Below are 96296 nucleotides of genomic sequence, written 5' to 3'. Positions count from 1 at the left end.
CGCGAAAGCGGTGGGTCAGGCAGCATTGATGTTGGATGTGACGCCGTCTTCGCGAGCAGGCTCGCTCCCACAATGGATCTAGACCAAACGCAGTTTTGGGCCAGTCGCCGGCACTGCCTCATCACCCAAGCGCTCGCGCACACATTCATTGGCCTTGCGCGTCAACTGGTCCAGATGCCGGTCGCGCTGTTTTTCCGCATCGGTCATGGCCCGCTTGCCGTGCTTTTGCAGCAGGTAGGTATGAATCTGCCGCACTTCCAGCGAGCTGTAGATCGCCGCCACGTCCAGCAACGCCATCAGGCCATCGGTGCTGTGGTCGCGGGTATTCATCAACACCTGGGTCGCACGCACGCCCACCACTTGAAACCCCATCGCCTCGAAATACGGCACCTTGGCCACCGCGCAGGTCAGCTCGGCATGGGGATAGCGGCCGACCATTTCCCGCAGCATCCGTCGGGCCACACCCTGGCGCCGATACTCGGCCTGTACCGCCATGTACGCCACGCCACAGGCCTCGGGGTCGTCCTGCACGGGCAGGTACAGCACAAAGCCGAGCACCTTCTGCGGATCGTCTTCGTCAGTGGCAACGATCAACTCCACGGCAATACCTTTTTCACCGTTGAGCGCCTCCAGATACAGGTGCACCTCAAAGCCGATCGCGTATTGATAAAGGTTGTACAGCAGGTTGCTGGGCGGGATCGCGACCATACTGATCTCAGTCAGGTTGTCGACCACCATCTGCAGGATCTGGCTATTGATGTGCTCGGGGCACGGGGTCTTGAAGTGGCTGATCAGGGGCATTGCAGTGACAGGCTCCGGGAGGCAAGGGCCGCCTATCATAACGCGCCTGACACTTGCGGTCCGAAGGGTGATGGTGGGGTGGCAGGTGATTGGGGAAATGGGTGGGTCAAGGCCCCCGAACCTGAGGATTGCTACCCACTTCGGCGCGACAGAAAAGCCTTAAATGTTTTGATACAAATCAGCCCTCCATACTCTCCGAGACTCCCTCGCAGTTGGCGTAGCTCTTGCATCGGCCGCATTGCGTACGTCAGCCACATCGGCGCGCCCCGAGGGAAACACTATGAAAAGCCTGCCTGACCTCAAACCGCTCGGTTTCAGCAAACCGGGCATCGCCGCTGTGATGCTGATCAACATCAGCCTCGGCACTGCCAACGCCGCACCGCTTGACGATGTCAGCTATCCGCCTCCAACCGATCCTTCGGCATATACCAACCCGCCGGCCGACCCCCAGGCCGCGCTGGATGCCATTCTGACCATGCCACCCGCTGACCAAGGCGCCATCGCCCTGCCCAATGGCATGTACGGCACCCGCACCACGCCAACGACCGACAACGTGCTGCAACCAGCCCAGCAAACATCATTCAAGATCCCCACCAATGGCAAGCCTAGCCCGTTGTTCGGGGCCCAGCCGTACACTCAGCAACTGCTGCTGTTCGAAGAGTTCGGCACGGAAAAACTCGACCCGACACTGCCCGCGCCACCCCTGACGTTCCCGCCTCCGACTGTCGGCCCGGCGCCCAACCAGGACCCGAACAGCATCGCCCGAAGTGGTCCTTCGGCCACAGCGCTCGAAGCTTTCATGCGCCAGCCGGGGCTGTACCCGTTTCCGTCACAGTATTCCAACGTGCTGGATCGCAACCCGTGGCAAGCGCAGATCGAAGCTTTCCTCAACCGCCATCCGGTCGGCTCGCCGGCTGAAGGGCGTCCGCCTGGAAAAGGCTGGTCCCATCAGCGCTGGAACGAGTTCTACCCGCAGGTCGCCTTCAAGACCGTGCAAGCAGGCGCCAAGCTCAACGGCGGCATGCGCGACCGTCGCCAGCTGCACAACTACGCCGTCGGTGAGTTCGGGCCGGGCGGTCTCTACTACCAGACCTCGGACATCCCGACCACCACGGGCACCACCAAAGGCATCGACACGCGTTTTCACCCCAACATGCCGATTCAGAACCACAAGGCGCTCTGGACCTTCGACGGCACATTTCCGGTCAAACTGCTGATGGTGCGCTACGGCCAACCGGTGCTGATGCGGCACTACAACGCCCTGCCGATCGATCCATCGGCCAACATGGGCTTTGGCCTGCACACCATTACCACCCACGAACACAACGGCCACTCCCCGGCCGAAAGCGACGGCTATGCCAATGCGTTTTTCTTTCCCGGCCAGTACTACGACTATCGCTGGCCGATGCAACTGGCCGGTTACGACACCATCAACACCAAGGCTGAAGATCCACGCGCGGCCTTCCCCTGCGCCCCGGGCGAAACCCTGTACGTCAACGACGCCACTCCGGGCCTGAAGACCTGCAACAACGGCAGCATCAAGATTCGTGGCGATTGGCGCGAAACCATGAGCACCCACTGGTTCCACGACCACATGCTCGATTTCACCGCGCAGAACGTCTACAAGGGCAACGCGGTGATGATGAACTACTACAGCGCCCTGGACCGCGGTAACGAAGCGCTGCAGGACGGCGTCAACCTGCGCCTGCCCAGCGGTTCGGCGTTGCCCTGGGGCAACCGTGACTACGATGTGAACCTGCTGGTGGCCGACAAGGCCTGGGATCAGAACGGCCAGCTGTGGTTCAACCCCTTCAACACCGATGGCTTCCTCGGCGATCAGATCCTGGTCAACTGGCAGTACCAGCCGCGCCTGAAAGTGCGGGCGCGCAGCTATCGTTTCCGCATTCTCAACGGCTCGGTGTCGCGCTACTTCAGGATCGCGCTGGTGCGTGAAGTCGTCGGCACCGGCGGCGAATTCCCCGGCCCGGCAGGTTCGGGCGTGTCCTATACCCGCGTGCCGTTCCACATGATCGCCAACGACGGCAACCTCATGGAACACGCCGTGCCGTTCGACGGCAGCATGGACCTGGACGGTGACGGTGATGTGCAGGACCACAACGCGATACTGCCCACCCAGGGCATTGCCGAGCGTTTCGACATCATCGTCAACTTCGCGAAAAACGGGATCTCTGTCGGTGACAAGCTGTACTTCGTCAACTTGATGGAGCACCAGACCGGCAAGGGTCCGGAGAGTGTACCGCTGAGTCTGGCCGATGTGCTGTCCGGCAGGTACAAGGCCGTGCTCAAGTCGGGCAGCAAAGGGCTGGAATGGGACGCCGGCGACCCGGTGGTGGGCAAGTTCATGCAGATGGTGGTACAGCCTTATTCGGGCCAGGACGTGAGCATGAACCCTGCCGACTACGAACCCGCCAAACCGGGGAAAGCGGCCGGCAAGGTCATGATCCCACTGACCCTCAACCGCGACGATGCGGTCGTACAGGCCAAACTCAAAGCAGCACGGCATCGCGAGTTCATCTTCGGCCGCTCCGACGGCACCGACGAAGCCCCCTGGACCATCAAGACCGACGGCGGTTTCGGCTACCACATGGACCCACGGCGGATCAGCGCTGCGCCGCAACTGGCCAACGGCCCGACCGATGCCGGGTTCTCGGGCGACGGTACCCTGGAAGTGTGGAAAATCAAGAACGGCGGCAACGGCTGGAGCCACCCGGTACACGTGCACTTCGAAGAAGGCGTCGTCCTCAGCCGCGACGGCAAGGCGCCACCGGAATGGGAAAAATGGGCACGCAAGGACGTCTATCGCATCGGCGAAGGCATCGACAGCTCGCAGGAAGTGGAAATGGCGATCCGCTTCCGTGAATTCGCCGGGACCTACATGGAGCACTGCCACAATACCCAGCACGAGGACAACGCCATGTTGCTGCGCTGGGATATCGAGCACCCCGGCCAGTTCCAGTTGATGCCAACGCCCCTGCCCGGCTGGGACGGCGTCAACTACGTCAACTCCGCCGCGCTGCCAACCTTCCGCACGGGCGATACTCGCAACAATGATGGCGATAACAAATTGCCAATCGCCAACCCCGACAGCGCCATCAGCAACAGCGGCCCGGTGACCATCAACGTACTGGCCAACGACAGCGACCCTGACGGCAACGTGCCACTTAAAGTGGTGGGCCTGGAGCAACCGGACTCCGGCAAGGGCACGGTCAGCACCGACGGCGTGCGCGTGATCTACACACCACCGGCCACGGTCCCCGCCCCGTTCACCGCGACCTTTACCTATAAGGCCGCCGATGCCAAGGGTGCGGAATCGGCACCGGCAACAGTGTCCGTGGCGGTCTCGGCAGCGGTCGTCGAGAACCTGATCGTCACCAGCGCTACCGTCACCGCCCGCAGTAACAGCCGCTGGTATTGGGTGCTGTCCGGCACCACCTCGCGTGGCACGGGCAATACCATCACGGCGACTGCCACGACCACAACCGGCACGGTGAACCTCGGCGCCGCCACCCTGACGCCTACGGCAACAGGCGCGCGCTGGAATATAGCGGTGACGACCGTCGGCAGTGGCCCGTCGCCCAACCCGACAGCGACCATCAAGTCGGCCTTCGGCAAAACCGTGACAGTGCCAGTGCACTAGCGCGGATTGATCGGCGCCCGGTCCATGCCATGTGGACCGGGCGCTTTTTTTTTGCGGATCGTGCGGTGGGACCGAGAGCCTTTGTATTGACTGTTACTACGCCTTCGCGAGCAAGCCCGCTCCCACAAGGGATCTGCGCCGAGCATAATTTCTGTGCTCTCTGAAGATCCCCTGTGGGAGCGGGCTTGCTCGCGAAGGCGGCCTCACAGTCACCGCTGCGGCGCCACCATCCGAAAACGGATATTGATCTCGTTGGACACCATACTGTCCGCCCACTCGCCCTCGCCTATCTTGAAGTCGTTACGCTTGAGCACCAGTTGGCCTTCGAAGATGCCGATGGAGCTCTCCGACTTCAGCAGCACCGGCACACTCACTTCCCGAGTGAGCCCGCGCAGGGACAGTTTGCCGGTGATGGTGTAACGGTTATTGCCGAGGGCCTTGATGGACGTCGATTCGAACGTCGCCACCGGATAAGTCGCGGTGTCGAACCACGCCGGCTTTTGCAGCTCGGTGTTGGCGTCGTCGCTGCCGGCATCGATGCTGCTCAGGTCGATGGTCAGTGCGGCATGGGCGGCGCCCGGGTTATCGGTGTCGAAGTCGAGATTGGCCTTGAACTTGCCGAAGGTGCCGTAGGTTCTCGACCCCATCTGCTGATAGGTGAAACTCAAGGTGCTGGCCTTGGCGTTCACCTCCTTGTATTCCACGGCTTCAGCGAACAGCACCGGGCCGAACACCAACGTGCCGGCCAGAGCGATGCAACGCGCGGATCGAAGGTTCATGGCACTCTCCGGGAGGACTCCCGTCTTGAGTTGACATGCCGCACACAAAGGCCGGCACCAGATGGACTAAAGCAAACAACCGGCGTTTATTCCACCTCAGCCGTTGAATGGCGACCACTTGCCACTGGCCGCCGGTGCTACCCGCACGCCTCGCGTTGCCACGCCCGCCGCAACAGCTCGATCACCTCGGCATCGCAAGTCTGGGAAAAGTCCATGTACCAATGGCCAATCGAAGTGAACCACTCCGGCATCAGCGGGCAGACCAGTTCATCCACCTCGCGGCGCAGCGCCTCCACCGTCTCGAGCGGTGCCACGGGCACCGCCACCACGATGCGCGCAGGTTCCTGCACCCGCAGCGCCTGGATCGCCGCCCGCATCGAAGCGCCGGTGGCCAGGCCGTCGTCGATCAGGATCGCCACCTGATCCTTGAGCTGCACCGCCGGCCGCGTGCCGCGGTAGACCTGCTCGCGGCGCAGCAACTCGCGGCTTTCCCGTTCGACCACGGCGTCGAATGCAGCCTTGGCAATCGGATGCACCCGCAGCGCCTCTTCATTACGAATCTGGACGCCACCGCTGGCAATCGCGCCCATGGCGTACTCCTGATGGGACGGCACGCCGAGCTTGCGCACCAGCATCAGGTCCAGGCGAACCTTCAGCGCCGTGGCCACCTCATAAGCCACCGGCACGCCGCCACGGGGCAAGGCCAGGACGATGACATCGGGGCGATTGGCGTAAGGCAACAGCGGCTCGATCAAACGCCGCCCGGCTGCCGGCCGGTCTTGCAGGATGGAATGGGACAAGGGGCTCATGTGAAAACCTCCCCAGGCGATGGCGCCTGCGAACTTCAGCCAAACCTGCGTTTTGTGGCAAGGGCTTTTGTGGCGAGGGAGCTTGCTCCCTCCGGGCTGCGCAGCAGCCCCAAAAACCGATAACGATGACCGGGTTTTGTGAGTGCTACGCACTCAAGCGCGAGCAAGCTCGCTCGCCACAGGTTTCGGTGCAGAGCATTATCCGCTCTCTTCGTCCCGCCTACACCAACCGCTCAATCTTCTGATGCTGCCACACCAGTTTGTAATACAGCGTCTGCAGCACCAGCATCCCCAGATACGCCACCGGAAACGCCATCCACACCCCTTGCAGCCCGAACTTCGCATCCAGCAGATAGGCTGCCGGCAATTGAATCCCCACCACGCAGACAATGGAAATCGCCACCGGCACCATCACCGTGCCGCTGGCGCGCATGATGCCGCCGATGATCGCCTGGAAGCCGAACACCAACAGGCTCCAGAGCATGATGTGCAACAGGTGCTGGGCCATGGTCCGCGTCGCTTCTTCCGTGAGGAACGACGCCAGCAGCCAATGCGACAGCAAATACCCGAGTACCACCAGACCACCGGTCAGGCACAGATTGATCATCAACCCCGTGCGCAGGATCGGCCCCATGCGTTCGATGCGCCCCGCCCCAATCGCCTGCGCGCCAAGAATCGATGCGGTAATCGCAATCGACAGCGCCGGGAACTGCACGTAATTGACGATCTGCGTCACCGCGCCATAGGCCGCCGTCGCCTGGGAACCGTGCTGGTTCACCAGCGCCAGAATCACCAGCTCCGACAGCGACAACACCACCATCTGCAACCCAGTGGGCAAACCGATGCGCAGCACCTTGCCGAGAATCGCCGTGTCCAGCTTCATCGCCGCAAAGAATTCGCGGTCCGGCGCCAGCGGATGGCCCTTCCCAATCAGCCGCCACGCCAGCAACCCCATCGCCACCAGGTTACCCACCAACCCGGCAAACGCCGCACTCTGAATCCCCATCGGCGCAAAACCCAACCACCCGCGAATCAACGCCGGCGTCAGCGCCAACCCGACCATGGTCGACACCACCAGCGCCAACAACGGCGACAAGGTATCGCTCACCCCGCGCAGCAACTGCGTGAACAGCACAAACACCAACAGCGACGGCATGATCCACAACATCACATGGGCATACGCCACCGCATCGTCCAGCACATCCGCCGGCGTCCCCAACCCCACCAACGCCGACCGCGCAAATACACTGCCCACCACCGCCGCCGTCAACCCGATCAACACCCCCAGCAACAAGGTCGCCCCGGCAATCGCCTTCACCAGATGCGTCTCCCGCGCCCCCCACGCCTGCCCGATCAACACCCCCGCGCCGGCACCGAGGCCGATCACCAGGGCGATGAAGAAAAACACGATGGGGAACATCCCCGACACCGCCGCCAACGCCTGGGTGCCAAGCATCTGGCCGATGTAGATGCTGTTGACCGTGCCGGACATGGATTGCAGGAAGTTCGACAGCACCATCGGGGCGAGGAAAAACAGGTAGGTTTTCCAGAGGGGGCGCTGGGGGTTGGGGGTTTGCATGGGCGAAGATCCATCTCGACGGCAGGAGCGATGATTAAGGATAGCGTGGGTGGCTGAAACCAAGGGGCGATGACCATCTCAGGTCTGTGTCTGGATTTCCAGCGACCTGAGGTGAAAGGTCTGAAGTTTCATCCTCAAAGGTCCTACACAAAGCTCGGAATGCCTCACCTTCCCGCGCTGATCTCGTGCGGCTTATAGTCGGCGCCGTCGCCCTAATGGCGATTCGGGTTTGGCGACCTGACCTCAGAGAATGCGAAGGCTATCCGCTTTATTGCAGGTATCATCGCACCCGCAAAGCCGCTGTTATGGCGGCTGTGCGCGGGAGACCTTCGGGTCTGCCGGTTTTCTCTGTGCCGGTTCGCCAACCTGCGCACAGCTGCCACCCATTCGTTTGGCGACGACTGAGTGACGGCCTTGAGCCAATCAAACAGAGATCTTCACAATGAATCGATACATGCCCCTCACCGGAATCGACCTGGTTCCGGCCTCCCTGCTCATCGACACCCAAGCCCCACTCGACGTCCTGCAAGCCATGGCCGATTACCGTATTCGGACAGTCACGCAGGTGCTGGAAAACATCGCCTACCGATCCGAGCTCGGTTGCGACACGGTGGTGCTGGAAGACTTTTCAAAGCTGCTGGTCATTCCGTTGCGCGATGGTTGTGACTTGATGGATGTGATTGGTCGGCGGTTGCGGGCGCAGGCTGCGGAGTGAATGAAAACGGGCGCAGAAGGCGCCCGTTTTTTGTCCGACGGGAAAAGTGGCTTGATGGACGATGCTAGCCTTTGCCCCCGCTAACACTTCCACTTCCACTTCCACTTCCACTTCCACTACCACTGCCACTGCCACTGCCACTGCCACTGCCACTGCCACTGCCACTGCCACTGTTATCCTCCTGGTCATTGTTGACCTGTGGCCCGACGCCATCCCCCGTACGGAATGTCGGTAACGCCACCGAGGCCACGAATTTCACGCCGTCCCAGCTGGGCAATGGTGTGGGCATCAACTGGAACTGGCCAGGGTGCTCAGAATCCCAGCGCAGCAGCATCGCCGTGTCTTCATGCTGTGTATTGTGGCAGTGCTCCATATAGGTACCGGCAAACTCACGGATGCGTAAGGCCATTTCGACATTGTCGAGGCTCTCGGGATGGGGGCCTACATTGTAGATGTCCTTGCGCGCGCCTTTTTCCCATTCTGGTGGTGGTTTGCCACCTCGAGTGAGAATGATCCCTTCCTCGAAATGCACATGCACCGGGTGACTCCAGCCATTGCCGCCGTTCTGGATCTTCCAGACTTCCAGCGTGCCCTCCCCCTTGAACCCCGCCGGTGTCGGGCCAGTGGCCAGTTGTGGCGCGGCTGAAATCCGCCGCGGGTCCATGTTGAAGCCTGGGCCGCCATCGGTCTTGATCGTCCAGGGCTTGGAATCCGTGCCGTCGGAGCGGCCAAAGATAAAGGTGCGGTGCCGTGCCCGGGCAAGCCGGGCGATATCGGCAGGGTCGTCACGGTGCAAAGGCAAAGGGATCATGAACCTGCCCTCGGGCTTGCCAGGCTTGGCGGGCTCGAAGTCGACCGGGTTCATGCTGACGTCCTGGCCGGTGTAAGGCTGGACGTTGAGTTGCATGAACAGGCCCACGCCCGGGTCACCGTTGATCCACTGTGGCCCGTGGCTGGTTTGCCTGACAACGGGCAGGTAACTCCCGGAGAGTACATTCGCCAATGGAATGTCACGTTCGGGACGCTTGCCGTTTTCATGCTCCTCGATGTTGACGAAGAAGATCTTGTCACCCGGCTTGATGCCGTTTTTCGCGAAGTCGATGACGATGTCATAGCGTTCGGAAATGCCCTGGATCGGCAGAATGGCATTGTGGTCCTGCCTGTCGCCGTCACCATCGAGGTCCAGGCTGCCATCGAACGGCACCGCGTGTTCCATGATATTGCCGTCGTTGGCAATCATGTGGAACGGCACCCGGTTATAGGAAACCCCGGAGTTTCTCGGGCCAGGAAACTCGCCACCATTACCATTGACCTGACGCACCACCGCCAGCTTGAAGTAGCGAGAAACCGATCCGTTGAGAATGCGGAAACGGTAGCGACGGGCACGTACGTCCAGGAAGGGCTTGTACTCCCAGTTGGTCAGCACCTGGTCACCGAGAAAACCGTCGGTGTTGAAGGGGTTGAACCACAACTGGCCGGTCTGGTCCCAGGCCTTGTCGGCGATCGTCAAGTTGACGTCATAGTCGCGGTTACCCCAGCCCAGGCCCGAACCGCTGGGCAAGCGCAGGTTGACCCCGTCGTCGACCGACTCGTTGCCACGGTCCACGGCGCTGTAGTAGTTCATCATCGTCGCATTGCCCTTGTAGACGTTCTGCGCGGTGAAATCGAGCATGTGGTCGTGGAACCAGTGGCTGCTCATGGTTTCGCGCCAGTCGCCACGGATCTTGATGGTGCCGTTGTTGCAGGTCTTGAAGCCGGGGGTGGCGTCGTTGACGAAAAGCTTTTCACCGGGATCGCACGGGAACGCCGCACGCGGATCCTGAGCGCTGGTATTGATGCTGTCGTAACCGGCCAACTGGATCGGCCAGCGATAGTCGTAGTACTGGCCCGGGAAGAAGAACGCGTTGGCAAAACCGTCGCTTTCCGCGGGCGAGTGGCCGTTATGCTCATGGGTGCTGAGGGTGTGCAGGCCAAAGCCCCGGTTGGCCGACGGGTCAATCGGCAAGGCATCGTAATGCCGCATCAGCATCGCCTGGCCATAGCGCACTTGAAGCAGTTTGGGCGGAAAGGTGCCGTCGAATGTCCACAACGCATTGTGGTCCTGGACAGGGAAGTTGGGGTGAAACTGCACCTGAATGCCCTTGGTTGTGCCTTCGTTGGCCGGGTTGCCGTTGGTGTTGTGATAGAGCCCGCCTGGCGCGAATTCCCCCACGGCGTAGTTATGCCGTTGCATGCGATCACGCAAGCCGCTGTTGACGTGCGCACCGGCTTGCACCGTCTTGAAGGCGTCGCGCGGGAAAAACTCATTGAAACGCTGGTGCGACCAGCCTTTTCCCGGTGGCCGGCCTTCTGCGGGCGAATCGACCCGGCGATTGAGGAAAAGCTCGATCTGCGCCCTCCAGGGGTTGCGGTCCAGCACATTGGAGAACTCTGTCGGGAAGGGCGTCAATGCCGGCTGCCTGAGAAAGGCATCCAGCGCAGCCGGCGACGGGCCGCTACGCGCCACCTTCAAGGGGTCTTGCGCCGGTGCGGGACCCAGCGTCGGAACCGGAAACGGAACGGGTGATGGCGGGTCGGCCGCGTTCAGTTTGTTCGAGCCGAACTCCTCGAAAAGCTCCAGCTTCTGAGTGAACGGTTGAACCCCGAACACCGGGCTGGCATTACCGTTAGTGGGGATATTGAAGCTCGGTTGCAGATTGGGCGGCAGCACATTGTCGACCAAGGGGGTCTTGCGGTTACCCACCACTCCATTGGGTAAGTCGAAGGCGCCGACGTTGGCGGGAGGCAGCTTGAGCAAGTCTCGCAATGCGGCATCGGGGTCGGCGGGCGGATTGGTGAACGCCGATGGGTCGGTAGGAGGCGGTGGATCGGTGTTGTCGAGGGGGGCTGCATGGGTCTGGGACAGGCCCAGCCCGAACATGATCGCGGCAGCAGAGATACTCAGCGCCAGCCTGGTTTTGGACAATGCACTAGGGTTGAACCTTCCGGTATCTAGTTTCATCGCAAACACCTCTGACGGGTTCCCCGGAGCGCGTGGCAATACGTGGGCTACGAGCCACTGCTCCTGGCCCGGCTGGCGAAATGTCTGATGTCGAGCCGGGATGAGAACGATGCAAATCTCCCGCCAAAAGTGACAGGATGGGGCTAATGGCTCCATGCCATGCCCCCTCTGACCGCCGGCTTCAGGCAGGCGTATGAGAAACCAGGATAAAAGCCCCGAGAACGGGGAAAATCCCCCAATACAGGGTGCGATTGTGTGGGGTGTTCGGGCCAGGAGAAATCGCCATTTTCTGAAAGTATCGACCGGTTGGATCCCAGCCGACTGCAGCTTTTGACGAGTGACCGCATAGGCCGATATCGGCCTCGCCAAAGGCTCCGGCGCGTCCCTGCATGCGAGCCCCTACCCCCGCCAATTCAGCATTCCTTGCCTCTAAATCTGACATTGTTCGCCCCTGCCCCGCCACCCCGGCCATGAATGATGGCAAACAGCTACACTCCTCACGATTTCTCAATATCCCGACCATGGCGGCAACCGATTTGCCTCCATGGATCAATCGAAAAAAAGGCTTGTCTTCCGGTATCAGTCCAACCCCGGTTTCTTCCCGGTTCGATTACATGGAGTCAGCGTACATGCCCTTCCCCCCTCGCTTCCTCGACCACTACCGCAAAGCCGACCGCATCATGCTTGGCCTGATCTGGCTGATGTTCGCTTTCGCGGTGGGCCTGGCGTTCTGGCACGACACCTTCAAGCAGGCGCTGCTGGTGGGTGGCGGTACCAGCCTGTTGTTGACGCTGTTGTATCGCGCCATCGGCGGCTCGCGGTTGATGCGCTGTTTGCTCGGTGTTGGCTTGATGGTGATGGCGGCGTTGCACATCAATCAGGCCGAGGGGGTCATTGAGTCGCACTTCGGAATTTTTGCGTTGTTGGCGGTGCTCACGTTTTATCGGGACTGGCTGCCGATTCTGGTGGCGGCGGTGACGATTGCGCTGCATCACGTGGTGTTCCATGTGCTGCAGCACCAGGGTTTTCCGGTGTACGTGATGGCGCATCACGGTGGCTGGACGATGGTGTTCGTTCACGCCTTTTATGTGGTGATGGAGACGGTCGCGCTGCTCTATCTGGCGGTGCACAGCCAGGCGGACGCGGTAGAGAGCCAGGACATGCTGGACAAGATGCTCGCCGCGACTTCGCAGTTCACCGTGGGTGCCGGTCAGGGTGACCAGGCGCGGGTGCATGTGTCGCTGGCGCAGCGTTTCGATCAGTTCCTGATGCAGATCACCGCGTTGGTGGACGGGGTGGTGCGTGATTCCAACGGTTTGGGTCAGTTGGGCCAGGAGTTGGCCAAGGCCAGCAACACGCTGGAGAAAGGCGCCAGGCATCAGCTGACGGAAATCGCGCAGATGACCGGGTCGATGCAGCGCATGGGCGATGCGATGGAGCACATCGTGGTGCATGTCGAGCATGCCGTTGCCCATGCCGGCCAGGCCAGTGTGCAGATCACCCGCGGGCAGGAAAGCGTGAACCGTGCCCGGCAGGAAATCACCCATCTGGCCTCGCGCCTGGAAGGCACCAACCAGACCGTGCAGGTGCTGGCCGGGCAGGCGCAGCAGATCGGTACGGTGCTGGAGGTGATCAGCAGCATTGCCGAGCAGACCAATTTGCTGGCGCTCAACGCGGCGATTGAAGCGGCGCGTGCCGGCGAGCAAGGCCGCGGCTTTGCGGTGGTGGCCGATGAAGTGCGCAGCCTGGCGCAGCGCACGGCGGTGTCAACCAAAGAAATCCGGACCATCATCGAGGCCTTGCAGCAAGGCAGCCGCAAAGCCGTGGAGGCCATGCAGGACAGCCGCGAAGGTGTGGAGCGCTGTGTCGAGGACAGTCAATTAGCGGCGGCGATGCTGCAGGCGGTTGGCAGCGACATCTCGCAGATAGATGAACTCAACGGGCGAATTTTCACGACGACCCGCGAACAATCCACGGCGAGTGTCGAGATTGTCGGGCGCTTGCAGTCGGTGCAGGGCATCGCGCAGAACACGGCGGATGATGTGCAGACGCTGGCGTCGAGCAGTCGGCGCTTGCCGCCTATTGCGACTCGACTGGATGCGTTGGGGCGCACGTTTCATCAGTGATGCTCGATGCGGGAGGTTGTCCGCTGGTCGAACCGACTTGCTCTACAGATTCAGAATACCTATCTTTGAGTCTATAGAGTCAAGACAGGTATTGATCATGGCCGTCCCCCTGCAACCCCAATCCTTCAGCAAGAACCAATGCGTCACTGGCCTGCGCGCTGCGGTGAGCATTCTGGAAAAGTGGCAGGCCACCAGCGACCAGGCCTGTCGCATCCTGCGCATTTCCCGCAGCACCTACACCCGCGCCCGTCAGCGTGACCCGGACTGGGCGGTGGCACTGGATGCAGACCAGATGCAGCGCATCAGCTTTGTGCTGAACATTCACGCCACGCTGCGGCTGGTGTTCGACAATCCGGACAACGTGTATGGCTTCGCGTCGATGGCCAATGACAATGAGTTTTTCAATGGCCGCAGCCCGCTGGAGATCATGGCCCAGGGCGACATGATTGCGTTGTATGAAACCTTCCGCCGCATCGACATGTTGCGGGGGGCGCAATGGTGATGGCGAGTGAGCTGGCGGTGTTTGCCGGTCAGTCATTGCAGGCTTATCGCCTGGTCAATTCGAAGTTTCCGCCCATTGCGTTGTTTGATGACGTCGCGGATGCGGATGAGTTTGAGGTGCTGTTCGAGATTCAGGCGTTGACCAATCCGCGGTTGAAGAATGAAGTGGGTCAGTTGGAGTTGATTGCGCGCAGCGAGATCCCGTTCGGGATTGCCGGGTGCTCTTACGCCATCGCGCCGTTTACCCATGTCAATCCGGCGGGGTCGCGCTTCAGTGACGGCAGCTTCGGGGTGTTGTACCTGGCGGATTCGATGGAAGCGGCGCTGGCCGAAGTGCGGCATCACCAGGCTCTGTATTGGTCGAAGGTGCCGAGCCTGAACTATGAGCGGTTTGTGTTTCGCGGGTTGGCCTGTGCCTTTGGCGATGGCGGGATGAAGGACGCCACCGCCCTGCCGCTGAGCGATCCGGTGTATGCGTCGGACGATTACAGCCATTCCCGCGTGCTGGGGCGGGCGGTGCGGGACGCCGGTTGTCCCGGTTTGCGTTATCACTCAGTCCGCATGCCGGGCAGTCATTGCTGGGCGTTGATGACGCCGAGGCCCGTGTCTTCGATCATTCAAGCAGCGCATTACGAGATGGTCTGGAATGGTCAGATCACCAGTGTGAGCCAGATCAGCGAGGCTTGATCGCCTGGCGATGACCCTGTGGCGAGGGAGCTTGCTCCCGCTGGGCTGCGCAGCAGCCCTTTTTTTGGGGCCGCTTCGCGACCCAGCGGGAGCAAGCTCCCTCGCCACAAAAAGAGGTGTTTATACAGGCGGTGTTCGATCCATTGACCGCATCGATAGTCACCATCATTTCAATGAAGTTCTCTTAAAAAATCCCCGGCGTAACATCTGCTCCATACCCACCCATAAGCACCCCGGAGCACACCATCATGAAACGCCAGACCCTCCTCAGCATCGCTTTCTCGGTTTTCGCAGTTAACGCTTTCGCCGCAACCTCTGCTCAACCTGTGGTCGCTGAAGGCGGCTCGGATCGTCTGATTGAAAGCCGTGTGGCTGAAGGTGGCTCCGATCGCCTGCTCGAGAATCGTGTGGCCGAAGGTGGTTCGGATCGCCTGCTGGAAAAACGTGTGGCCGAAGGCGGCTCTGACAAGCTCCTGCAAAACCGCGTCGCCGAAGGCGGCTCCGACAAACTGCTGCAAAACCGCGTCGCTGAAGGCGGTTCCGACAAGCTCCTGCAAAACCGTGTTGCCGAAGGCGGTTCCGACAAGCTCCTGCAAAACCGTGTTGCCGAAGGCGGTTCCGACAAGCTCCTGCAAAACCGAGTTGCCGAAGGCGGTTCCGACAAGCTGCTGCAAAACCGCGTCGCCGAAGGTGGCTCCGACCGTCTGATCGAAAGCCGCGCTGTCTGAATGCAGTGCTTTACCGCAGGACTCAACGAAAAGCCCGGCCTCAACCGCCGGGCTTTTTCGTGTGGGTGTTCAATTCGTCCTTTGTTCATGCGCTTTCGCATAGCGCGCCAGGCCAATCTTGATGCCAACCAGGATGGGCGCGGCAAAGACGAACAGCAGGGCCACGGCGAAGAACGCCGTATCGAACGCAATCACCGTGGCCTGACCCGACACCGCCTTGCCCAGCAGGCTGCTGGCTGCCCGGCCGGCGGTCAGCGGGTCCATGCCCTTCCCCGCCAGCATCGCGGTGGTGGTCGTCAGCCGCTCGATGAGCGCGTGCCCACCCGGAGTGACGTGTGTGCCGAGGACCACGCCGTTGGTGACGGCGTGATGCTCGATCAGGGTCTGCAGCCCGGCGACGCCCATCAGGCCACCCAGCTGGCGGCCTGTGTTGAACAGGCCGATGCCGCTGGCCAGGTTGCGGCTGTTGAGGTGGGTGAAGGCGATCAGTGTGATCGACAGAAACAGGAAGCCCAGGCCCAGGCCGCGCAGCAGGATGGCCGCCATCATGTCATCGCTGCCGCTTTCGCTGGTGGAGCCGGACAGCATCCACATCGCCGCCATGATCAGCAGGATGCCCAAGGGCACGGTCGCCACCGGCGGCACGCGGCGGGCCTGGAACAACCAGGCGGCGATGAGCAGCGACCCGCCAAAAAAACCGCCGCTGGGCAACAGCAGCAGGCCGGCATCGGTCGGTGTGAAGGCGAGTACCGACAGGGCAAATGCCGGGATCAGGTAGGCGCTGCCGAACAGCGCGGCACCGGCGACGAAACTGACGATAAAGGCAAAGGTGAAATCGCTCGATTTGAACAGGCTGAAATCAAGCAGCCCCTGGCCGTCGGCCAGGACCTGTTGGCCGAGAAAGCCCAGCAGCGCGGCGGCACCGAGCACCGTCAGCACCAGGATGCGCGGTTCCTCGAACCAGTCCCAGCGGCTGCCCTGGCTGAGCACGTAGGTGAAACAGAACAGGGCCGCAGCGAGCAACGAGAACCCGAGCCAGTCAAACGAAGGCTGCCGGCCCCTGGCGGGCATGGGGTGGTCGGCGATGAGCAAGAGCCCGGTCGCTGCCAATGCCAGCGGCACCACGCTGAAGAAAATCCAGGTCCAGGACTGGCTGTCGATCAACCACCCTTGCAGGGCCGGTGCGAGGGTCGCGGACGCGACCACGGCCGCCATGGCGAACAGGGCTTGCAGGATCGGCTGAAGGGCGCGCGGATAACCGCGAAAGATCATCGCCTGGCCCGCCACCAGCAAAGCACCGCCGGCGAAGCCTTGCAGGATGCGCAATGCGATCAGCAGCTCCAGCCAGGCACTGACGGCAGCCACGCAGCACGCCAGGCCCATGACCAGGGTGGCGCCGATGAGCACGTTGCGTGGAGAAAACCGCTGCATCAGCCAAGGGGCGAGCATGAACCCGATCAGCTTGAGGGCGATGTAGCCGACATCCAGCCAGGCGAACTCGTCAGGTGTGGCATAAGTGTCGCCGATGATATCGCTGCGGCCGAGGGCGAGCACGGTGCTGGCGATCGCTTCGGTCAACGCGGCCAGGACGATGCCCGCGATGAGCAGCACGCCGGTCGTCGGCCTGGCGCGACTCATGAGCCGGCCCCTTGCGCAACCTCTACCCGCGCGGACAGCCCCGGCACGATGCGCCCCGGCAGCGGATTGTCAGCCAGGCGGATCTTCACCGGAACGCGCTGTACGACACGTACGAAGTTCCCGGTGGCGTTGTCGGGCGGCAGCAGGCTGAACGCCGAGCCACTGCCCGGTGCAAAACTGTCGACCACGCCGGCCAGAGCCGCATCGGGGTAGCCATCGACCGTGACGCGCACAGGCTGACCAGGGCGAATCTGTTCGAGCTGGGTTTCCTTGAAATTGGCCACGACCCACACATCGTTGACCGGCACGATATCGAGCAGGGCGACACCCGGCGTGACGAAGCGGCCGAGGCGAACCTGACGATTGCCGACCACGCCATCCACCGGCGCATGCACCACGGTGTGATCGAGATCGATCCGGGCGAGATCACGGGCCGCTTCAGCCTGGGCCACCGCTGCCACGGCCGCCTCTCTTTGCGCCACAAATACACTGATGCGTTGCTGTTGGGCCTCGACCGTTGCCGAAGCGGCCGATACCGACGCCACGGCTCTGGATTGTGCCGTGCCGGTTTCATCGACCAGTGCCTGGCTCACGGCGTTGCTGACGATCAGTTTGCGGCTGCGGTCGTGGGTCTTGGCCGCCAGGCTCATGTCGGCGGTGGCCGAGCGTCTTTGCGCTTCAGCCTGCCTGATCAGCGCATGCTGAAGCCGGATCTGCGCGTCGACATGGGTCAGGTTCGCCCGGGCGGCGCTGACATTGGCCTCGGCTTGCGCCAGTTTGGCGCGATAGTCGCGGTCATCGATACGAAACAGCACATCACCCGCGCGCACGGTCTGGTTGTCCTCGACCTCGAGCGCCGTGACATAGCCGGCGACCTTGGCGGCCAGCGAGGTGACGTCGCCGCGGACATAGGCGTTGTCGGTCGAGGTCGCGCCACGGGTAAACGCCATGGCGCCCCAAACCGCCACGACCATCACGGCCGCGACACACAACAACAGGCCGATGGTCTTGCGCTGGCTGCGCCGCACCATGACCACCGGTGTTGCGGCGGCAATGGCGGCCTTGTCCTGGAGCGAGTTCATTTCTTCATGTCCTGTTCAGTGGCAAGCACCAGGCAGCCACGGGGCGGCAGGGTCTGCCGCCCGGCTGTCGGGCCTTCATGAGCGGGTTGATCGGCTCACTGTTTGATGGGTGTGACGAGCACCTTTTCCTCGGTGTCGAGGACGAACACCGCCAACAGGCGTGCCGGTTGGGTGTCACTGGCGTTGGCGCTGACCAGGTGCACGGAACCCGGCTCCTCCACGAAGTTTTCGCCGACCTTGTAGATCTTTTCCGGCTGGCCTTTGACCTGGATGCGAAACGAGCCTTCCAGCACCGTCGCATAGATGAAAGCCGTTTTCGGATGGGTGTGGGCCGGCGACGCGGCACCCGGCCCATACTCGACGACCACGCCCCTCATGCTCTTGCCAGGGATGTTGGGAATGGGACGGTCGAACACCACCGTCACCTTGCCGGGGGGCGGCTCGGCGGCCGAGACGGCGCTGATCGAGAGCGCGGCGAAGACAGCGGCCATTAGCAATCGGGTAACCATGGGATTTCTCCTGGATGGGTAGGTATATGTGAGGGTGCGATGCGTTACTGCGCTGTCGACCGGGCCAGCCAGTCGTCGAAGCGGATCGCCCCCAGGCGTGCGTTCTTGCCGGTGACCAGCGATTGATCGTTGAGCACGGCGCCGAAGTAACGGGCATGTACGTCCGGCACGACCTTGCGGCTGTCCTGGGTGGCTCGCAGATAGCGCCTGGCCAGTTCGTCGATCGGCATGGTTTCCGGACCGCCGACTTCAACGGTGCCATTGAGCGGCGCTGCCAGCACGACATCGGCCAGCGCCGCTACCACGTCGTCGGACGCTATCGGCTGGATCAGCGCCGGGGACGCATGAATCTCATCGCCAACGGCGAACGACTGGACAATGCCGCCGGCAAACTCGGAGAACTGCGTGGCACGCACAATGGTGTAGGGAATGCTGGACGCCTTGATAAGGGCTTCCTGCGCGACCTTGGCCCGGAAGTAACCGGTATCGGGAAGCCGTTCGCTGCCGACAATCGACAAGGCAACATGATGATGAACTCCGGCGGCGGCTTCGGCGGCCAGCAGGTTACGGCTGGAGGTCTGGAAGAAATCGAGAACGGCCTGGTCCTCCCACGATGGCGCGTTCGCCACGTCGACCACCACGTCAGCACCATCCATCGCTTCGGCCAGGCCTTCGCGGGTGATGCTGTTCACGCCCGTGCTGGGGCTGGCGGCGAGCGCATCATGGCCGCGCTCGCGAAGGGTGTTCACAAGTTTCGATCCGATGAGGCCGGAGCCTCCGATGACGACGATCTTCATGACTGTTCTCCACTTGTCGACGGCAACCATTGCGTCGGTGTAGAGAGATTGCCTGCACGCGCCAGGCAAGTCCTTGGGTTTGCCTTGGAGAGCGCTTGGATTTTTGTCCAAGGCAACTGACGTTCGTCCAGCCTTCCTTGCCGCCGACGGTGCAGCGGCTGTCGAGCTGCCGTATCATCTTTCCCAGTTACCAATCAGCCGCCTGGGACACGGAGTTGAGGGCGCTTCGCCAGGGGATGCCCGACTTGCCATTCAGTTTTGAAGACTACGTACTCGATCAGGAACGCCGGGAGCTGACCCAGCGCGGGCAAGTCGTGGCCGTCGGACCGCAGGTCTTCGACCTGTTGCTGCTGTTCGTCAACAATCCCGACCGCGTCGTCAGCAAGGACGAATTGCTCAAGGCGGTGTGGGGCGACCGGATCGTTTCGGAATCGACCATCACCAGCCACATCAATGCCGTGCGCAAGGCCATCGGCGATACCGGTGAGGAGCAGCGCCTGGTACGCACCGTCGCCCGCAAAGGCTACCGCTTCGTTGGCCGGATCAATGGCGACTCGACCGGACAAGCGCGACAGCCCGAGAGCGATGAACACCCGACCGCCGCCCCGAAGCCAACCCCCTCCCCGGCGCTGGTCCTGCCGGAAAAACCCTCGATCACCGTCCTGCCCTTCCAGAACCTGAGCGGCGATCCGGAGCAGGAATACTTCGCCGACGGCGTCGTGGAGGACATCATCGCCGCCCTGTCCCGTCTTCGCTGGCTGTTCGTCATCGCACGCAATTCGAGCTTCACCTACAAGGGCCAGACGGTGGACGCCCAAGGCGTTGGCCAGGCGCTGGGCGTGCGCTACGTGCTCGAAGGCAGCGTGCGCAAGAGCGGGAACAAGCTGCGCATTACCGGGCAACTGATCGACGCGACAAGCGGTACGCACCTCTGGGCCGAGCGCTTCGAAGGCCTGCTGGACGATATCTTCGAGCTGCAGGACCAAATCACCGAAAGCGTCGTCGGCGCGATCGCGCCACAACTGGAGCGGGCAGAAATCGAACGCGCCAAGCGCAAGCCGACGGATAGCCTGGACGCCTACGACTACTACCTGCGGGGCATGGCAAAACTGCACAGCGGCGGCCGGGAAGCCATCGAGCAGGCCCTGCCGATGTTCTACCAGGCCATCGAGCTCGATGGGGAATTTGCCTCGGCCTATGGTATGGCTGCCTGGTGCCACTTCTGGCGCAAGCTCAATGGCTGGATGGGCGATCGGCCTGCAGAAATCGCCGAGGGCATACGGCTGGCGCGGCAGGCGGTGACCCTCGGCCGCGATGATGCCGTCGCGTTGACCCGGGGCGGACATGCGCTGGCCCACCTCGCCGGCGAAGTCGACGGCGGCATTGCACTGCTCGATCGGGCACGCCTGCTCAATCCCAACCTCGCCCCCGCCTGGTTTCTCGGCGGTATCCTGCGGGCACTGCGCGGTGAAACGGACGCGGCCATCGAGCACCTGAACCATGCCGTTCGCTTGAGCCCGCTGGACCCGGAAATGTTCAGGATGCAGGTCGGCATGGCGCTCGCGCATTTCTTCGCCGGGGACTTCGATGCCGCTGCGGCCTGGGCGGACAAGGCACTGGGCAACCTGCCCAGCCTGCTGGTCGCCGCGGCACTGGTGGCGGCCAGTCACGCGCTCGGTGGTCGAATGGACAAAGCGAATCTGGCGATGCAACGCCTGCTAGCGCTGGATCCCTCTTTGCGCCTGTGCGCCCTCAAGGACTGGCTGCCCATTCAACGGCCTGAGGATTTCGCCCGTTTCGTCGATGGATTGCGCCTGGCGGGATTGCCGGAGTAAACGCGCCCACCCTTGACCTGTAGGAGCGAGCCTGCTCGCGATGGTCGTCAACGATGACGCGGGTTACCTGATTAAACGCGGTGTCCTCAAGTCCATCGCGAGCAAGCTCGCTCCTACAATAGTTGCACATTGCTACGGTAGGCTAAGCTTTGAGCAACTCGTTGCTCATGATGCTCGGTTCTGCAGGTTTTGGTGTTTCTGGAGAGCGTCTGCAACAGCGATCTCAGACTGGCCAAAACCTTTCACGCAGGATTGCCGTGATGACCGAGCCCCTCCTCAGCTTTGATGCACTCAAACGCGCCGCTGCCGCCGGCGAAATCGACACCGTGCTGGTCTGCATGGTCGACATGCAGGGACGCCTGGTTGGCAAGCGCTTCCAGGTCGAGTTTTTCATCGACAGCGGCCACGAAGAAACCCATTGCTGCAACTACCTGTTGGCCGACGACATCGACATGGAGCCGGTGCCGGGTTACGCCGCGGCCAGCTGGAGCAAGGGCTACGGCGATTTCGTGCTCAAGCCCGACATGTCCACCCTGCGGCGCGTGCCCTGGCTTGAGTGCACGGCGCTGGTGCTGTGCGACGTGCTCGATCATCACCATCGCCAGGACCTGCCCCACAGTCCGCGGGCAATTCTGAAAAAGCAGGTCGAGCGTCTGCGCGAGCGCGGCTATACCGGCATGTTTGCCTCGGAACTCGAGTTCTATCTGTTCGATGAGAGCTACGAGGCGATCCACAAGCGCAATTATCACAAACCGAAAACCGCCGGCCATTACATCGAGGACTACAACATCCTCCAGACCACCCGCGAAGAGCCGGTGCTGCGGGCGATTCGCAAGCATCTGCAGGCCTCGGGCATTCCCGTGGAAAACTCCAAGGGCGAATGGGGCCCGGGCCAGGAAGAGATCAACATCCGCTACGCCGATGCCATGACCATGGCCGACCACCACGTCATCATCAAGCACGCCTGCAAAGAGATCGCGCAGTTGCAGGGCAAGGCGATCACCTTCATGGCCAAGTGGCGTTACGACGCCGCCGGTTCCAGCAGTCACATCCATAATTCGCTGTGGGACAAGAACGCGAAGAAGCCGCTGTTCTTCGACGCGAAAGCCGAGTTCGGCATGTCGAAACTGATGCGTGCCTGGGTTGCCGGGCAGCTCAAGTACGCCAACGACATCACCTGTTTTCTCGCGCCCTACATCAACTCCTACAAGCGCTTCCAGGCCGGCACCTTTGCGCCGACGCGGGCGGTGTGGAGCCGCGACAATCGCACCGCGGGCTTTCGCTTGTGCGCCGAAGGCAGCAAGTCGATCCGCATCGAATGCCGCATCGGCGGCGCCGACCTCAACCCCTATCTGGCCTTCGCCGCGTTGATCGCGGCGGGTCTGGCTGGCATCGACGAAAAGCTCGATCTCGTCCCGCCATTCGAAGGGGATGCCTACCAGGACGAGCATTTGCCGGAAGTGTCCAAGACCCTGCGCGATGCGAGCGCCGCCCTCAAGGCCTCCGCCATGTTGCGCGAGGCGTTCGGCGATGAGGTGGTCGACCATTACGTGCACACCGCCGAGTGGGAACAGAAAGAGTACGACCGGCGAATCACCGACTGGGAACTGCAGCGCGGCTTCGAGCGCTATTGAGAACATCATGACTGCGAAGGTGCAATTGATCTCCCCGGTCGATGGCCGGGTGTACGTCGAACGAGAGATGGCCGATGCCGCGCAGGTCGAGCAGGCGCTGAACGCCGCTGCCAGCGCCCAGGCGGCATGGCAACGCCGCTCACTGAGCGAACGCGCAGCATTGTGCAGCGCCGCAGTGGACGCGATGTTGTCGATGCAGGCGGACATCGTGCCGGAACTGGCCTGGCAGATGGGTCGCCCGGTGCGCTATGGCGCCGGCGAACTGCGGGGATTTGCCGAACGCGCCCGGCACATGATCGCCATCGCGCCGCAAGCGCTGGCCGATATAGAGCCGGAGCCTGTGGCGGGTTTTCGACGCTACATCAAACGCGAGCCGCTGGGCACGGTGCTGGTGGTCGCGCCGTGGAACTACCCCTATTTGACCGCGGTGAACACGATCATCCCGGCGCTGATGGCCGGCAACAGCGTGATCCTCAAGCATGCGTCGCAGACGCTGCTGGTGGGCGAGCGTTTCGCCGAGGCCATGCGCCGCGCCCATCTGCCGGATGGCCTGTTCCACAACCTGCTGCTCGATCATCGGCAGACCGCCGCGATCATTGATTCGGGTCGGGTACAGCAGGTCAACTTCACCGGTTCAGTCGATGCCGGCAAGGCCATGGAAAGCGCCGCCACGGGACGCTTCATCGGCGTGGGCCTGGAGCTCGGCGGCAAGGATCCGGCCTACGTGCGGGCTGACGCCAACCTCGAGCATGCGGTGGAGAACCTGGTGGACGGCAGTTTCTTCAATTCCGGGCAGAGTTGCTGCGCGGTGGAACGCATCTACGTCGACCAGAAAATCTTCCCGGTGTTTGTCGAGCGCTTCGCCGAACTGACCCGCCAGTACGTGCTGGGCAACCCGCTGGACGAAGCCACCACCCTCGGTCCGATGGTGACACCGGGCGCCGCATTTTTCGTGCGTGGCCAGATCGCCGAAGCACTGGCCCAGGGCGCGACGGCGCTGATCGATCCGCAGGCCTTCAGCGCCGACGTGCCGGGCAGCGCCTACCTCGCGCCGCAGGTCCTGGTCGATGTCAGCCATCAAATGTCGGTCATGCGCGATGAAAGTTTTGGCCCGGTGGTCGGCATCATGCCGGTGGCCAGCGATGACGAGGCCATCGCCTTGATGAACGACAGTGAGTTCGGGCTCAGCGCGTCCATCTGGACCCGGGACCTCGCAGCGGCCGAACGCCTGGGCAACCAGGTCGCCACCGGCACGCTGTTCATGAACCGCTGCGATTACCTGGACCCGGCGCTGGCCTGGACCGGCGTGAAGAACAGCGGGCGCGGCGTCACCCTGTCGCCACTGGGCTACGAGCACCTGACCCGGGCCAAATCCTTTCATCTGCGTCACGAGGTGTAGACCATGAACCTGACAGGAAACTGGAACTACCCCACGAGCGTTCGTTTCGGTGTCGGGCGCATTGCCGAGCTGGCCGATGTCTGTCGCAGCCAGGGGATCCAGCGACCCTTGCTGGTCACCGACAGCGGCCTGGCGCGCGCGCCGATCACCACGTCGGCACTGGACGCGCTGCGCGCCGCCGGCCTGGGTGTGGCGTTGTTCTGTGACCTCAAGCCCAACCCGGTCGAAGCCAACCTGGCCGGCGGGCTCGACGCCTGGCGTGCCGGCAAACATGACGGTGTGATCGCCTTCGGCGGCGGCAGTGGCCTGGACATGGGCAAGCTGATTGCCTTCATGAGCGGCCAGACGCGCCCGGTCTGGGACTTCGAAGACATCGGCGACTATTGGACCCGCGCCGACGACAGCCGCATCGCCCCGGTCATTGCCGTGCCGACCACGGCCGGGACCGGCTCGGAAGTCGGGCGTGCGGCGGTGATCATCGACGAGCGCACCCACACCAAACGCATCATCTTCCACCCGAAAATGATGCCGCGCGTGGTCATCAGTGACCCCGCCCTCACCGTCGGCATGCCAGCCAAAGTCACCGCCGGCACGGGCATGGACGCGTTATCCCATTGCCTGGAAGCCTACTGCGCCCCCGGTTTTCATCCCCTGGCCGATGGCATTGCGGTGGAAGGCATGCGCCTGGTGGCCAACGCCCTGGTGAAAGCGGTACACACGCCGTCGGACCTCGAGGCGCGCGCGCAAATGCTTGCGGCGGCGGCCATGGGCGCCACGGCATTCCAGAAAGGCCTGGGCGGGATGCATGCGCTCTCCCATCCGGTGGGTGCGCTGTACGACACCCATCACGGCATGACCAACGCCACTTTCATGCCCTATGTCCTGCAATTCAATCGCACGGCCATCGAGGAGCGCATCACTCGCCTGGCGGCGTACCTGCGTCTGCCCTCGCCGGGGTTCGACAGTTTCCTGGCCTTCGTCCTCAAGCTGCGCAAGGACATCGGCGTGCCCCATACCCTGGTTGAACTGGGCGTGGATGACCGGCAGGCCGACCTGATTGCGGACATGGCGATTGTCGACCCCTCGGCCGGCGGCAACCCGCTGCCTTTGACCCGGGACGGCGTGGCAAAGATTTTCGACGCGGCACTTCACGGCCGTCTGTAGGAGCGAGCCTGCTCGCGATGGACGTCAACGATGACGCGGGGAGCCTGACACCCCGCGTCATTCTCAAGTCCATCGCGAGCAGGCTCGCTCCTACAGAAAACCAAGGTCGAGCCTACGGCGGCTCAGTTCGGCCTGTCCAATACCTGAAAAGGGGCACACAACAATGAACCCAACAAGCCAGCCGGGCACCGAAACCCACGACGATGACGTCAAGGTGCTGCACAGCATGGGCTACGCCCAGCAACTCTCACGACGAATGGGGGTTTTCTCCAACTTCGCCATTTCCTTTTCGATCATCTGCATCCTCTCCGGTGGCATCAACTCACTGGCCCAGGGCACCTCGGGCGCCGGTGGCATATCCATCGGCATCGGCTGGCCGATCGGCTGCCTGATCTCCGGAGTATTCGCCATGGCCATGGCGCAGATTTCCTCGGCCTACCCCACCGCCGGCGGCCTGTACCACTGGGGCTCGATCCTCGGTAACCGCTTCACCGGCTGGCTGACCGCGTGGTTCAACCTGCTGGGACTGGTCACGGTGCTGGGCGCGATCAACGTCGGTACCTATTACTTCTTTTTCGGTGCCTTCGGACCGGCACTGGGCATGGAGGACACGACCACGGTCAGGGTGATTTTCCTGGCAATCCTCACGGGCCTGCAGGCCTTGTGCAACCACTTGGGTATCGGCCTGACCGCCAAGCTCACCGATTTCTCCGGCTACCTGATCTTCGCCACGGCGCTGGCGCTGACCATCGTCTGCCTGATCTCGGCACCCAGCTATGAATTCGCGCGGTTGTGGACCTTTGGCAACTATTCCGGCGAAGCGGGCGGCAACGTCTGGCCGCAAGTCTCGAACGGCTGGGTTTTCATGCTCGGCCTGCTGTTGCCGATCTACACCATCACCGGCTATGACGCCTCGGCGCATACCTCCGAGGAAACCCGCAACGCGGCCATGTCGGTGCCCCGCGGCATGGTCATGTCGGTGGTCTGGTCGTTGCTGTTCGGCTGGCTGATGCTCAGCGCGTTCGTGCTGATGCTGCCGAACATGGACGAGGCGGCCAAGCAAGGCTGGAACGTGTTTTTCTGGGCCATGAACACCCAGGTCAACCCGACCTTGAAACTGGTGCTTTTCGTGGCGATTTTCATCTCGCAGGTGCTCTGCGGACTGGCCACCGTCACCTCGGTTTCGCGCATGATCTTCGCCTTCTCCCGGGACGGTGGCCTGCCCTGCTCCAAAGCCCTGTCCTCCGTCTCGCCGACCTTTCGCAGCCCGGTGGCGGCCATCTGGACCGGTGCCACCCTTGCCGTCCTGTTCGACTGGGGCTCGTCGGTGATCTCGGTCGGGGCAACGCCGGTCTATACGATCGTGGTGTCCTGCACGGTGATCTTCCTGTTCTTCTCCTTCGCCATTCCCATCGTGCTCGGCCTGTTTACCTACGGAACATCGAAGTGGCCGACCATGGGGCCATGGAACATGGGACGATTCTGGTACTCGGTGTTCGCCATCCTCTCGATCCTGTCGATGATCATCATATTCGTCATCGGCATCCAGCCACCGAACGATTGGGCGCTGTACATCACCATCGGTTTCCTGGTGCTGACCGCCATCGTCTGGTTCGGTTTTGAAGCCCGGCGCTTCCAGGGCCCACCGGTGGGCGACATGATCGTCAAGCGCCAGGCTGAAATTGCCGCGGCGGAAGCGGCGTTGAACAAACAAGCCGGGGCTTGATGGCCGCTGCGTGCATTTAGTCCAGTCCTGAAACAGGTTCACGCCTGCTTCAGGACCAAAAAACGTACAGCGCCACTGTGTCGATCGCGATTGCGCCGACAAATCCACATCTAAAAAAGGAAGCGTCCTACATACAAGCTATTTCACAAGCGACTTAATTGCCGCCTTTGGGTTTCCCCAGGAGCATGGATGCGCAGGTCCTGGGGTGACCACGGGTTGCTTATGCCGCAGGAAGCTTGTTAATGGAACTGACAAAAATATCCTCGCCACAGAACCGGCGTCTGATCAGGTTCACCTCCCCGATTGCGAACCAGCAGGAGCTGCTGCTCGAGCACTTTTCCGGCGCCGAGGGCTTGTCGACACTATTCAGTTTCGAGCTGTCGCTGATCAGTCAGGATGCGCGACTGGAACTCAAGTCGTTAATGGGGCAACCGGCGTCACTCGAGATTGAATTGGCGACCGGCGAGGCGCGTTACATTCACGGCTACATCAGTCGATTCAGCCTGCAGAACAGTGACGGCGGCCTGGCTTACTATTCGGCCACCTTGAGCCCCTGGCTGTGGATGCTGTCGCGACGCGTCGACTCGCGGATCTTTCAAGAGCAGAGCATCGAAGACATCCTGCGCACGGTGTTCGCCCACTATGGCGTGCTGCCCAGGTTCGAGTTCCGCCTGGAGCAGCCGCTCAAGTCCCACAGCTACATCACGCAATACCGCGAGAGCGATCTGGATTTCGTCCTGCGCCTGCTGGAACGTGAGGGCTTGTTGTTCTACTTCGAGCATACGAAGCAAGAACACCGCCTGATCATCACCGACCATTCCCGCCACCTTGAGCCGCTGGCCGGGCAACCGCGGATCCGCTACCACAGCGCGGCGGTCACCGAGACTGCCGACTCGATCACCCGATGGAGCAGCCATCGGGTTCTGCAGTCCGGCAAGATGGCCATCCGGACGTTCGACTACCGGCAACCGCGCAATCCGCTGCCGGTCAGCATGCCCAGCCTCAACGTCCAGGGTGATGTGCCAGCCTACGAGATCTACGACTTTCCCGGTCATTACAGCCACGGTATGCCTGCAGATGGCGAAGCGCTGGTGCGGCATCGACTCGAAGCCCTGGAGGTACAGGGCAAGACGTTTGAGGGCGCCAGCAACTGTCGCGCCATGCTGCCGGGCTACACCTTCGAACTGACCCAACACTTCGATCACGATGCTGATCCCGTGGATGATCGTCAGTTCCTCCTGCTCAAGGTGGAGCACCAGGGCCGCAACAACTACCTGACGGATCAACCGGCGAGCTACGACAACAGTTTCGTCTGCATCCGCCACAAGATTGCCTTTCGCCCACCGATCATTACGCCAAGGCCGACGATTTCCGGGCCACTCACCGCCATTGTGGTGGGCCCGGAAGGTGAGGAGGTTTTCACCGACGAGCTGGCGCGCGTGCAAGTGCGCTTTCATTGGCAGCGGGCGCAGGACCCCGCCCAGGGCACGACCTGGCTAAGGGTCGCCATGCCCAGTGGCGGCGCCGGCTTCGGCCATCAGTTTTTGCCGCGCATCGGTCAGGAAGTGCTGGTGACCTTCCTCGGCGGCGACATCGACCGCCCCCTGGTGACGTCGGTGCTCTACAACGCCGACCATTTTCCGCCGCACTTCAGTAACGCCACGGGGTTGCCGGGCAATCGAACCTTATCCGGGATCCAGACCCGGGAACATCAGGGCCAGGGCTTCAACGAACTGCTCTTCGACGATACACCCGGCGCGTTGCGCACCCGACTGGGCACGACCCATCAGGCCACCGCGCTGAACCTGGGCAAGCTTGTCACGCCGCGAACCGACGGGCAGGCCCAGGCACGCGGCCAGGGCGCCGAACTGCGCAGCGATGCCGCGATTGCCCTGCGGGCGGCCCAAGGGCTGTTGTTGACCACCTACGCTCGCCACGATGCCCAGGGCTCACAGCTGGACCGCGAAGAACTGCTCAAGCTGTTGGCCGAGTGCGGCGAACTGTTCCAGGCCCTCGGCCAGACCGCCGCTGCCCGTGGCAGCCCGAAGATCGACACCCTGGGCATCGAGGCGTTGCGACAGTCGTTGAGTCAATGGCCTGAACCGACCAGCAACAGTCCGGGCGATCCGGTGGTCGCGGTGGCGGCTGAAGCCGGCATTGCCAGCGCCACACCGCGCTCGCAGGTGCATTACGCCGGAGAAAACCATGACACCACCGCCCAGGATCATTTGCAGCTGAGCAGCGGCGCGGCCATGCGCCTGCAAGCCGGCAAAGGCATCAGCGCATTCGCCCAGGACGACGGCATCAGCGCCATCGCCAATCGCGGCAAGGTGCTGGTGCAGGCCCAGGACGACGACATGGTGCTCAATGCGCAAAAGAACCTGCACCTGTCGGCAGCCGAAGGCGAAGTGCTCATCACCGCCCCCACCATCCGCCTGGTGGCCGATGACGGCAGCTACATCAGGATCGGTAGCGGGGTCGAGATCGGAACGCAGGGCAAGGCCGTTGTGCATGCCGGCGAGCATGACTGGGTGGGGCCCAAGACCGACAGTGCTGCCGTTCCTGTTTTCGGTCGGGACGGCGCGGACCAACGGCATCGACTGCACTACGAAGGTGATCCAGCCGCAATTGTTCAAGGTCAACCCTACAAAATCGCCCTGGAAGACGGCAGCCTCGTGCAAGGCATCACGGGTACTGATGGACTAACCGAGTTGCTCCAGAGAACAGAGATGCAGCTCGCCAATCTCGAGGTTTTTCGCAACTCATCCCACCAGGTAGCGAACCCGGGCTCGAACAGTACCGGGGCGGACGCATCAGGCCCTTTTGACCCCAGCATCGGACCAGACACCCGTACCGACGGCAGCTAAGGAAAGTGTCGACCCAGTGATCGACGACAGGAACATGATTTCAAAAGGATATGGAAAGCATGAGCTATACGGACAACACAGTGATCGCCACCGGCACGAGTCGTTTGCTGCCCAATAGATCCACGGATCGCAATACTGCTGTGCCGCGAGACCTGCCAGGCGTGGTGATTTTCCTGCACGGCGTGAATGACCCCGGGGCATCCTATGAGTCGGTGGAAATCGGGTTGTGCCAGGGGGTTAACGAGCGGCTGGATCGGCCGGATTTGAAGGCGGGGCGGTATGGGGCCAAGTACAACCAGGCTAACAGTACGCCCAGGAAGGCGTGGAAGGACAACGAAGGGCAAATACTCGACGATCCGGATACTTACCTCTACCAGCGCGACACCGAGGCCCCCAAGACCCGCAGCCTGTTGATTCCGTTTTATTGGGGCTACCGGGCCGAACCCGGCGAAATCAAACGCGATAAAAATGGCGATCCGGCCCGGTTGCGCGATCAATTCCTGGACAGGTTCGACAATCGTCTGGACCGCCATTTTGCCAAAGGCGGCGGATTTTTCGCTAACGCCACCAACAATTTGCTGGGGATGTACGAAGAAGGGTTCGGCAAATGGCTGCGCCATTGGGTTCAACCCACCATGCCTAACTCCCTGTACATGGGCAAGGCGCCGCATCGGCGGTATTTCGTGCTGGCCGCGACCCGGCTGGCGATGCTGGTCAGCGAGATCCGCCGCGTCTCACCCGACGAGACCATCACCATCATGGGGCACAGCCAGGGCACGCTGATCACCTTGCTCGCCCAGGCCATGCTGGTGGATCGCGGTGAACGCTGTGCCGACTGCGCAATCATGGTGGCCTCGCCCTATTCGGTACTGCCGGACGCGACGCCGAAAAATATGCGAACCCTGCAGACCCTGATCGACATCGTGCAACACACCACTCAATCCCCCCATACGCAACCACCCCTCAGTGCCGTGCGCTGTGGCGTACCGGGTTATGGCGGTCGCACGGGGCCGCGCTGGTCACCCGAACAAGGCCAGCGCCTGGGCGCTGACGGGAACACCCTGGTGTTTCCCGAGCGCGACAACCGCGGCAAGGTTTACCTGTATTTCTGCCCGGACGACACCACCGTAGCGCTGGATGATGTGCAAGGCATCGGCACTTACGGCGTGCCGGACGAACTGCCCGATGGCCAGCCGGCCATGACCGCGCTGCAGTCCATGCGCTTCTACCAGCGCCTGTGGACCAAGCGCCTGCGTGACGGCGAGCCGGTACTGGTTGGCAAACCGCCGCAAGCGGACCTCACCCGTGCAGAAGGCGAGCCGCGCTATCCCGGTGGCGGCTCGGTCGCAGCGATAGCCTCGCAAACAGGGATCCGTGAAGGCCAGGAACGCACCATCAATGCCGAACAACTGCACCCACCCCATGCACCGCAGATGTTTGGCGGCGAAGCCGTGACGGGGTCTACCCATCAGACCGGAAAGGATCGACCGGATGCGGTGTCGCAAAACGCTGCATTGGGCAACCCCGGTGCCACTTTCAAATGGATTTACGTGACCAAGAGTGACAAGCGACTCGACCTGGACGATGGACTTGTTCGCTGGAATCACGGCAAAGAGCCCGACGACCAGACCCGGGCCCTGCGCCAGACGCCAGTGTCCGGCAACCCGATGCTCAATCGTAAGGACCACTACCGCATCTACCGTGAGGAAACCCCTAACGAAATCCGTGCACGCATGCAGGTTGACCAGAAGGAATGGACTGACAACAGCTATCACTCGGCTGTATTGCGCAGCCCGGAGAACCATCGCTGGGTGACGGCGATGGACATTGCGATTGGGCAGGCCAGGTGTCTGGATGATCCGGTGATGCGGGAGGTGTTGGTGGCGATTGCGGATTGGAAGATGGACAAAAAGCGGTTCGATAAAGTCATGAACATGGAAGGCTGGGCACAACTGAGTGAAAAGGCTCAAACATTAGTGGAGGCCAGTTATTTGTATTACGACGAGGGTGAGTTCCCCTCGATAGACTTGGTGTCGTTGACGCCGCCAAGTTTGGTTTTGCCTGTTCCGAGAAAAGGAATGTCTCAATGAGAGATCGCCGGCAGGACAAATCACAGCGGCCGAAGCTGAAAGGCTATCTCTGGACTACGGGGATACTGACAGCTATTTGGCTTGGTTTTTTACTTGTCATCATCTACACAGCACAGGCTGAAAACGGGGAGTTGGGGGATATGAGCACCGTGATGCTTAAGGGAATAGCAAGTATTTTCGGTGCGTTAGTGTTGACCTACAGCGGGCACTGGTTTGGTAAGGCGGTAACTTACGAAGAAGCAGAACTCAAGGCCTACAAATCAAAAATTATGGCCGAGAGAGCCGAGCACAATGCGACCCAGAAGCGCACTTATGCATTGGAAATACGGGGAGTTGGACTCGCAGTCGACAATTGGCATCAATCTTCAATTTGGCGAGAAATCAAAAAGACCAACAACAATTTCACTTCGATCTATTCACGAGACCCCAAGGATTACGACACTTCCGTGAACTCTCGAGAGATCACAGCGAGAATCAACACCCGTGTCGCGTTCAAGCATTCAGCTAGTGACTCGGTGGCCTATTGGCCGATCCCGGTGTTTGCGATAGCGCCACCCAAACAACCTGAAGACACGGGCGCCGCCGCAAATATTCTGGGTGGACGCAATGCCGCTACCTTGGGTGTCACGCTGTTCCTCTGGCAGGACGCGGACAACACCACCCATGCCCAAAGCATAATCGAGCGGCTGTACAAGTTCTTTGATGACAATCCACAGGTACCGCAAGCATTGATTGTGAGCGAGGATGGTGATGTGACCCGAAGTGGTCTTCGCGTGGCCGGCACACCAGGTCTACAAGATGTCCATGCCGTGCCAACGGTGTACGAAAGTATGACTGGTCTACTGCTCACCCGGTCAGATCGGGTAGACCGCTACATCCGCCCCTTTGCCACCCACGATTCCGAGGACAACCAGAACACAAACACCGACATGGGCAAGTTGTGGGCGTTTTACTGGAAACATTCGCCGCTATTTAGAAATGTATATAAAGAAGCCAAACGTGCCGAGGGGATCAAGAATCCCTACGGCCCCGGCACCATGTCCTCCACCTACTGGCAATCCCAACTCCCCAGCCTCTGGCAAACCCTGAGCAACCGAGGGCCCGGTTATTTCGAACCCTCCGCATGGCTGCCGGTGCGCTGGGCCGAGCATCAAGTCAAGGAGTTCGATAAAGCCCCGGTGTTGGGCTACCTGCACCGCCCGATCAAAGTCCTGATGCACGACGACAACGGCAAACCGCTCAAACCCGCGCTACAGGCCAAGGCCCTGCAAGCAGGCTGGCTGCAGGCACTGGAAACCCTGCCCAACAGTGAAAAACCGGCGCGGGTGTTTTACGACAGCACCGACAACACCCCTGGCGAGATCGCCCTGACCATCGCACTGCACAGCCTGAACAGCGATGGAACCGGCCTCGAGCTGGGCAATGTCGACGAGGGCTACGACATCGGCCGACGCCTGGGCAACACCGGCGTCAGTAGCGCCCTGGTCGAAATCAACCTGGCCACGATTGCCAGCTATCAGGAGGGTGGTGTCAGCGCGGTGGTGTACACCGGCGAAGACGGCAGTGTCACCGTGCAAATGGTCCGCCCGCCAGACGAGGCCCGCAAAGCGAAGAACCAGCAAACCCACGGCGCCGATCCGTTCAGATTTCGTATGCCGGGAAACAAACCATGAGCCCTCCCATTTGCCTGGGTGACGCCACCAGCAGCGGTGGCACCGTGGTTTCCTGCCAGCTCGAAGGCACGCATACCCTCAATGGAAAAACCCCGGCGGTGTTGGGCGACAAGGCTTCCTGTCCGCTGCATCTGGGCGAGTTTGCCTTCGTCGAAGGGCATTCGCGCCGGCGTATGAACGGCATTCCGGTGGTATTGCAAGGCCATCTCCTGGCCTGCGGTTGTCATGGCGTGGCGAGCCATGCTTTGAACGTACGGGTTATCTGACGTGGAACTTCGTGTCATCAACCCGGTACTGCGCTGGGGTATCGCCGCTATTCTGGGGCCCTTGCTGCTGATTTTCAGCGCTCACTGGTGGGGCAAAGCCGTGGCCAGTGAAAAGGCGGGGCTTGCCGCCTATAAAGCCAACGTCATCGCGCAAATCAACGAGCAGCAAGCCACGCAAGTACGGACTTATGCATTGGAAATCCGCGGGGTAGGACTTGGGATCTACCAGGATCACCAATCGGAAATCTGGCAGTTCATCAAGAAGAAAAATAACAACTTTGCGTCGATTTACTCACGAGACCCCAAGGATTATACGGACTCACTGGACTCCCGAAGGATCAGCAGAGATATCAAGATCCGTGTCGCCTTTAAGCATTCAGCAGGCGAGTCAGTCGCGTATTGGCCAATCCCGGTGTTTGCGCTAGGTCCCCCAGACCCTTATGAGAAAGGCTACCGGGCCGCCGGCTTGATCAATTCAGGCCGTAATGCGGCGACATTGGGGGTTACCCAGTTTCTCTGGCAGGACGATGAAAGCACCACCCATGCACAAGGCATGATCGAGCGGCTGTTTCAGTTTTTTGACGATAACCCCCAAGTTCCACAGGCGCTGATCGCGAGTCGGGACGGTGACGTGACGCGGGATGTCTATCGCAAGCCTGGTACCCCGGGGTTGCAGAACGGCCACGTCGTTCCCACGGTGTACGAAAGCATGACCGGGCTGCTGGTCACTCGCTCGGATCGGGTGGATCGGTACATTCGCCGTTATGCCACTCACGAGCGTGAGGACAACCAAAACAAAAACACTGATCTGGGCAAACTTTGGGCATATTACTGGAAGCATTCCCGTGAATTTCGAGATGTGTACGAAGAGGCGGAGCGTGCCAAGGGTTTTGCAAACCCCGATGCCCCCGGCACCATGTCCACCGCCTACTGGCAATCCCAACTCCCCACCCTCTGGCAAACCATCAGCAACCGCGGGCCAGGAGAGTTCGAACCCTCCCCATGGCTACCCATCCGCTGGGCCCAACACCAGGTCAAAGAGTTCGACGCCGCGCCAGTGCTGGGTTACTTGCACCGACCAATCAAGGTCTCGATGCAGGATGAACACGGCCAGCGGCTGAAACCGGCCTTGCAGGCCAAAGCCCTGCAGGCAGGCTGGCTACAGGCCCTGGAGACGTTACCCAAAGGGCAAAAGCCGGTCCGCGTGTTCTATGACACCACCGACAACCGGGACGCTGAAATTGCCCTGACCATGGCCTTGCACGGCCTGAATACGGACGGCCATGGGATCGAACTGGGCAATGTCGATGAGGGTTACGACATCGGTCGGCGTCTGGGCAATACCGGGGTCAGTGGGGCATTGGTGGAAATCAACCTGGCGACCATTGCCAGTTACCTGGACGGCGGAGCCAGCGCGGTGGTCTACGCCGGCCAGGATGGCAGCCTGACGGTACAGATGATCCGCCCGCCAGACGAGGCGCGCAAAGCGAAGAACCGCGAGAACCGAGGTGCCGACCCGTTCAAGTTCGGCGCCCCTAACGGCGGCGTACCCAGAACATGAGCCATCCCATTTGCCTGGGCGACACCACCAGCAGCGGTGGCACCGTGGTTTCCTGCCAGCTCGAAGGCACGCATACCCTCAATGGAAAAACCCCGGCGGTGTTGGGCGACAAGGCTTCCTGCCCACTGCATCTGGGCGAGTTTGCCTTCGTCGAAGGGCATCCGCGCCGGCGTATGAACGGCATTCCGGTGGTATTGCAAGGCCATCTCCTGGCCTGCGGTTGTCATGGCGTGGCGAGTACTGCTCAGAATGTGCAGGTGGTTTAGACCGAAACTCCGGGCTGTTTCATTGTTGCAGGGCCGCTGGTGGCTCGCAGCGTGAAGCCCGGTCTCATGAGCCTAATGCTGCTCACTTAAGGACAAACACCGTATCTGTGGCGAGGGAGCTTGTCGGATCGCCGCACCGTCCCGCTGGGGCGCGAAGCGGCCCCTTCTTTTCCCTAAAGAGCAGGGGACTGCTGCGCAGTCCAGCGGGAGCAAGCTCCCTCGCCACAGGTTATTTATTGCTCGCTCTATCTCTTAAGTGAACAGCATTAGGCCTCATGAGCAGGCTGATGATCTATCCTGTGCCTCCCCCCGATTTCACCCCGGAGACACCTGTGCCCGCCCTCACCGCCCGCGAGGTTTACCAGCCGTTGCGCGATGCCGCCCAGGGTATTCGCACCTTCAAGCGAGTCGATGAATACTGCACGTCGAACCTTGTACAGGTCGACATCGACGGCTGGCGCCTGACGCTCGATGTCGACGCCGGTCACTTGCGCCACTGCCTGCACGGCCAATGCCCCGATGGCCGCGAGTATGCGTTCGACAGCGGGCAGCGTTTCGGCACCGACCCGGTGAGTTTGCTCAGCACCTGGGAACTGGCGCAGATTGAGCGGTTGCTGGCCTGAATCATTCGCAACCTGTCGTTCCCTGGCCGCACTTGTGATACACAAGCGGGAGTGATTTCTGCGTCCAAGGAGATTCCGTCCATGCCCCGTTCCCCACGCCTTTCGCACTGGCTGGCCTGCGCCCTGCTCGGTTTGTTCGCCGGCGGTGCCCAGGCCGGCACGACGCCCCCGGCACCCGATGCCCTGCAACCCTTGCTGGCGACGATGAATGAGCGCTTGTACATCAGTGAGCTGGTGGCGCTGACCAAGTGGGACAGCGGCAAACCGGTCCAGGACAATGCCCGGGAAGCGCAAGTCATCGCCAACGCGCGCCAGCAGGCGGACCAGCGCAAGCTCGACCCCGACGATGTCGCCGACCTGATCACCGCCCAGATCGAAGCCAGCAAACTGGTGCAATACGGCCGGCTCGCGCAATGGCAAGCGGCGCACGAGGCACCGGACACGCCACGACCGGACCTCAATAACGACATCCGGCCCAAGCTCGACACTCTGCAAAACCAGCTGCTCACGCAGTACGCGGCGTTCCTGCCCTACCGCAATGACCCGAACTGCCCGCAATGGCTGGCCACCGAACGCTCGGCGCTGATCAAGGATTACTTGCATGGCCAGGCGATGATTCGTGCGACCGGGGAGCTGTGTATTGCGGGGCGATAACGTCATATGAGCCGGGTTGAAACCCTCGCCAAAATTTTGCTCGGCCCATTGCTGCTGATGCAGGGCCTGTACACGCGACGGGTGACACCGAGGCTGCCGGAAGCCGAAGGCGAACGCCAGGGCGAGGCCGGTAGCGGCGATGTTCTGCGCTTGTTGATTGTCGGCGACAGCGCTGCGGCGGGGGTGGGTGCGGCGACTCAAGGCGAGGCGCTCAGCGGTCGGCTGGTCGAGCGCCTGGCCGAGGATTATCAGGTGTCGTGGAAACTCTGGGCGCGCACCGGCCTGGATTCGCAAGGGTTGCTGGAGCTGCTCGAACAGCACGCCCCCGAGCCGTTCGATGTGGCGCTGTTGTCGATTGGCGTCAACGATGTCACCAGCTCACTTACCCTGGATCAGTGGCTCGCTCGGCAACAGCGATTGATGGCGCTGTTGTGCGACAAGTTTGCGGTGAAGCAGGTTGTGGTGTCGCCGCTTCCGCCGATGCACCTGTTCCCCGCCCTGCCCCAGCCGCTGCGCTGGTTTCTGGGGTTCAGGGCGCGTCGTTTCAATGCACGGCTTGCGGATCTGGCCGCCGGCGTGGATCAATGCACGATGCTGACCACCCCGCTGGCGCCCGAACCGGGCTTGATGGCCAGCGACGGTTTTCATCCGGGGCCGATGCTTTATCGTCAATGGGCCGACGATGCCGCCAGGGTTATCGACCAACGCTTTCGCACCACAACAATAAAAACAGGAGTTGAAGATGTCTGAGCTGAACCTGAACCCCAATGTCGCCGCGTCCCTGAAGCAGTGGCACGCGATGCTCGGCAACCGCGACTTGAGCGCCTTGCCCGAATTGCTCGATCCGCAGGCGGTGTTCCGCTCGCCGATGGCGCACACGCCGTATCCGGGGGCGCCGGTGGTGTCGATGATCCTCAACACGGTCATGAACGTGTTCGAGGACTTTGCCTATCACCGCGAGCTGGCGACGGCGGATGGCTTGAACGTGATTCTCGAATTCAGCGCCAGGGTCGGCGAGAAAGAGCTCAAGGGCATCGACATGATCCGCTTCAACGAACAGGGCAGGATTGTCGAGTTTGAAGTGATGGTGCGACCGCTGAGTGGCTTGCAGGCGTTGGGTGAGGAAATGGGGCGGCGCCTCGGGGCTTATCTGAAGGCCAGTAAGGCCTGAGTCAGCAAATTACCCTGTGGGAGCGGGCTTGCTCGCGAAGGCGGTGAACCAGTCGATAGAGATGTTGACTGACACTCCGCTTTCGCGAGCAAGCCCGCTCCCACAGGTGTTGTGTACAGCCTGGAGGCTTTACACCATCGGCTGATGACTGGTCACGCAGTGAATGCCGCCACCGCCCGCGGAGATCGCGTCGATGTCGAGCTGCACCACCTTGCGGTCCGGGTAGAGTTCGGACAGTAGGTCGAAGGCCTTGGCATCCGCTTGCTTGTCACCGAATTGCGGCGCAATGATCGCGCCATTGATCACGAAGTAGTTGATGTAGCCGGCGGCGAAGTCCGGGTTGTCCTTGCTGAACCGGCTGTTGCGCGGGTTGAGCGGTGGCGAAACGGTATGCACCTGCAACTTGCGGCCATCGGCATCCGTGGCGTTCTCCAGGATCTGCAGATGGGCGCGAGTGACCTTGTAGTCGTAGGACTCGGGGTCGTTGTCGAGGTTGGCGATCACCACCCCGGGCTTGACGAAGCGCGCATAGAAGTCGACATGGGCGTCGGTGATGTCCTTGCCCTTGATGCCCGGCAGCCAGATGATTTTGCGCAGGCCCAGGCGTTCCTTCAGCTCCGCTTCGACCTCGGCCTTGCTCCAGTCGGGGTTGCGATTGCGGTTGATCCAGCTGCTTTCGGTCATGATCCCGGTGCCGTGGCCGTCCACTTCGATGCCACCGCCCTCGCCCACCAGTTCGCTGCGCAGATAGTCCGCCTTGGCGTTTTCCGCGACCAGAGCGGCCAATTGCGCATCGTCCTCATGCTGCTGTTTGTTGCCCCAGCCGTTGAAGTTGAAGTCCACGGCGCCGAGGTTGCCGTTGTCATCGACGACAAAATTGGCGCCGATGTCGCGCATCCAGATGTCGTCCAGTTCGGTGATCACGAAGGTGGTGTTGCGGCTGCCGCATTTGGCTTCGGCCAGGCGCCTTTCGCTTTGGCGACAGAACACCGTGACCGGCTCGTACTCGGCGATACTGCGGGCGATCCGGCCAAGGGCGTCTTGCACGTGGGGCGTGAAGTCCTCCCAGATCGCAGCCTGTGCGCCGAAGGCGATGAAGGCCCGCTGGTGTTTTTCACCTTCATCGGGCATGTACCAGTTGCCTTTGCCGGCCGCGCGCACCGGCAGAGCGGCAAAGCCCACTCCCATGGACGCCACTGCGCCCAGTCCGGCGATGACCGATACCTGCTTGATGAATGTTCGACGTGTCGGCATGTGTGTTCCTGAAATCCGGGGTTTGGCCGGCCCGCGGGCCGACCGGTGATCAATTGACGGTAGCGGTCTTGAACTTGGTCCAGGTGCGCATGCGTGCACGCATGTCGGCCTGGGGAATGTCCTTGCCGGGAATCAGCCGCGCGTAGGTGGCTTCATCGATGTAGATGTCCGGGTTGTTGCGCATCGCGGCATCGACGTCCGGCCGCGCCTTTGCGTTGGAGGTCGGGTAGCCGGTGAAGTTGCTGATGGCCGCCATGTTTTGCGGGCGCATCACGAAGTTGATGAAAGCGTAGGCGTATTCCGGGTGCCGGGCGTCGACGGGAATGGCCATGGTGTCCATCCACACCGTGGTGCCTTCGCGGGGAATGCGGTAGTGGAAGGTGGTTTTCTTGCCGGCGCTGTCGGCCGTGCGCTGCGCCTGGGTCATGTCGCCGCTGTAGCCGAGGGACATGCACAGGTTGCCGTTGACCAGATCGGTCACCGGTTGCGACTGGAATTTGCGCACGTACGGTCGCATCTTCATCAACAACTCACTGGCCGCCGCCAGGTCCGCCGGTTTGCCGCTGCGCGGGTCGCGGCCGAGGTAGTTGAGCACCACCGCCAGCACTTCGTCCGGCGAGTCGATCATCGAGATGCCGCAATCGGCAAACTTCGCCGCCAGCTCCGGCTTGAACAGCATGTCCAGGCTGTTGACCGGTGCGTCCGGCGCACGCTGGGCGACCTGTTCGGCGTTGTAGGTCAGGCCGATGGTGCCCCAGGTGTAGGGAACCGTGGCTTTGCTCGAATGCTCATAGTGCGAGCGCAGCTTCTGCAACCCGGGCTCGACGTCGTTCAAGGCGCTGATTCTGGACTGATCCAGCGGTTGCAGGCTGCCGGCGCGCATCAGGCGTTCGGCCACGGTATCACCGGGGAAGATCAGGTCGTAGCCACTGCCGCCGGCGAGCATCTTGGCTTCCAGGGTTTCACTGCCGTCCATGACATCGTAGATCACCTTGATCCCGGTTTCGGCGGTGAACCTGCTCAGGGTGTCCTCGGCAAAATAGTCGGCCCAGTTGTACAGCCGCAGGGTTTTCTCCTCGGCATGCAACGCAGGCACCGCACAGGTCAGCGCCAGGCCCATGGCCAGGCACAGCTTGTTGATCGTATTCATGTCACACCCCTTGGGTTGCCCAGCGTGAGTGGATCTGACGACCGTCCTGGGTCAGCAAGGCGCCGTACATGTCCGGACGGCGGTCGCGGTAGATGCCCCAGGTCAGGCGGTCTTCGCGCATGGCCGCCAGGTCCAGGGTGTGGACGAGCACGCCGGTGCTGTCGCGGTCGGCTTCGGCGAGCAACTTGCCCTTGTGATTGCAGATGAATGACGAGCCATAGAAGCTCATTTGCAGTGTCGGGTCGGTGGTCGCCGCTTCCCGGCCGACACGGTTGGCCGCTACCACGGGCAGCAGGTTGGCGGCGGCGTGGCCGCGCATGGTCATCTGCCAGTGATCGCGGGAATCGAGCGTGGCGCAGCCAGGCTCCGAGCCGATGGCGGTCGGAAACAGCAGCACTTCGGCGCCCATCAAGGCCAGGCAGCGGGCGGTCTCGGGGAACCACTGGTCCCAGCAGATGCCCAGGCCGATGCGCCCGAACGCGGTGTCCCAGACCCGGAACCCGCTGTCGCCGGGGCTGAAGTATTCCTTCTCCTGATAGCCGATGGCGTTGGGGATGTGGGTCTTGCGATACACGCCCAACAGGCGTCCGTCGGCGTCGGCCACGCTCAACGAATTGAAGTAGGCATTGCCGGCCTTCTCGTACCAGCTCAGCGGCAGCACCACGCCCAACTCTTTTGCCAATGCGGCAAAGCGCTTGAGCACGTGGCTGTCGCGATATTCCTCGGCCAGCGCCAGGTGCTTGTGGTGTTGCTCGATGCAGAAGTACGGCGTGGCGAACAGCTCCTGCAACAGGATGACCTGCGCGCCCTTGGCCGCGGCCTCGCGGACCAGTTGCTCGGCCTGGTCGAGGTTGTGTTTCAGGTCCCAGGTGCAGGGCATTTGTGTGGTGGCGATGGTCAACAGTGTCATGGCATCAACCCCGCACCGGCCAGGCCGGCTGTTGCTGGGTGATGCAATGCACACCGCCGCCGCCATGGGCCAGATGGTTGATCCGCACCGGCACCACTTCGCGACCGGGGAACGCCTGCGCCAGCACTTCGGCAGCGACCTTGTCGGCATCGATGCCGTAGGCCGGCATGATGATCGCGCCGTTGGCGATGTAGAAATTGGTGTAGGAGGCGCAGAACACTTCGGCCTCGGTGTCCACCGCGTCGGTGGCTTCATAGAGTTCGATCAGCTCGAACTGGCGGCCCTGGGCATCGGTGGCCAGTTCAAGGGCGCGACGGTTCTCCCGGGCGACTTCGGCGTACACCGATTGTTTGTCGTGGGTGGCGTCCACCAGCAACACGCCAGGACGGGCGAAGGCGCACACACCATCGACGTGGCCATCGGTCATGTCGCCGGTCACGTAGTCCGGATCGCCCGGCAGCCAGATGGTTTTCTTCACGCCCAGCAGGCGGGTGAAGATCTCTTCGATCTCGGCCTTGGTCACACCCGGGTTGCGGTTAGGGTTGAGCAGCACCGACTCGGTGGTGATCAGCGTGCCCTCGCCGTCCACATGAATGGCACCCCCCTCATTGCTCAGCGCCGTGCCGAAACACTCCAGGCCCAGATGGTTGAGCGCGCGGCGGGCCAGGCTTTCGTCCAGATCGTGGGCCGATTTGCCGCCCCACGCATTGAAGCGCCAGCTCACACCGGCCAGGCCTTGCTGCGGGTGGCAGACGAAGCTCGGGCCGGAGTCGCGGCACCAGCTGTCGTTGACCGCCAGTTCGATCAACTCGATGTTCGGCCCGCACAAGGCTTTGGCGCTGGCGACCGTTGAAGGATCGACCACCAGTTTCACTGGTTCGAAACGGGCGATGGCGTTGGCCACCCGGGCGAAGTCCTCTTGAACCTGGGGCAGCGTCACCCGCCAGCCCGACTCCCACAGGGTCTTGTTGTGCGGCCAGACCATCCAGGTGGCGGCGTGGGTGACCCATTCGGCCGGCATCGTCCAACCGCTGTTTTGAATACCGTTCTGCTGCATGACAAGTACCTCTGAGTTAAGTCATTGTGTTCAATGAAAACGCCCTTGGCGGTCTTGGCATGCATGCTACGGCTGGTAAAACGGGCAAACAAACGATGGATTTTGCAGGCAACTGATTAGAGGAACTTATCAATATGCTTAAACACTGGCCGCCCCTGAGCACCCTGCGCGGCTTCGAAGCCGCCGCCCGGCTGGGCAGTTTTCACAAGGCCGCCGAAGAGTTGCACCTCACCCAGTCGGCGATCAGCCAGCAGATCCGCAGCCTTGAGGCGTACCTGGAGCAACCGCTGTTCTATCGCAGTGGGCGCAGCGTCAGCCTGACCGATGCCGGTCACGATCTGCTGAGCACCACCCAGGCGTTGTTGCAGCAACTGGCCGTGGGCATTCGCCGGCTGGGGCAATACCAGAAACCCAATCAACTGGTGCTCAACACCACCCCGGCGTTTGCCCGGCACTGGTTGTTGCCACGCCTGGGGGATTTCCGTCGCCAGCATCCGCAGGTCGATCTGTGGATCTTCAGCACCGATGAGGTGCCGGACATGGCCAGCCAGACCATCGACCTGGCGGTGCGCGACGACATCAGTTCCCAGGCCGAGTGCAGTTTCAAGGTGCTGCACGCCGACCGCCTCTATCCGGCGTGTCACCCGAGCCTGTTGGCGCTGCCAACAGAACGGCGCACCACCCTGCATGGCGAGCGGGAAATGGACTGGAGCCACTGGGCGGTGGAATCGGGCATTGATGTGGGACAGATGGATCAGGGGCTGAACTTTTCCGATCCAGGGCTGCTGCTGGACGCCGCCTGCACCGGGCTCGGCATTGCACTGGTGAGCCAGTTGCTGAGTCGGCAGGCGCGGGCCACCGGGCTGTTGCAGCCGATGGTGGAACAAACCATCCGCGGCCCGAACTGGGCGCTGCTGACCCACCGTGACAGCGAGAACACGGCGATGGCGCGCAGCTTCACTCAATGGCTGGTGGAGAACCTGGCCGAGTGATTACTGCGCCGGAAACGTTTGCAGATAGGCCAACAGGTCTTCGATTTTTTCCGGGTCACTGAGGCCCCAGAAGATCATGCGCGTGCCGGGCACCACTTTCTTCGGCGCTTCGAGGTAGGCGATCAGGGTTTCGCGATCCCAGACCAGGTTGGCGGATTTCATCGCGTCGGAATACACGTAGTCCGTGGTGGCGGCGGAGTGGCGACCGATCACGCCATTGAGCTGCGGGCCGAAGAAGGCGCGCGCCGATTCGCCGATCTGATGACAGCCGCTGCAGAGGCGCTTGAACACTTTCTCCCCGGCCTGGACATCGCCCGCCGCCAGGGTGGGAGTGCTGAACAGGCCTGCGCTGAGCGCCAGGGCGAGAGTCAGGGCGGCGATTTTCTTCATGTTGCGGTTCCAGTCTGCGAATGCTCGCTATTGGAACATGACAGCTGAGGATATCCAAAACAGTCAGGTGGGCACGGCCCCTGTAGGAGCGAGCCTGCTCGCGATGAATTCGAAGGCGCCGTGGGGTGTCAGGCTCGCCGCGTTATCGTTGACGACCATCGCGAGCAGGCTCGCTCCTACAGGGGATCTGTGTACTGACTTATTTTTTGCTGTGCGAGGTATTAAGTTCAATCGCCGCCTGAATCAACGCCATCAGCGCCTTTTCATCAATCTGCTCGCCTTCGCGAACATCGATGGCACGTCGGGTATTGCCTTCAAGGCTTGCATTGAACAGCTTCGACGGGTCGTCCAGCGATGCGCCCTTGGCGAAGGTCAGCTTCACCACTTGCTTGTAGGTCTCGCCGGTGCAGAGGATGCCGGCACGGGACCACACCGGCACGCGCCACTTCCACTCTTCGATCACTTCGGGGTCGGCCTGCCGGATGATCTTGCGCAGGCGGGCCAGGGTCACGCCGCGCCAGTCGGCCAGTTCGCGGATTCGCTCGTCGATCAGTGCCGAGGCTTCGTTTGATTCAACCTTGTCCGTTTTCATCACCGTCTGCACCCTCATCATGATGGTTGTGACCGATGAGGGTAGACGCTGTTGGCGGGTTTTCACGGTGAGAAACCAAACCCCGGCGCTGAAGGCCAGGAAGACGGCAGGGACGGTGCGCCGATCCGACAGGCTCCCTCGCCACAATTGTTCATTTGTCATCGAATTGTCATGAAGTGGGCGCCATACTCAGCTCATCCAATGCGTGCTTTAACTTTCTGCTGCCTCTCCCGGCGGCTTTTTTTTTGCCTGAAATGGCGCTTACAGACACTCCTGCGCCGCACGCTCGAAACTGGACGGCACGAAGGTCGACGCCAGCAGCTTGCGCTCGTACAGGAACACCTTGCCGCCGTTCGAGGCCTTGTAGGTTTCAAGCACGTTGTCCGCCGCCACTTTGCTCGACACGACGATCCGGTAGCTGCGCTGGGTCTGCGACACCGTGGGCGCCAGTGCATCGTGCTGCAATTTCGGCACCACGCAATGGGTGTACGCCTCGGGCGACTTGCTGGTCTGCAAGGTCAGCGTCGGATTGTTCGGCGTGGCACAACCGGCCAGCAACAGCGAGGCGAAGGCCAGGGTCGGGGCAAAAAAAGTGCGCATGAATCAGGTCCTGAAATGCAATCTATGGTGAGTTGGCTGGTTAATGGGTTGCTGCGGTCAATCCGGCGGATACCAGCGCCTTCAACGACGCATCGAATTGCTTCAATGCAGTCAGTTGCAGGTCGCGTTGCTGTTCGATTTGCGCGGCAATCTCGGGCGCGGCCTTGTCATGCACCCACACCGACGGCAGCTGTTTTTCCACCGCGCCTTCGGCCTTGCCGATGTATTGCAGGCTGGCGTCGTAGAACCGCGCGGCGAAACGCGCCTCGACCCGGTCGTTACGCTGGGTCAGCAACTGGTTGTGGGTGTCGAGCATCACCACCACATCGGGATGGGCCTGCACCAGGGCATCGAGGTTGTCGTAGACCGTCACCGACAGAAAGCTCTTGTGCAACGAACTCAGCAGCCAGTCGATGGCCAGTTGCGGATCGGAGCTGTCGACGAAGGCCTGACGAATTCGCGCATCCAGTGCGTTCTTCGCGCCATGAACGGCCACCGAGTGGTATTGCTCAAGGTATTGCAGGTTTTCCACGGTGTTTTCGCTGTAGAGCACCCCGACCGTCTGCCCGTATTGCAAGCCGCCCTGGCTACCGGTGATGGGCGGCAGGTGGCAGGCGCGTGCGTCCTCGGCAAAGGCCGATGCGGTCGACGCAACACTGCCCAGCAACAGGGCAATCACAGCCAGTCGGGTCAAGATTTTCATCGCGCAGGTTCCTTGAGCAGCGTGTTCAATGCCGGCAATTTTCCGCCTTTGCGCAAAAAACAGAACTTGCGATTCTTGATGGTGACTATTGACTGAACCAATAGTGCGGCGGCGCCAGCACAGGCCTCTGGCGCAAACTTACCGGTCAATGTCGAACAAGCGGCTGTGCCGGGCGCCCACTGTTGATTACAGTGGCGACGCCCTCAAAACCTGATCAAGGAGCGAAACAATGGTGACCTGCTACCTGAAATACGTGCTCGACCCCTACCAGCTCGAGGCATTCGAGCACTACGGCAAGTTGTGGATCCCCCTGGTGGAGAAGTTCGGTGGCCAGCACCACGGCTACTTTTTGCCTTCGGAGGGCGCCAACAACATCGCCCTGGCGCTGTTCACCTTTCCCAGCCTGGCGGCCTACGAACATTACCGGCAGCAATCGATGAACGATCCGGCGTGCATCGCGGCGTTCAAATACGCCGAAGACCGGAAATTCATCCTCAGCTACGAGCGTTCGTTCATGCGGCCGGTGTTTGCCTGAAAGGCTTGCTGACTCAGTCTTTTTTCAGATCCAGGCAGTAGGTGTAGTAACCGGGGTCGCGCACCCAGCCCAGGGATTCATACAGGTGCTGGGCGGTGACATTGTCGGTGGCGGTTTCCAGGGTCATGCCTTTGCCACCGGCCAGCCTTGCAAAATCCCGAGCGGTGTTCATCAGCAAGGTGCCGACGCCTTTGCCCCGGGCCGCGGGCGTGGTGAACAGATCACCGAGCAGCCAGGTGCGATGGGCGTCGATCGAGGAAAAAGTCGGGAACAGCTGGACGAAGCCGAGGTTTTCACCGTCGGCGTCCCGGGCCAGAAAAATCACCGATTCATCCCGGGCGATGCGCTCGGCGATGAAGGCGCGCGACTGCGCCAGGTTCGACGGCTGCTCGTAGAACATCCGGTAGGCGTCAAACAGAGGGGCGATCTGGTCGATATGCGATGCGTCGGCGCGCAGGGCCTGAATAGCCATGAGGGTGCTCCATTGCGGTCTCAAGGATTTACAGACTAGCAATGGTCAAGAAACAACGACGCACTTTTTTTCCTGAAAGCACCGCCGTCCACTGTGGGAGCGAGCTTGCTCGCGATAGCCGTATTTCATTCAACATTGAAGTCGACTGATACTCCGCTATCGCGAGCAAGCTCGCTCCCACATTGGATCTCCATATTGGATTGCGGATTGCGGTCAGACCCGCACGTTACGCCCTGGCAGTGAAGTGCGCTGGCTACTCTCCCAGCCCTCCACCAACCCCACCGGCACATCCGACGCCGGCAGCATCTGCACGCCACGCACCAGATCGGACGCCCGCTCGGCCAGCATGATGGTCGGCGCATTCAGATTGCCGTTCGGCTCGGTCGGGAACACCGACGAATCGATCACCCGCAGACCGGCGATACCACGCACGCGCAATTCGGAGTCGACCACCGCCATGTCGTCCTCGCCCATGCGGCACGAACCGCAGGGATGGTAGGTGCTTTCCAGGTTGTCGCGCACGAAGGCATCGAGGTCTTCATCGCTGGTCACCTGCGCGCCCGGGGCGATTTCGCCGTCGCGGAAGCGGTCCATGGCTTTCTGGCCGATGATCTCGCGGGTCAGGCGGATGCAGCGGCGGAAACCTTCGCGGTCCTCTTCCCGCTCCAGATAGTTGAAGCGAATCTCCGGATGCTCGTACGGGTCGGCCGAGCGAACCCGCACGTAACCACGGCTTTTCGGTTTGTTGGGACCGGTGAGCACCATGAAGCCATGGCCCTTGATCGGCTTGTTGCCGTCGTAGCGCATCGCTGCCGGCAGAAAGTGGAACTGGATGTCCGGCCAGCGCAGGCCTTTCTCGGAGCGAATGAAGCCACCGGCCTCGAAGTGGTTGGTGGCGCCCAGGCCGTCCTTGAACAGCAGCCAGCGCAGACCGATCATCAGCTTGCTCAGCGGGTCCATCTTGCTGTTGAGGGTCACCGGTTCCTTGCAGCCGAACTGGATGTACACCTCGGCGTGATCCTGCAGGTTCTCCCCTACCCCCGGCAGGTCATGGCGCACGCCGATCCCGGCCTTGCGCAGGACATCCGCCGGGCCGATGCCGGAGCGTTGCAGCAGGTGCGGCGAGCCGATCGGCCCGGACGAGATCAGCACTTCGCGGTTGCAAAGCACCTGGTGGGTCTGGCCGCCGTGGTCATACATGACCCCTACCGCACGTTTGCCTTCGAGGATGACCTGGCGGGTCATCGCATGGGTGATCACCGTCAGGTTCGGACGGCCCATGGCCGGACGCAGATAGGCATTGGCCGTGGAGCAGCGCACGCCGTTTTTCACGGTCATGTGCATGGCGCCGAAACCTTCCTGCATGTAGCCGTTGCAGTCTTCGGTCTTGATGTAGCCCGCCTCCGCGCCGGCTTCGACCCAGGCGCCGTACAGCGGGTTTTTCATGTGGTTGCCGTTGGTGGTGTGCAAGGGTCCGGACTGCCCGCGATAGCTGTCGCCGCCCGACTCATAGCTCTCGGCACGCTTGAAGTACGGCAGGCAGTTGCGATAGCCCCAGCCTTCGGCACCCAGGGATTCCCACTCGTCGAAATCCAGCGCATGGCCGCGGATATACACCAGGCCGTTGATCGAGGACGAACCGCCCAGCACCTTGCCCCGTGGGCAGTGAATGCGCCGGCCGTTGAGGAAAGTCTCCGGCTCGGTCTCGTAGCGCCAGTTGTACTTCTTGGTGTTCATCGGGATCGAGAAGGCACTGGGCATCTGGATCACTACGCTCTTGTCGCTGCCGCCGAATTCCAGGACCAGCACCGAGGTGGCCGGGTCTTCGCTCAGGCGGTTGGCCAACACACAACCTGCCGAGCCTGCGCCAATGATGATGTAGTCGTATTTTTGCGTGGTCATGCTTATCTCCCGACCGTCGATTCAGTGAATACCGGCAGTGGCTGCTGTTTGTGGGTCAGCGTGTCGCCGGTGGTGTATTGCGGGGAGGTTTTCTCGATCTGCTGGATCACCGCTTCTTCGCGCTTGAGGTCGATCGAACGGCTCAGCCAGTAGTAGGCCAGGCCCGAGACGATCAGCCCGACCAGCCAGGCGATGTCGATACTGCCCAGTGCCTTGGCGAGCGGGCCGACATACACCTCGCGCTGTTCAACGCCGTCGAAGATGTAGAAGAACGGGATCATCGAGATAAAACCGATGGCATAGGCGGCGATGCCGCGCAGTCCCCAGCTGCCATAGATGTTGCCGTGGGGCATGAAGAAGTGCGGGATGGCGTAGCGGCCCTTGCGCACGAAGAAGTAATCGGTGAGGTTGACCGAGGTCCAGGGCACCAGGAAGTACAGCATCACCACCAGGTAAATCCCCAGCACCGACAGGCCTTTGCCCGAACTCTGGATGCTCAGGGCCACGCCCAGTTGCAGCAGGATCACGAAGCCGATGGCCAGGATGCGTGCCTTGCGGGTGGGTTCGATGTGCTTGATCGAATCGACGCAGGTCAGCGTGGTCAGCTTGGCGCTGTAGATGTTCATCGCGATCACCGGCAGGAACGCCAGGATGGTGACCACCACCACCGCCGTGCCCATCAGTGGCGACACGGTGTTGCCGACTTGCCCCAGGGCCACCAGCACGTCAGTGGTATGCAGGTGATCGGCCAGCCAGCCACCCACGGAAATCATCCATGCACCGGACAGCGAAGCCCCGAGGAACACCACCGCGATCAGCTTGCCGCTGGAAGTGTTTTTCGGCAGGTAGCGCGAGTAGTCGGACACATAAGGCGCGTAGGCGATGTTGTAGCTGGCGGCCGCTGCAAACTGCGCGATGAAACCGGTCCAGTTGAAACCCAGTGGCTCCCGGGCCACTTCGCCTTCCGCGAGTGCCGGCAGCACCGCATCCGGCACCCAGCCCATCAGCACCGCCACGGTCACCAGGCCATACAGCGGCAACGACAGGAACAACGCCCATTTGAAGCTGCGGTGCATCCAGTCATGGCCGAGAATCGCCAGCACCGCCGCCGGAATGGTCACCGCCACCGCGATCACCGCCGGGCTGAAACCGAACAGCGTGTGCAACCCCTGCATCATCAGCACCAGGTTGACGATGTTGAAACCGGCGAACACGAACAGCGTCGCCAGCAGCACCAGGATCACCCCGCGATAACCGAACTGCGCGCGGGACTGGATCATCTGCGGCAGGCCCAGGTGCGGGCCTTGCGAACCGTGAAACGCCATGAACAGCGTGCCGAACATGATGCCCAGCGTGCCGGCCAGGGTGGTCCAGAGCGCGGTCAGGCCGACGCTCGGGCCGACGAAGCCGATGGTCATGGTGAAGAAGGTGAAGTTGCCGAGGAACCAGAACGGGCCCTGGCTCGACAGTTTGTCGGTGCGCTCGTTCTCGGGGATGAAATCGATCGAATGGCTTTCGACGACGGGTTTGTCATCGAGGCTGGACACGCTCGGGGCTGACTTGGCGTTAGTGTTCATGATGGTCTCTTATTGTTGGAAGATCATGACGAGATAACCGCGTTCTTTCGGGTGAACGACTCCCGGGGCGCGTCCTTGCCGTTCCCGAATTTCAAAGGTGCAATTGCTTTCGACTTTGGCGCAAAACCTGTGGGAGCGAGCTTGCTCGCGATGGGGGCGTGACCTGCAACATTGATGTTGGCTGACAGTCCGCTATCGCGAGCAAGCTCGCTCCCACAGGGATTGCATTATTCCTTGTCTTAACTGATCAGCATCAGCCTGGCAGCGTGATCCAGACTGCCTTGGTTTCGAGCAGGTAATCGAGCTGCTCGGCGCCCAGGTCCTTGCCGAACCCGGACTGTTTGTAGCCACCGAACGGCATCGACGGATCGAGGGTGCCGTGGGCGTTGACGTAGACCGAACCGGCCTTGAGGCGCGGGATCAGGCTGTGCACCTTGCCAAGGTCGTTGGAATACAGTGCGGCAGCCAGGCCGTAAGGCGAGTCGTTGGCCAGGGCCAGGGCCTCTTCTTCATCGTCGAAGGGTGCGGTGACCAGCACCGGTCCGAAGATCTCTTCCTGGACAATGCGCATGTCGTTGCGGCAATGGGCGAAGATGGTCGGCTCGACGAAGAAGCCTGGGCCATCGACCGCTTGTCCGCCGTAGACCAGTTCGGCGCCTTCGGCCTTGCCGGTCTCGATGTACTCGGTCACGCGCTGCTTTTGCAGGGCCGATACCAGTGGGCCGATGAAGCAGTCCGGGTCCAGGCCCGGGGCCATTTTCAGGGTGCGCGTGTAGGCAATCAGCTCGCGCAGGAATTGGTCGTAGACGCTGCTATGAATATAGGCCCGTGTACCGGCGTCGCATACCTGCCCGGAGTTGAAAAACACGCCGTTGGCAACCGCTTGGGCGGCGGCCGGGATGTCGGCGTCGGCGCAGACGATGACCGGTGATTTGCCACCGAGTTCGAGGGTCAGGCGCTTCATGTCATCCAGCGCTGCGCGGCCGACAGTCTGGCCGACCGGGGTCGAGCCGGTGAAGGTCAGTTTGTCGATGCCGGGGTGGGTGGCCATGGCCGCACCGACCACACTGCCGCGCCCGGTGACGATGTTGATCACGCCGTCGGGGATGCCCGCTTCCTGCACCAGTTCAGCGAAACGCAGGGCCGACAACGAGGTCAGTTCGGCGGGTTTGACTACCACTGTGCAACCGGTCGCCAGGGCCGCGCCGAGCTTCCAGGCCATGGTCTGCAACGGGAAGTTCCACGGCACGATGGCACCGACCACGCCGACCGCTTCCTTGCGGGTATAGGCCAGGTAGTTGCCCGGCAACGAAGGTTCGACGGTACGGCCGTGCAGCTTGGTGGCCCAGCCGGCGAAGTAACGCAGGGTATCGACGGTGCCCTGGATGTCCACGTCCTTGGCAAAGGCCACGGATTTGCCCATGTCGATCGATTCGATTTCCGCCAGTTCGGCAGCGTTCTGTTCGATCAGGTCGGCCAGGCGCTGCATCATGCGCTCGCGCTCGGCCGGTTTGGCCTGGCGCCAGGCGCCGCCGTCGAACTGGGCGCGGGCGGCTTGCACGGCGCGGTCCAGGTCAGCGGTGGTGCCCATGGGAATGCGGGTGATCAGGCCTTCGGTCGAGGGTTCGATCACATCGGAGGTCTGGCCGTCGCTGGCTTCGACCCAGGCGCCGCCGATGAACATTTTCTGGACCTTGCTGAGGAAGGTCTGGGTGGCTTCGCTGACGCCGAATTTCTGCAGGTAACTCTTGACGATCGTGTCCATTTTTATTCTCTCTGCCCGGCAGTCAGGTCCTGCCGGGTTTTGTGGTTTCGATATCAGGCTGGAGTGGTTTCGCTCTCGGCGGCCGCACGCACCTTGCCGCGCTCGTGGAAGATGAAACCGATGCTGTTGAGCAGCAGTTGCGCGGCGAGGATCGAGGTCATGCCGGTCGGGTCGTACACTGGCGCCACTTCCACCAGGTCCATGCCGACGATGTTGCCCTTGCTGCGCTTGGCCAGGGCCTGGATGATTTCCAGCACTTCGTAGTAGAGGAAGCCGCCGTGGCTCGGGGTGCCGGTGCCGGGGGCGATGGACGGATCGAAACCGTCGATGTCGATGGTGATGTAGTAGTTGATGTTCTGCGGGATCAGCGCCAGCACACCCTCGACACCGAGGCGGCGCACGTCGCGTACCGAGAGGATTTTCGAGCCGGCTTCATGGGCCGCTTCGTAGTCGTCACGGTTGGACGACGACACGTTGCGAATACCCATCTGGGTCATGCCGACGATGTGGTTCATTTCCGAAGCGCGGCGCAGCGGATTGCCGTGGCCGTAGCGCACACCGTGGCGCTCGTCGACGAAATCCAGGTGCGCATCGAAGTGGATGATGTGGATCGGGCCGCGGCCTTCGAAGGCCTTGATCACCGGCGCGTGCACCGAGTGGTCGCCGCCGAGCACCACCGGCATCACGCCAGCATCGAGGATCTTGCGCACGGCGTATTCAGTGTTCTTGTTGCTGGTGGCCATGTCGGTGTGGACGATGTCGGCATCACCGACGTCGACCATGCGCACGTCCGATGCGGTGAGGTACATCACGTCATCTTCGTGATCGTAGGCACCGGCGTGGCCGAAGGAAAACAGCGTCGATGCTTCACGAATCCCGCGGGGTCCGAAGCGTGCACCGGAGCGCCACTGGGTGCCCATGTCGTTGGGCACGCCGAGCACCGCGACGTCGGCATCCAGCGCGTCCCAATCGGTGCACACCGGGGATTTGCCAAAGGTGCAATGACCCACGAATGGCAGGTTCAGGCGACCGGATTCATAACCGTTGTTCGACATTTCTAGCCTCTCCACTTCTTGTTATCGGCCTGGCGGACTGCAAGGCGACCGCCGTTGGAGAGACTATGGGCGCAGGTTTTCGTGGAAAAAATGCTAAACATCAGATACTCATATCGGCATTCCCGATGCGTCCACAGGCGGAGGTCCAAGATGATCCAGCTGCACGATGTCGACCTGAAACTGCTCAGGGTGTTTGCCACGATTGTCCGTTGCGGCGGCTTCTCGGCCGCGCAGGCGGCGCTGAATGCCGGGCAGTCGACCATCAGCGAGCAGATGACCCACCTGGAAACCCGCCTGGGGGTCAAACTCTGCCAGCGCGGGCGCAGCGGCTTTCGCCTGACCGAACAGGGCGTGGCGATTCATGAAGCCACCCAGCGCCTGCTGTCGGCGGTGGAAAACTTCTGCATGGACGCCGACGTGCTCAAGCAGCACATCAGCGGCAAGCTCAACCTGGGGATCATCGATACCACGATCACCGACCCCGACTCGCCGATCCCGCGCACCACCCAGCGCTTCGTCTCACGGGGCCACGACGTGCACCTGAACGTGTACGTCGGTACCCCGGCGGAACTCGAAGAACGGGTGCTCGACGGTCGACTCCATCTCGCCATCGGGCACTTCCCGATCCATGTGCCGGGGCTGCTGCAATCGCCGCTGTACCAGGAAGCCCTGGGCTTGTATTGCGGGCGGCGCCACCCGCTGTTTGGCAGCCAGGCTGAAGGTGAGGAATTGCTCGAAGAAGTCGCTGCCGGGCGCATCGTCGTGCGCGGCTACATGCAGCAATACGACCTCGAGCACCTGGGCGTGAGCAAGGCGGCCGCCACCGTCGATAACATCGAGGCTTCGGCCATCCTGATCATCTCCGGCGCCTATGTCGGCTTCCTGCCCGAGCACTTCGCCAGCCAGTGGGTCAAGAGCGGCGAGATGCATCAACTGGCAGCCGCGAGCCTGCGCCTGAAGTCACCCTTCGATGTGATCACCCGGCGCGGTACGGCACCGCCGCCGATCCTCCAGGCGTTCCTCGAGGACCTGGCCGCCAGCGCCCGTAAAACCGCCAAGCCGTGACATGACACTCGCCAAATTGAAAATTTGCCGGGCATACTGATTTCAGTTCGACAACCTTGCAGGCCCGTCATGCGCATCCACGTCACCTTCATCGACCGCGTCGGAATCACCCAGGAAGTGCTGGCCTTGCTCGGTGGACGCAGTTTCAACCTGGACGCCGTGGAGATGGTCCCGCCGAACGTCTACATCGATGCGCCGACCCTCGGCACCGAGGTGCTCGAAGAGCTGCGCGAAGCCCTGTTTGATGTGCGCGGCGTGCAGGCCGTGACCCTGGTCGACATCCTTCCGGGGCAACGCCGACGCCTGCAACTGGACGCCTTGCTGGCCGCCAGTTCCGACCCGGTGCTGGCGGTGGATGACCGTGGTCATGTGCTGCTGGCCAACCCGGCGCTGATCGCCCTGTGCGGCCGCGAACCGGCCGGTGAGTCGCTGACCGCCCTGTTCGACGATGCCGACTTGCAACGCACCCTGATCGCCCATCATTTCCGCCTGCCGATGCACGAGGTCAGCCTCGGCGGCCAGACCTTGCTCCTCGACGCGATGCCGATCACCGACGCCGGCGCCCTGCTCACCCTGTATCAACCCAATCGCATCGGCGAACGCCTGTCGGCGTTGCACCACGACCATGCCGAAGGCTTCGATGCACTGCTCGGCGAATCGCCGCCGATCCGCGCGCTGAAGGCCCGCGCGCAACGGGTCGCAGCATTGGATGCGCCACTGTTGATCCAGGGTGAAACCGGCACCGGCAAGGAGCTGGTGGCCCGTGCCTGCCATGCCATCAGCCCACGGCACGACGCGCCATTCCTGGCCCTGAACTGCGCGGCACTGCCCGAGAGCCTCGCTGAAAGCGAGCTGTTCGGCTACGCCCCCGGCGCCTTCACCGGCGCGCAACGGGGCGGCAAGCTCGGCCTGCTGGAACTGGCGGACCAGGGCACGGTGTTTCTCGATGAAGTGGGGGAAATGTCGCCCTATCTGCAAGCCAAGTTGCTGCGTTTTCTCAGCGATGGTTGCTTCCGTCGGGTCGGTGGCGACAAGGAGGTACGGGTCAATGTGCGGGTGCTCAGCGCGACCCACCGCGACCTGGAAAAAATGGTCGCTGAAGGACGTTTCCGCGAAGACCTGTTCTACCGCCTCAACGTGCTCAACCTGCAAGTGCCGCCGCTGCGCGAGCGCGGTCACGACATCCTGCTGATGGCCAATCACTTCATGCAACAGGCCTGCGCGCAGATCCAGCGACCGGCCTGTCGCTTGGCGCCGAGCACCTTCAGTGCCCTGCTCGGCAACCGCTGGCCGGGCAACGTGCGACAACTGCAAAACGTGATCTTTCGCGCGGCGGCGATTTGCGAGAATCCGTTGGTGGACATCGACGACCTCGACATCGCCCGCACCGCCGTCGAGCGGCAAAACGACGGTGAAGTGGGCAGCCTGGAAGAGGCTGTTGGCGACTTTGAGAAGAACCTGCTGGAACAGCTTTATCGCAGCTATCCGTCCAGTCGGTTGTTGGCGGCGCGGTTGCAGACGTCCCATAGCGCCATCGCGATTCGCCTGCGCAAGTACGGAATTCCCAACAAGCCCTGAGTTATCTGTCAGAACACATTGTCACCGACAACACATTCCCCTGTGGGAGCGAGCTTGCTCGCGATGAGGGAGTGCCAGTCAATATCAATGTGACTGTCATGCCGCTATCGCGAGCAAGCTCGCTCCCACAGGGGACTAAGTCGTGCGCAAGATCGTCGTTCGCAAATCGATACAGCGTAGCGAAATCAAGACAAAACCTTTCCCACCCGCAATGACGGCGTCTGCGCCCACTGCCCTGTTTGCCTGTATTGATTTCAATACGGACGAAATCTCTCACGCTTAATAAAATCACATCAAGCCATTGATTTAAAACAACTAATAAACCTTGGCACCGCCCTTGCTATCACTCCTCCAACCCCGCTCGTCGCCCCGCCACGAGCCTTAAAACAATAAGGAGTTGATATGAGCCAATTGCGTTTTACCGTCGATCACGAATGGTTGCGCCTTGAGAGCAATGGCCTGGTCACCGTCGGCATCACGGCGTTTGCCCAGCAGGCGCTGGGGGATGTGGTGTTCGTTCAGGTGCCTGAATTGGGCGCCTTCGGTGCCGGCGCTGAAGTGTCGGTGCTGGAGTCGGTGAAAGCGGCCAGCAGCATCGGCATGCCGCTGGACGGTGAGGTGGTCGAGGTCAACGACACGCTGGAGAGCAGCCCGGAACTGGTCAACGAAGACCCGTTGGGCGAAGGCTGGTTCTTTCGCTTCAAACCGGTCGATGTCGAGGCGTTGAGCGACTTGCTGGATCAAGACGCCTATGCACGCCTGACCGCCGAACACGCCGACGCTTGAAGCCCCCACGAATCCGCAAAAAGGACCACACCATGTTCAGCAAACACGACCAGATCAAAGGCTACGACGACGAACTGCTGGCGGCGATGAACGCCGAGGATGCGCGGCAGGAACACCATATCGAATTGATCGCCTCGGAAAACTACACCAGCCAGCGGGTGATGCAGGCCCAGGGCAGCGGCCTGACCAACAAGTACGCCGAAGGGTATCCGGGCAAGCGCTACTACGGTGGCTGTGAGCACGTCGATGTGGTCGAGCAACTGGCCATCGACCGCGCCAGACAACTGTTCGGCGCCGACTACGCCAACGTCCAGCCGCACTCCGGCAGCCAGGCCAACGCCGCGGTGTATCTGGCGTTGCTGCAAGCGGGCGACACCGTGCTCGGCATGAGCCTGGCCCACGGCGGCCACTTGACCCACGGCGCCAAGGTGAGCTTTTCCGGCAAGCTGTACAACGCCGTGCAGTACGGCATCGACACCACCACCGGCCTGATCGATTACGACGAAGTCGAGCGCCTGGCGATCGAGCACCAGCCGAAGATGATCATCGCCGGCTTCTCGGCCTATTCGAAGACCCTGGACTTCCCGCGCTTCCGTCAGATTGCGGACAAGGTCGGCGCCTACTTCTTCGTCGACATGGCCCACGTCGCCGGGCTGGTGGCGACCGGTCTGTACCCCAATCCCCTGCCCTACGCCGACGTGGTCACCACCACCACGCACAAGACCCTGCGCGGCCCCCGTGGCGGCCTGATTCTGGCCAAGGCCAACCCGGAGCTGGAGAAGAAGCTCAACGCCGCCGTGTTCCCCGGCGGCCAGGGTGGCCCGCTGATGCACGTGATCGCGGCCAAGGCCGTGTGCTTCAAGGAAGCGCTGGAGCCGGCATTCAAGACTTATCAGGCGCAGGTGATCCGCAACGCCCAGGCCATGGCACAGGTGTTTATCGAGCGCGGTTATGACGTGGTCTCCGGCGGTACCGACAACCACCTGTTCCTGGTCAGCCTGATCCGCCAGGGCCTGACCGGCAAGGACGCCGACGCCGCCCTCGGGCGTGCCGGCATCACCGTGAACAAGAACGCCGTGCCCAACGATCCGCAATCGCCGTTCGTGACCTCCGGCCTGCGCATCGGTACGCCGGCGATCACCAGCCGTGGCTTCAAGGAAGCGCAAAGCATCGCCCTGGCCGGGTGGATCTGCGACATCCTCGATCACCTGGGCGATGCCGACATCGAAGCCAATGTCGCCCGCCAGGCGGCCGCCCTGTGCGCGGACTTCCCGGTCTACCGCGACTAAGCACACAACACAAAACCCTGTGGGAAAAACCTGTGGGAGCGAGCTTGCTCGCGATGGCGGACTTTCATTCAACATCAATGCTGAATGTAATGGCCTCATCGCGAGCAAGCTCGCTCCCACAGGGTCTCCCACAGGTTCTGTACCCTGTTGCACAAGGAAAGCACCATGAACGCCATTGTCGAATCGACCGGCAACAGCCCGGCCAAGGTGGAGGTCGGCACCAAACTGCGTGGCGCGGAAAAGGTCGCGCGGATTCCGGTGAAGATCATTCCCACGGATGAATTTCCGCGCAAACCCGACTGGATCCGCGTGCGCATGCCGATCTCTCCCGAGGTCGAGCGGATCAAGCAACTGCTGCGCAAGCACAAGCTGCACAGTGTCTGCGAAGAAGCCTCGTGCCCGAACCTCGGCGAGTGTTTTTCCGGTGGCACCGCGACCTTCATGATCATGGGCGACATCTGCACCCGGCGCTGCCCGTTCTGCGATGTCGGCCATGGCCGGCCCAGGCCGCTGGACGTCAACGAGCCGATGAACCTGGCCGTGGCCATCGCCGAACTGCGCCTGAAGTACGTGGTGATCACCTCGGTGGATCGCGACGATTTGCGCGACGGCGGCGCCCAGCACTTTGTCGATTGCCTGCGCGAGATCCGCAAGCTGTCCCCCGGCGTGCAACTGGAAACCCTGGTGCCGGATTATCGCGGACGCATGGACGTGGCCCTGGCGATCACCGCCACTGAGCCGCCGGATGTGTTCAACCACAACCTGGAAACCGTACCGCGCCTGTACAAGGCCGCGCGACCGGGTTCGGACTTCGAGTGGTCGCTGGACCTGCTGCAGAAATTCAAGCTCGCCGTGCCCCACGTACCGACCAAATCCGGCCTGATGCTGGGCCTGGGCGAAACCGACGAGGAAGTCATCGAAGTCATGCAGCGCATGCGCGAGCACGACATCGACATGCTGACCCTCGGCCAGTATCTGCAACCCTCGCGCAGTCACCTGCCGGTGCAGCGCTTCGTGCACCCGGACACCTTTGCCTGGTTCGCCGAGGAAGGCACGCGCATGGGCTTCAAGAACGTGGCGTCCGGGCCGCTGGTGCGTTCGTCCTATCACGCCGATCAACAACTTCATGGAGGTGCCGGCGGTTTCCAGCCATGATGGAGTGACTGGTCATGCATGGAGCCGTCCCGATGTCGCGTTCACCCTGTCTGTTGTTGCTGTGCCTGAGCCTTGCCCTGACGTGCATGGCCGACGACTCGAAACCCGGGCACATGCTGTATGTGCGCAGCGTCGACCCGGGCATCGTGCAGGACATCCGCTACGCCAGCGCACACAATTTCACCGGGCACCCGCTCGACGGCTACCAGGCGGCGGAATGCCTGCTGTCGCAGGACGCGGCGAAGGCATTGGCCCGAGTGCAAAGCGCACTGAAAGCCGAAGGCTACGGCTTGAAGGTATTCGACTGCTATCGCCCGACCCGCGCAGTGGCGGACATGGGCCGCTTCGCCAGCGAACCCGGCGACCCGCTCAAGACCGAGTTCTATCCGCGGGTCGACAAGCAGGACTTCTGGCGCCTGGGGTATGTGGCCCGGGTGTCCAATCACTCCCGGGGCAACACCGTCGACCTGACGATGACCGGCCCCGACGCCCTGCCCGCCGACACCTGGACGCCTTCGGTGAAACCGGTGGATTGCACGGCGCCTTACGGCGAGCGCTGGCACGACGGCGCGCTCGACATGGGCACCGGTTTCGATTGCTTCGATGAGCGCGCGCACACCGACTCGGCGCTGATCAACGCCACGGCCAGGGCCAATCGCCAGCGACTGACCGATGCCATGGCCAAGGAAGGCTTTGTGGGTTATTCGGCCGAGTGGTGGCACTTCACGTACAGCGGCAATCCACCGAAGCCGGACGTCATGGACTTCCCCATCACGCCGTTGACGCCATGAACATTCTGCTCAAGGCCCTGTTGATGGCGTTTTTTCCGCTGGCCGCCATGGCCCAGGGACTCGACGGCAGCGACCAACTGATAGTGGTCACCAGTAAAGGCTGGAATGACATCCAGGGTACTGCCCAGCGCTATGAACGGCACGGGCAGACCTTGCGCAAATTCGAAGCGCCCTTTGCCGTCGTTCTCGGCAAGAACGGCATGGGCTGGGGCAAGGGGCTGCTCGACAGCGGGCCACCTGGAGGACCGGTCAAGCAGGAAGGCGACGGCAAGGCGCCAGCTGGCATGTTCAAGCTGGGCACGGCGTTTGGCTACGCGCCTTCGGCCGAAACCCGCCTGCCCTATCTGTCGCTGACACCGAGCATCGAATGCGTGGATGACAGCCAATCGACTCGCTACAACGAACTGGTCGACGGCGCGGTCGTCGAAAAAGACTGGAGCAGCTCCGAACGGATGCGCCGCGCGGATGAGTTGTACCGCCAGGGCATTTTCATCCAGCACAACACCCCGGCCTCTCCCGCTGCCGGCTCGTGCATTTTCTTCCACATCTGGCGCGGCCCCACGGCACCGACCCGTGGCTGTACGGCCATGGACCCGGCAGATATTGCGCGGCTGTTGGATTGGCTGGACCCTGGCAAATCCCCGGTGCTGGTGCAACTGCCGCAAGCGCAGTACGAGCAGTTGCGTGAGCGCTGGAAACTCCCCGAACGCCAGTAAACGCCGGACCCTGTGGCGAGGGGGCTTGCTCCCGCTGGGGCGCGAAGCGGCCCTAAAAGATGGGACTGCTACGCAGTCCAGCGGGAGCAAGCTCCCTCGCCACAGGTACTCGCCGCTCTTCCGATATTAACCCCGCTCAACCACCACAGCACCCATCGACGGCTTGGCCAGCGCGTAATAGATCACACCCGGCACCAACAACCCGACAATCCACGAAATGTCCACGCCGCCCAGTTGCGCAACCATCGGCCCGGAGTAGAAATGGGTGTCGACAAAGGGCAACTGGATCAATACGCCGATCACATAGACGCTGATCCCCAGCACGTTCCAGCGACCGTAGCGGCCTGTCGGGTCGGACAGCGCCGGGATGTCGTAGCGTTCCTTGTTGATGAAGTAGTAGTCCACCAGGTTGATCGCGCTCCACGGGGTGAAAAACGTCAGCAAAAACAGGATGAAGTACTTGAACGAGTTGAGGAACGAGTACTGCCCGGCCAATGCCAGCGCGGTGGACGCCGCGACGATCAGCAGCACAAACAGCATGCGCTGACGGGCGCTGATTTCCAGGCGGCGGCGAAAGCCACTGATGATGGTGGCGATGCACATGAAGCTGCCGTAGGCGTTGAGGGTGGACACCGTGACCTTGCCGAACACAATGCTCAGGTACAACAAGGAGGCGATCACCCCGGTGCTGCCCAGACCGACAATGGTCGCCACTTCGTGCCCACGGAAATTCGCCCCGGCCAGTGCGGCGGCGAACACCCCGAGCACCATCGAAGCCTGGGCCCCCAGCACCGTGCCAAGACCGACAGCGGCGAAGGTTTTCCACGACGACGTCTTGCTCGGCAGGTAGCGCGAGTAGTCCGCCACATAAGGGCCGAAAGCGATCTGCCAGGACGCCGAGAGCGACACCGCCAGCAGGAAGGTGCTCCAGCTGAAATGACGGTTGTCGAGCAGCAGGCCGATGTCGTTGAGGGTCATCAACCGGGTGAACAGGTAGGCGAAGGCGATGATGCCCAGCACGCTGGTCACCCGACCGACCAGGTGAATCACCCGATAGCCAAAGATCGTCAGGAACGCGATGCACGCCGCGAAAATCAGGATGCCGGCGCTGTCGCTGACACTGATCAATTGCGCAATCGCCTGCCCCGACAGCACCGCGCCGGTGGCGCTGAAACCGAGGTACATCAGGCACACCAAGACAATCGGGATCGCCGCGCCATACACCCCGAACTGCACGCGGCTGGAGATCATCTGCGGCAGCCCGAGCTTCGGCCCTTGCGCCGCGTGCAGCGCCACCACGGCGCCGCCGAGCACTTGCCCGATCAGCAAGCCGATCAGCGACCAGAACACATCGCCGCCCAGCACCACGGCGAGGGCGCCGGTGACGATGGCGGTGATTTGCAGGTTGGCGCCAAGCCACAGGGTGAACTGGCTGTAGAGGCTGCCGTGACGCTCAGCCTCGGGAATGAAATCGATCGAGCGGGTCTCGATCAGGGGACTGCGTTGCGCACTCATGACGGTGTTTCCTTTGAGGAACTGTTTTTGTTGTCGGGGGTGTACTTAAAAGGTCTTGGTGGCGCTGGCAACGACCGTGGCCGAACACAGGTCGTCATAGCCATACCAACTGCTGCACTCGCTTTTCGACAAGTCCGTGTCGACGTAGCTCAGGCCCCAGGTCACGCCGACGAAGTCGCGTGTCAGCTTGGCCTCCCACTCGTAGTAAGACTCGCGGTTATCGCCACTGGCGGACCAGAACGCGGGGTCTTTCACATCGTTGCGTCCAAAGCGCAGGTCCAGGCCGACTTCAGCCGGCAGATCGATTTTGTAGCTCAGGTAGGTGTAAAGGGTGTCCTGGTCCTCGCCGAAAAAGTTCGGTGTGTCCTTTGAGTAATAGGCACCGAGCTTGACGCCATACACATCGACAATGGCGTAGACCTCGCTGAGGTTGAATTCGGAGTTTTTCGGGTAGTCGTATTTGATGTAGCCCAGGTCCAGGCTGATGGCCTCGGTCGCCTGCCAGAAGTAACCCGCGTAGTACTCAAGCTCCTGCCGGGTATCGAAGTCGCCACCGAAATCCACGTTGGAGGTCCAGGCGCCGATGTACAGGCCACTGCTGTGCAGCAACGTTGCCCCGCCCTGCACGGCCGGATCCCCCAGGGTTTGCGAGATGCCACGGGTACGGTAGTCGCTGACCACGCCCAGGGTCATGTCAAGGCTGAAGTCATCGTTGAGGGCCAGGGCGTGGCTGCTCAGGGGGGCCAATGCCAGTGCGGCGAGGGTTAATGCTGAAAGTGCGTTCATACAGTTCTCTTGTTGTTATGGCGTACGGGAAATTTCAGGCATGGCGATGCCAGGCCCCTCGCGCTGCGAGGGGCTGGCGGTTTTTGCGTGTGTCGGGTGTTCGCAGGTCAGGACGCGGGGGCGTAGACCTGCTTGCCGGCGAAGAAGGTGTTCAGGACTTTGGTTTCGAACAGGTCGTCATCGCTGACCTTGAACACGTCGCGGTCGAGAATGATCAGGTCAGCCTGCTTGCCCGGTGCCAGCGAGCCGATCTGCTTGTCCAGGCCCAGGGTTTTCGCGGCATTGAGGGTGTAGGCATAGAACATGGTCTGGCGGTCGATGCTTTCCTTGGCATTGAGTACGCCCAACGGTCCCTTGCGCGTGCTGGCCTGGGCAATGGCGTTGAACGGATTGGCGCTCGACACCGGCCAGTCGCTGCCACCGGCAATCGTTGCGCCAGCGTCATGCAGGGACCGCGCGGGATACTGGTAACCGTAGGCAAAGGCACTGATGTAGGGTTTGACCAGTTCGACGGTGTAGGACTCGCCGGTGGCCCACAACAGTTGCATCGAGGCGATCACGCCGAGCTGCTTGAAGCGTGGAAACTCCTTGGGATTGACCAGTTGCAGGTGCGCGACGCTGTGCGGTACCGGCTTCGGGCTCAGCTTGCGCGCATAGGCCACACCATTGAGTGCTTCTCGCACCGCGCGGTCGCCGACGGCGTGCATGTGCACGATCCAGCCACGTTTTTCCGCCGCCACCACCAGTTCACCGAAGTGCGCCGGGTCGGTCAGCAGTTGTCCGTCCTTGTGGCTGTTCTTGTACGGCACGATGACCGCAGCGGTTTGCCCCGGGAACTCGAGGATGCCGTCGACAAAGACCTTGATGCCGGGGAACGTCAGGTTAGGCACGCCTTCGAACTGCTTCATCACCGTGGCGATCACTTCCAGGTCGGCGGGTTTGCTCTTCGGGTTGGTGACCATCAACGCGGCAACGTGGGCGCTGAGTTCGCCGTTCTGCGCCAACGCCTTGTACAGCGGCAGGACGCCGACGGTTTCTGCGGTGGCGTGGAAATCGAACAGTGAGTCTTCACTGCCGCCGTTCGCCGCAGCGTCCATCCACGCAGTGATGCCGAACTGGTTGTTGACCCGCACCGCCTCTTTCGCGGCCTTGAGCATGGTCTCCTGGCTGGGCGCGGGAATTGCGCTGCGCACCACGTCCCAACGGGATTCGGCAAAGTAGCCGTTCGGCGTGAAGTCCGCTTCATGGCCGACGTAACCGCGCTCTTTCTCCGGCAGGCTCTTGACCAGTGCCGCGTCGATGTTCAGACGCTTGAGCATCGCGTTGTTGGCCCAACCGGTGTGGCCGTCGATGCCGCTGAAGACGACGGGCTGATCGGCCCAGCGCCCCTGATTGAACACCTTGCCCAGCTCACGGCTTTTTTCCCAATAGGCCGAACTGACCCCGGCAACGCTGATCACATCACCAGCCCGGGCACGCCCGGCCTTGTCCTCTTCAATCAACCACTGCTCAAGTTCCGGCAGCGGTTTGACTTCGTCCAGCAGGTTGGCCTTCATGCTGTCGAACGCCCCCACCACCGGGTGGCTATGGGTGTCGATCATGCCTGGCATCAACACCTTGCCCGCCAGGTCGATGCGCTGGGTCTTGGCATCGGCCAGGGCATTGATTTCGGCATCGCTGCCGACTTTCAGAATCTTGCCGTCTTGCACCGCAACAGCCTGCACCAGCGCCTGGCCGGGTTCAGCGGTAAAGACCTTGCCGTTGAACAACACAAGGTCAGCGGCGGCCATCGCCTGCACCGACGACAAGGCCAGTGCGGCGGCCAACAGGTTTGGAATCAATCGCATCGGAACGCTCTCTGGTTTTTATTGGGCGGATCGGGAAGTAACGGCCTGGGAAACCACGTTTGGCGCAAGCCCCAGGAACGGCGCCTTGGCCCACACGACCTTGCCGCCGACCAGCGTCAACAGCACGTCATTGCGGCCCAGCGCCTCCTCGGGTACCTGCATGAAGTTCTTGTCGAGCACGATCAGGTCAGCGAACTTGCCGACTTCGACCGAGCCCAGCACCGCCTCCAGCTTCAGCTGTTGCGCGGCATTGAGGGTGATGCTGCGCAGCACTTCGGCTCGCGACATGGCCGGATCGTTGTTGAGTCGCCCGGCATATTTGGGTCCATAGCTGTGCGGGTTGGTGGGGTCGCCGGAACGGGTGACACCGACTTTCAGCGCCAGGAACTCATCGAGGGGATCGACCGGCCAGTCGCTGCCAAACGCCACACGGCCGCCGGCATTGGCGATGCTGCCCGAGGGTTCCATGCGCTCGAAACGCTCGGCGCCGAGGTGATCGCTGGTGCCGTCGACCGTGGACGGTGCCTGCTGCGCCCACTGGAACGACATGGTGGCCGTGACGTCCAGCGCCTTGAAACGTGGGTAGTCAGCAGGGTCGACTGACTCGGCGTGCGCGATGGCCGGGCGGAAATCCTGACCGGGCAGTTCCTTGCGCACGTAGGCGACGCTGTCCAGTGCATCGCGCACCGCGCGCTCGCCGGTGGCGTGCAGGTGCGGATCGAGACCGGCCTTGACCGCTTGCAGCACCAGCGGATTGAGCACCTGCGGCGGGAAGTACAGCTCGCCCAGGTTCTTGCCCGGCGTCCACTGCGGTGCCTTGTCGGTGCCGCTGTTGTGCAGGTACGGGGTCAACATGGCGCCGGTGTCCGCCGGGGCATTGATGATGCCGTCCATGAACAGTTTGACGTGGCGCATGTTCACGCCCGGCGCGACATTCACGTCGCCCTGGTCGTAGGTGCTGGCCAGGGCCTTGGCCTCGGCGATGGTTTTCACCGGGTCGGCGGCCGCGGCGGCCGGGTCCAGCTTGATCGCCAGCAAGGCCCGGGCGGTCAGTTCGCCGGACTTTTGCAGGGTGGTGAAGGCCTTGCCGCTTTCCGGCCCCGACAGGGCATCGAAGAAGCTGGTGATGCCTTGCTGGCGCATGGCGTCGAGGGCCGCACGGGTCTGGTTGAGCTTTTCTGCGTCGGTGGCGGGTGGCACCACGGCGGCCAACGATTCGGCGGCGCCGTCCTCGCAGATGCCGTTCGGGTTGCCGGCGCTGTCACGTCGGTACTTGCCGTCTTCGGGGTCGGGGGTGTTCTTGTTGATCCCGGCCAGTTCCAGGCCGCGAGAGTTGGTCAGCACGGTGTGAAAATCGGTGGAGCGCACCTGGATCGGACGCTGGGTCTTGAGCGCGTCCAGGGTCGATTTGTCGGCGTCGCCGTCAAGCCCGGTCATGCCCATGCGATCCCAGCTGCCGACTTCCAGCCACACGTCCGGGCCCTTGTCTTTCTCGGCATCGAGGCAGGCCTGGATGCTCGCCTGAAACTGCGCGCGGGTCATGGTCTGGTATTTCAGGTCGCACAGCGTCATGGCGCGACCACCATCCCCCGGATGCATGTGCGCATCGACGAAGCCCGGCATCAGCATGCGCCCGGCCAGGTCGATCAGCTGTGTCTGCTTGCCGATGTAGCCGTCGACCCCGGCATCGCTGCCGACGTAGACGATCTTGCCGCCCGAAATGGCGATGGCCTGCTGCACGGAATTCTGGCCATCGACCGTGTAGACGTAGCCATTGCGCATGACCGTGTCGGCGGGTGTCGCCGCCAACGCCATGCCGGAAAATGTCGTGGTCGCCGCAATGGCGACAAAAAGCCTGGAAAGTCTCAAATGCCTCACCCCTGTTCTTATTGTTTTGAAGCGGCCCGAACGGCTGCACAAGCCCTTGTATAGACAGGGCCTACCCTATAGGGAGCAGCGTTCGAATGGACCTCTGCAAATGAGGAGGGGTCAGGCAAATAATTGAAACGGCTGGGATTAATCCCGGCGCACGGACTCCGTCAGCCCGCCCGGCGAACGCAGGACCGAGCCCAGTTCCACCTTGCTTTTCACACCGAGCTGCAAGTAGCAGTTACGCAGATAGGTGCGCACGGTCGCGGGGCTCAAGGCGAGGAGTTTGGCGATCTCTTTGTAGGAATGGCCGGCGGCGAACAGCATCGCTGCCGTGCGCTCCCGAGGTGCCAGGCCATCCCCGCCAGAGGGGGCTTCGAGGGACAGGATGACGTGTTCGGCGTTGGGGCTCAGGGTCAGGGCGCAGCGGCCCAGACGGATCACACAGGGGGCCTTGGACAATTGCGCGATCACCTCAGGTGGCAGCGTGGAACCGCTCCAGCCGGGCAGTTCGCGCTGGATGGCGACGCACAACCTGGCCCCCACATAGAGCAGACTGCCGTCCATGCGCGCGATGCCAAAATCGCTCGCGCCGTTTTCGCTGTCGAAGCGAATCATGTCCTGCACCTGGAACCGCCACAGCTGGAACAGGTGATCGCAGAACGCCAAAAACAGCTCGGCTTCGTTCTCCTCGAACGCCTGTTCATCCTCACCCCGGTAGAGGCAGACGAAAAACATCAGGCCGCTTTCGGGCAATTCGTAGGTGATGCTCATCAAGTGATAGAGATCGAAGCGCCGGGCGAAATCATTGACTGCCTCGCAAGGGTCGGTGAAACCCTTGTCGCGCACCACTTCACCGGGATGATTGAGCGTGGCGTAGGAGAACTGATCGTTGGCCGCCACCGGATGCCATTCGGCGGCAAAGGATTCAGGAAGATTGATGCTGCCATGCATCCAGCTTTGCATGGGCACCTCAGGACCTGGCGCAGACATTTCGCCCCACCAGGCAGAGGCGAAGGGCACCAGTTGACCGAATGCCTGCAGGCCATCGGCGATGAATCGCGACGCCCCGCTCTCCCGCGCCAGCCGGCCAAGGTGCAGTACGCAATGATTGAACGCCTTGAGCGTGACCATCGTTGCGTCACCGTCGACTTTATTTCCCGCCCCCATCATTGCGATCCCGTTCACTGCATGGCCTTTCGTTTCGACGATGCCATAGGCCCCTGACGGGCGTCCAGCACGCAATGACATCATCGGTTACAAAGTGCGGTGCAACCCGTACAGCTGTGGCCGGCGGTCCTGATGCAGGTCGTTGCGGGCGCTGATGCGCTTGTTGCGCGCTTCGGCGAGGTTCAGCGTCGCCAGCAGGATCTGCTCGCCGCCCTGCTCCGCCGGACCGGCCAAGGGGTAACCGTCGGCATCGACGATGACCGACCCTTGCACCCAGCCGACCCCGCGCTCATGGCCATAGCGATCGCATGCGGCGATGAACAGGCGGTTCACCGAGGCATTGGCCTGCACCCGCAAGACTTCCGCCGGGCGCTCGGTCAGCGGCCGCGGACCGTCGGGCCAGTTGACCGGCGCGCACAACAGATCGGCGCCGGCCAGCGCCGGCAGTCGCACCCACTCGGGGAATTCCAGGTCGTAGCAGATCAGCATGCCGAGCCGTCCATGCACGGTTTCGATCACCGGCGGCGGCGCATCGCCGGCGGTGAAGATGTCCTTTTCGGCATCCCACAGATGCGCCTTGCGGTACACCGCGCGCAGGCCATTGGCGTCGATCATCGCCGCACTGTTGGCCAGCTCATCGCCGGGTAGGCGTTCGCAGAAGCCGCCGACGATCACCAGGTTCAGCTCACGGGCCAGGGCCTGCCACAACTGCAAGGTCGGACCGTCAACGGTTTCCGCCAGGCTCAGCGCTTCGTCGCGGTCGGCAAACACATAGCCGCTCTGCACCAGTTCAGGCAGCACGACGACTTGCGCGCCCTGGTGCGCCGCCTGGCGAATCGCGCGCTCGGTGAGCGTGCGGTTGTAGGCCAGGTCACCTATTTTCGGTGCCAGTTGGCAACAGGCGACCACGGTATTTTTTGCGTTGTTCAACGCCCTGTCTCCGCAGATGAATGGGTCATGGCGACGATGTCGCTCTCGCTCAGGGCGTCGATCACCCGGCGTTCGGCAGCCAGGTCAATCGAGCGGCTGAGCAGGTAATAAGTCAGCCCCGAGACCACCAGGCCCACCAGCCAGGCGATGTCCACGCCTTCCAGCACCCGCGCCAGCGGGCCGACAAACACCTCTTTGCCGGCAGCGGCATCGAAGATGTAGAAGAACGGCACCATCGCGGCGAAGCCGATCAAGTACGAAGCGATGCCGCGAAATTGCCAGGCGCCGTAGATGCCCTTCGGCGTGAAGAAATGCGGGATCGCATAGCGGCCCTTGCGCACGAAGAAGTAGTCCACCAGGTTGACGGCGGTCCACGGCACGAGGAAGTACAGCAACAGCACCAGGAAGGTGTTCAACAGCGCGATGCCGTCCCCTTTGATCGACAGCACGCAGGTCAACAGAATCACGCTGATCACACTGATCGACAGCACGCGGGCGCGGGGTGTCGGGGTGATTTTCCTGATCGAGTCGACACCGGTCAGCAGCGTCAGCATGGCGCTGTAGGTGTTGAGCGCGATGATCGGCAGGAAGCCCGCCACCGAGACGATCACCAGCAGATTGCCCAATCCCGGCACCATGGAAGAACCGACCTGGTTCAACGCCACCAGTGCATCCGCTGCTTTCAACTGCTGCGCCAGCCAGGCGCCGAGGCCGATCATCCAGCTGCCGGACAACGAGGCACCGATGAACACCGCCGCGATCAATTTCACCCGGCTGGTGTTTTTCGGCAGGTAACGGGAATAGTCGGACACGTAGGGCGCATAGGAAATGTTGTAGCTGGCACCGATGGCGAACAGCGTGGCGAAGGCCACCCAGTTGAAGCCCAGATCGGTCGCCGGCGTGACGCCTTCCTGACCCGCACCGAACATCAGGGCGATGGTCACCAGCGCGTACAGCGGCAAGGTCGCCAGCAAGGCCCACTTGAACGCCTTGTGCATCAGGTCGTGGCCGTAGATCGACAACAGCGCACCGATCAGCACCACGGCGACGGCGACGATGGTCGGGTCGATGCCGAACACATGTTCCAGGCCGTTCATGATCAGCGAGATATTCACCACGTTGAAACCGACGAACACGAACATCGTCGCCATCAACGCCAGGATCACCCCGCGATAGCCGAACTGGGCGCGGGACTGGATCATCTGCGGCAGGCCCATTTCCGGGCCCTGGGAACCGTGGAACGCCATGAAAATGGTGCCGAACATGATGCCCAGGGCACCGGCGAGCATGGTCCACAGTGCGGACAAGCCGAGGCTCGGGCCGACAAAGCCGATGGAGATGGTGAAGAAGTGGAAGTTGCCCAGGAACCAGAACGGCCCCTGGCTGCTAAGTTTGGCGTGACGTTCGTTTTCCGGAATGTAATCGATGGAATGGCCTTCGATGGCCAATCCGCCACTCGCCTCGGCGGCGCGCGCAGACACTGGGGAACCTGACATACGATTGTTCCTATGCGGGTGTTTGTTGTTTTTGTGGTTACAGCGCTCGCTACGACGTCCAGATCGGGTGAAACTCCAGAAAAAGCTGACGATGACGCTGGTTTCACGGCAATGTAGGGTGTGAATCCGGGCAATAAAATATCGCAGGCACACTGTTCACATAGATCAGCGCCTATGTAATCGAGAACCAGGAGCCCCCATGCTGGGAACTGTTACGGAGCTGGATCTGCGTCTGATCCGGGTATTTTTGACCGTCGTCGAGGCCGGCGGCATCTCGGCGGCGCAAACCGCCCTCAACACCACGCAACCGACGATCAGCGCGCAATTGGCGACGCTGGAAGCGCGGGTCGGTTTCCGTCTGTGCGAACGCGGGCGTGGCGGGTTTTCCGTCACGCCCAAAGGCACACAGTTCATCGAGGCGGCCCGACGCTTGCTGGCGGCGGCCGAAGGATTCCGGGTCGAGGTGCAGCACATCAACCGCAAAGTCTCGGGCAGCATCAACATTGGCCTGCTGGGGCAGATCGATCCGGTGGCGAACAAGAAAATCGGCCTGGCCATCGCCCGTTTGCGGGCTCGGCACGAGGGGCTGTACTTCCATTTCACCGAGCTGTCGTCGTCCCTGCTGGAAGAGAAAATCATCAACGGCCATATCGACCTGGCCATTGGTTACTTCTGGCACCGCTTGCCCAGCATCGATTATTTTCCGCTGTTCCCGGAAACCCAGATTGCCTACTGCGCGCCCTCGCATCCGCTGTTCGACCAGGTCGGCGCACTGACCCGCGAAGATGTCAGCGGCTTTGACTGGGTCTGGCCGAGCCATCCACTGCCGGAGATGCCGGCCCCCACCTCCATCGAACGCCTGACCGTGCTCACCGACAGCATGGACGGCGCGGCCCTGCTGATCCTGTCCGGCCAGCACCTGGGGTTTCTGCCGCAGCACTACGCGACCCGGCACGAACAGCTGGGGCAACTGCACCCGCTGAACCCGGATCTGCTGCGCTATGAGGTGAGCTTTCATGCGGCGGTGCGGCATTCGTCTCGTCAGAAGGACCTGGTGAGTGCGTTCCTCAACGAGCTGATCGAGATTTTCGGAGCGGTGTAGGGCCCTGTGGGAGCTGTGGGTCAGCTGACATCAATGCTGGCTGTAATGACGCCATCGCGAGCAGGCTCGCTCCCACAGGGTTAGTGGGGGGACGCATCATCCGCGAGCAACCGGGATTACTGTGGGAGCGAGCCTGCTCGCGAAGGCGGTGGGTCAGCCAGCATCAATGTTGAATGTGCTGGCCTCATCGCGGGCAAGCCCGCTCCCACAGGGTTAGCGGGTGTACCCATCATCTGCGAGCGACCAAGTCAGTGTGGGAGCGGGCTTGCTCGCGAAAGCGGTGGGTCAGTCAACATCAATATTGGCTGTCATGACGCCATCGCGAGCAGGCTCGCTCCCACAGGGGGATGGGGTGGGTTCAGAAGCGGATTTCTTTCGCCGGGATCACATCGATCCGCGCCACGGAACCGGTCAGGCGTTTCAGGTCCTTGTTGTGTTCGGCGATGATGTCTTCGGCGGTCTGGTTGCCGTTGTCGACGGTGGAGTGTGCGTCGCTCGCCAGCACCACGTCATAGCCCAGTGTCAGGGCCTGGCGCACGGTGGAGTTGATGCAGTAATCGGTTTGCAGGCCGCAGATGACCAGGCGCTCGAAGTCTTGCACCGGCAACAGTTTTTGCAGGTGGGTCTTGTAGAACGAATCCGGGGTGGTCTTGCGCACGCGATGATCCGCGGGCGAGGTTTGCAGCCCTGCGGCCAGTTGCCAGCCGGCAGTCTCATGCGCCAGCGGGCTGCCCGCTTCTTCGTGCTGGATCAGCACCACGGTCACGCCGGCCTTGCGCGCCCGGGCAGACAGGTCATTGATGGTGTCGATGACTCGTCCGATCTCGAAGCACTCGTACTCACCGGAACACAAAGCCTGCTGGACGTCGATGATTAACAACGCAGTGGTCATGATTTCCTTCCTTGAACGGTCGATGGTTCAGGGGACGAACATAAGCCCGTCCCCCTCCGGACACAACCCTCAGTAACCCAGCGACAACCCGGTGTTACGCCGTGGGTCGTTCGCCCCGTAGAAACGGTTCTTGCCCACCGGCTTGCCACCCAGGGACGGTGCACCGACCAGGATCGCCGCCAGGTGGTTGGCGTCCTGTGGACCGGCAAACTTGTGCCCCCAGCTTTCGAGGATCTTCACTGTGTCCGGGCTGGTGGTGAAGGCTTCCAGGTTGGTTTCCTCCGGCAGCCACTGCTGGTGGAAACGCGGTGCATCCACCGCTTCCTGGATGTTCATGCCGTAGTCGATCACGTTGAGCATGGTCAGCAAGGTCGCGGTGATGATGCGGCTGCCACCCGGAGTGCCGACCACCATCACCACCTTGCCGTCCTTGGTGACGATGGTCGGGCTCATGGACGACAGCGGCGCCTTGCCGGGTGCGATGGCGTTGGCCTCGCCCTGCACCAGGCCGTACATGTTCGGCACGCCGATTTTCGAGGTGAAATCGTCCATTTCATCGTTGAGGATGACCCCGGTCTTGCTCGCCATCACGCCCGCGCCGAACCAGTCGTTGAGGGTGTAGGTCACCGACACCGCGTTGCCCCACTTGTCGACGATGGAGTAATGCGTGGTGTTGTTGCCTTCATGGGGCGCTACGCCGGGCTTGAGTTCACTCGATACCGCGGCTTTTTGTGGTTTGATCGCTTCGCGCAGCTTGGTCGCGTAGTTTTTATCCAGCAGGTGGGCAATCGGGTTCTTCACGAAATCCGGGTCGCCCAGGTAGCTGTTGCGGTCCACATAGGCGTGGCGCATCGCTTCGATCTGATAGTGCATGCCCTGGGCCGAGTGATAGCCCAGATCCTTCATCGGATAGCCTTCGAGGATGTTCATGATCTCGCAGATCACCACGCCGCCGGAGCTCGGTGGCGGTGCCGAGACCACGTGGTAGCCACGATAGTCGCACTCGATGGGCGCCAGTTCGCGGGTCTTGTACTTGTCGAGGTCGGCCTGGGTGATGATGCCCTTGTTGGCCTGGCTGGAAGTGACGATGGCGTCGGCCACCCAGCCCTTATAGAACCCGTCGGCGCCTTTCTCGGAGATTTCCCGCAGGGTTTTGCTCAGGTCCTTTTGCACCAGCTTCTGGCCGACCTGCATCGGCTCGCCGTTGCTGAGGAAGATCGAGCCGGAATCCTTGATGTCCTTCTTGAACATGTCGGTGGCGTAGTCCAGCAGATCGACGTCGCCCTGCTCCAGCACGAAACCGTCTTCGGCCAGCTTGATGGCCGGAGCGATGATTTCCTTGCGCGGCTTGGTGCCGTACTTGGACAGCGCCAGCTCCATGCCCGAAACGGTGCCCGGCACACCCACGGCCAGGTGGCCACGGGTACTCAGATCGGGAACGACGTTGCCGTCCTTGTCCAGGTACATGTTGGCGGTGGCGGCCAGCGGCGCTTTTTCACGGAAGTCGAGGAAGGTCTTGCGCCCGTCCGCCAACTGGATGGTCATGAAACCGCCGCCACCGAGGTTGCCTGCCGCGGGGTACACCACCGCCAGCGCATAGCCGACCGCGACCGCTGCGTCGACGGCGTTGCCGCCGTTCTTGAGCACATCCACGCCCACATGGCTGGCCAGGTGCTGGGCGGTGACCACCATGCCGTTTTCCCCCGTCGCCGGGGCCACGGAGGCAGCGTGAGCAGTCAGGCAGCTGAGAGCCAATGAGGTCGCAATCAGCGATTTGGCAAAAGGTTCGTACTTCATGAGTCGGTCTCTTCTTGTTATTAACCTGGGGAACGCTTCAAAAGCAGTGAGCAAGTATGGTCGGGATTACGTATTGCGCCTCCTCGTCGACACAGTATCCTTAACGCCTGTTCAGCAATTTCCCGTGAGCCGTGGCATGACCTATACCTGCATCACCGTGGATTCCCCGGTCGGCCAGTTGAAGCTGGTGGCGAACGGTTCGCGACTGGCAGCCATCCTCTGGGAAAACGACAAACCCGGGCGGGTGCGCCTCGGCCCGATGAGCGAGGCGCCGGACAACCCGATCCTGGTGCGCACCGCCGCGCAGCTGCGCGAATATTTTTCCGGCACCCGCGATCGCTTCGAGCTGGAGCTGGACTTTGCCGGCACGGAATTTCAGAAAAAGGTCTGGGCGGCGCTGCTGACCATCCCGTTCGGCGAGACCCGCAGCTACAGCCAGATCGCCGAACAGATCGGCAACCCGGCGGCGGTCAGGGCGGTGGGTGCGGCGAATGGCAAGAACCCGATTTCGATCGTGGCGCCGTGTCACCGGGTGATTGGTGCGTCGGGCAAGCTCACCGGGTTTGCCGGTGGGCTGGAGGCCAAGGCGTTGTTGCTCACCCTTGAAGGCGGGCAAACGCCCGGCACCGCGCGCCTGCCCGGCTTTTGACCTTGTAGGAGCTGCCGCAGGCTGCGATCTTTTGATCTTTTCAATGCAAGATCAAAAGATCGCAGCCTGCGGCAGCTCCTACGGGGAGATCAGGATTGATTGAATAGGTTTTTCATCGCCGCATACTGCAACAGCATGATGGTCTTGGCGTCGCAGATCTCGCCACGGTAGAACGCTTCGAGCGCGTCGTCGAACGCCCACTCCAGCACTTCCAGCTCTTCGGTTTCCGCCTCCAGCCCGCCACCGTCGCTGACTTTCGACCTGGCGTCGTACTCGGCAATGAAGAAGTGCAGTTTTTCCGTCACCGAACCGGGGCTCATGTACGCCTCGAACACCTTCTGCACATGGTGCACGCGGTAACCCGTCTCCTCCTCCGCTTCATCGCGGATGCGGTCTTCAGGCGCCGCGCCTTCCAGCAGCCCCGCCGCCACTTCGATCAACAGCCCGTCGTGACCGTTGACGAACACCGGCAGGCGAAACTGTCGGGTCAGTACCACGGTTTTCTTTTCGCGGTTGTACAGGAGAATCGCCGCGCCGTTGCCACGGTCGTAGACCTCTCGCACCTGGCGTTGCCACTCGCCGTTGTTGCGTTGGTAATCGAAGGTGATTTTCTTCAGCAGGTACCAGTCGTGGGACAACACCTGGGACTCAAGGATGTTGACCCGCTCGGCTGTGTTCGACATGACAACGCGTCCTGTTATTTGTCAGAGAGTGCACATGTTAGGTGAAAACCCGCCTCTTCAAGCAAGCTGCGCCTTGTACTCCTTCTCGTATTGCCCGGCCAACGACTCTTTCTGTTTGTCGTCGAGCAGTTTGCCGGCCATCTGGAAGAACTTCTGCTCTTCTTCCTCGAGGTGGTGATGCACCTTCTCCGAAAGCTTCTTCGCGGCCACCAACCAGGCCGGGCTGGACATTTCGGTGTCATCCAGCGCCTCCATCATTTCGTCCATTTCGTGATGTTCGGCGATGCCATGACGGCTGAGGTCGACGCCGTTGTCGAACTTCATCAACGGGATGTAGAAATGCCGCTCTTCGGCCGTGGCGTGAGCCTGCAATTCTGACTTGAGTTGCTTGTACGCCTCGACCCGCTCAGGCGTATCGCCGCTGGTACGGATCAGCGCCTTGGCATAGGTCCGTTGGCGTTCGTGGCTTTCGCGCAAGGCTTCAAAAATGTTCACGGGGCGTTGTCCTCATCAGCGGCGTCTGGAGTGACGCGTCTTAAGGAATGACAGCTGTGCGTTGGCGACGGTTCAACTTTCCCGGGGATGGAACAATCACAGCAACCGGGATAGGCTGCGGCTTCACTGCCATAAGGATATAGCCATGAACCTGCGTATCGAACGCAAGCACAACCCCAGCACCGAAGAGCGCGAGGCGATCCTCGTGCCGTTGCGCGCCTATAACGCCTCGAAGTCTGCAAGCCCGCCACCGGAACATATCGCATTGCTGATACGCGACGACAACGACGAAATCGTCGGCGGCGTTTACGCCCGGTTGTTTTATCAGTGGTTGTTCATAGACTTGCTGGCGGTGCCGGAACAGGCCCGGGGACAAGGCATGGGCACCAGGTTGATGCAGATGGCCGAAGACCTTGCGCGCGAAAAGGAATGCGTCGGTCTGTGGCTGGAAACCTTCGAATTCCAGGCGCCGGAGTTCTACAAGAAATGCGGCTACAGCGAGATCGGGCACATTGCCGATTACCCGCCGGGGCACAAGCACTTCTTCTTCCAGAAGCGCCTGAATTACTGATCAATACACAAAACCAATGTGGGAGCGAGCCTGCTCGCGAAAGCGGTATATCAGCCAACATTGATAGCGACTGACACTACGTCTTCGCGAGCAGGCTCGCTCCCACAGGGGTAATGCAACAAGCCTTCAGATCAGAGGCAAGTCGCCAACGCCGCCAAGCGGCGCTTGGCCACGAAATCATCCTTCTGCGCGTAGTAGCTCAACACCGTGCCCGAGGCATCGGTGGTCACGTCGACGAAGGACTCCGCCGAACGGGTATAAACGGTCGTGCCGCCCTTCTCGCCAGGCTCCAGATAGGCGGCGGCATCCACGCCGAACACGGCCTCGTCCTGCCAGGAGAACTGCACGCACTGGGCGACGTCCTTCCCCGGTTTTTCCGAGTTCAGGGTCTTGTACGGGGCCTTGGTGCGGGCGTCGTTCATCGCCGAGCTGGCGCATCCGGCCAGCAACGTCACGGCCAGCGCCACCATCAGAATTCGCATTGCATTCACTCATCGGGAAAAAGCGGACTTTATCACCCCGGCAGCCCGTATCGTTCTGCTTTACTGCATTTATACCGCGACAGCGCACAACGATTCGCGCACCCTGTCGCGCCAATAACGCCCCATCGCACCCCTGACTGGAAATCTGATGACACCTAATGCCGAGTTCTACAAACCGAGCACTGATTATGCCGACAAGCTGATCAGCCAGATCGGGCAGACGCCGTCCTGGATCGCCAAGCGAATCGGCGTCACCGACAAGCGGATTCGCTACATCCTCGACGGCGAAAGAACCGTCAAAGGCGAAACCACGCCGATCCAGATGACCTACACCGAGCAATTTGCCCTCGAATGCCTGGCGGCAGCGGCCAAGGCCAGCAAGCAGCAATCCTCGTAATCCGTTTTCAAGGAGCGACCATGGCGGCAACCGAGCAGCAACATGAACAGGCACTGAAGCGGTTTCTCGACGAACGTCCCGAGTTGCGCCACGACCTCGACAACCTCAACCCGTTGCAGGCCCAGGCCAAGGGTGAAACCCCGGCGCAGTACCGCGACGAACGCTTGCACGAAGCCTTCGAGGCCGAGGCGGAACGCCAAGGATTGTTCGCCTGGGAGCTGACGCTGCAACTGACGGCTGCTACGGCCGAAGACTACGAAGCGCAGCGCCTGGAAGTGCACCGGGAAGTGGCGGAAATGGCCGGTATGGACTGGCTGGAGTATTGCGAGTTGAATGGGATAAAACCCTAAGCCTGTTCAAGGATGCCGTCGCCAATGCTGCCCAACACCGCCAGGACCCACGCCAGCCCCGGTCACTTGCACACGCAGAAATGGCGCGGACGCATAGGCCTGAGCCTGGTGGCCATGCTCTCGGTACTCGCCGGCATGACCGACGCCATCGGCTTCATGGCCAGCGGCGACTTCGTCTCGTTCATGAGCGGCAACACCACCCGGATGGCGGTCGCCATCAGCACGGGCGACCTTGGCTTGACCCTGCGCCTGGTGATCCTCGTCGCCACCTTCATCGTCGGCAACGCCCTGGGCATTATCGTCAGCCGCCTGGGTGGCCGGCGGGCCCTGCCGCTGCTGTTGTGCATCGCCACCCTGCTGTGCGCCGCCGCAGCCTGGCCTTATGACGGGCAATTGCCGGCCCTGCTGGCGGCGATCATCGCAATGGGCATGCTCAACGCCGCGGTGGAAGAAGTGAACGGCCTGCCGGTGGGCCTGACCTACGTCACCGGCGCCCTGTCGCGTTTCGGCCGCGGACTGGGCCGCTATATGCTCGGCGAACGCCGCAACGGCTGGCGCGTGCAACTGATCCCCTGGACCGGCATGTTCGCCGGCGCGGTACTCGGTGCCGTGCTGGAACATCACCTGGGGCTCAAGGCGTTGTTTGCCAGTGGCCTGCTGGCTGCCGCGCTCGGGGTATTGTCGTTGAAGATCCCGCGGCGCTGGCAGTTGGGGTACATGCCGCGCTGAGACTGGTGTTGACTGTGGTGCCGCCTTCGCGAGCAGGCTCGCTCCCACACTGGACCTGTGGTGATTGCTGATTTGTATCCGACACAAATCCCTTGTGGGAGCGAGCCTGCTCGCGAAGAGGCCCGCCCGGACAACATCCATTTAGCCGCCCCGCCGATAAAGCATTATCATGGCCGCAGTTTCGCTGATCGAGTCTGTCATGAAGTTCGCCATCGCCGTGTTTTCCGCCGCCCACGCGCCCTCCTCGCGCCGCGCCCTGCTGTTCGCCCAAGCGGCGCTGGCCGGCGGGCATGAGATTGTCCGGCTGTTTTTCTATCAGGACGGCGTCTACAACGCGTCCGCCAGCGTGGTCACGCCCCAGGATGAAGCGGACTTGCCCAAGCAATGGCGCACCTTTGTCAGCGACCATCAACTCGATGGCGTGGTGTGCATCGCCGCCGCCCTGCGTCGTGGTGTCTTGAATGAAGAAGAGGCCCGGCGCTATCAGCGCGAGGCCGTTGCCGTCGGTGCGCCGTGGGAATTGTCCGGCCTCGGCCAATTGCATGACGCGGCGCAGGATGCCGACCGCCTGATCTGTTTCGGAGGCGCATAACGTGGCCAAATCCATATTGATCATCAGCCGCCAGTCGCCATGGTCCGGCCCGGGCGCGCGGGAAGCGCTGGATATCGTGCTGGCCGGCGGGGCCTTCGATCTGCCGATTGGCCTGTTGTTTCTCGATGACGGCGTGTTCCAGCTGGCCGCCAGCCAGAACGCCAGGACCTTGCAACAGAAAGACCTGAGCGCCAACCTGCAAGCCCTGCCGCTGTTCGGTGTCGAGGAACTGTTTGCCTGTGGCGACAGCATCAGCCGGCGCGGCCTCGACCCGAGCGGCCTGGTGCTGGAAGAAGCCCGGGTGTTGGCCGCCCACGAAATCACCGCCCTCATTGACCGTTACGACCAGGTGATTACCCTCTGATGTCGACTTTGCATGTGTTGTCTCACTCCCCGTTCGGTGACGAACGCCTGACCAGTTGCCTGCGCGTGATCGGTGCCAACGACGGATTGCTGCTGTCCGGCGATGCCGCCTATGCATTGCAGCCAGGCACCGTGCCGTTCACGGCGCTCAGCACCCGTGGTCTGAAGCTGTTCGTCCTGGCCGAAGATGCCCAGGCCCGTGCGCTGGTAGTTCCGGACTGGGCCCAGGCGATCGATTACCCGGCCTTCGTCGAACTGTCGATTCACTATGACAAGGTCAACAGTTGGCTATGAATGCATTGACGGTCGGCGCTCGCGCCATCGAGCTGGACAAGGACGGTTTCCTGGTCGAACTGAATGACTGGTCTGCCGATGTGGCCAGTGCCCTGGCGGCGGCCGAAGACATCGAGTTGACGCCCGAACACTGGGAAGTCCTCGAACTGCTGCGCAGTTTCTACGCCGAGTTCCAGCTGTCACCGGCCACCCGCCCGTTGATCAAGTACACCGCATTGAAACTCGGCCCGGAAAAAGGCAACAGCCTGCACCTGAACCGACTGTTCAAAGGCACCCCCGCCAAACTCGCCGCGAAGCTGGCGGGCCTGCCCAAACCGACGAATTGCTTATGACCGATTACCCAGCACTGACCCTCGAAACGCCCGCCGAGCACCCGTTCGCCCAGTTTGTGCGGATCCTCGGCAAAGGCAAGCGCGGCGCCCGTGACCTGACCCGGGTCGAGGCCCGCGAGGCCATGGGCATGGTACTCGATGAAAAGATCGAGGAAACCCAGCTCGGCGCATTCCTGATGCTGCTGCGGCACAAGGAAGAAAGCGCCGAGGAAATGGCCGGGTTCACCGAAGCCTTGCGCGAACGCCTGAACCCTCCGGCGCTGGCGGTGGACCTGGACTGGCCGACTTACGCCGGCAAGAAGCGGCACTTGCCGTGGTACCTGTTGGCAGCCAAGTGCCTGGCGCAAAACGGCGTGCGGATTTTCATGCACGGCGGCGGCGCCCACACGGCCGGTCGCCTGTACAGCGAGCAACTGCTGGGTGAATTGAACATCCCGCTGTGCCGCAACTGGCAACAGGTCGGCTCGGCGCTGGATAACGGCGGTCTGGCCTTCATGCCCCTGGTGGACTGGGCACCGCAGCTGCAACGGATGATCGACCTGCGCAACACCCTCGGTCTGCGCTCGCCGATCCACTCGCTGGCGCGGATTCTCAATCCGCTGGGCGCGCGTTGCGGCCTGCAGAGCATTTTCCACCCCGGCTATCAGGCCGTGCATCGCGATGCCAGCGGCTTGCTCGGCGATACCGCGATCGTGATCAAGGGCGATGGCGGCGAGATCGAGATCAACCCGGACGCCGACAGCCACCTGTATGGCACCACTGGCGGCGAGAGTTGGGACGAGGAATGGCCGCAGTTGTCGGCGCAGCGTCACGTCAAACCCGCCTCGCTCGATCCCGAACACCTGAAAGCGGTGTGGCGTGGCGACGTGGTCGACAGCTATCCGCAAATGGCGCTGATCTCGACCATGGCCCTGGCCCTGCGTGGACTCGGCCAGAGCCGCGAACAGGCCTTTGAAACCGCCGAACAATACTGGGCCGCGCGCAACAAATCGATTTAACCGATCATTCGCGCCCGATCTTTGCGCTTTTTGTTCGAACCCATGGGAATAGACTCGACTCCAACGAATATTGGCTTCTGGAGTCTTGAACATGGGTTTGTTAGTCGATGGCCGCTGGCAGGACAAGTGGTACGAAAGCAGCAAGGACGGCGCGTTCCAGCGTGAACAGGCGCAACGTCGGCACTGGCTGACCGCAGATGGCAAGCCGGGACCGACGGGCGTCGGCGGTTTTGCGGCCGAACCCGGTCGCTATCACCTGTACGTGTCCCTGGCCTGTCCGTGGGCCCATCGCACCCTGATCCTGCGCAAACTCAAAGGCCTCGAAAGCCTGATCGACGTTTCGGTGGTCAGTTGGCTGATGCTGGAAAACGGCTGGACCTTCGACAAAACCCTCGGCTCCACTGGCGACAAGCTCGATCACTTCGACTTCATGCACCAGCGCTACACCGCCGATACCGCTGACTACACCGGCCGCGTCACCGTGCCGGTACTGTGGGACAAACAGCACAAACGCATCGTCAACAATGAATCATCGGAAATCATCCGCATGTTCAATGGTGCCTTCAATGATCTGACCGGTAACGACCTGGACTTCTACCCGGCGCCGCTGCGCGGTGAGATCGATGCGTTGAACGAGCGGATTTATCCGGCGGTGAACAATGGCGTGTACCGCGCCGGGTTTGCCACCTCGCAACAGGCTTATGAACAAGCCTTCGACGAGGTGTTTGCCGAACTGGACCGACTGGAGCTGCTGCTGGACGCCAACCGCTATCTGGCTGGCGAATACCTGACCGAAGCGGACATTCGCCTGTTCACCACGCTGATTCGCTTCGATGCGGTGTACTACGGGCACTTCAAGTGCAACCTGCGGCGGATTGCGGATTATCCGAACCTGTCGAACTGGCTGCGGGAGATTTATCAGTGGCCGGGGATTGCCGAGACGGTGGATTTTGAACACATCAAGAATCACTACTATGCCAGCCATCGCACCATCAACCCGACGGGTGTGGTGCCCAAGGGGCCGGCGCAGGACTTTACCCTGGCTCATGACCGGGAGCGGTTGAGTGGGAAAGGGGTTTGGCGAAAGGCCTGAGTCTGAGCTGAGTTTTGCGGTGGATGTGAGGGCCTCTTCGCGAGCAAGCCCGCTCCCACAGGGGATTTGTGTCGTTCACGAATCCAATGTGGGAGCGGGCTTGCTCGCGAATGGGAACAACTCGGTCTTCAGACCTGCCCCTGAGCCCCCTCGAACCACGCCAGTTTCTCGCGCAGTTGCACCACCTCACCGACGATCACCAGCGTCGGCGCATGCACTTCATGCTCCGCCACCAATCGTGGCAAATCGGCCAGGGTTCCGGTAAACACCCGCTGATTGACCGTTGTACCCTGCTGGATCAACGCCGCCGGGGTATCAGCGCCGCGACCGTGCTTGATCAGTTGCTCGCAGATGATCGGCAAGCCCACCAGGCCCATGTAGAACACCAGCGTCTGCGCCGGCGCGACCAGATCGGCCCAGGGCAAATCGGTTGAGCCGTCCTTCAGGTGCCCGGTGACAAAGCGTACCGACTGCGCGTAATCGCGGTGGGTCAGCGGAATCCCGGCATAGGCCGCGCAACCACTGGCCGCCGTGATTCCCGGCACGACCTGGAACGGGATGCCATGGGCTGCCAGTTCTTCGATCTCTTCACCGCCACGACCGAAGATGAACGGATCGCCACCCTTCAGTCGCACCACACGCTTGCCTTGCTTGGCCAGGTCCACCAATTGCTGGTTGATCTGATCCTGCGGCACCGCGTGATCGGAACGGCGCTTGCCGACGTAAACCCGCTCGGCGTCGCGGCGGCACAGTTCGAGAATCGCCGGCGCCACCAGACGGTCGTACAGCACCACGTCGGCTTGCTGCATCAGGCGCAGTGCCTTGAACGTCAGTAGATCGGGATCACCTGGCCCCGCCCCCACCAGATAGACCTCACCGGTCGCCACTGGAGCTTCACCATCGATTTTCGCCTGCAGCAAACGCTCGGCTTCAGCGCCCTGCCCGGCCAGTTGCCGATCGGCAACCGGACCCTGGAAAACATCCTCCCAGAACGCCCGACGCTGCTGCACATCCGGAAACAGGCCTTTGACCTGATGACGAAAACGCGCCGCCAGACCGGCCAGTTGACCGTAGGTGGAAGGAATCCAGGTTTCGATCTTGGCGCGGATCAAGCGTGCCAGCACCGGCGCGTCACCACCGCTGGACACGGCAATGATCAATGGGGAGCGGTCGACGATGGCCGGGAAGATCACGCTGCACAGGGCCGGCGCGTCCACCACGTTGACCGGCACGCAACGCCGATGGGCATCGGCGGAGACTTGTGCATTCAGCGCTTCGTCGTCGGTGGCGGCAATGATCAGCCCGCAACCGTCCAGATCCGCTTCGGCGTAGCCACGCAACAGGCACTCGCCACCGCTGCCGGCAACCAGTTCGCGCAGTTGTGCTTCGATTTCAGGTGCAACCACCCGCAGCTGCGCACCGGCATCGGCCAGCAGGCGGGATTTGCGCAAGGCAATTTCCCCCCCACCGACGACCAACACACGACTGCCGCGAAGGTTGTGAAACAGCGGCAGATATTTCATTTAACCGATGACCTCAAGGCCACCCATGTACGGCTTGAGAACCTCGGGCACACGGATCGAACCGTCGGCCTGCTGATAGTTCTCCAGCACCGCCACCAGGGTGCGACCCACTGCCAGGCCGGAGCCGTTCAGGGTGTGTACCAGTTCCGGCTTGCCGGTTTCCGGGTTGCGGAAGCGCGCCTGCATGCGGCGGGCCTGGAAGTCGCCACAGTTGGAGCACGACGAAATTTCGCGGTACTTGTCCTGGCTCGGGATCCACACTTCCAGGTCGTAGGTCTTGACCGCGCTGAAGCCCATGTCGCCGGTGCACAGCGCCAGGGTGCGGTAAGGCAGTTCCAGCAGTTGCAGGACTTTCTCGGCGTTGGCGGTCAGGCCTTCCAACGCTTCCATCGATTTCGACGGCTCGACGATCTGCACCATTTCAACCTTGTCGAACTGGTGCTGACGGATCATGCCGCGGGTGTCACGACCCGAAGCGCCGGCCTCACTGCGGAAGCACGGCGTGTGGGCGACGAACTTGATCGGCAGCAGTTTCGAATCGACGATTTCGCCGGCGACGATGTTGGTCAGCGACACTTCGGCGGTCGGGATCAGGTACAGGTCGGCCTCGCCTTCGCGGGCGATCTTGAACAGGTCTTCTTCGAACTTCGGCAGTTGACCGGTGCCTTGCAGCGCCGGGGCCTGGACCAGGTAAGGCGTGTAGGCCTCTTCGTAGCCGTGCTCGGTGACGTGCAGGTTGATCATGAACTGCGCCAGGGCGCGGTGCAGACGGGCGATCGGGCCACGCAGCAGGGCGAAACGGGCGCCGGACAGCTTGGCGGCGGTTTCGAAGTCCAGCCAGCCGAACTTCTCGCCCAGGGCCACGTGGTCCTGAACCGGGAAATCGAAGGCAGTCGGGGTCCCCCAACGGCGCACTTCGACGTTGCCGTCTTCGTCTTCGCCCACTGGCACCGACTCATGAGGCAGGTTCGGCAGGCCCAGCAGAATCGAGTTCAGGGCGCTCTGAATCGCATCCAACTCTTGTTTATCGGCAACCAGATCCAGCGCCATACGATCGACGTCCGCCATCAGCGGCGCGATGTCTTCGCCGCGCTGCTTGGCCTGACCGATGGATTTGGAGCGCGCGTTACGTTCAGCCTGCAGTGCTTCGGTGCGGGTCTGGACGGTCTTGCGCTGTTCTTCCAGCGCTTCGATGCGCGCAACATCCAGTACAAAGCCACGGGATGCCAGGCGGTCCGCTACGTCCTGAAGGTTGCTACGTAACAGTTTGGAATCGAGCATGTCGGTTTCTCGTTTATCAAAGTTTGGTCAAGGACAGGCCGGCCCAGGTGGCAAGCAGCCCGCCGAATACGCTGAGCGCCGCATAGCCCAGGGCCAGCGGCACTTGCCCGCTTTCAAGCAGGCGCACCGTATCCAGTGAAAAGGATGAAAAAGTCGTCAGCCCCCCGAGGAAGCCGACCATCAACCCGGCGCGCACCTCGATGGGCACCTCCGGGCGTATCAAAAACAGACCGTATAGAACGCCGATCAGCAAACAGCCCACGATATTAACGGCCAGCGTCGCGGTATAGAAGTGCCGCGGCCAATTCGCGTTGATCCAGTTACCCGTGGCAAAGCGCAACAGCGTGCCGGCCATCCCGCCGACGGAAACCGCAACGATCAAGGGAAGCACTATTTTCTCCGCTGCCGGGGGCTTAAACGGTCGAGTTTTGCCAGGTGGTTGAGTTTTTCGCCGATCTTCAACTCCAGGCCACGGGGCACGGGCTGATAGAACGGAATCGGGTCGAGCTCTTCCGGGAAATAGTCTTCCCCGGCGGCGTAAGCATCCGGTTCGTCGTGGGCATAGCGATATTCGTCGCCATAGCCCAACTGCTTCATCAGCTTGGTCGGCGCATTGCGCAGGTGCAGCGGCACTTCCAGCGAGCCGTGTTCGGCGGCCGCGCGCAATGCAGTCTTGAAGCCCATGTACACCGCGTTGCTTTTCGGCGCGCAGGCCAGATAGGTGATGGCCTGGGCCACCGCCAGCTCGCCTTCCGGGCTGCCGAGACGCTCCTGCACTTCCCACGCCGCCAGGCACAGGCTCAGGGCGCGCGGGTCGGCGTTGCCGATGTCTTCGCTGGCCATGCGCACCACACGCCGGGCCAGGTACAGCGGGTCGCAACCGCCGTCGATCATGCGCGCGAACCAGTACAGCGCGCCGTCGGGGTTGGAGCCGCGCACCGATTTGTGCAGCGCGGATATCTGGTCGTAGAACGCTTCGCCACCCTTGTCGAAGCGTCGACGGGTGTCGCCGAGCAGGCTTTGCAGGAGCTCGGTACCGATCTCGCTGTTGTCTTCGGCCAGGTCAGAGGCGTTCTCCAGCAGGTTGAGCAGGCGTCGACCATCGCCGTCCGCGGCCGACAGCAGCATCTGGAAGCCTTCATCGCTGAGGGTCAGGTTGCGCTTGCCCAGGCCCCGCTCTTCGGTCAGCGCGCGCTGCACCAGTTTGCGCAGGGCCGCTTCGTCGAGGCTTTTCAGCACGTAGACGCGGGCGCGGGAGAGCAAGGCGTTGTTGAGTTCGAACGAAGGGTTTTCCGTGGTCGCGCCGATGAAAATCAGCGTGCCGTCTTCGACATAAGGCAGGAACGCGTCCTGCTGGGACTTGTTGAAACGATGCACTTCGTCGACGAACAGAATGGTGCGGCGGCCATACTGCGCGGCCTGCTGCTTGGCGATTTCCACCGCCTGACGGATCTCCTTGACCCCGGCCAGCACCGCCGAGACCGTTTCGAAGTGTGCATCCGAGACTTCCGCGAGCAATCGCGCCAGGGTGGTTTTGCCCACGCCCGGCGGCCCCCAGAAAATCATCGAATGCAGGGCACCCTGCTCCAGCGCTTCGCGCAAGGGCTTGCCGCGAGCGAGCACGTGTTCCTGACCGACGTACTCGTCCAGATTGGCCGCGCGCAGGCGGGCGGCCAGGGGCTGGGCGATGGGGGTGCTGCGAAACAGGTCCATCACGTACGTTTAAAACCTCGTCTTGTTACGTAGCTTTCATGCCTGGCAAAAATCCTGTGGCGAGGGGGCTTGCCCCCGTTGGGCTGCGAAGCGGCCCCAAAACGTGCCACTGCGGTACATCAGGTATACCGAGTGTGATGGTTTTACGACTGCTTCGCAGCCGAACGGGGGCAAGCCCCCTCGCCACACAAGCCCGTTCCCACAGGCTGCGTGGTTATTCCTGGATCACGTCCGCCCCTTTAGGGATGTCGAACTTGAACTTGGACGCCGGGATCGGCTCGTTGGCCTTCACCCCGGTGAACAGGATATTGGTGCGCTGGCCGACACTGTCGATCAGCTGCATGTCGTTGACCAGACCATTGCGGAACGACAGGCGCAGGCTGTCGAACAGGGTGTCCTTGGTCTTCGGCTTCAAGGTGAAGTCAATCACGCCGCCGGCTTCCTTGGCGCTGATGTCGAAGCTCTGGCTGATCTTGGACACGTCACCGGACAGCAGCAAGGCTGGCGTCTGGGTCAGGCGCTGGTCGAGGTTCTTGATGGTGGCCTGTTCCAGGTCCGGGTCCCACAGGGTGACTTTCTTGCCATCGGAGATCATGGTCTGCTCGGCCGGCGCATCGGTATGCCAGTAGAACAGGCCCGGACGCTGCAGGGACATCTCGCCGGCGGTTTCCTGCAACTGGGTGCCGGTGCCATCAAGGGTCAGTTGCGAGAAACGCGCCGTCAGGGTCTGGGATTTTTCCAGCAGTTGGGTCAGGCGTGCCACGTCCTTGTCATCGGCGTTAGCCTGGAGCGTGGTCAAAGCCAGTACCGGCAGCAACAGCATGCGGATCAGACGCATGGGAGTCCTCATAACATTCGTGGGAGTGCGAGCGGCGCCAAAGGGCGCCACCCTTTCTATTCGGGTCAGTCGCGCACCGGGCCCGGGGCCAGGACTTCACGCGAACCGTTGGTGTTCATGGACGTCACGACCCCGGCCATTTCCATGGCTTCGATCATGCGCGCGGCGCGGTTGTAGCCGATCTTCAGCTTGCGCTGAACCGCGGAAATGGAGGCGCGACGGCTTTCCAGCACGAACTGGACCGCTTCGTCGTACAACGCGTCGGCCTCGGGATCGTCACCGTCACCGCCCCCGCTGCTGCCTTCGAAGCCACTGCCCGCCTCTTCGACGCCATTGAGGATGTCGTCGTTGTATTCCGGCGCGCCCCGCAGCTTCCAGGCCTCCACCACGCGGTGAACCTCATCGTCGGACACGAAGGCACCGTGAACACGAATCGGCAGACTGGTGCCCGGTGGCATGTACAGCATGTCACCGTGGCCCAGCAGTTGTTCGGCACCGCCCTGGTCGATGATGGTCCGCGAGTCGATCTTGCTCGATACCTGGAACGCCATGCGGGTCGGGATGTTGGCCTTGATCAGACCGGTGATCACATCCACCGACGGACGCTGGGTCGCAAGGATCAAGTGGATACCGGCCGCACGCGCCTTCTGGGCGATACGGGCGATCAGCTCTTCAACCTTCTTGCCGACGATCATCATCATGTCGGCGAATTCGTCGACCACCACCACGATGGTCGGCAGCTTTTGCAGGAGCGGCGCTTCGTCGTGGATGCTTTCGCGCTTGTACAGCGGATCGCTCAACGGCTCGCCGGCGTCCTGGGCTTCCTTGACCTTGGCGTTGAAGCCCGACAGGTTGCGCACGCCCATCTTGGCCATCAGCTTGTAGCGTCGTTCCATCTCGGCAACGCTCCAGCGCAGGGCGTTGGCGGCGTCCTTCATGTCGGTGACCACCGGGCACAGCAGGTGCGGAATGCCCTCGTAGATCGACAGTTCCAGCATTTTCGGGTCGATCATGATCAGCTTGGCGTCTTCCGGGCCGGACTTGAACAGGATCGACAGGATCATCGCGTTCACGCCCACCGACTTACCGGAACCGGTGGTACCGGCCACCAGCAGGTGCGGCATCTTCGCCAGGTCGGTGATGACCGGTTTGCCGCCGATGTCGTGGCCCAGGGCCAGGGTGACCGGGGATTTGAAGTTGTCGTACTCGGGGGTCGACAACACCTCGGAGAAACGCACGATCTGCCGGTCTTCGTTGGGAATCTCGATACCGACCGTGGTCTTGCCCGGAATCACTTCCACCACGCGCACGCTGGTCACGGCCAGGGAACGGGCCAGGTCCTTGGCCAGGTTGGCGATGCGGCTGACCTTGACGCCGGCGGCGGGCTGAATTTCGTAACGGGTAATCACCGGGCCCGGGTGGATCGAGTCCACGTTCACTTCGACGCCGAACTCCTTGAGCTTGATTTCCAGCAGGTGGCCGACCGCTGCCAGGGATTCGGGCGAGTAATTGAGCTGTTTCTTTTCCGCGGGATCGAGAATCGAGATCGGCGGCAAGGTGCCTTCCACGGCGCTGTCGACGAACAGTGGCGCCTGTTTCTCTTTTTCGACGCGTTTGCTCGGCGCGGCCGGTTTTGGCGGCGCGGGTGCAATCACCGGCGGCACCTGCTTCTCACGCTCGGACATGTGCTTGCTCAGGGCCTGCTCACGCTCGATCAACCGCTCCTTGACCTTGGCCTGCTCGCGCTTGTCGGTGACAGTCGGCGCAACCACTTCATCCATACGGTCATCGACTTCACGCAGCTGGGCGACCAGCTGTTTGCGTTCGGTACGGGCCGCCCACCAGCGATTGGCCGCGCCCTGGAAGAGTTCGAACAGGTCGAGGGTGATCTTGCCGGTGATGTCCATCACCTTGAACCACGACAGGTCGGTAAACACCGTCAGACCGAACAGGAACAACGCGATGAACAGCAGCGTACTGCCCTGGATATTCAGGGCGTTCCTCGCCAGTTCGCCGAGGCTTTCCCCCAGCGCACCGCCCGCACCGGCCGGCAGACCGGTCGCGGCATGGAAATGGATATGGGCCAGCGCGGCCCCCGACAGCACCAGGAACACCAGGCCGATCAGGCGCCAGGAGAACAGCCAGCCGCTCCACTGCCAGGGTTCGTGACGCTGGCGGAAGATCTGGTACGCCTTGACCGCCAGCAACAACGGGAAGATGTAGGCGAAGTAACCCAGCACCATGAACAGGATATCGGCGCTGTAGGAGCCCGCGGGCCCGCCGAAATTCTGCACGTCGTCGATCTTGCTGTTATGGCTCCAGCCCGGATCATCCTTGCCATAGGTCAGCAAGGCCATCATCAGGAACAGGCACAGTGCACCGATGGCGATCAGCGCACCTTCCTTGAGTCGGTAGTGCAAGTGCTGGCGCCAGAGCGGAACGACGGCTGGTTTAGGTGCTGCGGTGGATTTCTTCAAAACGCTTCTTTTCCTGCGCCAATGGCGCGTCCATCTGTTGAAAGTCTAAAAAACTGCCCAATCCAGGCAGGTAAAAAAGTTAACACACGTAACCGGGACTACTTTTAACACTGCGCCCCGGTTTTTATAAACACGGTGCGCACTGAATATATGTAACACGCAGGGCATTGTACGGGTTTGTACGCACGACGCCATGCTTGAGACCCTTGGGTGTAGCATAGTCAACAGCACATGACATGCTATTCAATTTGAGCATGCATTGTCTTTTGTGACAAAGGCTTATGAGGTGTTTTTATGAGCGAAGCGAAGCATTCCCGCCTGATTGTCCTGGGCTCCGGTCCCGCCGGTTACAGCGCAGCCGTTTATGCCGCCCGCGCCAACCTCAAGCCCGTTGTCATTACCGGCATACAGGCAGGTGGCCAGCTCACCACCACCGTCGAAGTCGATAACTGGCCAGGCGACGTCGAAGGCCTGACCGGACCCGTGCTGATGGAGCGCATGCAAAAACACGCCGAGCGCTTTGCCACCGAGATCGTTTACGACCACATCCATACCGCCAAGTTGCAACAACGGCCATTCGAGTTGATCGGCGATGGCGGCACCTACACCTGCGACGCCCTGATCATTGCCACCGGCGCCTCCGCGCAATACCTGGGCCTGCCGTCGGAGGAAGCATTCGCCGGCAAAGGGGTGTCGGCGTGCGCGACCTGTGACGGGTTCTTCTATCGCAACCAGGTGGTCGCGGTGGTCGGCGGTGGCAACACGGCGGTCGAGGAGGCCTTGTACCTGTCGAACATCGCCAGGGAAGTGCACCTGATCCATCGACGCGACAAACTGCGCTCGGAGAAAATCCTCCAGGACAAACTCTTCGAAAAAGCCGCCAACGGCAATATCCGCCTGCATTGGAACCAGAATCTGGACGAAGTGCTCGGCGATGCCAGTGGCGTGACCGGTGCCCGTCTGCGGGACAGTCAAACGGGTGAAACCACAGAGCTGGCGCTGGCCGGGGTGTTTATCGCCATCGGCCACAAACCCAACACCGACCTGTTCATCGGGCAACTGGAAATGCGCGACGGGTATCTGCTGGTCAAGGGCGGCAGCGAAGGCGATGCTACCGCCACGGCGATTGCAGGCGTGTTTGCCGCTGGCGACGTGGCCGATCATGTTTATCGCCAGGCCGTTACATCGGCCGGGGCCGGTTGCATGGCGGCGCTTGACGCCGAAAAATACCTCGACGACATTCCTGCCGTTTGAAGGCAAACTTTATGGCGGGCCAACGCCCGCCACTGCCCTCCCCTTCTGCAAGCCCGGATGCCATGCTGACTTGGTTACAACGCAACACCTTGCATTTCCCACCGCTGGAAAAGGCCATGCGCGACCCCAACGGGCTGCTGGCTGCCGGTGGTGACCTGTCCGCCGATCGGCTGATCTCGGCTTATCGCCACGGCTGCTTCCCTTGGTTTTCCGAAGGCCAGCCGATTCTCTGGTGGTCGCCGGACCCGCGTACGGTTCTGCTTCCCGACGAATTGCACGTCTCACGCAGCCTGAACAAACTGCTGCGCCAGCAACGCTATCAAGTGACCTTCGACCAGGACTTCGCCGCCGTCATTCGCGCCTGTGCGGCGCCCCGGGATTACGCCGACGGCACCTGGATCACCGAAGCGATGCAAGAGGCCTACATCGAACTGCACAGGCGGGGTCACGCGCACTCGGTGGAAGTGTGGGACGGGGACGAACTGGTCGGCGGCCTGTATGGCCTGGCGATGGGTCGGTTGTTTTTTGGCGAGTCCATGTTCAGCCGCGCTGACAACGCCTCGAAATTCGGCTTTGCCACCCTGGTCCGGCATCTGAAAGACTCAGGATTTGTACTGATCGACTGCCAGATGCCCACCGATCACCTGCATAGTTTGGGAGCCCGGGCGATTCCTCGCCGCGAGTTTGCCAGCTATCTGGCCGGATATCTGGACCAACCCAACCATGCCACCTGGGTTTGCTGAGCGACATTTGCGCGCGTGGCTTACACTTATTCAAAAGCATTATCCCGAGGGTTGATCATGACCGAGTTGGCGCGTTTGAAGTTCTATGCCACTCAGCCGCACTCTTGCAGTTATCTGCCCGATGAGCAGGCCACAACCCTGTTCCTCGACCCTAGCCAGCCCATGGATGTGCATGTCTATGCAGACCTGTCGGAGATGGGGTTTCGTCGCAGTGGCGATCATCTCTACCGGCCGCATTGCCAGAATTGCAATGCCTGCGTTCCGGCGCGCATTCCCGTGGGACAGTTCACGCCCAACCGGCAACAGAAACGCATCTTCAAGCGCAACGCGGACTTGCAGGTGCGTCCGGCCAAGCCCCGCTTCAACGAAGAGTACTTCGAGCTTTACCAGCGCTACATCGAACAGCGTCACGCCGATGGCGACATGTATCCGCCAAGTCGCGACCAGTTTTCGACCTTCCTGGTGCGGGACCTGCCGTTTTCACGGTTTTATGAGTTCCGCCTGAACGGCCAGCTGCTGGCCGTCGCCGTCACCGATTTACTGCCGAACGGTCTTTCGGCTGTCTACACCTTCTACGAACCATCCGAAGAGCGTCGCAGCCTTGGGCGCTATGCAATCCTGTGGCAAATCGCCGAGGCCAGGCGACTGGGGCTAGAGGCGGTCTACCTCGGCTACTGGATCAAAAACTGCAAAAAAATGAATTACAAGACTCAATATCGCCCTATTGAGTTGCTGATTAATCAGCGCTGGGTGGTTCTAAACTAGAGCCGGCCCTAAACCCCTTGGCTTAAACCCCACTTTTCGGGCACAATGCACGCCGCTTTTGCCTGGCGCAGTTGCACCGGGCCATTCATTGGACACCGAGGGCTTTACTGCATGTCGAAAGAAGACAGCTTCGAAATGGAAGGCACTGTCGTCGACACCCTGCCCAACACCATGTTTCGTGTGGAGTTGGAAAATGGGCACGTCGTAACCGCGCACATCTCCGGCAAGATGCGCAAGAACTACATCCGTATTCTTACCGGCGACAAAGTGCGCGTAGAGCTGACTCCCTATGACTTGAGCAAAGGGCGCATCACTTACCGCGCCCGCTAATCAGGTCAATACAAGACGCCCGGCTTATGCCGGGCGTTTTTGTTTGTGCGGGATTTGACCCACTCTTGAATTCCTGACGCTGATCCTCTGTAGGAGCTGCCGAAGGCTGCGATCTTTTGATCTTTAAAAACAAAATCAAAAGATCGCAGCCTTCGGCAGCTCCTACAGGGGGGGGGATTCGTGTTCAGATAACAAAAAGGCGCCTTTCGGCGCCTTTTTGCTTTGTTGCGGTTTAACGTCAGGCCATCTCGGCCGTGGTCTCGAACTCGAAGGTCAGCTCGCCATCCTTGATGTCGATGTGCACCACACCGCCATGCTCGGCCAGTTCGCCAAAAAGAATCTCCTCCGCCAGTGGACGCTTGATCTTGTCCTGGATCAGGCGCGCCATTGGACGAGCACCCATCGCCGCGTCGTAGCCACCTTCGGCGAGCCAGCTGCGGGCCGCATCGGTGACTTCCAGCAACACTCGCTTGTCTTCCAGCTGCGCCTGAAGCTCGGTAAGGAACTTGTCCACCACGCTCTTGATGACCTCATGGCTGAGGCGACCAAACTGGATAATGGTGTCCAGACGGTTGCGGAATTCCGGCGTGAAGCTCTTCTTGATCACTTCCATCGCATCGGACGAGTGGTCCTGGAAGGTGAAACCGATCGAAGCACGAGCGGCTGTCTCGGCACCGGCGTTGGTCGTCATGATGACGATCACGTTACGGAAATCCGCCTTGCGCCCGTTGTTATCGGTCAAGGTACCGTGGTCCATGACCTGCAACAGCAGGTTGAAGACTTCCGGATGCGCTTTCTCGATTTCATCGAGCAACAGCACGCAGTGTGGCTGCTTGGTGATGGCCTCGGTCAGCAGACCGCCCTGGTCGAACCCGACATAACCCGGAGGCGCACCGATCAGACGCGATACGGTATGGCGCTCCATGTACTCGGACATATCGAAACGAATCAGCTCGACACCCAGCGCCTTGGCCAACTGACGCGCCGCTTCGGTTTTACCGACACCGGTAGGCCCTGCGAACAGGAACGAACCGACAGGCTTGTCAGGGGACTTGAGGCCGGCACGGGACAACTTGATCGCGGTGGCCAGCGAGTCGATCGCGGCATCCTGACCAAACACGGTCAACTTCAGGTCACGCTCGAGGTTACGCAGCAATTCCTTATCGGAGCTGGTGACGTGCTTTGGCGGAATCCGCGCGATTTTCGCGACGATGTCTTCGACCTGAGGCACTTCGATGCGTTTAACACGCATCTCGACCGGTTGCAGGCGCTGGTAGGCACCCGCTTCGTCGATCACATCGATCGCCTTGTCCGGCATGTGACGATCATTGATGTAACGCGAAGCCAGTTCGGCAGCCGCGCGCAGGGCTTCATCGCTGTATTCGATATTGTGATGGCTTTCGAAACGCCCCTTCAGGCCGCGCAGAATGCCAATGGTGTCTTCCACCGAAGGCTCCGACACATCGACCTTCTGGAAACGCCGGGCCAAGGCACGGTCCTTCTCGAAGATGCCGCGGAATTCCTGGAAGGTGGTCGACCCGATGCAACGGATATCACCCGAGGACAGCAGCGGCTTGAGCAGGTTCGAGGCATCCATGACACCACCGGACGCAGCACCCGCACCAATGATGGTGTGGATCTCGTCGATGAACAGGATTGCCTGCGGCCGTTTTTTCAGCTCATTGAGCAACGCCTTGAAGCGCTTCTCGAAATCGCCACGGTACTTGGTACCGGCCAGCAGGGCACCCAGGTCGAGGGAGTAAACCACGCTGTTGGCCAGCAGGTCCGGCACCTGGTTGTCGACAATGCGCTTGGCCAGGCCTTCGGCAATCGCGGTTTTACCCACGCCCGCCTCGCCCACCAGCAGCGGGTTGTTCTTGCGTCGACGTGCCAGGATCTGTGCGACACGTTCGACTTCCAGCTCACGCCCCACCAACGGATCGATACGACCCTGGCGCGCGAGTTCGTTGAGGTTGCTGGCATAAGCATCCAGGGGATTGCCCGAGGAAGAAGACTCACCGCCCTCGTCGTCCTGCATATCTTGCTCACCTTCAGAGTGATCGCCATGCCCCGGCACCTTGGAAATGCCATGGGCGATGTAGTTGACGACATCTATGCGGGCAACGCTCTGCTGTTTCAGCAGGAACACCGCCTGACTCTCTTGCTCACTGAAGATCGCGACCAGCACGTTGGCACCAGTCACTTCGCGTTTGCCCGAGCTCTGTACGTGAAACACAGCACGTTGCAGGACACGCTGGAAGCCCAGGGTTGGCTGGGTTTCGCGATCCTCGTCATGCACGGGGATCAATGGCGTGGTGGAGTCGATGAACTCCTGCAGGTCATGCTTGAGTTTGTCGAGGTTTGCGCCGCACGCACGCAGAACGGTGGCGGCAGCCTCATTGTCCAATAGGGCCAGCAGGAGGTGTTCGACGGTCATGAACTCATGACGCTTCGAACGGGCCTCCTTGAAGGCAAGATTGAGGGTGACTTCGAGCTCGCGGTTTAACATAGCTTCACCTCATACCCAAGTGGTCGGCGATTAACCGTCCTTCTCGATTTCACAGAGTAGCGGATGCTGGCTTTCCCTGGCGTACTGGTTGACCTGCATGGCCTTGGTCTCCGCGATGTCGCGGGTAAACACTCCACATACTGCCCGTCCTTCTGTATGGACGGCCAGCATGACCTTGGTCGCCAGCTCGCGATTCAGGTTAAAAAACACCTCGAGCACTTCGACGACGAAATCCATCGGTGTGTAGTCATCATTGAACAAAACCACCTTGTACATCGGCGGCGCCTGTAGAGCAGGCTTTGCCTCCTGAACAGCAATGCCTGCGGAATCGTCGTCGTGTAAATCAGGGCGATCCTGATTGAATGTTAGTCGAATCTGGCTGATTGCATGCATGGAAAGAAAGGTTCGTCAGTTGTTCAAATACAGTGGTGGGGGCGGCTATCAGCGATTTCAACTCCGACTGCCGGTCAGCTTGACTATCGGCAAAAGGGTGTTACAACCAATAGAGCCCACAGTGGGTAAAAAAGGTCCGCGGAGTCAAACTTATTTACAGGTTCGACTGCGGATGTAGTGGATGATACTCCAGTGATGGAGTCTGTTGCAGAGGGAGTTGGGTATGGCAGTCGGCAAGGTGAAGTGGTTCAACAACGCCAAGGGTTACGGATTCATCAACGAGGAAGGCAAGACAGAAGATCTGTTTGCCCACTACTCGGCCATTAAAATGGAAGGTTATAAAACCCTGAAAGCCGGGCAAGCCG

Annotated in this window: 88 protein-coding genes and 1 pseudogene (1 of these 89 only partly in view); 47 read left to right on the top strand and 42 right to left on the bottom strand. The window is 61.7% G+C overall.

Translation table 11 applies throughout. The features are described from left to right. Positions 1-78 precede the first annotated feature (78 nt). Positions 79-801 (bottom strand): GNAT family N-acetyltransferase, encoded by a 723-nt coding sequence (locus AC07YV_RS08210; protein WP_102699128.1) that lies wholly within the window; start codon positions 799-801, stop codon positions 79-81. A gap of 280 nt (positions 802-1081) precedes the next feature. Here AC07YV_RS08210 and AC07YV_RS08205 point away from each other — a divergent pair, with 280 nt between their 5' ends. Continuing rightward, positions 1082-4459, top strand: coding sequence for an Ig-like domain-containing protein (locus AC07YV_RS08205; RefSeq protein WP_102699129.1), 3378 nt, complete (start codon positions 1082-1084; stop codon positions 4457-4459). Positions 4460-4668: 209 nt separating this feature from the next. Here the strand turns inward: AC07YV_RS08205 and AC07YV_RS08200 are convergent, their stop codons facing one another. The 3 genes from AC07YV_RS08200 to AC07YV_RS08190 all read right to left on the bottom strand — a co-directional run bounded on the left by AC07YV_RS08200 (position 4669) and on the right by AC07YV_RS08190 (position 7626). Then, positions 4669-5238: a YceI family protein gene (locus AC07YV_RS08200; RefSeq protein ID WP_102699130.1), complete on the bottom strand. Its 570-nt coding sequence runs from the start codon at positions 5236-5238 to the stop codon at positions 4669-4671. A 137-nt stretch (positions 5239-5375) separates the two neighbouring features. Continuing rightward, positions 5376-6047, bottom strand: a complete 672-nt coding sequence (locus AC07YV_RS08195) for a phosphoribosyltransferase (protein WP_102699131.1) — start codon at positions 6045-6047, stop codon at positions 5376-5378. Between the two features lie 220 nt (positions 6048-6267). Beyond that, entirely contained in the window at positions 6268-7626 is a 1359-nt protein-coding gene (locus tag AC07YV_RS08190) for an MATE family efflux transporter (RefSeq protein WP_102699132.1), read from the bottom strand. A 442-nt stretch (positions 7627-8068) separates the two neighbouring features. Here AC07YV_RS08190 and AC07YV_RS08185 point away from each other — a divergent pair, with 442 nt between their 5' ends. Then, positions 8069-8341 carry a hypothetical protein gene (locus tag AC07YV_RS08185; RefSeq protein ID WP_095946406.1) on the top strand — a complete coding sequence of 91 codons (273 nt, stop codon included), beginning with the start codon at positions 8069-8071 and terminating at the stop codon, positions 8339-8341. A 64-nt stretch (positions 8342-8405) separates the two neighbouring features. Here the strand turns inward: AC07YV_RS08185 and AC07YV_RS08180 are convergent, their stop codons facing one another. Further along, complete coding sequence (locus AC07YV_RS08180; protein ID WP_102699133.1) at positions 8406-11342, bottom strand: multicopper oxidase domain-containing protein; 2937 nt, start codon at positions 11340-11342, stop codon at positions 8406-8408. A 629-nt stretch (positions 11343-11971) separates the two neighbouring features. Here AC07YV_RS08180 and AC07YV_RS08175 point away from each other — a divergent pair. From AC07YV_RS08175 to AC07YV_RS08160, 4 genes are all read left to right on the top strand, one after another. Next, entirely contained in the window at positions 11972-13468 is a 1497-nt protein-coding gene (locus tag AC07YV_RS08175; protein WP_102699134.1) for a methyl-accepting chemotaxis protein, read from the top strand. A 97-nt stretch (positions 13469-13565) separates the two neighbouring features. Next, complete coding sequence (locus AC07YV_RS08170; RefSeq protein WP_102699135.1) at positions 13566-13970, top strand: antitoxin Xre-like helix-turn-helix domain-containing protein; 405 nt, start codon at positions 13566-13568, stop codon at positions 13968-13970. Beyond that, positions 13964-14656: an RES family NAD+ phosphorylase gene (locus AC07YV_RS08165; protein WP_102699136.1), complete on the top strand. Its 693-nt coding sequence runs from the start codon at positions 13964-13966 to the stop codon at positions 14654-14656. The genes AC07YV_RS08170 and AC07YV_RS08165 overlap by 7 nt, the downstream gene beginning before the upstream one ends. A 248-nt stretch (positions 14657-14904) precedes the next feature. Continuing rightward, a complete protein-coding gene (locus tag AC07YV_RS08160; protein WP_102699138.1) occupies positions 14905-15384 on the top strand; it encodes a phage infection protein in 480 nt (159 codons plus the stop codon). Between the two features lie 69 nt (positions 15385-15453). Here the strand turns inward: AC07YV_RS08160 and AC07YV_RS08155 are convergent, their stop codons facing one another. From AC07YV_RS08155 to AC07YV_RS08140, 4 genes are all read right to left on the bottom strand, one after another. Then, positions 15454-17022, bottom strand: a complete 1569-nt coding sequence (locus AC07YV_RS08155; RefSeq protein WP_102699139.1) for a DHA2 family efflux MFS transporter permease subunit — start codon at positions 17020-17022, stop codon at positions 15454-15456. Continuing rightward, positions 17019-18104, bottom strand: a complete 1086-nt coding sequence (locus tag AC07YV_RS08150) for an HlyD family secretion protein (protein WP_102699140.1) — start codon at positions 18102-18104, stop codon at positions 17019-17021. The genes AC07YV_RS08155 and AC07YV_RS08150 overlap by 4 nt, the downstream gene beginning before the upstream one ends. A gap of 95 nt (positions 18105-18199) precedes the next feature. Then, positions 18200-18613 (bottom strand): cupin domain-containing protein, encoded by a 414-nt coding sequence (locus tag AC07YV_RS08145; protein WP_102699141.1) that lies wholly within the window; start codon positions 18611-18613, stop codon positions 18200-18202. A 44-nt stretch (positions 18614-18657) separates the two neighbouring features. Next, positions 18658-19410, bottom strand: a complete 753-nt coding sequence (locus AC07YV_RS08140) for an SDR family oxidoreductase (RefSeq protein ID WP_102699142.1) — start codon at positions 19408-19410, stop codon at positions 18658-18660. A 245-nt stretch (positions 19411-19655) separates the two neighbouring features. Between AC07YV_RS08140 and AC07YV_RS08135 the strand changes: the two genes are divergently transcribed. The 15 genes and pseudogenes from AC07YV_RS08135 to AC07YV_RS08065 all read left to right on the top strand — a co-directional run bounded on the left by AC07YV_RS08135 (position 19656) and on the right by AC07YV_RS08065 (position 38339). Continuing rightward, positions 19656-21245, top strand: a complete 1590-nt coding sequence (locus AC07YV_RS08135) for a winged helix-turn-helix domain-containing tetratricopeptide repeat protein (protein ID WP_102699220.1) — start codon at positions 19656-19658, stop codon at positions 21243-21245. A gap of 260 nt (positions 21246-21505) precedes the next feature. Continuing rightward, a complete protein-coding gene (locus AC07YV_RS08130) occupies positions 21506-22879 on the top strand; it encodes a glutamine synthetase family protein (RefSeq protein WP_007979256.1) in 1374 nt (457 codons plus the stop codon). A 7-nt stretch (positions 22880-22886) separates the two neighbouring features. Next, entirely contained in the window at positions 22887-24278 is a 1392-nt protein-coding gene (locus AC07YV_RS08125; RefSeq protein ID WP_102699144.1) for an aldehyde dehydrogenase family protein, read from the top strand. Positions 24279-24281: 3 nt separating this feature from the next. Then, a complete protein-coding gene (locus AC07YV_RS08120) occupies positions 24282-25442 on the top strand; it encodes an iron-containing alcohol dehydrogenase (protein ID WP_102699145.1) in 1161 nt (386 codons plus the stop codon). 163 nt (positions 25443-25605) lie between these two features. Beyond that, positions 25606-27168, top strand: a complete 1563-nt coding sequence (locus tag AC07YV_RS08115; protein WP_102699146.1) for an amino acid permease — start codon at positions 25606-25608, stop codon at positions 27166-27168. A gap of 242 nt (positions 27169-27410) precedes the next feature. Continuing rightward, positions 27411-29760: pseudogene (locus AC07YV_RS08110) on the top strand (type VI secretion system Vgr family protein); the annotation flags it as partial. A gap of 334 nt (positions 29761-30094) precedes the next feature. Next, on the top strand, positions 30095-32125 hold the full coding sequence (locus AC07YV_RS08105; RefSeq protein ID WP_102699221.1) for a T6SS effector phospholipase Tle3 domain-containing protein: 2031 nt from the start codon (positions 30095-30097) through the stop codon (positions 32123-32125). Further along, positions 32122-33798, top strand: a complete 1677-nt coding sequence (locus AC07YV_RS08100; protein ID WP_102699147.1) for a type VI lipase adapter Tla3 domain-containing protein — start codon at positions 32122-32124, stop codon at positions 33796-33798. The genes AC07YV_RS08105 and AC07YV_RS08100 overlap by 4 nt, the downstream gene beginning before the upstream one ends. Then, positions 33795-34064 (top strand): PAAR domain-containing protein, encoded by a 270-nt coding sequence (locus AC07YV_RS08095; RefSeq protein ID WP_102699148.1) that lies wholly within the window; start codon positions 33795-33797, stop codon positions 34062-34064. The genes AC07YV_RS08100 and AC07YV_RS08095 overlap by 4 nt, the downstream gene beginning before the upstream one ends. Position 34065: 1 nt before the next feature. Continuing rightward, on the top strand, positions 34066-35625 hold the full coding sequence (locus tag AC07YV_RS08090; RefSeq protein WP_102699149.1) for a type VI lipase adapter Tla3 domain-containing protein: 1560 nt from the start codon (positions 34066-34068) through the stop codon (positions 35623-35625). Beyond that, positions 35622-35891: a PAAR domain-containing protein gene (locus tag AC07YV_RS08085; protein ID WP_102699150.1), complete on the top strand. Its 270-nt coding sequence runs from the start codon at positions 35622-35624 to the stop codon at positions 35889-35891. The genes AC07YV_RS08090 and AC07YV_RS08085 overlap by 4 nt, the downstream gene beginning before the upstream one ends. A 332-nt stretch (positions 35892-36223) precedes the next feature. Next, positions 36224-36514 (top strand): DUF7693 family protein, encoded by a 291-nt coding sequence (locus AC07YV_RS08080; protein ID WP_494990277.1) that lies wholly within the window; start codon positions 36224-36226, stop codon positions 36512-36514. 81 nt (positions 36515-36595) lie between these two features. Continuing rightward, positions 36596-37168: a chorismate mutase gene (locus AC07YV_RS08075; RefSeq protein WP_102699152.1), complete on the top strand. Its 573-nt coding sequence runs from the start codon at positions 36596-36598 to the stop codon at positions 37166-37168. 6 nt (positions 37169-37174) lie between these two features. After that, positions 37175-37918 (top strand): SGNH/GDSL hydrolase family protein, encoded by a 744-nt coding sequence (locus AC07YV_RS08070; protein WP_102699153.1) that lies wholly within the window; start codon positions 37175-37177, stop codon positions 37916-37918. Then, positions 37911-38339 carry a nuclear transport factor 2 family protein gene (locus tag AC07YV_RS08065; RefSeq protein ID WP_102699154.1) on the top strand — a complete coding sequence of 143 codons (429 nt, stop codon included), beginning with the start codon at positions 37911-37913 and terminating at the stop codon, positions 38337-38339. The genes AC07YV_RS08070 and AC07YV_RS08065 overlap by 8 nt, the downstream gene beginning before the upstream one ends. A 129-nt stretch (positions 38340-38468) precedes the next feature. Here AC07YV_RS08065 and AC07YV_RS08060 read toward each other — a convergent pair whose 3' ends face one another. From AC07YV_RS08060 to AC07YV_RS08045, 4 genes are read right to left on the bottom strand one after another with little or no spacing between them, the layout of a single operon-like run. Next, a complete protein-coding gene (locus AC07YV_RS08060) occupies positions 38469-39593 on the bottom strand; it encodes an agmatine deiminase family protein (protein WP_102699155.1) in 1125 nt (374 codons plus the stop codon). 49 nt (positions 39594-39642) lie between these two features. Beyond that, a complete protein-coding gene (locus AC07YV_RS08055) occupies positions 39643-40743 on the bottom strand; it encodes an extracellular solute-binding protein (RefSeq protein ID WP_102699156.1) in 1101 nt (366 codons plus the stop codon). 1 nt (position 40744) lies between these two features. Continuing rightward, on the bottom strand, positions 40745-41653 hold the full coding sequence (gene aguB, locus AC07YV_RS08050) for an N-carbamoylputrescine amidase (RefSeq protein WP_007980688.1): 909 nt from the start codon (positions 41651-41653) through the stop codon (positions 40745-40747). A gap of 4 nt (positions 41654-41657) precedes the next feature. Next, positions 41658-42710 carry an agmatine deiminase family protein gene (locus AC07YV_RS08045; RefSeq protein ID WP_102699157.1) on the bottom strand — a complete coding sequence of 351 codons (1053 nt, stop codon included), beginning with the start codon at positions 42708-42710 and terminating at the stop codon, positions 41658-41660. A gap of 134 nt (positions 42711-42844) precedes the next feature. Here AC07YV_RS08045 and AC07YV_RS08040 point away from each other — a divergent pair, with 134 nt between their 5' ends. After that, positions 42845-43702: a LysR substrate-binding domain-containing protein gene (locus tag AC07YV_RS08040; RefSeq protein WP_102699158.1), complete on the top strand. Its 858-nt coding sequence runs from the start codon at positions 42845-42847 to the stop codon at positions 43700-43702. Here AC07YV_RS08040 and AC07YV_RS08035 read toward each other — a convergent pair whose 3' ends face one another. The 4 genes from AC07YV_RS08035 to AC07YV_RS08020 all read right to left on the bottom strand — a co-directional run bounded on the left by AC07YV_RS08035 (position 43703) and on the right by AC07YV_RS08020 (position 45987). Further along, positions 43703-44092, bottom strand: a complete 390-nt coding sequence (locus tag AC07YV_RS08035; RefSeq protein ID WP_102699159.1) for a c-type cytochrome — start codon at positions 44090-44092, stop codon at positions 43703-43705. A 199-nt stretch (positions 44093-44291) separates the two neighbouring features. Then, positions 44292-44684, bottom strand: coding sequence for a DUF1801 domain-containing protein (locus AC07YV_RS08030; protein ID WP_102699222.1), 393 nt, complete (start codon positions 44682-44684; stop codon positions 44292-44294). 261 nt (positions 44685-44945) lie between these two features. Continuing rightward, the gene (locus tag AC07YV_RS08025; protein ID WP_095966456.1) at positions 44946-45284 is read right to left on the bottom strand and encodes a hypothetical protein; all 339 of its coding nucleotides are present in this window, start codon (positions 45282-45284) and stop codon (positions 44946-44948) included. A gap of 40 nt (positions 45285-45324) precedes the next feature. Continuing rightward, on the bottom strand, positions 45325-45987 hold the full coding sequence (locus tag AC07YV_RS08020; protein WP_102699160.1) for an ATPase: 663 nt from the start codon (positions 45985-45987) through the stop codon (positions 45325-45327). A gap of 229 nt (positions 45988-46216) precedes the next feature. Here AC07YV_RS08020 and AC07YV_RS08015 point away from each other — a divergent pair, with 229 nt between their 5' ends. Beyond that, positions 46217-46522 (top strand): NIPSNAP family protein, encoded by a 306-nt coding sequence (locus tag AC07YV_RS08015; RefSeq protein WP_102699161.1) that lies wholly within the window; start codon positions 46217-46219, stop codon positions 46520-46522. A 13-nt stretch (positions 46523-46535) separates the two neighbouring features. Here AC07YV_RS08015 and AC07YV_RS08010 read toward each other — a convergent pair whose 3' ends face one another. The 5 genes from AC07YV_RS08010 to speB form a co-directional block, all read right to left on the bottom strand. Next, positions 46536-46994: a GNAT family N-acetyltransferase gene (locus AC07YV_RS08010; protein WP_102699162.1), complete on the bottom strand. Its 459-nt coding sequence runs from the start codon at positions 46992-46994 to the stop codon at positions 46536-46538. Positions 46995-47207: 213 nt separating this feature from the next. Then, positions 47208-48896 carry a choline dehydrogenase gene (gene betA / locus AC07YV_RS08005; RefSeq protein WP_102699163.1) on the bottom strand — a complete coding sequence of 563 codons (1689 nt, stop codon included), beginning with the start codon at positions 48894-48896 and terminating at the stop codon, positions 47208-47210. A 2-nt stretch (positions 48897-48898) separates the two neighbouring features. Then, positions 48899-50473: a purine-cytosine permease family protein gene (locus AC07YV_RS08000; protein WP_102699164.1), complete on the bottom strand. Its 1575-nt coding sequence runs from the start codon at positions 50471-50473 to the stop codon at positions 48899-48901. A 253-nt stretch (positions 50474-50726) separates the two neighbouring features. Continuing rightward, positions 50727-52238: an aldehyde dehydrogenase family protein gene (locus AC07YV_RS07995; RefSeq protein WP_102699165.1), complete on the bottom strand. Its 1512-nt coding sequence runs from the start codon at positions 52236-52238 to the stop codon at positions 50727-50729. A gap of 53 nt (positions 52239-52291) precedes the next feature. Further along, positions 52292-53293 carry an agmatinase gene (gene speB, locus AC07YV_RS07990; RefSeq protein ID WP_008049320.1) on the bottom strand — a complete coding sequence of 334 codons (1002 nt, stop codon included), beginning with the start codon at positions 53291-53293 and terminating at the stop codon, positions 52292-52294. Between the two features lie 150 nt (positions 53294-53443). Here speB and AC07YV_RS07985 point away from each other — a divergent pair, with 150 nt between their 5' ends. The 7 genes from AC07YV_RS07985 to AC07YV_RS07955 all read left to right on the top strand — a co-directional run bounded on the left by AC07YV_RS07985 (position 53444) and on the right by AC07YV_RS07955 (position 60673). Beyond that, positions 53444-54358, top strand: a complete 915-nt coding sequence (locus tag AC07YV_RS07985) for a LysR family transcriptional regulator (protein ID WP_102699166.1) — start codon at positions 53444-53446, stop codon at positions 54356-54358. 69 nt (positions 54359-54427) lie between these two features. After that, the gene (gcsR, locus tag AC07YV_RS07980) at positions 54428-55936 is read left to right on the top strand and encodes a transcriptional regulator GcsR (RefSeq protein WP_102699167.1); all 1509 of its coding nucleotides are present in this window, start codon (positions 54428-54430) and stop codon (positions 55934-55936) included. Positions 55937-56338: 402 nt separating this feature from the next. Next, entirely contained in the window at positions 56339-56722 is a 384-nt protein-coding gene (gene gcvH, locus AC07YV_RS07975) for a glycine cleavage system protein GcvH (RefSeq protein WP_015094430.1), read from the top strand. A gap of 32 nt (positions 56723-56754) precedes the next feature. Then, complete coding sequence (gene glyA, locus AC07YV_RS07970; protein ID WP_102699168.1) at positions 56755-58011, top strand: serine hydroxymethyltransferase; 1257 nt, start codon at positions 56755-56757, stop codon at positions 58009-58011. A 165-nt stretch (positions 58012-58176) separates the two neighbouring features. Continuing rightward, entirely contained in the window at positions 58177-59166 is a 990-nt protein-coding gene (lipA, locus tag AC07YV_RS07965; protein ID WP_102699169.1) for a lipoyl synthase, read from the top strand. Positions 59167-59198: 32 nt separating this feature from the next. Beyond that, positions 59199-59957 carry a M15 family metallopeptidase gene (locus AC07YV_RS07960; protein ID WP_102699170.1) on the top strand — a complete coding sequence of 253 codons (759 nt, stop codon included), beginning with the start codon at positions 59199-59201 and terminating at the stop codon, positions 59955-59957. Next, positions 59954-60673, top strand: a complete 720-nt coding sequence (locus AC07YV_RS07955) for a L,D-transpeptidase family protein (RefSeq protein WP_102699171.1) — start codon at positions 59954-59956, stop codon at positions 60671-60673. Before AC07YV_RS07960 ends, AC07YV_RS07955 begins: the two co-directional genes overlap by 4 nt. Before the next feature lie 126 nt (positions 60674-60799). Here the strand turns inward: AC07YV_RS07955 and AC07YV_RS07950 are convergent, their stop codons facing one another. The 7 genes from AC07YV_RS07950 to AC07YV_RS07920 form a co-directional block, all read right to left on the bottom strand. Continuing rightward, positions 60800-62188 carry a purine-cytosine permease family protein gene (locus AC07YV_RS07950; protein ID WP_102699172.1) on the bottom strand — a complete coding sequence of 463 codons (1389 nt, stop codon included), beginning with the start codon at positions 62186-62188 and terminating at the stop codon, positions 60800-60802. Positions 62189-62233: 45 nt separating this feature from the next. Next, positions 62234-62974 carry a TorF family putative porin gene (locus AC07YV_RS07945; RefSeq protein WP_102699173.1) on the bottom strand — a complete coding sequence of 247 codons (741 nt, stop codon included), beginning with the start codon at positions 62972-62974 and terminating at the stop codon, positions 62234-62236. Between the two features lie 107 nt (positions 62975-63081). Beyond that, a complete protein-coding gene (locus tag AC07YV_RS07940; RefSeq protein ID WP_102699174.1) occupies positions 63082-64821 on the bottom strand; it encodes an amidohydrolase in 1740 nt (579 codons plus the stop codon). An 18-nt stretch (positions 64822-64839) separates the two neighbouring features. After that, complete coding sequence (locus AC07YV_RS07935; RefSeq protein ID WP_102699175.1) at positions 64840-66636, bottom strand: amidohydrolase; 1797 nt, start codon at positions 66634-66636, stop codon at positions 64840-64842. A gap of 201 nt (positions 66637-66837) precedes the next feature. Further along, positions 66838-67860, bottom strand: a complete 1023-nt coding sequence (locus AC07YV_RS07930; RefSeq protein ID WP_102699176.1) for a helix-turn-helix transcriptional regulator — start codon at positions 67858-67860, stop codon at positions 66838-66840. Between the two features lie 87 nt (positions 67861-67947). After that, on the bottom strand, positions 67948-68790 hold the full coding sequence (locus AC07YV_RS07925; RefSeq protein WP_102699177.1) for a nitrilase family protein: 843 nt from the start codon (positions 68788-68790) through the stop codon (positions 67948-67950). After that, positions 68787-70286, bottom strand: coding sequence for a purine-cytosine permease family protein (locus AC07YV_RS07920; protein WP_102699178.1), 1500 nt, complete (start codon positions 70284-70286; stop codon positions 68787-68789). Before AC07YV_RS07920 ends, AC07YV_RS07925 begins: the two co-directional genes overlap by 4 nt. Before the next feature lie 199 nt (positions 70287-70485). Between AC07YV_RS07920 and AC07YV_RS07915 the strand changes: the two genes are divergently transcribed. Next, the gene (locus AC07YV_RS07915; protein ID WP_102699179.1) at positions 70486-71388 is read left to right on the top strand and encodes a LysR family transcriptional regulator; all 903 of its coding nucleotides are present in this window, start codon (positions 70486-70488) and stop codon (positions 71386-71388) included. Between the two features lie 358 nt (positions 71389-71746). On the opposite strand, the gene AC07YV_RS07910 is transcribed toward AC07YV_RS07915, so the two are convergent. Together AC07YV_RS07910 and ggt are read right to left on the bottom strand one after the other, a co-directional pair. Next, the gene (locus tag AC07YV_RS07910; RefSeq protein WP_102699180.1) at positions 71747-72280 is read right to left on the bottom strand and encodes a cysteine hydrolase family protein; all 534 of its coding nucleotides are present in this window, start codon (positions 72278-72280) and stop codon (positions 71747-71749) included. Positions 72281-72349: 69 nt separating this feature from the next. After that, on the bottom strand, positions 72350-74077 hold the full coding sequence (gene ggt, locus AC07YV_RS07905; protein WP_102699181.1) for a gamma-glutamyltransferase: 1728 nt from the start codon (positions 74075-74077) through the stop codon (positions 72350-72352). 136 nt (positions 74078-74213) lie between these two features. On the opposite strand from ggt, the gene AC07YV_RS07900 reads away from it, so the two are divergent. Continuing rightward, positions 74214-74726, top strand: coding sequence for a methylated-DNA--[protein]-cysteine S-methyltransferase (locus tag AC07YV_RS07900; RefSeq protein ID WP_102699182.1), 513 nt, complete (start codon positions 74214-74216; stop codon positions 74724-74726). Between the two features lie 89 nt (positions 74727-74815). On the opposite strand, the gene AC07YV_RS07895 is transcribed toward AC07YV_RS07900, so the two are convergent. Next, the gene (locus AC07YV_RS07895) at positions 74816-75409 is read right to left on the bottom strand and encodes an NUDIX domain-containing protein (protein WP_102699183.1); all 594 of its coding nucleotides are present in this window, start codon (positions 75407-75409) and stop codon (positions 74816-74818) included. 57 nt (positions 75410-75466) lie between these two features. Continuing rightward, positions 75467-75904, bottom strand: coding sequence for a hemerythrin domain-containing protein (locus tag AC07YV_RS07890; RefSeq protein WP_102699184.1), 438 nt, complete (start codon positions 75902-75904; stop codon positions 75467-75469). A 145-nt stretch (positions 75905-76049) separates the two neighbouring features. Between AC07YV_RS07890 and AC07YV_RS07885 the strand changes: the two genes are divergently transcribed. After that, positions 76050-76475 carry a GNAT family N-acetyltransferase gene (locus AC07YV_RS07885; RefSeq protein WP_102699185.1) on the top strand — a complete coding sequence of 142 codons (426 nt, stop codon included), beginning with the start codon at positions 76050-76052 and terminating at the stop codon, positions 76473-76475. 131 nt (positions 76476-76606) lie between these two features. Here AC07YV_RS07885 and AC07YV_RS07880 read toward each other — a convergent pair whose 3' ends face one another. Beyond that, the gene (locus tag AC07YV_RS07880; RefSeq protein ID WP_015094411.1) at positions 76607-76957 is read right to left on the bottom strand and encodes a hypothetical protein; all 351 of its coding nucleotides are present in this window, start codon (positions 76955-76957) and stop codon (positions 76607-76609) included. A gap of 148 nt (positions 76958-77105) precedes the next feature. Here AC07YV_RS07880 and AC07YV_RS07875 point away from each other — a divergent pair, with 148 nt between their 5' ends. The 9 genes from AC07YV_RS07875 to AC07YV_RS07835 all read left to right on the top strand — a co-directional run bounded on the left by AC07YV_RS07875 (position 77106) and on the right by AC07YV_RS07835 (position 82105). Beyond that, complete coding sequence (locus AC07YV_RS07875; protein WP_102699186.1) at positions 77106-77354, top strand: hypothetical protein; 249 nt, start codon at positions 77106-77108, stop codon at positions 77352-77354. Between the two features lie 20 nt (positions 77355-77374). After that, positions 77375-77704, top strand: coding sequence for a DUF6388 family protein (locus AC07YV_RS07870; protein ID WP_015094410.1), 330 nt, complete (start codon positions 77375-77377; stop codon positions 77702-77704). 24 nt (positions 77705-77728) lie between these two features. Continuing rightward, positions 77729-78433: a YoaK family protein gene (locus tag AC07YV_RS07865; protein WP_102699187.1), complete on the top strand. Its 705-nt coding sequence runs from the start codon at positions 77729-77731 to the stop codon at positions 78431-78433. A 199-nt stretch (positions 78434-78632) separates the two neighbouring features. After that, on the top strand, positions 78633-79025 hold the full coding sequence (gene tusD / locus AC07YV_RS07860) for a sulfurtransferase complex subunit TusD (protein ID WP_095966485.1): 393 nt from the start codon (positions 78633-78635) through the stop codon (positions 79023-79025). 1 nt (position 79026) lies between these two features. After that, positions 79027-79389: a sulfurtransferase complex subunit TusC gene (gene tusC, locus AC07YV_RS07855; RefSeq protein WP_102699188.1), complete on the top strand. Its 363-nt coding sequence runs from the start codon at positions 79027-79029 to the stop codon at positions 79387-79389. Beyond that, complete coding sequence (gene tusB / locus AC07YV_RS07850) at positions 79389-79682, top strand: sulfurtransferase complex subunit TusB (RefSeq protein ID WP_102699189.1); 294 nt, start codon at positions 79389-79391, stop codon at positions 79680-79682. The genes tusC and tusB overlap by 1 nt, the downstream gene beginning before the upstream one ends. Further along, on the top strand, positions 79679-80014 hold the full coding sequence (locus tag AC07YV_RS07845) for a TusE/DsrC/DsvC family sulfur relay protein (RefSeq protein ID WP_015094405.1): 336 nt from the start codon (positions 79679-79681) through the stop codon (positions 80012-80014). The genes tusB and AC07YV_RS07845 overlap by 4 nt, the downstream gene beginning before the upstream one ends. Further along, entirely contained in the window at positions 80011-81012 is a 1002-nt protein-coding gene (locus AC07YV_RS07840) for a glycosyl transferase family protein (protein ID WP_102699190.1), read from the top strand. Before AC07YV_RS07845 ends, AC07YV_RS07840 begins: the two co-directional genes overlap by 4 nt. Before the next feature lie 91 nt (positions 81013-81103). Beyond that, a complete protein-coding gene (locus AC07YV_RS07835) occupies positions 81104-82105 on the top strand; it encodes a glutathione S-transferase family protein (RefSeq protein WP_102699191.1) in 1002 nt (333 codons plus the stop codon). 128 nt (positions 82106-82233) lie between these two features. Here the strand turns inward: AC07YV_RS07835 and cysG are convergent, their stop codons facing one another. The 6 genes from cysG to AC07YV_RS07805 form a co-directional block, all read right to left on the bottom strand. Next, positions 82234-83628, bottom strand: a complete 1395-nt coding sequence (gene cysG / locus AC07YV_RS07830; protein WP_015094402.1) for a siroheme synthase CysG — start codon at positions 83626-83628, stop codon at positions 82234-82236. Further along, the gene (gene serS, locus AC07YV_RS07825) at positions 83629-84909 is read right to left on the bottom strand and encodes a serine--tRNA ligase (RefSeq protein ID WP_102699192.1); all 1281 of its coding nucleotides are present in this window, start codon (positions 84907-84909) and stop codon (positions 83629-83631) included. A 16-nt stretch (positions 84910-84925) separates the two neighbouring features. Then, complete coding sequence (gene crcB / locus AC07YV_RS07820) at positions 84926-85300, bottom strand: fluoride efflux transporter CrcB (protein WP_008049383.1); 375 nt, start codon at positions 85298-85300, stop codon at positions 84926-84928. Beyond that, the gene (locus AC07YV_RS07815) at positions 85300-86622 is read right to left on the bottom strand and encodes a replication-associated recombination protein A (RefSeq protein ID WP_015094400.1); all 1323 of its coding nucleotides are present in this window, start codon (positions 86620-86622) and stop codon (positions 85300-85302) included. The genes crcB and AC07YV_RS07815 overlap by 1 nt, the downstream gene beginning before the upstream one ends. Before the next feature lie 214 nt (positions 86623-86836). After that, positions 86837-87460, bottom strand: a complete 624-nt coding sequence (gene lolA / locus AC07YV_RS07810) for an outer membrane lipoprotein periplasmic chaperone LolA (RefSeq protein ID WP_008049385.1) — start codon at positions 87458-87460, stop codon at positions 86837-86839. 65 nt (positions 87461-87525) lie between these two features. Continuing rightward, positions 87526-89937, bottom strand: coding sequence for a DNA translocase FtsK (locus tag AC07YV_RS07805; RefSeq protein ID WP_102699193.1), 2412 nt, complete (start codon positions 89935-89937; stop codon positions 87526-87528). A 294-nt stretch (positions 89938-90231) separates the two neighbouring features. On the opposite strand from AC07YV_RS07805, the gene trxB reads away from it, so the two are divergent. The 4 genes from trxB to infA all read left to right on the top strand — a co-directional run bounded on the left by trxB (position 90232) and on the right by infA (position 93029). After that, complete coding sequence (trxB, locus tag AC07YV_RS07800; protein WP_102699194.1) at positions 90232-91191, top strand: thioredoxin-disulfide reductase; 960 nt, start codon at positions 90232-90234, stop codon at positions 91189-91191. 62 nt (positions 91192-91253) lie between these two features. Continuing rightward, positions 91254-91934: a leucyl/phenylalanyl-tRNA--protein transferase gene (aat, locus tag AC07YV_RS07795; protein ID WP_102699224.1), complete on the top strand. Its 681-nt coding sequence runs from the start codon at positions 91254-91256 to the stop codon at positions 91932-91934. A 57-nt stretch (positions 91935-91991) separates the two neighbouring features. Continuing rightward, positions 91992-92699 (top strand): arginyltransferase, encoded by a 708-nt coding sequence (locus AC07YV_RS07790; protein WP_102699195.1) that lies wholly within the window; start codon positions 91992-91994, stop codon positions 92697-92699. 111 nt (positions 92700-92810) lie between these two features. Further along, the gene (infA, locus tag AC07YV_RS07785; protein WP_002553999.1) at positions 92811-93029 is read left to right on the top strand and encodes a translation initiation factor IF-1; all 219 of its coding nucleotides are present in this window, start codon (positions 92811-92813) and stop codon (positions 93027-93029) included. A 238-nt stretch (positions 93030-93267) separates the two neighbouring features. Here infA and clpA read toward each other — a convergent pair whose 3' ends face one another. After that, complete coding sequence (gene clpA / locus AC07YV_RS07780; protein WP_007972069.1) at positions 93268-95538, bottom strand: ATP-dependent Clp protease ATP-binding subunit ClpA; 2271 nt, start codon at positions 95536-95538, stop codon at positions 93268-93270. 30 nt (positions 95539-95568) lie between these two features. Beyond that, positions 95569-95931, bottom strand: a complete 363-nt coding sequence (clpS, locus tag AC07YV_RS07775; protein WP_015094394.1) for an ATP-dependent Clp protease adapter ClpS — start codon at positions 95929-95931, stop codon at positions 95569-95571. Positions 95932-96154: 223 nt separating this feature from the next. Here clpS and cspD point away from each other — a divergent pair, with 223 nt between their 5' ends. After that, positions 96155-96296: the 5' portion of a cold shock domain-containing protein CspD gene (gene cspD / locus AC07YV_RS07770; RefSeq protein ID WP_102699196.1), read on the top strand. It continues 113 nt past the right edge of the window; the window shows 142 of its 255 coding nt (coding positions 1-142); the start codon lies at positions 96155-96157; the stop codon falls past the right edge of the window.

It is taken from the genome of Pseudomonas sp. GW456-E7 (genome assembly GCF_059424105.1).
Note: the sequence above shows the minus strand (reverse complement) of the source record. Positions and strands in the feature narration are given on the sequence as shown.

Excerpts from the sequence above, each read along its gene's own strand:
- AC07YV_RS07945 (WP_102699173.1), bottom strand. The coding sequence starts at position 62,974 with ATGAACGCACTTTCAGCATTAACCCTCGCCGCACTGGCATTGGCCCCC.
- AC07YV_RS07870 (WP_015094410.1), top strand. The coding sequence starts at position 77,375 with ATGGCGGCAACCGAGCAGCAACATGAACAGGCACTGAAGCGGTTTCTC.
- AC07YV_RS07995 (WP_102699165.1), bottom strand. The coding sequence starts at position 52,238 with ATGGACACGATCGTCAAGAGTTACCTGCAGAAATTCGGCGTCAGCGAA.
- AC07YV_RS08055 (WP_102699156.1), bottom strand. The coding sequence starts at position 40,743 with ATGAATACGATCAACAAGCTGTGCCTGGCCATGGGCCTGGCGCTGACC.
- AC07YV_RS08200 (WP_102699130.1), bottom strand. The coding sequence starts at position 5,238 with ATGAACCTTCGATCCGCGCGTTGCATCGCTCTGGCCGGCACGTTGGTG.
- AC07YV_RS07875 (WP_102699186.1), top strand. The coding sequence starts at position 77,106 with ATGACACCTAATGCCGAGTTCTACAAACCGAGCACTGATTATGCCGAC.
- AC07YV_RS07790 (WP_102699195.1), top strand. The coding sequence starts at position 91,992 with ATGACCGAGTTGGCGCGTTTGAAGTTCTATGCCACTCAGCCGCACTCT.
- AC07YV_RS07815 (WP_015094400.1), bottom strand. The coding sequence starts at position 86,622 with ATGGACCTGTTTCGCAGCACCCCCATCGCCCAGCCCCTGGCCGCCCGC.
- glyA (WP_102699168.1), top strand. The coding sequence starts at position 56,755 with ATGTTCAGCAAACACGACCAGATCAAAGGCTACGACGACGAACTGCTG.
- AC07YV_RS08035 (WP_102699159.1), bottom strand. The coding sequence starts at position 44,092 with ATGAAGAAAATCGCCGCCCTGACTCTCGCCCTGGCGCTCAGCGCAGGC.
- AC07YV_RS08070 (WP_102699153.1), top strand. The coding sequence starts at position 37,175 with ATGAGCCGGGTTGAAACCCTCGCCAAAATTTTGCTCGGCCCATTGCTG.
- AC07YV_RS08180 (WP_102699133.1), bottom strand. The coding sequence starts at position 11,342 with ATGAAACTAGATACCGGAAGGTTCAACCCTAGTGCATTGTCCAAAACC.
- betA (WP_102699163.1), bottom strand. The coding sequence starts at position 48,896 with ATGACCACGCAAAAATACGACTACATCATCATTGGCGCAGGCTCGGCA.
- AC07YV_RS08085 (WP_102699150.1), top strand. The coding sequence starts at position 35,622 with ATGAGCCATCCCATTTGCCTGGGCGACACCACCAGCAGCGGTGGCACC.
- AC07YV_RS08170 (WP_102699135.1), top strand. The coding sequence starts at position 13,566 with ATGGCCGTCCCCCTGCAACCCCAATCCTTCAGCAAGAACCAATGCGTC.
- AC07YV_RS07885 (WP_102699185.1), top strand. The coding sequence starts at position 76,050 with ATGAACCTGCGTATCGAACGCAAGCACAACCCCAGCACCGAAGAGCGC.
- AC07YV_RS08060 (WP_102699155.1), bottom strand. The coding sequence starts at position 39,593 with ATGCCGACACGTCGAACATTCATCAAGCAGGTATCGGTCATCGCCGGA.
- AC07YV_RS07930 (WP_102699176.1), bottom strand. The coding sequence starts at position 67,860 with ATGGGGGCGGGAAATAAAGTCGACGGTGACGCAACGATGGTCACGCTC.
- AC07YV_RS08000 (WP_102699164.1), bottom strand. The coding sequence starts at position 50,473 with ATGAACACTAACGCCAAGTCAGCCCCGAGCGTGTCCAGCCTCGATGAC.
- tusB (WP_102699189.1), top strand. The coding sequence starts at position 79,389 with ATGTCGACTTTGCATGTGTTGTCTCACTCCCCGTTCGGTGACGAACGC.
- AC07YV_RS08165 (WP_102699136.1), top strand. The coding sequence starts at position 13,964 with ATGGTGATGGCGAGTGAGCTGGCGGTGTTTGCCGGTCAGTCATTGCAG.
- AC07YV_RS08045 (WP_102699157.1), bottom strand. The coding sequence starts at position 42,710 with ATGCAGCAGAACGGTATTCAAAACAGCGGTTGGACGATGCCGGCCGAA.
- AC07YV_RS08020 (WP_102699160.1), bottom strand. The coding sequence starts at position 45,987 with ATGAAAATCTTGACCCGACTGGCTGTGATTGCCCTGTTGCTGGGCAGT.
- ggt (WP_102699181.1), bottom strand. The coding sequence starts at position 74,077 with ATGAAGTACGAACCTTTTGCCAAATCGCTGATTGCGACCTCATTGGCT.
- trxB (WP_102699194.1), top strand. The coding sequence starts at position 90,232 with ATGAGCGAAGCGAAGCATTCCCGCCTGATTGTCCTGGGCTCCGGTCCC.
- aat (WP_102699224.1), top strand. The coding sequence starts at position 91,254 with ATGCTGACTTGGTTACAACGCAACACCTTGCATTTCCCACCGCTGGAA.
- AC07YV_RS08130 (WP_007979256.1), top strand. The coding sequence starts at position 21,506 with ATGACCGAGCCCCTCCTCAGCTTTGATGCACTCAAACGCGCCGCTGCC.
- AC07YV_RS08205 (WP_102699129.1), top strand. The coding sequence starts at position 1,082 with ATGAAAAGCCTGCCTGACCTCAAACCGCTCGGTTTCAGCAAACCGGGC.
- AC07YV_RS07915 (WP_102699179.1), top strand. The coding sequence starts at position 70,486 with ATGCTGGGAACTGTTACGGAGCTGGATCTGCGTCTGATCCGGGTATTT.
- AC07YV_RS08030 (WP_102699222.1), bottom strand. The coding sequence starts at position 44,684 with ATGAAAACGGACAAGGTTGAATCAAACGAAGCCTCGGCACTGATCGAC.
- AC07YV_RS07865 (WP_102699187.1), top strand. The coding sequence starts at position 77,729 with ATGCTGCCCAACACCGCCAGGACCCACGCCAGCCCCGGTCACTTGCAC.
- AC07YV_RS07845 (WP_015094405.1), top strand. The coding sequence starts at position 79,679 with ATGAATGCATTGACGGTCGGCGCTCGCGCCATCGAGCTGGACAAGGAC.
- AC07YV_RS08210 (WP_102699128.1), bottom strand. The coding sequence starts at position 801 with ATGCCCCTGATCAGCCACTTCAAGACCCCGTGCCCCGAGCACATCAAT.
- AC07YV_RS08100 (WP_102699147.1), top strand. The coding sequence starts at position 32,122 with ATGAGAGATCGCCGGCAGGACAAATCACAGCGGCCGAAGCTGAAAGGC.
- AC07YV_RS08140 (WP_102699142.1), bottom strand. The coding sequence starts at position 19,410 with ATGAAGATCGTCGTCATCGGAGGCTCCGGCCTCATCGGATCGAAACTT.
- AC07YV_RS07835 (WP_102699191.1), top strand. The coding sequence starts at position 81,104 with ATGGGTTTGTTAGTCGATGGCCGCTGGCAGGACAAGTGGTACGAAAGC.
- gcvH (WP_015094430.1), top strand. The coding sequence starts at position 56,339 with ATGAGCCAATTGCGTTTTACCGTCGATCACGAATGGTTGCGCCTTGAG.
- AC07YV_RS08040 (WP_102699158.1), top strand. The coding sequence starts at position 42,845 with ATGCTTAAACACTGGCCGCCCCTGAGCACCCTGCGCGGCTTCGAAGCC.
- AC07YV_RS07950 (WP_102699172.1), bottom strand. The coding sequence starts at position 62,188 with ATGAGTGCGCAACGCAGTCCCCTGATCGAGACCCGCTCGATCGATTTC.
- AC07YV_RS08150 (WP_102699140.1), bottom strand. The coding sequence starts at position 18,104 with ATGAACTCGCTCCAGGACAAGGCCGCCATTGCCGCCGCAACACCGGTG.
- AC07YV_RS08120 (WP_102699145.1), top strand. The coding sequence starts at position 24,282 with ATGAACCTGACAGGAAACTGGAACTACCCCACGAGCGTTCGTTTCGGT.
- gcsR (WP_102699167.1), top strand. The coding sequence starts at position 54,428 with ATGCGCATCCACGTCACCTTCATCGACCGCGTCGGAATCACCCAGGAA.
- clpS (WP_015094394.1), bottom strand. The coding sequence starts at position 95,931 with ATGCATGCAATCAGCCAGATTCGACTAACATTCAATCAGGATCGCCCT.
- AC07YV_RS07880 (WP_015094411.1), bottom strand. The coding sequence starts at position 76,957 with ATGCGAATTCTGATGGTGGCGCTGGCCGTGACGTTGCTGGCCGGATGC.
- AC07YV_RS08025 (WP_095966456.1), bottom strand. The coding sequence starts at position 45,284 with ATGCGCACTTTTTTTGCCCCGACCCTGGCCTTCGCCTCGCTGTTGCTG.
- lolA (WP_008049385.1), bottom strand. The coding sequence starts at position 87,460 with ATGCGTCTGATCCGCATGCTGTTGCTGCCGGTACTGGCTTTGACCACG.
- AC07YV_RS07920 (WP_102699178.1), bottom strand. The coding sequence starts at position 70,286 with ATGTCAGGTTCCCCAGTGTCTGCGCGCGCCGCCGAGGCGAGTGGCGGA.
- speB (WP_008049320.1), bottom strand. The coding sequence starts at position 53,293 with ATGTCGAACAACGGTTATGAATCCGGTCGCCTGAACCTGCCATTCGTG.
- infA (WP_002553999.1), top strand. The coding sequence starts at position 92,811 with ATGTCGAAAGAAGACAGCTTCGAAATGGAAGGCACTGTCGTCGACACC.
- AC07YV_RS08015 (WP_102699161.1), top strand. The coding sequence starts at position 46,217 with ATGGTGACCTGCTACCTGAAATACGTGCTCGACCCCTACCAGCTCGAG.
- AC07YV_RS08195 (WP_102699131.1), bottom strand. The coding sequence starts at position 6,047 with ATGAGCCCCTTGTCCCATTCCATCCTGCAAGACCGGCCGGCAGCCGGG.
- AC07YV_RS07840 (WP_102699190.1), top strand. The coding sequence starts at position 80,011 with ATGACCGATTACCCAGCACTGACCCTCGAAACGCCCGCCGAGCACCCG.
- lipA (WP_102699169.1), top strand. The coding sequence starts at position 58,177 with ATGAACGCCATTGTCGAATCGACCGGCAACAGCCCGGCCAAGGTGGAG.
- AC07YV_RS08010 (WP_102699162.1), bottom strand. The coding sequence starts at position 46,994 with ATGGCTATTCAGGCCCTGCGCGCCGACGCATCGCATATCGACCAGATC.
- AC07YV_RS08075 (WP_102699152.1), top strand. The coding sequence starts at position 36,596 with ATGCCCCGTTCCCCACGCCTTTCGCACTGGCTGGCCTGCGCCCTGCTC.
- AC07YV_RS07935 (WP_102699175.1), bottom strand. The coding sequence starts at position 66,636 with ATGGCGTTGGCGGCGACACCCGCCGACACGGTCATGCGCAATGGCTAC.
- AC07YV_RS08105 (WP_102699221.1), top strand. The coding sequence starts at position 30,095 with ATGAGCTATACGGACAACACAGTGATCGCCACCGGCACGAGTCGTTTG.
- AC07YV_RS07910 (WP_102699180.1), bottom strand. The coding sequence starts at position 72,280 with ATGACCACTGCGTTGTTAATCATCGACGTCCAGCAGGCTTTGTGTTCC.
- AC07YV_RS07955 (WP_102699171.1), top strand. The coding sequence starts at position 59,954 with ATGAACATTCTGCTCAAGGCCCTGTTGATGGCGTTTTTTCCGCTGGCC.
- AC07YV_RS08065 (WP_102699154.1), top strand. The coding sequence starts at position 37,911 with ATGTCTGAGCTGAACCTGAACCCCAATGTCGCCGCGTCCCTGAAGCAG.
- AC07YV_RS07985 (WP_102699166.1), top strand. The coding sequence starts at position 53,444 with ATGATCCAGCTGCACGATGTCGACCTGAAACTGCTCAGGGTGTTTGCC.
- AC07YV_RS08175 (WP_102699134.1), top strand. The coding sequence starts at position 11,972 with ATGCCCTTCCCCCCTCGCTTCCTCGACCACTACCGCAAAGCCGACCGC.
- cysG (WP_015094402.1), bottom strand. The coding sequence starts at position 83,628 with ATGAAATATCTGCCGCTGTTTCACAACCTTCGCGGCAGTCGTGTGTTG.
- AC07YV_RS08125 (WP_102699144.1), top strand. The coding sequence starts at position 22,887 with ATGACTGCGAAGGTGCAATTGATCTCCCCGGTCGATGGCCGGGTGTAC.
- AC07YV_RS08155 (WP_102699139.1), bottom strand. The coding sequence starts at position 17,022 with ATGAGTCGCGCCAGGCCGACGACCGGCGTGCTGCTCATCGCGGGCATC.
- AC07YV_RS07940 (WP_102699174.1), bottom strand. The coding sequence starts at position 64,821 with ATGCGATTGATTCCAAACCTGTTGGCCGCCGCACTGGCCTTGTCGTCG.
- clpA (WP_007972069.1), bottom strand. The coding sequence starts at position 95,538 with ATGTTAAACCGCGAGCTCGAAGTCACCCTCAATCTTGCCTTCAAGGAG.
- aguB (WP_007980688.1), bottom strand. The coding sequence starts at position 41,653 with ATGACACTGTTGACCATCGCCACCACACAAATGCCCTGCACCTGGGAC.
- tusD (WP_095966485.1), top strand. The coding sequence starts at position 78,633 with ATGAAGTTCGCCATCGCCGTGTTTTCCGCCGCCCACGCGCCCTCCTCG.
- AC07YV_RS07895 (WP_102699183.1), bottom strand. The coding sequence starts at position 75,409 with ATGTCGAACACAGCCGAGCGGGTCAACATCCTTGAGTCCCAGGTGTTG.
- serS (WP_102699192.1), bottom strand. The coding sequence starts at position 84,909 with ATGCTCGATTCCAAACTGTTACGTAGCAACCTTCAGGACGTAGCGGAC.
- AC07YV_RS08160 (WP_102699138.1), top strand. The coding sequence starts at position 14,905 with ATGAAACGCCAGACCCTCCTCAGCATCGCTTTCTCGGTTTTCGCAGTT.
- AC07YV_RS07960 (WP_102699170.1), top strand. The coding sequence starts at position 59,199 with ATGTCGCGTTCACCCTGTCTGTTGTTGCTGTGCCTGAGCCTTGCCCTG.
- AC07YV_RS08185 (WP_095946406.1), top strand. The coding sequence starts at position 8,069 with ATGAATCGATACATGCCCCTCACCGGAATCGACCTGGTTCCGGCCTCC.
- AC07YV_RS08115 (WP_102699146.1), top strand. The coding sequence starts at position 25,606 with ATGAACCCAACAAGCCAGCCGGGCACCGAAACCCACGACGATGACGTC.
- AC07YV_RS07900 (WP_102699182.1), top strand. The coding sequence starts at position 74,214 with ATGACCTATACCTGCATCACCGTGGATTCCCCGGTCGGCCAGTTGAAG.
- AC07YV_RS08190 (WP_102699132.1), bottom strand. The coding sequence starts at position 7,626 with ATGCAAACCCCCAACCCCCAGCGCCCCCTCTGGAAAACCTACCTGTTT.
- AC07YV_RS08145 (WP_102699141.1), bottom strand. The coding sequence starts at position 18,613 with ATGGTTACCCGATTGCTAATGGCCGCTGTCTTCGCCGCGCTCTCGATC.
- AC07YV_RS08095 (WP_102699148.1), top strand. The coding sequence starts at position 33,795 with ATGAGCCCTCCCATTTGCCTGGGTGACGCCACCAGCAGCGGTGGCACC.